Genomic DNA, 115,343 nt, shown 5'->3' with positions numbered 1-115,343 from the left:
TAGGATTTTTTCTACCATTTTTGGTTTGGTTTGATAAAAACAAAGACCAATTAAAGGGGAAAAAACTGATTATAGATAGTTGTAACCCAATGACTGATAGTATCCTTGAAGAATACCTGAAGGAAAGCCAGATCCCTTATGAATTGAGGCAACTATCAATAAAGAAATTGGCTCTATCAAAAAAATACTGGAAATCCTATCGGGAAAAAATAAAAAGACGCCTTATGAAACTTGAAGTAAAGCTCAGAGGGGCCGAGGCTTCAGTATTCACATTCCACAGATTTATCGAAAAAGAAGATTCTATCACCATTCCCCGGTGGGACGTATATTTAGAGTTCTTTGATAGTTTCCCGAAAATATATGAACCCCAAATTAATGAGATAAGAAAACAATTGATTGATTGGGCAAATTCACCAAATGAAACAAGCTATGAAGCCTATACCTTGATATTGAAAAGATCAGCCCCGCCCTCTACTGCTATTGGAATAGCCTCAGTTGAAAAAAGATGGCTAAAGGGCTATGGATCTGAGCGAAGACAACTAAAAGGTATTGAAAGCTTGAATAATGACCTAGGTAAAAGAGGCTATAACCCCTTGATTTTTGAGCCAGGAGCGCATAATTTGAAAGAACAAATAAGAGTGCATAATCACTCAAAAGCATTAATTGCTATCAGAGGAGCAGACTTATTCAATATGTTTTGGATGCCAAAAAACTCAACAGTTATTATGCAACTGAGTAGTGGACTCATGAACAAAGGTGCCCAATCCATTTTAGCAAAATACTGTGGTCATCAATTCTATGAAATCCCACATAATGGTCAAGTATCCCCAATTTTAACTTTTGATAAAATAGAAAAGATCTTAGATGAAAACTCCTCAACAAAAGCACATAACCTGTGCTGATTCAAAAGAAACTTTACTGGATTTTTTAAAGGAAACTAAAGAAAAATCTGAGTTCGTATTAAAAGAAATCGAATTTAAATCTCAAAATCAATGGGATTTTTCAGACGGTGCATTATCACACACTTCTAAAGGATTCTTCCAAGTAATCGGTGTGGAAAATTTAGCTGACCGGAGCGATCAAAAACTAATGCTGTACCAGCCTCAGAGTGCATTGACAGGTTTGATCATTACACGACAACATAATGAACTTTATGTTTTACTTCAGGCACGTGTAGAACCTGGAAATACTGGAGTGATTCAATTTGGTCCCACTATTCAAAGTACGCCAGCAAACTACTTAAGATTACACGGCGGAAAAGCGACAGCATACATAGAATACTTTACAAGTTTTGTACCTGGGTGCAATCTTATCACCCACTCTATGCAGCATGACCTAGGTTCAAAATATTTCCAAAAAAGTAAAACCCATCATTACCTGATTACCGAAGATTTTATTGAAACCCAAGAGAATATGATATGGGCTTCCCTTCGAGCAATAAAAGGAGTCTTGGAAGAAGATAATTTTTTAAATGCAGACCTTAGATCACTTTTAGCCGTTTTTGACTGGGATGGCTTTTTGATGGAGCGTAAAGTAAATAGCAATGAAATAAAAATAGATCCCCCAAAGAATAGCTCATTAGGGACTTATAAAATGATTCCTCTGGATCAATTAAATAATTGGAGGAAGTCTGAATCAGGCATAACTCCAAAAAATCCATCGCTTCCCGCTATTGGCTTTTTTCATTTTTCTGCAACAAATAGAGAAGTGAAAGCATGGTCCCAGCCTTTATATAAAATTCAGAATCAGGGCTTAGTCCAATTAGCTTATAGAAAAACCGAAGAGAAAATCGAGTTTCTGATAAAAAGAGGTCATGAATGGGGAATTTCAACCGAATTTGCTTTATATCCATCCTATATGTATAGCCCAGAAAACCCAAATTCTGATAAACCTATCACGAATGGAAGGTTGAAAAGAAGAATAATTCAATGTGATGAAGGGGGGAGATTTTTTCAAAATGATAGTGAGTACCAGTTGATTGAAATCGATGATTTCGATTTAACACCTGGGTTTACTTGGGCCAATAGTGACACTTTGACATTCTACTTAAAACAATCAAACTATTGTACTTTTCAACTGCGATGTGCTGCATCTATCGCCCTTGATATTTTACAGCCTAAGGCTTTTGGGGATTAATTTATTTGATCATTTAGACCTCCTGATAGAAATCAAAGGAAAAGCAGGTAGTTATCCCCATCTAGGGGTAGATTCATAATTAGAACTGGGTTGATCCCTACAGCTGCACGAGAGCATCTACACCTTTCTATCCAAACGAATTTGTAATTCTCTCTTTATTCAAATTATTCTTGACAACTTGTCAAGTTTAAGCTATTTTAGTTAAAATTCTAGAGGCCATGACACTAACAATGCATATTGGGGAATTTAAATCGCGATTTTCAGAAGTGGTGGAAATGATCAAAAATGGCGTAACCATCAAAGTTATTAAAGGAAAATCGGGAGAATTAGTTGGATATTTCGGCAAGGACCTTCAGGAGCCCAAACCACTCAATCGAAAACTTGGATTTTTCAATAGCCAAGGGGTTAGCATTTCCAAGGAAGACCTAGAGTGGAGCGATGAGGAATTAAGCGACTTCGACTTATGAAGTACTTACTCGATACCCATGTGATTTTATGGCTTGCTTATGAAGATGACAAACTCAGTTCATCCGTTCGGGAGATCCTCCTGAGGCAGGAAAATGAAATTTATATCAGCGCTGTCAGCTTTTGGGAAATCAGCCTCAAGTATCAATCGGGAAAACTGAATTTAAATGAGCATAATCCCGAAATTTTGAAAGCCGGATTTGAGCAATTTTATGATTTCAAAGAGCTGCCCTTAGAGATGGAGGATACAGTTTCGTTTTTCAAGCTTAATTCTCCTATTCACAAAGATCCATTTGATAGGATTCTTATCTGGCAAGCCCTCCGGCGTAATTTGGCTTTAATTTCTGATGATGATAATATCAAGCGGTATCAGAGCTTGGGACTAAAAGTGATTTGGTGATTCAACACTTTTTTAGCCGAAAATTCTTCACTGCTCTAACTAAGCGTAGTCCCGAAAACTGTACGAGAACAACTAAACCTTCCTATCCAAACAAATCTGTAATTCCACGACTACGTATTTTTCCAGTCCCACCTACTTAAAGTTAAAGTCCAAGCTTAGAATCCCTTTTCTTCTTGAAATATTTTTTTTTCAATTATTATTTATTGTTTTTCAATAAATTTTTACCGACTTTTGAAAAGTAAAATTCATACATCTATGAACTCTCTCAAAACTCAATGGAAAGAAAAGTGGGTCAATCAGCCCTCGTTGATGCTGATCACCGTGGTCATTTGGTCCATCTTTATCGGACTTTGCATACAGGCAGGTGCCGTTTTATTCACCTTTATTTACAGCTGGTTCAATCCTATGGTCGCCCAAAATCTTTTCGATGGGCTCAATTTGTATTCCCTCAAAGAGGCCAATCCCTGGTACTATGCCGGAGTAATTTCTTTTGTCTTGTTTGTCCTTGGACTAAAGGCCTACCTCTTTTACCTGATGATCCGGATTTTTCTCAAAATCGACTTGGTTCATCCATTTAGTCAGGAAGTATCCAAGCTGATTGCTTCGGTCAGTTATACCGCATTCCAGATTGGAATCGGGATTATTTTTGCATCTGCCTCTTTCAAATGGCTTGCAAAAAAAGGTTTCGAACTTGACCAAGTCTATTCCTTAATGGGTGGAGCTTATGAATTTCTCCTGATGGCAGCGATACTAGTTGCCGTCAGTCAGATATTTAAACGGGGAGTGGAGTTACAGGCTGAGAATGAATTGACTGTTTAAACACAAAAATCAATAAAATGAAATTAACCAAGATTTTACTTTGGACAACCTACATTAGTCTGGCTATCAGTATTATAGCTTTTGTTTTTTTTGGAATTTTCTTTGTAAAAATGGGATTCAAAGATCCAAAATTTGAACATGGAAATATGGAAGGTGTCAAATCAAAAAGTTTAACAGGGACTTTTAAATTGCCCATGAATATGGAAGTCAGCTATTATCAAAGAATAAAGGATAGCGAAGTCTTAGTAGACAGCTACTTTTTAAAAATTAAAAAGAAACAAATCCCTAAACAATTTCTATCTGAAGCAGAACTTACAGAAACTGATTATCCCACCCCCATAAAAGGAAACATCTATTCCATGGCTTCATCGGATGGTTACCTGTATGTCAAAACTGATTTTTCTACGGTCGAAACTGCTCTCAATATTTTGAAATCTTACGGTATTCTGTCATTTGTATTGCTACTTGGAGGAATCTCTTTCATCATCCTATTCCTTAGAAACTGTGATAGCGGTGATTTCTTTATATCTCAAAACGCAACTTACCTAAGGGCAATTTCTTATCTGGCAATCATATACGTCTTGATTGATTATGGAGTACAGTGGCTAATCTTCCAAAACCTGAGCTCTAAAATAGAAGATTTATTTTCCGTCTCTTTAAATTCTGATTTAGAGTTTAATTGGAAATACCTCATATTTTCCATCTTTTTGGTCATTATTGCTCAAGCTTTTACAGAAGGCACCAAGCTAAAAGAAGAACAATCCTTAACCATCTAAGCCATGCCAATAATCGTCAACCTGGATGTCATGATGGCCAAGCGGAAAATGTCCCTAAATGAACTTTCTGAAAAAGTGGACATCACCCTCTCCAATCTCTCCATCCTCAAAACCGGGAAAGCCAAAGCCGTTCGATTCAGTACACTGGAAGCTATTTGTCAGGCCTTAGACTGCCAACCAGGGGATATTTTGGAGTTTCGGGAAGAGTGATGGAAGTAGCTAAATCTAGTATTAAGATCAGATATAAGAAATGAGACACAAGAGGCAAGACTTTCGCAGTTGAGATCGAATTCCATATTCAGAAATCAGCTCCAAAGTATTTTTTTTAATCCAATGGTTTTCCTGTTTTTTCAAAAGAAAAACACTCTATCCTTTTTCAAAAAAGGTCGCTGGTTCCACAAATCACCAAGCTGAACAATATCCCATACTACCTGTTAGATTAGTAAACATTTTATAAACTAAACCACAAAAAACCATGAGTAAAGCATCAGAAAATTCAAAGAATTGGGAAGAACTAGCCATCGGTTTGTATGATAAATTGACGGGTAGAAATGCAATCATCGAATACAACTTTGATTCATTCAAATTGGGAGTTCCCAAAGAAGCAGGTTCGGAAGAACTGACCGAATGGACGATGAGCGGAAAAATAAGCGTAACTACCTATGAAAGAAAATAAGCAGCTAATCATACATGCTGACTTTTCTATGGAAAATAGGAATGGAGACAGGGTGTCCATTAAGAATGATCAAAACAGTAATTTGATCTGCAATGTGAATTCTACCTCCCTTCCTATTTTTCCATTTTCCTACCTCAAAAAGCTTTATAAAAATCGCTCTACAACAAAAAGCCTGCATCAAGACATACTTTTTTATTTGAACAATACGCATGTCCTTACTTCTAGTGATGGTAGTATTGCTATCCACAAGCCGATCATTGTTTTTAGGTTATTACTGAAAAGCATTTTTTCCTAAAATCAGGGATTTAGGACAGAAGCGAAGAAATATCAAAATTGAATTTTTCTCATTTAGGGTTTAACTTTTATACCAATCATCTAATTGAATCTCATATGATTGGGAAAATGATCAGCTCACCCCAAAAGGCCATCATTGGGATCTTTCTCCTTTTCTCTTTGTCCGCTTGTTCCAAAAAAGGAATTCAAGTTGAATTGTCAGAGATTAAAAATAATTTGGTGCTTTTTGCGGTAGAAAACCATACGGACCAGGACATTTATTCCATCGAATTTGAAATCACCTACTATTCTTCTGACAAATCCCTTCTGAAAATTGATACGGTCTCTTATTCGAAAACCACGGATGTGAGTGGAAATATTGTTCCTTTTGTCAAGGCTGGAGAGGAAACTACCATTACCTATTCGATGCCTCAGGAGACAAGCTCTGCCTCCGCAAGAGTCCTAGAATTCAAAACAGAATGAGATTTCCCACAGAATTCTGCATATTTAACCTATGCCGACTTTCCTAAAATCAAACCTGACTTTAGTACTATTCCTTTTATCCTTTAATTTTTCTATCGCTCAGGAAAAAGTAGTCTATAAAAAAATCGATACACTTTCTCTAAACCTAGAGGTCTATCAACCTCAGGGAGAAGCTGCGGAAAATGGTTTTCCTGCCATGGTTTTCTTCTTCGGAGGCGGATGGGTAGGAGGATCAACTTCCCAATTTGAACCCCATGCTAGGTACTTTTCAGAAAGAGGTATTGTATGCTTTTTGGCAGAGTATCGAGTCAGATCCCGAAATCAAAGCAGTCCATTTGAATCGCTCATGGATGCCAAATCAGCCATGCGATTTATTCGAAAGTATGCGGATGAATTTCAGATCGATCCCGACAAAATCATCGCTTCGGGAGGTTCGGCAGGCGGACATTTGGCAGCAGCCACAGCCCTGATTGATGGCTACAACGACCCAAGCGACGATTTGAGCATCAGCAGTAAACCAAGTGCCCTAGTTCTCTTCAACCCCGTCATCGACAATGGTCCGGGGGGATATGGATTTGAACGGATTGGAGATGCCTACAAAGATTTTTCTCCCCTCCACAATATCCAAGAAGGGGCTCCTCCTACGATCATTTTTCTGGGGACAAATGATAATTTGATTCCTGTGGAGACGATGAAGTACTATCAAACCGTCATGGAAAAAGTGGGAAGCCAATGCGAACTTCATCTCTATGAAGGGCAGCCTCATGGTTTTTTCAACTATCGGAATTTTGAGTTTTATGAATCCACTGTAAGAAAATCAGACGAGTTTTTGCAGTCTTTGGGTTATTTGGAAAAGCGCTCAACACTTTTGATCAAATGAATATTCGAACCTCAATTTCAAGTGTAGATATTTTCATTTCTTTTTTAAAAAAACAAGGTATTATAATTGATTTTCAGTTAATTGAATTTTCATCACCAAATAAAAAATGACTCAAGGAGTAAGACAAAAATGGGTTGAGGCGGCGTATTCTGAGTTTGCATCATTGGGACCGGACTTTAGTCTAAAAGCCCTCTCCGAAAAAAGTAAACTGCCTCGGGCATCCCTTTACTACCATTTTGCCTCCAAAGAGGAGCTACTTGAAGAACTCCTGCTCCTCCATCAAGAAAACATCAATAAATACCATTCTCATCTAGCAAAAAATGTAAAGAGCCTAATTCCGGACTTGTACGAAGTGGTATACTCATTTAAAGAGGGAATTCTTTTTCATCGCCAATTACTTTTGCACCCTGAAAAAGATGAGTTTTATTCACTTTACAGAAGTACTAATGAACACTCATTTACTATTCTTCTACCTCACATCAAGCGTCTTTTTGAAACCAACGTTTCGAATGAGGAATTTATCCAATTCTACCATACCCTGACAGATGCTTGGTATATTCGCTTGGACCCAAACCACTTTTCGGTGGAAAGCATGATTGCCTTAGCCATGGAAATCATGGAACATACACTTGGCTTGTTTTCAGGCAGCATCAGCCCCAAGAGTAAATAGCTTCTGAAAGCTTCTTTTTTATCTAAAAATCCAATATAGTTTAGGGGAATTAATGATCATTTTGGACAGACCTGTCTAAGGACTTTTGCTTTGCTCTATTTAATTTGAAAAACGTACTAGTCAGTTTTTTTCAGTCTTTTCAATTTATACCCCAGTCCTATGAAAAAACTCAATTTTATTATTCTTGGCTTAATCAGCTTAATCTTTAGCTGTCAAGCCCCTCAAAGATCATCTGATGAAATATCGATTCCTTATGCCAAGGAAGAATGGAAAGGAGTCCAGGGAAAAACACTCGAAGACTCCGAACCCTATTTTATTAGCCCACCCAAAGCCCCGGAAGGCGCTCCCAATGTATTGATCATCATGCTGGATGATGCAGGATACTCCAATGCCAGTTCTTTTGGCGGGGTCATGCAAACACCAACCTTCGATCGAATTGGTGATGAAGGCATCCGCTATACCCATTTTTCAGTGTCAGCAGTGTGTTCACCAACGCGAGCTTCATTATTAACCGGTTATAATATTCATCAAATAGGGACAGGCATCATCTCAGAATTTGCAACCGGCTATCCAGGTTACAATTCACAAATCGATTACACCACCCCTTCTATCGCAAAAATTCTAAGCGAAAATGGCTATGCGACCGCAGCTTTTGGCAAATGGCACAATACACCTATGGAAGAGGCTTCACCTGCCGGACCCTATGAAAGCTGGCCAACAGGCATCTGGGGTTTTGACTATTTCTGGGGTTTTTTGGGCGGAGAGACGAATCAATTTCATCCACTCCTTTATGAAAACACAACGGCTATTGAAACTCCAAAAACCAATGTTGACGGTTCTACTTTCCACCTTTCACATGGGATGGCTGATCAGGCAATCAAGTGGCTAGACAACTGGAAAGGACTAAGAGACGATCCTTTTTTTATGTACTACACTCCAGGTGCGGTTCATGCACCAATTCAAGTGCCTAAAGAGTGGCGAGACAAATATAAAGGCAAGTTTGACGAAGGGTGGCATGTATATCGTGAGCAACTATTGGAGCGTCAGAAGAAATTGGGATTGGTTCCTGAAAATGCAAAGTTGGTGGATTGGCCCGAAAATATTCCAACCTGGGATTCTTTCAGTGAAGAAGGAAAAGCTTATTTGGCACGTCAGATGGAGATTAATGCGGCATTTCTAGAGCATGTTGATTATCATGCTGGACGTGTAATCGAACACCTGGAGGAGCTAGGTGAGCTAGACAACACCTTAGTCATCTATCTGACTGCTGACAATGGAAATACTGCCGAAGGAACCCCTACAGGCACTTTTTCTGAGTTACTTTTTCAGAATGGCTTTCCTCCCTTGACTATGGAACAGCAATTAGAGAAGCTTGAAGAGTTTGGAGGCATTGACGCCTGGGGAGGACCACATTTAGCCAATCACTATTCTGTTGGTTGGTCTTACGCGGGTTCCACACCTTATCAATGGACGAAACAAATTGCTTCCCATTTTGGTGGAACCATGTCTGCCACTGCCATTCGCTACCCAAAAGCAATAAAAGCCGAAGGCGAATGGCGAAGACAATTTCAGAATGTCACTGATCTCGTTCCTACCATTTTAGAAGTAACTGGAGTGCCTGAACCTGATTATGTAAATGGTCAGAAAAAAATAGAGTATCCTGGAAAATCACTTACCTATGCATGGAATGATCCGGAAGCTAAAACCAATCACCCCACTCAATATTTTGAAATGACTGGATTCTTGGGCATTTATCATGAGGGCTGGACACTTAGCGGAAAACCTTACCGTGTGCCTTGGTCTGTGGACCCCGAAGCATTAAAGAATTTTGATCCTTTGAATACCGAATGGGAATTGTACAACATAAATGAAGACCCTATTCAATCTGTGAATTTGGCAGATCAATACCCGGAAAAGGTGAAAGAACTGGAAGAATTGCTTTGGCAGGAAGCTGAAAAATATGACGTCTTTCCGATTGGCGCTTCAATGGGAAGGTCACTCCAGCCAGAATCCAATCCTCAACGAACTGCGAAAAAGTACTGGGAACTCACACCGAATGTGTATCGCGTACCTGAACTTGCAGGTCCGGAGATCAAATCCACCAACTACGAAATCAATGCCTACATCACCGCTGATAAAACAACGGAAGGTGTAATTTATGCTGTGGGAGAAAGACTCGGTGGACAAGTGCTATTTATCAAAGATGGTAAACTGCGCTATAGCTATTCCACGCTTGGCCTTTATTGGCATGACTTCCAAGGAAACGTGTCAATTCCGGAGGGAGAGGTAAAAATCACTCTGAAGCACACCATGAAAGAAGCTCGGCTGAATGGGCCTTCCTTAGTAGAATTCTTTATCAATGACCAAAAAGTGGGTGAAATGGATATTAAAGCGACTGTTTATGCCGCTTACACCGCTCATGAAACTTTTGACATTGGACGTGATGAAGGTCTACCGGTGAATGAAGAATATGCCGATAAGGGAAAATTTATCTTCACCAAAGGGCAATTGCATAAGGTGGTGTTTGAGATAGAGTAAAATCCGGAATAGCAAGATCTAAAGAAACAATTGGGGATGAATAGAATCATTCCCAATTGTTTTTGCAGCTCAAACCACTAGGTCTATTCTATTGAAAAGTAAGCTTGACTTTGGTTAGGTAGACAGAACCTTCCGTTTGGAGTTTTATTTTTCTTTGATTTCCAAGCGAATCATATTCATATTCAATTACTGAGGTCTTGGTTTCAAGCAATTTCCCATTCGAAAACTTTAAATTTCTACTTGAAACCTCATCTCCCATTGCATTAAAAGTGGATTCATTAATGCTGGTTAAACTATCCTTGCTGTTGTACCATTTCGTTTCGATCTTATTACCCTTGTCGTCGTAGGAAAATTCCAACCTGAATACCTGTACACTATCTTTGTTTAAGTTGAAAGAACGGACAACCTGCCCTTTTTTATCAAACTCGCTGTAAGAAATCTCACTTAATTTTCCATTTCGGATATACCTTGTCGTTGACCTTTTCCCTTTATCCAGCCACTGTATGGATTTTTCAAAAGTAACTTTGCCATTTGAGATATTTTTCTGAAGGATTAACCTTCCTTTTTTATCATAAGAATATTCGATTTTCATTCTCACTCTTCCGTCTAATTCATAATATTCAGCAGAGTCGAGAAAACTCTTTTTGGAGTAGAAATAACCAATACCGCCATTTATCCTTTCACCATCATTTCTTAAAGTTTGATAGAAAATTAATCTACCGGATTGATCAAAATCATAAACCTCTGTGCTCTCCAAAGCCGGTTCATCTATTTCCTCATTGCCATAAGACTCAAATCTCAAGATTTCCATTCTTGAAGGCTCGCCATTTAATCCTTCAAAAGGGACAAAATCCCTACTGCTCGAACAGGCAAAAAGTGTGAAAAGCAAGAATACCAGAATAAAAAACCTAGAGTTCATAGATTACAAATCATAAGAATTACATGATGGGAACTTCAAAATACCCTTAATCAAGACTAAGCGAAATCCGTCCTCAAGTCTACTAAAAATACTTGAATCAAAACTAGTTTTATAAAAACTTTTAGTTGATTTGTTAAAAAACTTGGATTTAAACCATTTTTTTTATGAAAAAAGCAGATTTCAGTCTAGCAAATGACTTTTTTAGTATGTATAAAAATTTTCTTATAATTAATTGATTTTCAGATTTCTATAATATTTTTACGGGATCAAATTGTTTAAAATGAAAAGATATTTATTTCCATTAATTCTACTTGCTGTAGCGAGTATTTCATCCTGTCAAAATGACAAGGAAGAACCTAATCCGAACAATGAACTTCCTTACGGATTAAATTCTGATCCAAGTATCCTGGCTGCCAGAGTTGATATTTCTCAAGCAGGCACAATCTTTCCTCTTCTTCAGAGTAACCTCCCCTCTTCCAGAGTCCAGCAGGTGGACTTTAATTTGGAATTACTCAGTGAGGTCAAACCACCACAACTACAAGAGCAAAGCCTACGGGCAGCCAATGTTAGGATAACTGGCGATCTTTTGGCCATTTCATACAATTTTGAAGGTAGCACCTACTTAGGAGGAATTGATATCGTCAATATTTCGGAGCCAAACTCGCCGAGACTAGTCACGCAGGTTTTGTTTGAAGATGGATCTGTGAGTGATGCTTTTATTGATGGTGATCATTTATATTTTGCAGGAGCATTGGACATTGATCAGACCAGTGGCTTAAGCTCCCCTGCTATTGTGGGAAAAATCCAGCTAAACGATGCCTCACAAGCTACTGACTCTTACTCCCAAATCGACTTGCCAAGCTTTGTGGGAACTTATTCCGAAAAAGGTTTCGATAGATACCTAGCTACCTCTGGCAACAGCGGCGGAGGCCTCACCATCCTTGATCAAAGCTTCGAAAGAATAGGATTTATCGACTTGCCAAATGCTAGATCTGTGGCTATTGGGGATACGACAGCCGCGGTACTCCAGGGCGAGCCTGGAAGAATTGCTGTGTTGGACAATAACCTAACACTGATCAATCAGTTTTCCATAGCAGGGGCGGGCAATCCTGAGGCAAAAGGTCAAGTAGATTACTTTAATTCCTTTTTGGCAGTGGCAGGAGGACCAGATGGAGTTCTCATTTACAATCCAATCGAAGGAGAGCTCATCACCACTCTTGAAATGAGTCCAATTGAAGGAGTCGCTGATTCTGATATTGTAGCCAATGGATTGGTGGCAGATGGAAGCAGTCTATTTATGGCAAATGGAGCCGCAGGCCTATATGTGGCGGATTTGATTGGTAATGAACTTGGAATCTTAGGAACATTCAATATAAATGCCTCTGCAAATGGGGTGGCCGTCAGCAATGACCTCGTAGTAATTGCAAATGGAACAGCTGGAACCCGGATATTGAAACTGACTAAGTCCAAGCCTGTGCAAGAGGGAGAGATTTTTAACGTTGATTTCTCCACTACCACGAGAGATGAACTGGCAGTCAAAGGCTGGGTATTTCAGTCTTTTTCTCAAAGAGATAACGAACTTCGAGGTGGCAGATATGGAGGACCTGATCGAGCAAATCTTTTGAATCCTAGTGCTTCTCAGAAAAACCAAGTAAAAATCCCAGCAGCTCAATTGATCTCGGTAAGCGAATTGAAAATTTCCATCCGTAGAGAACAGCCAACAGAAGTCTACGTATGGCTACAAAAGAAAGATGGTACCATTGAAGACTTGGGCTTAACCCGCTTAGCTGACAATAACTCAGTCCAAGACCTTGTATTTGATCTTAAAAACGCAGAAAACCTAGACTATGTGGTCGTAGGTGCCGTACCCGCAGCAGGTGGTTACGGTCGAGTCTATTTATCCAAAATCAGTCTTAGCGGTAAATATTAACCTCCCTAAAAAACAACTATTTCAAGGAAATCTTGGTCAAAATTATGGCCAAGGTTTTTTTGATCTTTATTTTTTCGGCTTTTTGATTAGGCTAGTGCTTTATGAGTATTTAGGTTTTGCTGCCAGAAAGAATTGTGTAAAGCCAAAACGGGAGCTAAAGGCTCAGAATTTGGAGGATTCAATCCAATTAAACAAAGAAAGAATCGCAACTTACATGATTGAGGATATTCAAACTACTTTTTCTCTTTCTGAGCTTTCTTCTCCTCTTTTTCTAGCTTTTTGAAATAGCCTCGGAACAAAAAGTTGGAACGCATGGCTTCCATATTGGTATTGAAACGCTCAGTACTGGATTCTAAATTGATCAAAGTCTGCATCAGTGTGGCCCTGAAAAGTGAATCTTCCAAAATCAACCCAGCAGTCCCCTCCCCTGCTTGAACTCCATTGATCAATTGATTGAAGTTTTGAAGCACTGCCTGGGTCTCAGAAGTGGTGGCCTCCAACTGCTCCAAACTACGCTCAAACCTAGCTGTCATAACTGTATCGGAAATCAAAGTCCCGGCTAATCCCTCCCCATTTTCTATATTTTCCAAGAGTTCTTTACCTGATGCTGCCATCTGAGTGGCCTGATCTCCCGCTCTTCGAAAAGAACGAATTGCATCCTTCAGCTCCAATAAAATCGTCGTGTCTGAAAGCGTATTCCAGAGGTTCTCGTTTTGGTTAAGTTTCTCTGAGATTTCCGAGAGATTCATCAGGGTATTTTGAAGATAATCCCCTGAACTATTCAGTTGGCGTAGCATATCTTCTGTTCCGATTTGCTCCAAAGGTATCAAGACATCACCTTCTTCTATGGGCAGAGATTCTCCTTCTTGGGGATGAATTTGAAGAATTTTATTGCCTATCAATCCATCCGTATTGATGGTAGTTCTTGCATTTTTGAGAATGAAGGGAGCCATTTTATTCCTGACCAGAAGTTCGACCTGAATCGTATTTTCATCCACCACATCGATATTACTGACAGTACCCACATTCATTCCCTTGTATAAGACATTATTGCCCGGCAAAAGACCATTTACATCCTGCATCTCCACATAAATGTGCATGGACCTGCCCAAAATATTCTGATTCCTTCCGATCATGTAAAGCGAAAAAACCAAAAACAATAAGCCTGCAAGGACAATTGCACCTAGCTTGGCATTGGATATTTTTTTATCTGTACTCATAGTCCTTCGAAGAAGTCACCCACTTTGGGGTCTTGGTTTTTGATAAGATTTTCGAATGTTCCTTCCGCATAATTCCTCCCCTCTATCAGCATAATGATGCGGTTGGCTGTCATTCGGATACAATTCATATCATGAGATATGATAATGGAGGCTGTATTATATTTTTCCTGAATTCGATTCATCAATTCACTGATCTCTCTTCCTGTGATCGGGTCCAAGCCGGTAGTAGGTTCATCGTACAAGATCACCTTTGGCTTAAGAATGATCGTTCGAGCCAGGGCTATTCGCTTTCGCATTCCACCAGAAAGCTCAGCCGGCATCATATCGATGGTATGCAAAAGCCCCACATCTTCCAGAGCCTCTTTGACGGCAGATTCGGCCTTCAGCTCGCGCTCTTCCTTGGTCCAGTGACGGCGGAGGGGAAACTCCAGATTTTGTCTAATCGTCATCGAGTCGTAGAGAGCATTGCTTTGAAATAAAAAGCCCACATCTGCGCGAAGTAAATCCATTTCATCTTGGTCGAGCAAACTGATATCCTGATCAAGAATGCTAATAGTGCCACTATCCGGTTCGATCAGTCGAATGATGCATTTTATCAAAACTGATTTTCCGGACCCTGACTTACCCAATATCACCAAATTTTCCCCTTCGGAAAGCTGAAGAGAAAAGTCTCTCAGCACATGATTCTGTCCAAAAGACTTGTTCAAACGATCCACCTCGATTATTGCTTTGTCTTTTATCATGACATCAGGTAAGACCTAGAACATCCGCAACTTGAACCGCGATCAAATCAAGAATAAACACCAAAAGAGAAGCCACAATCACAGCCGTGGTGGCCGACCTTCCGACACCTTCGGTTCCTTTTTGGGAATTATAGCCCTTGTAGCAACCGACAATTCCTATAGCAAATCCAAAGAAAATCGTCTTGACCATCGCAGGTACAAAATCTCCGTAAATCAAGGCTTTATAAGCTTGATACCAATACAATGACCAACTCACATCTCCTTTAAGATTGGCTCCCAAATACCCACCATAGAGTGAAATCGCAATAGCTAAACTCGATAAAATCGGCACCATCACAGTCGAGGCCAAAACCCGAGTCACCACCAGATACTTGAATGGGTTCGTTCCCGAGACTTCCATGGCATCAATCTGCTCAGTCACCCGCATAGAACCTAGCTCCGCCCCTATTCCCGAGCCGATTTTTCCAGCACAAATCAAGGCAGTGATGACAGGCGCTATTTCCCTGACCAAAGAAACCGAAACCATGGATGGCAGTAAGGCATCTGCCCCAAATTCTACCAAGGTTGGTCGAGACTGAATAGTCAAAACCAAGCCCATAATAAAGGCTGTAATTCCGACAAGTGTAAAAGTTTTGTAACCAATGTGATAGCTTTGGTTTACAAACTCCTCCCACTCCTGCTTAGGCTTGGTCACCTCACGGAAAAATCGCCCCGTAAATCGAGCTATTTCACCAACTTCCCTGAAAAAGGGAGTATCTAATTTATCCAGTAGAGCCATAGACTTTTTTCTATGTACCAAATTCCCCAATCTTCCCGACAAAAGGTCTTGCCAAGATCAAGTCATTTTATGATAAAAATCAGGTATTAGAGCCACCAAAATCCAAATAGCTCTAAAATGCCTCCTACCGATCAAAAAGATATGGTTTCACTTGGCAAAATGGCTGGTGTTAAAAAGTCAGGAAAAATTATCTTTGATTACATTCAATTGAAATCCGAAAAAAATGAGCCCAAAACGAATCTTCTTCACCGGCGGATCCGGAAAAGCCGGAAAGCATGTCATTCCCTACCTCCTGGATCAAGGTCATCGCGTCATGAATGTGGACCTAAAACCACTAGATCATCCTGGAGTGGATAATCTCATAGCAGATATTACCGACTCGGGCCAAATGTTCAATGCCATGAGTAGCTATGCGGGTTTTGATGAATTGGAGCCGGGAACCGGTGTTCCCAAGTTCGATGCGGTGGTCCATTTTGCGGCGGTAGCCAGAATCCTGATCAATCCCGATAATGAAACCTTCCGAGTGAATGCTGTTGGAACTTATAATGTCATCGAGGCAGCAGTCAAACTAGGCATTAAAAAGATCATCATTGCATCTTCAGAGACAACTTATGGGATTTGCTTCTCAGATGGGAAGACCAATCCCAATTACTTGCCCCTAGACGAAGAATACGATGTGGACCCGATGGATAGCTATGGCTTATCCAAGGTGGTCAATGAACAAACCGCGAGAGCCTTTCAGCGACGCTCAGGTTTTGATATCTATGCTTTGCGTATCGGAAATGTGATCGAGCCTCATGAGTACCAAGAACTTTTCCCTCACTATTTCAAGCACCCTGAAGTCCGGAGAAGAAATGCATTCTGCTATATCGATGCACGGGATTTAGGGCAAATCGTGGATCTCTGTCTCCAAAAAGACGGTTTGGGTTTTGAAATTTTCAATGCAGGAAATGATCACAACGGGGCAATTATCCCTAGCAAAGAGCTCGCTGATCGTTTCTTTCCCGGAGTCCCGCTGAAATGGAAAATGGAAGAACATGAAGCTTTGTTTTCCAACCGCAAGATCAGAGAAGTATTGGGTTTTAAGGAGCAGCACAACTGGAGAAAGTATGTGAAAGGGGAATAGAAAACGCTTTCTTCACCCCTTACCAATCATCCTTAAAATTTCGTCTCTCATACGATTAAAGCCTCGATTCAATCGCTTAGAATCCCTTTTTCAAAATTTTCAACTAACTTAAAGCGAAACACACCAAAATCTCTTTTTTTATGCAAATAGCCATTCATAATTGGATGCGGGCAGAAACCTTAGAAAGCACCCTTCAGCGGATTTCTGCTCTTGGATATACCCATCTCGAAATTCAAGGTGCTCCCGAAAGCTACGATAGCAGCCAAGTCAAGGAGCTTTTAGAAAAGTATAATATCAAGTGTTGGGGTTCTGTGACCCTGATGCTTGAAGAGCGAAATCTACTAGCCAAGGATCCCGATCAGCGAAAACGATCTGTGCAATATGTCTTGGATCTCGCTCAGCTGGTTGCCGACCTAGGAGGTAAGGTGATTTCCTTTGTGCCTGCCACGGTAGGTAAAATCATCCCCGATGCCCGTCCAGAGGAAGAATGGGAATGGGCTGTGGAAGGAGTAAAAGAAGTTTATGAATTCACAGAAGCCAATGGACTTCAAATTGGGATTGAACCGATCAATCGATTTGAGACCTATTTCATCAATCGTGGTGCACAGGCTTTAGCACTCGCAGAAGCTGTTGGGCCCAATTGCGGCGTCTGTTTAGATACTTTTCACATGAATATCGAAGAAGTTGATATGTTTGAAACGATCCGGCAGGTAGGTTCAAGACTAGTCAACTTCCACGTGGCCGATAATAACCGAATGGCTCCGGGGATGGGCAAGTTAAATTGGGAAAAAATCATGGCTACGCTCAAAGAAATCGAGTATGACAAGGTGCTTTCTGTGGAATTTTGCCCACCTATCGATCGTACTCCGGCCAATCCATACCCAAACTCCATCGATGAAGCACCGGAAGGTCTGAGTCCCGAGCAGCTGAAATTCCTACAAGACCACGGCAGTACAGCGGTCACTGAGGATTTCTACACTATGCTGACTCAGCGATCCATTGATCAACTCAAACCATTCCTCAGATGAAAATCGCCAATATTGAAGCATACTGGCTTCGCTGCCCCATTCCAAAGGAAAAGCAACACCGCTCCGACTACGGTCTGCTGACTAATTTTGACATGACCTTGGTGGTAGTGACCACAGACACAGGCCTTCAGGGATTCGGCGAGGCCAAAGCTGCTGTTGGCTCCTCAGGGTCTTGCGCCAGCATTGTGAGCTGCGTGGAGAATGAGTTAAAACCTGCCCTCATCGGACAAGACGCCAGCCAAATCAACCGGATCTGGGAAATTGTCTACAACGGTACCCGAGACCATTACGCACTTTCCAGAGGTCGAAAATTCCCCATCCTAGGTAGAAGAGGATTGACTATTTCCGCTCTGAGCGGCATTGATACGGCACTTTGGGATATCAAAGGAAAAGCCTTGGGAGTACCCGTGGTAGAACTTCTCGGAGGAAGCTGCCGGGACAAAATGCCTGCTTACGCCAGCGGTGGCTGGGCAGGTGCTGATGCGATTGGGGAGCAATTGAAAGGATATACTGAAAAAGGGTTTTCAGGAGTGAAAATGCGTGTGGGCGTCATGGACGAAACGGTAGCTGAAAGCATCAAGCGGGTTCGCGCGGCAAGAGAAGCGCTACCCGACCATATCAAATTGATGACTGATGCCCATGGCACCTTTAGTGTTCCCGAAGCCAAGCAATTTTGTAGCGGTGTCGAAGATTGCAACCTCTATTGGTTTGAAGAGCCAATCAGTCCGGACAATCGAATAGGGACAGCCGAAGTCAGAGCTAGTACCCATATTCCTATAGCGGCTGGTGAAAGTGAATACACGGCTTTTGATGTGCGCGATTTAATTTCGGAGAAGGCGATAGATGTGATTCAACCCGATTGCGCGATTATCGGCGGCATCACAGAAGCCATGCGCGTATCTCAACTGGCTCATACCTATCAACTGGAACTCGCACCTCATTGCTGGGGATCTGCATTTTCATTCATGGCTGGACTTTCGGTAGCTTTTGCTTCACCTTCGGCCAATGTGATCGAGTTTTCCTTGGGAGGAAATCCGATGATGTATGAACTGGTCAAAGAGAAGATCAGTGTGGATGAAAAAGGGATGCTTTCCCAACCTACCCTACCCGGTTTGGGGCTCACTCCAAATTGGGATTTTGTAAAAGAATTCAAACAATAAAAATCATGGCAAAAGCAATCAATATCAATCATGTAGCCTTGGTAGTCACGAATCTGGAAGAAGCTTGTCAATTCTATGAAAAAGAATTGGGCTTGGAAGCTATTCCTGCCTTTCTTTTTGACTATCCCACGGCCTTTTTCAAAATCAACGAGGACCAGCAATTACACCTGACCGAATGGGAAGATGTTTTTTCATTTAGGGGGCATATATGTCTGCAGGTGGATGATATTAATGCCATTTATTGGCGGATGAAAGAATTGGGGGTCATCGATATCAAGCCATGGGGACATGTGCGTCAGCTTCCCGATGGACCGATTCAAATGTTTGTCAGAGACCCTTCCGGAAATTTGCTCGAACTTTCTTCTGCACCGGATGCCAAAATCGATCCCAAGATATTCGAGGATGAGCTTTTCAAGCCGGGGATTTATGTATCAGGAAGAAATGATTTCCGAGGATACAAAACCAAGGACGCGACGCTATATCACAAAAATAAATGAGCCAGAGAATCCTTCTTTTGGAAACCCTCGCAGAAGAAGCGATGGAGTTATTAAACGCTTCGGAAGATGTGGAAATAGTCATTGCACTGGATGAAATAAGTCTACAGGAGGCATTGGAGAAACCGGATTTTCAGGCTATCATCACTAGAGGCAAAGGGCAAGTGAGGAGTCAATTGATGGATCAAATACCCAGTCTTCAAGTAATTGCCCGAGCGGGAGTTGGCCTGGACAACATCGATGTCGATGAGGCAAGCCAAAGAAACATTAAGGTTGTCAATGCCCCTAACAGCAACGCCAATACCATTGCAGAGCATACCATTAGCCTCATGCTGAATCTTCAACGGAACCTTTTCAATGCTTTCAATATGGTCAAAGAGGGTCGATGGATGGAGCGTGGCAATTATGTCGGGGATGAACTACATGGAAAAACCCTCGGAGTTTTAGGAATGGGAAATATTGGTAAGAAAGTAGCCCGAATAGCTGAAGCGCTAGGCATGGAGGTTTGCTATTGGAGTGCTTACCGTGAACCTGTCTCCTATGCTATGCTGACTTTTGATGAGGTATTGAAAAAATCTGACGTCATCACCATCCACCTCCCTTTGACTAGTGATACAGAAAATCTAATTAGTCAGGAAGCTTTTGATCAGATGAAGGAAGGAGCTATTCTCATCAATACGGCGAGAGGAAAAATCATAGACCAGGAATCTTTGATCAATGCTTTGAACTCCGGAAAACTGGGTGGCTTTGGGGCTGATGTTTTAGCAGACGAACCACCAAAAGCAGACGAGCCATTGGTCACACACCCCAATACTTTAATCACTGCTCATGTGGGTAGTCTGACCAAGACGACCTACACCAAAATGTGTACAATGACCGTGGAAAACACCCTTGCGATTTTGCAAGGAAAAGACCCGATGGAGAATTGTATATTCAATCAACAAAGCTTAAAGGGATAAAAAATTTTGAACCTAGAGACTACGCTCTAAAACTTAAAGCTTAACGATTATTTTTTTTACCGCCTTTATTCCAAAAAAAACCTAATTTTCTGCCGTGAATTCACTTTGTTTCCAATAATTTTTTGGAAGAAATAAAGGAATACGAATGAAATTTAAAAACTAGACTCTGAAGAGCATTTTATTGAGGATTACCAAATTTTGAAACCAAAAGCTTACCTGTTTTTCATCGTTCTTTCCTTCTCCTATTTCCTAGGATCATCGGATAATCATGCTCAATCAACAAATCTCTGGGCTGATTCCTCTTCCCAAAAGAAAAATTATGTCATGGAAATCTGGGACAATTCCAATGGACTTCCCCAGAATGCAGTTTTTGCGCTTGAAAAGGACGAATTCGGATACATTTGGGTTTCCACTGAAGAAGGCTTGGTAAGACTTGACGGGATATCTTCCAAAGTATTTGACAGGGAAAGCTACCCCATCATGCAGGAGCAGACTTATTTTACTTTTTTTAATACCAAGAAAGGAATATGGGCATCGGGAGATAGAAGTATTGCCTTTCTCAATAAAAGCATTCTCAAGGTAATCGATTGTAGTAGTATCACGGAAAATTCCTCGATTAGAGCTGTTTTCGAAGATACAAATGGAAATCTATTGATTGGCAACTCAAAAGGTGAAATCTACCGCTTTGAAAATGAGCCATTCGTTCCGCTGGAGTTTTGGAAACCAGAGGTTGATCTTGAGATACAAAGCTTTTTCCAGCTCAGCCCATCAGAGCTGTTAGTTGGCACAACTAATGGTCTTTATAAATTAAATCTTGAGAAAAACACTACAACTGAGATAGCTCCAAGCAGCTTCTCTGCGATGAAGGTATTCGGCAATTCGAACCTTCCTTATGTCTTTTCGCCCCAAGAGGGAATTTTTAAAATCAATCAGGAACTTCAATTAGAAGAAATTGTCCCGATCGATGGAATTCAGGACATGATCCACTTCAGTCTGACCTTAGATGAGGAAAATCGAATTTGGGGGAGTTCATCGGAAAAAGGCCTGATGATTATTGACAATGGCGAGGTCACTCGCTTTTATTATCCTGAATTGAATAACTACACCGTCAGAGGAATCATCAAAGATGAAACGAACCTCTACCTAGGCACACTTGGAAAAGGCTTGGCCATCGTAAAACCCGCCAAGGTCAAGCAGCCTAAATTCGATGAACTTCAAAAGAAAAACATCAAAGCCCTGATCCAAGGAAACGATAGCAGTATCTGGGTAGGCACACAATCAGATGGCCTATTTCGGGTTGTTGGAGATGAGATTCAATCCTGGAGGCAAGAAGACGGTTTGCTAACGAATGGTGTTACCACTTTGGCGACAAAAGAGGGAAAAGCCTACATTGGGTCAAGTGCGGGAGTTTCAATCTTAGATATACGATCAGGAAAATTCACAAACTTTTTCACTCAAGAGAATGGTCTTAAAAACAATTACGTTCAGGCTGTTTTCAAAGATTCAAAAAACACGATTTGGATCCTGACCAGAAATGGAGGGCTTCATTATATCGTGGAAAATGGAACAATTCAGGAAGTAGATCTACCTGCAGAATTTAAAAGGACAAGATTCGTCTCCATCCTTGAAAGCTCCAATGGAGATATGATTATTGGCTCGATGAGCAAAGGAATGTTTCGGATAAGAGATGGGGTCTTTGTCGAAAATCAGCCTCTTCCGCTGACTCCCGGTGAAAACATCATCTATTGTATCCATGAGGATAAAAATGGAGACCTGTTTTTTGGTACGCATGGAGGATTGATCATGCTACGCGATGGTCAGTTCAAATCCCTCAAAAAACAGAACGGACTTCAAACGCAGGCTGTCTACAGCATTACAGACGATGGAAAAAATGGCTATTGGATCACCAATAATTTTGGGGCTCAGTTTTTTTCCTACCAAGAATTCAATCTATTCAAAGAAAGTACTGACGATTCATTTTTCATAGGATCTACCCTCTATGATCAAAGTGTAGGCATGCCCAATTCAGAGGCAAATGGTCTTATTTTCCCGGCAGTAGCACGAGATTTTAAAGGGAGAATTTGGGTCCCTACCGTGGAAGGGGTAGGCATCATTGACCCGAGTCTGCAATCCGGCATGGAAAAAGAAGAGATCGATTTTCAATGGGATGAACTTCAATATGGAGATAAAAAGGAAACCATCAATGAAGAAATAATCATCCCGGCAGGGATCCGCATGTTTCAGGTTTCTTTCAGTCTTATTGATTTCAAAAACCCTTCACAATATTCCGTTTTTTACTTGATCGAAAGCAAATCAGACAACTGGCTACCACTAAAGGATCAGCGATTTCTGTACTTCAATGGTCTCAAACCGGGGAATTATAACTTGAAAGTAAAAATACTCCGCTATGGACAGCAAGAGGCGATCTATTCCTTACCAATCAGGGTCTCCGCTTCTTTCTTTGAAACCCTCTTTTTCAAAATTAGCTTAGGGCTAGCACTTATACTTTTGATATACCTTGCTCTAAACTTTTATTTAAGTAAAAAGTTAAAAGTTCAACTAGAAGCAAAAGTTTCCAAACGAACTTTGGAACTTAGCCATACAAACGAGAAGCTTAAAGAGGCTGTAAAAGAAATAGAAAAGCAAAAAGAGGTATTGCATGAACTTACCTGGAACCAATCACATTTATTGAGAGCTCCTTTGTCAAAAGCTATTGGAATCAATCAATTGCTATTAAACTATTCAAAATACCAAAAGGTGGAAAAGAGTAAAGAAGAGCTAGAGCAAGAGCTATTGTCTTCGTTAAAGCAGGTGGATGAAATCCTGAAAGATACTTTCACCAAATCTGAAAACTTGAAGAAGTCATGATAAAGAACCTCCAAAAAGTCTTAATCATTGACGATGATTCAGGTATTCTTTTCCTACATGAAATAATTGTCCGAGAAGTAGGTTTACACCCCAAACCCCATACCTTTTCAAACGCTGAAGAAGCTTTGGAATTACTGAAATCAGAAGATGAAATGGGCAATTCTGCCCTTATTTTTCTGGATATAAATATGCCCATAATGGACGGTTGGAAGTTTTTAGAGGAGCTTTCATCGACTATTCGAGAAAGCGATATCAAAGTAATTATGGTCACTTCTTCCCTCGATAAACGAGATCGGGAAAGGTCAAAGCGTTTCAAAATGGTAATTGATTTTTGGGAAAAACCAATGGATGAAGCTCAGGTAAAGTCTCTGATAAAAAAGTTAGAGAATTAGTCAACTGAGCGTCTTGAAGTTGACACTTTTTCACCCATCAATGGATTGAATTTTTGCGGATTTTTTAGAAAATCAGCTATTTTAACTAATCTATAAATTCAGATTATTAAAGTTCCCATTTTCCTAATGTCCATTTTACAATCCTTCAAATTCACCGCAATACTTCTTGTTCTTTTCTCAGCAGGACTTCTCCAAGCACAAGTCCAAATAGTAGCTGATCAGGATATGGAGAAAAATCTCACGCTCATCTCCTACAATACAAGTGAAATCCCCTACACGATTCAAATCGAGTTTGTAAGCCTTGAAAACCTAAAATCTCTCGAAGGGGATTTGATCTTCAAAGTTGCTCGCCCGGGCAAGACAAACCTTGTAACTCTACAATCGATCTACATAAATGAAAAAACGAGCTTCAATTACCGCACCCAATTATTCAAGGGCGAATATTTACCTAATGCTGACTCAGAATTTCCCTATTTAGTCCCTTTTGAGAAGGGAGTGACCTTCAGCATGCGCAGAATCATCCCGAAGGCAAATCCTTCGATTCTGGTCGAGAATCTTCCCTACACCGGTGTCTTGTTTTTCACCGAGAGCCCTACCCAAATCTGCGCCCCAAGGAAAGGGATTGTTTCGGAAATGAGAATGGACCTACCTAGCAATTCGCAAGAAATCGCTGACTTCGAATCAGAAAATTTTATCGAAATCTATCATCAAGATGGCACCTTTAGCCGTCTGAGCGGAATAAAAGAAAACTCTGCCAAGGTTTCAATAGGTGAAATGGTAATTCCCGGCCAAATCATCGCTGAACTTTCCGATCCAACAAATGGCTCCGAATATCAAATAAAAATGATCCAAAGTCGATGGGATTTTAATGAAAATGGGCTGCAATGGATCAATTTTCCTGTGAAGCTGGAAACTGCAAATGCTCAGCTGAAAAGCGATCAGACAGCAGATGATTTAACCTCCACCCATTCAGAGGAATTGATCATCCGAGAAATGGATAAAAAAGAGCTAAAGAAGTACAAAAAGAACTAGATCCTACCTGAGGTCTTAGGCTTGGTCCCGAACCTTTGTGAATAACGCGAGATGATTAGTCTCAACCTTCAAATACGAGAAAGGTCATTGTGGCAACAAGCCAAATCACAACTACACAAAAAGAAAAGGGATAGCCCGAAAGCTACCCCTTCATCCCCAAAAAAGTCGCCTAACCCAGGGGACTTGGACTTCACATCACCCCATTTTGTGCGAAGCCCAGTTTTTTTATGCTTGAATGATCGCGTCTCGTAATACTTCACTGTTCAGCAATGCGCCGAATTCTCCAATGATGGATTCAGGGACATTATTTTCCAAAGCCCCCTCAACGACTGCCTGAACAAACAAGTCATAATCCTCAGCTGTGATTAAACCTGTCATTCTGGAATTTACCGTTGGGTCATGCGCATCTCGCATATTCAAGCCATTGTACTCAATATTAGTCGATCCGATATTGGCTGCAAGAAAATCCGAAAACCCTCCAACCAATGTCGTAAAGCCACTTGTATCACCGGCTCCTACCTCATTTAAGAGTACCGTAAAGTAAGGTTGCAAATCATCATACTTTCCTCCCTCATTAGTAGCAATCACCAAGACGGTGGAAGTGACCACCGCTCTGAGTGGAAGATAACCCGCTTCGATCAAGGTGCCGGGATTGTCAGGATCCTCTACCAGACCAGAACCTCCAAGGCGTGTATACAAGTCCAAATTTTCACCATCAGGCCGCTGCACGATAGGCTCGCGAACAGACTCCAAAAGATCTCCAACTGGGCCCAATACCTCAGGACTGGTGATTCCAGCTTCAGCGGCACCTGCTACTACAGCTTGAATAAACAAGTCATAATCGGCATCATTGATCAGACCATTCATTCTTGGGTTGGTCGAATTATGTGCTTCAGCCATATTCAATCCCGTATACTGGAAATTCTGTGCACCAGTAGCCTCAGCCAAAAAGATGGTAAAGTCTTGTACCAGAGTGGTGAAACCCGACAATTCATTTCTACCTACCTCGTTCAATAAAACAGAGAAATAGGGTTGTAAGTCATTGTACGTTCCCCCTTCATTGGTAGCGATCTCCAAGACCGTATTTGTCACTACCGTGCGGAGGTTCAAAAAACCCTGCTCCACCATTTGGCCGGGATTGTCAGGATCTGGGACCATCGTCTCTCCACCCAACTTTGTGGCATAGAAAGAGGTGTCCATCATGGGAGGTGTGGGATCATCTTCTCCGCAGGCGAAAAAGACAAAAACACCTAATACCCAAAGCTTGCTAAAAGATAAATTCTTGAGTTTCATAGTTATTTTTATTTAGTAAAGATGGATTGAAATAGACTTCCTAATTGATAAGTGAAGCTGTCCTTTGGAATGGCAGGGCAGCTACTCGCCAGTTCTTCAGCGCTGGGACGATAGAGACTAGCTTGTAAATTGAGTTTTGAGCCTAATTCAGCGGCTAAATCGTCCCCACTGACTTGCTTGCGGTCATAAAGAAGGATGAAATGACCTTGGTCCAGATTAGTCCGGAAGGCCCTGATATAAGGCTTTGCAAGAAAGTCCTGCTTGATTTCATTCACTGAAAGTGAATCGAGCTGATTGGCCACTTCGATTTTGCCCATGGACCAATTGGGTCCCTCAGGTACCGCTTTTCCCGTAACCATATAGATATGAACTGCCAAAACCAAGACTAGCAAAAAGAGGATAGAACCAATAGAAAGAATTATTTTTTTGATCATGACTTTATCTGTTTTGGTGACATACGAAGTGAGTCCAAGGATTGGATTTACTGATTTTTCATTTTTTTAATTTTTTAGACAGGCAAGGCAACTCAAGCAGTGCAAAGCAGGCTGAATACGGACCTTTTGGAGCTTTTCGTCCGTCCAATCTTTCAGATGAAAAAGACGATATTTAACTCTCCCGTCCTTTGCAGAAATATGATTTTCACAATTGTACACATTGCCTTCCCAATCGATGGTTAATGAGTCTTTGCAAGGCAAAGGCTGATCATCATGTCTTCCGATTTTTGTTTGCAGCTCTTGAAAAAATCCAGCCTTTTCACCTTCAGCAGAAAGGCAATTCATCATTCTTCCCACCGGTGAATACATCTTTTCTTGAAAATCACTGAAACGGATACCCCATTTCGATTTCCACTCTTCGAAATGCACCTCGCCTGACTTGGAATTAGGTACTTTCAAGTGCTTCCAAATTAGCTTTAGCTCTAAATCTGAATCCTCAGAAGCATATCCCAGGCGGTTGAGGTAGCGAACCACAGATAAAAAAGTCTTGAAGGTCTTTGGACCACGGATCTGATCCATTTGAGCTTCGTCTAAAGTTGGTACATAAACAGATAAGGCTACTTGATGCTCCTGAAGAAAGCGAGGCAAAGCCTGAAAGTAACCCGGGTCCTTCATGGCTGTCACATGAGTATGAAGTACCAGTCTTGTCTTGGGACTTTTTTCACGGATCTGTTTCACGATCCACCGAAAGTATGGGGACATCTCAGGTGCCCCTCCTTTGAAAGAAATCTCTTCAAACTGCTCCTTCTCGATCAGGCTGATCACTCGATGTACCATCTCATGACGCATAAATTCCGAGCTCTCTGGCTTTGCATCATGAGGACAAAAACTGCAAGAGTGATTACAGACTTTTCCCAAAAAAAGCTGAAGCTTCCGAATCGACTGAGGAGCTGGAATGGCGTGATGAGAAAGGAAAGAATCAATTTTGCTGAGTTCTTGTCCATCTCCTTTCGAAGAGGGAAAAAAATCGAAATCTTTCTTCTGAGTTTTGACCAATCGTTTTTCCATGATTTCCTTATTTGGAAGGAAGTACGAGGTGGGCCTACTGATTGGATCACTTAGAAATAAAAAAAGCCCAGATGATCACACGGATTACCTGGGCTAAATTGTAATGGCTTTTTTTAAAAATGTTTCCAGCCTTGAGCTTTGATCGCAGCAGCCGTACCACTCTTGGTCACTAGAAACTTCCCCTCCTCAGGCTTGGTGATATGCCCGATGAAGTGCACATCCGGATGTTTTTCCAGCTTTCCAAAATCCTTCTGATCAATGGTGAATAGCAATTCATAATCTTCTCCCCCATTCAGCACACAGGTGATGGGATCTAGATTCAGCTCTACCGCTGTGTCAAAAGTCTGCTTATCAATCGGTAATTTATCTTCATAGATAGTGGCTCCGACATTGGAAGATTTACAGATATGAAAAATCTCTGAAGCCAAGCCATCGGAAATATCCATCATCGAGGTTGGCACTACCCCCAACTCCCGAAGCTCATGGATAATATCCATTCGGGCATCCGGTTTGAGCTGTCGACCGGTAACAATGGTGTACTTCTCAAGGTCAGGTCTCATATCTGGATTGGCAAGGAATACCTGCTTCTCACGCTCTAAAATCTGCAGTCCTACCAAAGCACCTCCTAAGTCACCCGTCACGCAAAGAATATCATTCTCCTTAGCTCCGTTTCTGTAGGTGATCTGTTCCTTTTGAGCTTCTCCAATTGCAGTAATGGAGATCACCAATCCACTTCGGGAAGCAGTCGTATCTCCACCTACCAAATCAACACCATAGTGCTCACATGCCGCTCGAATTCCCGAATACAAAGCATCCACCGCTTCTACCGAAAATCGGTTGGACAAGGCAATACTTACGGTAATCTGCTTTGGAATCCCATTCATGGCAGCAATATCCGAGACATTGACAGCCACGGCCTTGAACCCTACATGTGGCAAGGGAGCATAAGCCAAATCAAAATGCACCCCTTCCAAAAGCAAGTCGGTTGTCACTACTTTGACATGGTCACCTGCGTCTATCACAGCCGCATCATCCCCGATTCCCTTCAGCGTTGAATCATTTTTGATTTTTACCTTTTCGTTCAAATGATCGATCAGGCCAAACTCACCCAAATCACTTATTTCTGTTCTTTTTTCTGACATATCTTATTGAACCAAGTACTAAGCCCAAAGGACCAAGAAGCATATTTTGACTTGGCATCTTTAAAGTTGGACTTTTTCTATTTACGATTTACTACTTACAAATTTTTCTCCTGACACAACTCCACCAACACACCATTCGTGCTTCGTGGGTGCAAAAATACCACTAATTTATTGTCTGCCCCCTCTTTGGGCGTTTCATTCAGGATTTCGAATCCTTCCCCTTTCAATCGTTCCACTTCAGCATGGATATCTTCCACATCAAAAGCGATATGATGAATGCCTTCCGATTTTCTTTCCAAATACTTAGCAATAGGGCTATCCGGGCGAGTCGCCTGAAGGAGTTCTACTTTTGTCTCTCCTACCTGGAAAAAAGAGGTTTCCACCCCTTCTCCGGCTACTGTCTCAGTTTTGAAATGGCTCTTCCCCAATAATTTATGGAAGAGTTCATTGGATTTTTCCAAATCAGAAACAGCGATGCCGATATGCTCTATTTTTCTCATTTTTATAATTCTTATATTTGTAATCGAATCTTTTGGAGCCAAGGCTTGTTTATGCTCCTGAACCGAAACTAGTACGCAAAGTTAAGAATATATGATCATCGTTTCTGATAAGGCCAAAGAACGCATCCTCGAGCTTAAAAGAGAGGAAGGGCGTACCGAAAATGAAAACATCCGAGTTTCCGTCAAAGGCGGTGGCTGTTCCGGATTGATGTATGATTTGGGATTTGATGCCAATTTGGTGGATTCCGATCATGTCTTTGAAGACAAGGGTATCAAAATCATCGTAGATCGAAAGAGCCTTCTTTACCTTGCTGGCACCACACTTGAATTTAGCGATGGACTGAATGGAAAAGGCTTCCAATTTGTGAACCCCAATGCCAGCAGAACCTGTGGATGCGGTGAAAGCTTCTCGGTCTAAGCAGCAGATTGAATAATTCTAAAGCAGCCTTTGGGTTGCTTTTTTTATTTTCTAAAAAACCCTTCTCCAAAATCCCTTCCAATCCTTACCTTTGGGCGACAGAAAAATAGCCCAATAATCATGGAAGAAACCATCAAAAAAATCCAATTGAATGACCTACACATTGCCCTAGGTGGCAAAATGGTCCCATTTGCAGGTTTTAATATGCCCGTTCGCTACAGTTCAGACAAAGAAGAGCATCTCTGCGTACGAAATGGAGTTGGAGTATTTGATGTTTCCCACATGGGTGAATTCTTGGTAGAGGGACCCAATGCTTTGGCTCTGACCCAAAAAGTTTGCTCCAATGATGCTTCCAAACTAGTGGAGGGGCAGGCTCAATATTCTTGCTTTCCCAATGAAACCGGAGGAATCGTCGATGATCTAATCGTATACAAGTATTCCGACGAGAAATACATGTTGGTGGTAAATGCTTCCAATATCGAAAAAGACTGGAATTGGGTAAATCAGCATAACACCATGGGAGCCGAGCTGAAAAACATCTCTGACGAGCTTTCTCTTTTTGCAGTGCAGGGACCGAAAGCTATTGAGGCCGTACAATCGCTGACTCCAGTCAATCTTTCGGAAGTGAAATTCTACCACTTTACCGTAGGTGAATTTGCAGGTGTGGCTGATGTGATCATTTCAGGGACTGGTTATACAGGTGCAGGAGGATTTGAGATTTATGTGAAAAACGAGGATGCTGAAAAGGTGTGGAATGCCATTTTCGAGGCTGGGAAAGATTTTGACATCAAGCCTATCGGATTAGGAGCTCGCGATACTTTGCGGATGGAAATGGGCTATTGTCTCTACGGAAACGATATTGATGACACCACCTCTCCGATTGAAGCGGGCTTGGGTTGGATCACCAAATTCACTAAGGATTTTATCAACTCAGAAGCCCTAAAAGCTCAAAAAGAGGCTGGAGTGACCCGAAAGCTAGTAGGCTTTGTCATGCAGGAGCGGGGAATTCCTCGCGGACATTATCCAATCGTGGATGGTTCCGGCGAACTGATCGGCGAAGTTACGAGCGGAACCATGTCTCCTTCTATGGAAGTAGGTATTGGTTTGGGCTATGTCAAGACAGAATTCAGCAAAGCAGGAACTGAAATTTTTATCCAAATCCGAAATAAAAGCTTGAAAGCTCAGGTAGAAAAGCTTCCTCTTTTGAAAGGATGAATCAGTTAGAAGTTTGTTTTAGCCCAGAATTAATCCACCTCCACGAGCTCGAAGGAAAGATCGTAGTGGTGGTAGATATCTTCCGGGCCACTTCTACTATGGTGGCGGCACTTGCCAACGGAATCGAAGAGATAGAGACCTTTGCAGATTTGGAAACCTGCCGGACCATGAAGCAAAAAGGTTATCTAATTGCAGGAGAGCGAAATGGCCAAACCGTAGAGGGCTTTGACCTCGGGAATTCACCGGTTGCTCTTCTGGACAACAGCTTTTCTGGTCAGAAATTGGCCATGACAACCACCAATGGGACCCTGGCAATTTCCAAATCCGAAGGTGCCTCAGAAATTCTAATCGGAGCCTTTCCCAATCTTTCCGCAACTGTCAAGTACATCCAATCCCAAAAGAAGGATGTTCTCATCCATTGTGCCGGTTGGAAAGGTCGATTCAACTTAGAAGACTCCCTCTATGCCGGAGCTTTGGCTAAGGCCTTGGAATCCACACATGAAAGCAGTGATGATGGAGCCATGGCGATGAAAAGTCTCTTCGAAAAAGAAGGACATCAGCTCAAAAAGTACCTGAGTCAAGCCTCGCACGCCAAGCGACTACAAAACCACGGAATCGAAAAAGACATTGATTTTTGCCTGACCTTTGATTTGTACGAATTGGTGGGGAAGGTTGAGGGACAGGTTTTGAGGGCAATCGATAATTAGGCTTGACCTATATTTTATTTTTTTCAATTATTTTATTTATTTAGGTGGATAAAATAACATAGTTATGATCGGTTTTCTTTGGAGTGTATTCTGCCTAATTTTCTTTATAACTTTCATTTTCTTTTTCTTTAAGGTTTTTACTTTGGGAGTGAAGCAGCTATCCTACAAACAAAGAATTTTAGCTTCTCCACCACTTTTGATTGGTGTTCTAAGTTTGTTTGCAGCACTTGCTTCTACCAATCAGCAAACAACATCAATAACTCCTCCAGATGGATATATCACTAAAGTAAAAAGCATTCCTTACTCAAAAACCAACGATCTGTATGTCTTCTACTTTGCCCACCGAGAGACAGGCGAAATTCTTCCTCATAAGTCAGAAGCTTACCTTGGCGGGTTTACTTTAGGGCGAAGGTGGAATCACTTCGGAGTCATTCCAAAGGAAGATAGCCTCCAAGTAACAGGCTCCATGATATATTCCCTCATGGGATTAAAATTTTTCAGCCCAGGATCAGAACCTTTGATGGTAGCAATTGAGGAATGAAAGAGGGTTAGTATTTCTCATTTTTTTTAAAGGATATAAAATTGAGCTATTTTCAGCAATCATTATCCAAAACCAGCATGAGATACTTATTTATAGCCTTACTTTCCATTTCTCTATTTTCCTGTGAGAATTCCTCCACCCAAACCGAAAAGCCCCGAGTTGCCATAGCCGGCTTGGCCATTGAGTCCAGTACTTTTTCCCCTGCCCGATCCACAGCTGAATTCTTCAAAGCTCGAATCGGCGACGACGTTTTCAATTATTATCCTTTTCTATCAGAGGATTCTGAGAATAGAGCCAGAGCCAATTGGTTTCCAACGCTCCGAGGTCATGCCATACCCGGCGGGATGGTTACGCGAGAAGCTTATGATTCGCTGGTGAATCTGACACTGGAAATGCTGCGTGAAAACCTTCCCTACGACGGCTTGTTTTTTGACATTCATGGCGCTATGAGCGTAGAGGGTTTAGATGATCCTGAAGGAGATTTTATCATCAAAGTTCGTGAAGTGGTTGGCGATGAAACTCTGATCTCCACCTCCATGGATCTTCATGGGAATGTTTCCAAGCGATTGGCTGAAAATACAGACCTGATCACCTGCTATCGGATGGCCCCACATGAGGATGCCTTGGAATCCAAGCAAAGAGCATTAGAAAATCTACTCGACAGGCTTGAAAGCGGTAAAGGAAAGCCAGCTTACAAGGCTTGGATTCCAGTTCCAATTCTCCTGCCCGGAGAAAAAACAAGCACTCGCATCGAACCAGGAAAATCACTTTATGCCAAAGTAGATCCTGAAACAAAAAAAGAGGAGGTGATTGATGCTGCCATTTGGATTGGCTATGCTTGGGCCGATGAACCACGGAATCATGCGGTAGTGATGGTGACAGGAGATGACGAAACGGCGGTAAAAGAAAGTGCAGAATTTTTGGCTCAGAGTTTTTGGGATGTTCGCCATGAATTTGATTTTGTAGCTCCGGTAGCCTATCTCGACGAAAGCTTGGAAATGGCCTTGAATAGTGAAAAGAAGCCTTTTGTAATCTCGGATATGGGAGACAACCCCACAGCCGGAGGAGCAGGTGATGTAACCTGGACCTTAAATGAACTGCTTCAAAGACCTGAATTTCAATCCGAATCTGGCCCGAAATTGATTTATGCCTCCATCCCTGGACCTGATCTGATAGCTAAAGCAAAAGAGGCCGAAATAGGCTCTACCGTGGAAGGGTTTGTAGGTGCGATGGTAGATGACCGGTTTGCTCCACCCCTTTTGCTCAAGGGAAAATTACTGGCACTCAAAGAAGGAGATCTAGATGCCAAAACGGAAGCGGTGATTCAAGTGGGTTCGATCAAAGTGATCGTTACCGAAAAGAGGAAGCCTTACCATCATGAAAAGGACTTTACGGACCTTGGTTTAGAACCTAGAAGGACAGATATTTTGGTAGTAAAAATCGGATATTTAGTACCTGAGCTATATGATCTTCGCGGTGACTGGATCATGGCATTGACTCCGGGTGGAGTAGATCAGGACTTGGAAAGACTGGGACACAAACGCATCATCCGTCCCATGTATCCCTTGGATAAGGATATGGAAGATCCCGACTTATCGGTTAGGTGGATTGAAAAATCAGGGAATTAATTATCAAGCTTCAAAAGCCAACAATAGTCTTTTGACTAAGTGATTTTAGTCATCAAAGTTCGGTGAGATTTAGCCTATTCTTGTAGAAACAAAACCCGAAAAACATGTTCAAAAAGCACCCACTACAAGAAGAATTCCCTGAGTTTGAAGCAAAAATCCACGACTTGAAAACGGAAAATGAGCACTTTAAAAAGTTGTTTGAGGAATACGATGAGGTGGATCATGAAATCTACCGCGTAGAGTCAGATGCTGTACCGGCTTCTGATGAGACGGCTAATCAACTCCGAATTAAGCGACTACATTTAAAAGATGAGATTTATAAGTTTTTGAAAGAAAACTAAGAAAAAACACGGTCCTCAAGACCGTGTTTTTTTATTTTAACTTCTCATTTTTTTGATGACGGTCTTTATCCCGAATATTCTTCTTTTCGAAGTTTTTGCGAAGGGCTTCTGTCAAATCGACACCCGTTTGATTAGCCAGACAAATCAAAACCCAAAGCACATCAGCCATTTCATCTCCAAGATCCTTTCCTTTGTCTGATTCTTTGAAAGATTGTTCGCCATAAGTTCTAGCCATTAGACGCGCCAGTTCTCCTACTTCCTCCATCAATATGGTCATGTTGGTTAGTTCATTGAAATAGCGAACACCCACCGTTTTGATCCACTGATCTACTTTTTCTTGGGCTTCAGCCAAGGTAATTTCTTGCTTTATTGAGTCCATAAAGAAATAATTTCGGATTTCATTCCGAAAGTAACTAAGAAAAAATAGAAGGGATTAGCTACTTTTCAGAAAAATCCGAAATATGAAGGCATTGGTCTACGAACAGTTTCAAACTAGTCCAAAAATTCAGAAAGTTACAGATCCCACCCCTGAGAATAATGGCGTGGTCATTGAAGTCAAAGCAACTGGACTTTGTAGGTCTGATTGGCATGGATGGATGGGGCATGATGCCGATATTGAATTACCGCACGTTCCGGGTCATGAATTTGCAGGGATAATCTCAGCTGTTGGCAAAGAGGTAAAAAAATGGAAAATCGGAGATCGGGTGACTGTTCCTTTTGTTTGCGCCTGTGGAGTCTGTCCTACCTGTGCCTCGGGAAACCAACAAGTTTGTGATGATCAATTTCAGCCAGGTTTCACCCATTGGGGTTCTTTTGCAGAATATGTACGAATCGACAGGGCAAATACTAATCTGGTAGCTATTCCAGAATCCATGGAATTTGAAACTGCAGCTAGCCTAGGTTGCCGCTTCGCCACTTCCTTTCGTGCGGTGGTAGATCAGGGAAAGGTATCCGGAGGACAATGGGTAGCTGTCTTTGGCTGCGGAGGTGTGGGAATTTCTGCCATCATGATTGCCAAAGCATTAGGTGCTCAAGTGCTTGCTGTTGACATATCCGAGAAACAATTGGAAATGGCAAAAAAGCTTGGCGCAGATGTCCTTTTAAACCCTATGACTGAATCAGCAATCCCAGCAGCAATTCTCGAAATCACCCATGGTGGTGCTCATGTTTCTTTGGACTGTTTAGGGAAAAGTCAATTGGCTTATGATTCGGTGGCTAGCCTGAGAAAAAGAGGAAAACATATCCAAGTTGGTCTTCTTTTGGATTCAGAAAAAGACACTGCCCTACCCATGAATTTGGTTATTGCCAAGGAGCTAGAGATCCTTGGTAGTCATGGCATGCAAGCTTGGAGATACCAAGAAATGCTTGAAATGATCCACAAGGGCAAACTAAAGCCAGAGTCTCTAATCGGTAAAAAAATTTCCTTGGAAGAAGCCACAAAAGCTCTCCCTGAAATGAATAAATTTGAAAATCAAGGAATTACCATCATCAATCAATTCTAAAATGGGTCCGAAAGCAGAAAGCATCGAAGAGTATTTCAGCTGGTTTCCAATCGAAAAGCAGGAAAAACTCCAACAAATAAGACAAACACTTAAAAAGGTACTCCCTGAAGCAAAAGAGGTCATCAGCTATCACATGCCTGCATTCAAAACCTCAGAGGTCCTTGTTTACTATGCAGCTATGAAAAATCACTTGGGCTTTTACCCCACTGCTTCCGGAGTCAAAGCTTTTGCTGAGGAACTAAAGGATTACCCAACTTCAAAGGGAGTCGTACAGCTTCCTTATGAAGGAGATCTACCTTTAGAACTTATCCAAAAAATTGCACTTTTTCGCAAGGAAGAAGCTTTTCAAAAAGTAGCTGAAAAAGCCAAATCAACTAAGGCTCTTTAATTCCTGTACCAGACTATCCAACTCAGACTCGAAATTGTAAATATGAGTGGAAACCCGAATAGCATTTAATCCTGCTTCGTGAACTCCCCTAATCCGAATCTTTTTCTGACCAAGGGCTTTCGCAATATCCCGATAATCAGTGTCGGGAATCCGAAAAGTCACTACTGAAATCCGAGAGTCTTTTTCCTCAGGACTGAGTATTTCTAATTTATCAAGCTGTCCTAATGACTGATATAGGTAGTCATTTAGCTCCCGAATTCTTGCTTCGATCCTAGCCTTTCCTATTTCCTGATGAAAACCAACCGCAGCTAGTACCCCTTCATGCATGGGAGTACTTTGGGTGCCATAATCGTAGCGATGGGCAGAATCGGTGTAGCCACCAAAAACAACTTCCTTATCGTTCAAAACCCAACTTTTCTCGGACTTAGCTCCAACATAAAAGGCTTGTAAGGTATCAAGCAATTCTTCTCGCACATACAGAAAGCCCGTACCATTGGGCCCAAGCATCCATTTGTGAAAGCAACCTGCATAAAAATCGCAACCCAGATCTTTGAGATTTAAGTCGAAAGTGCCGGCACCATGAGCTCCATCAATGGCCGTCCAAATCCCTTTTTTCCTGGCAAATTCAGAAACCTCCCGAATCGGAAAGACTGTACCCGTCGTACAAGTCACATGAGGAATGGCTATAGCTTTTGTCCGAGATGAGACTAGATTCTTGATCGCTTTAAAATTTTCCTCCTGTGTATCCTTTGGCTCAAATACCCGCAGGACAATCCCATCCAAACTCATGCGGTTAAGCCAAGGGATTGCATTTCCTGCATGCTCATGTGAAGTCACGATTACTTCATCACCGGCTTGCAAAGGAAGGCCCTGTGCCATAATATTGATCCCCTCTGTCGTGTTATGAGTCAAGGAAATCTCAGTTGACTTTACCCCAAAAAACTCAGAAATTTTCTCCCTTCCAGATCCGGGATTCCCATAATTTCCGGTCCGATTGGTTTTGTCAAATGAATCTTGAACCGCTTTGAGTACTGGAAAAGGAGAAGGTCCAAATGTTCCATTATTCAGATAGATACGATCTTTTTCCAAAGGGAATTGAAGGCGAATTTGGTCCCAGGATTGTTGATATAGAGGCATGGATAGACCTGGAAACTCCAAGTTATTCCATGCTGCAGGAGCCATCCAGGCCAAACCCATTTTTTGAATGAAACTTCTTCTCGAGTTCATAAGATGATTTTAAAAAAATAAAATACATCTTTTAATTCAAAAACCAGTTCGATCTTTTGAATTCGGAAGGAAGGTTATTTTGATGGTAATTCGAAAATCTGATCTACAGCATCCGGCACATCCTCGGGATAGTGGCTGACAAAAATTAAACTGATGCTTGAGAGCTCACAAAGCTTTTGTACTGTATTTGTGAAAAGCTTTCGTTGGGCAAGATCGAGACCTTGGGAGGCTTCATCCAAAATAAGAAGCCGAGGCTTTTTAATCAAGGCACGGGCGAGAAGGGCCCACCGCTGTTGGTCCAAAGAAATTCTGTGAATAGGTTGATTAGCCAAAGACTCTAGTTCAAATACCTTCATCCATTTCAAGGCCAGTTCTTCTTCCTCCGCACTGACCTTTTTGAACAAACCCATGGTGTCAAATAAACCACTCAGGATTACTTTTCTGCAGGTTTGATTGGAGGGGAAAAAACGCGTCAATTCTGGAGCGACAAACCCTGTGGGCTTTTTGACATCCCAAATGGATTCTCCTGTACCTCTTTTTTGACCAAAAAGCCAAATATTCTGAGAATAAGCCTGCGGATTCTCACCAATGAGGAGTGAAATTAGCGTGGACTTTCCCGATCCATTTGCTCCCTTTAAAAGCCATCGCTCTCCAGCTTTAAGCTCCCAGTTGACTGCGTCCAAAATAGTCTTGCCTTGGTAGCTGATAGTGACATTTTGAAGAGCAATTAAGCTCTCTTGTATTGGTTTTTCTTGGGGTAATAATTCTTGCAATAAAGCCCAATTCCAGTCTTTTTCCTTTTCAATTCTTGAAGCGAGTGTAAATTGGCTAGAATCCCAGACCTTAGCCAAACCCGTATGATCCAGAAGACCAATTTTCTTAATACCTGAAGGAATATCCTGAGGATTGCAAGTAATCAAGATTTGCACTCCTTCTTTTTGAATGGCAGTAATTATCTCCCCAAAAGCCGCTCGACTTGCTATATCTAACCCGGTGGTTGGATGATCCATCAAGAAAATATCGGGTTGACGCATCAATCCTGCTGCAATAGCCAAGCGCCTAGTTTCTCCATTGGAAAGTTTAAGCAGGGATTCCTCACGAAGGTCCTTCAAGTTTAGTAGTACAAGTACCTTTTCCAGAGTCCAGGGTCCATCTTGCTTGGACTGAACGGTTGATAAATATTTTTCTACTGTTTCTGTTTCTTCTGATTCAGCCGAATTGAAGCGCTGCTGAAAATAGAAGTTTTGCTGATTGAATTTATTTCTGAATTCATAGCGCTGAGATACATAGGCCATTAGGTCACGAAAACTAGCCACTTCCTTCCTTTGTCTTTTTGCACTTAAATATTGATTGGCAAAAGGTCTGGTGACAGTTCCTGACTTGACAACTGTATTCCCGCGTAGGGTTTCCTGAAAGGCAGTTTGTAGCCAACCAGATTCGCTTAGGATAGCCCAACTTTCATCTGAATCCCAACAAAAATCCAAATTTGAAAAGGCATTTATTCCCTTAAAAATTATTTGTCCATCGGATATTTTTATAAGAGGGGCAGGCAATTAAATCGAGTTTTTAAATGAAAAGGAATAGAAAACTTGAGGCTGAATTAACGAAAAAAACCAAAGATTCAAATTTATTCCGAAGGACGATAGAATTCCTAAATGCAACATTTTTGCATTTAAAATGATAATTAACCTTGCATTAAATTAAAATAATTACATTTTTTCCTTTTTAATTTTTAATAATAATTTTCAGGCTTTATATTGACTTAAGTTTTAAAATTTATCTTTTACTATTTCTAACAACTATCTTATGCTTAAATTTTCCAAAATGCGAGAGATTCCTTCTGGTTTCAATCGCTTCTTTAAACCACAATCTGGGAGGTCCTCTTTAGGATTTACCTTAGCTACTGCAGCTGGACTTCTGACTTTCACGGCATGTTCTGAATTAAGTCAGGATACCGTCGTTCAAACACAAGCGGTGGATCAGAGTCGAACCTTTGAGTTACCACAACAACCAGAGGGAGAACCTGTAGTCATCACCGTACCTAAGGCTGACGAATCTCTTGCTGATGCTAATGCAAGGAGGAGAGGCGGTGGATCTGAACGTGTCCGTTTTAATATACAATTAGAATTTTTGACACCAGTGACTGCTGCTCAAGAACAAGTCTTCAGGGAGTCTGCTGCTAGATGGGAGCAAATCATTATCAAAGATGTACCCAACATTTCAGGTCCAATTCCTGGTGCTTTTGGGGGCTTAGTTATTCCACCAGGAGAGCAAGTGGATGACATAGTTATTGAAGTTGTACTACAAAATATAGATGGGCCAGGTAATATCTTAGGAGCTGCAGGACCAAGATTTTTTAGACTCGCAGATAATTTACCTCTTTCAGGATTCATGTTCTTTGATACATCAGACTTAGACTTTCTAGATTCTTTTGGTCTATTTGATGAGGTGATTGTCCATGAAATGGGACATGTTTTGGGTGTAGGTACGGCCTGGGATTTGACTTTTGATGGGGTTAACTTTGAAAGGCAACTTATAGCAGGAACTGAAGAAAATCCATTTTTTACAGGAAGATTTGGAAATATTCACTGGAGAGCAGCGGGTGGAGAAAATGCCCTTCCTATAGAAGGTGCGGCAGCAGGACCAGGTACAGCATTTTCTCATTGGAGTGAAGACATCCTTGATAACGAGTTAATGACAGGATTCTTAAACCTAGGTGTCAATCCACTCAGCCGAATTACTGCAGGGTCACTTAGAGATCTTGGATATGGGGTAGCATTAGTAGGAGACCCTTATTCTGTAAGAGACCAAATTGTAGCCAGATTAAATACAGAAGCTGGTGAAGGTATTCACATCGCTGAGCGAGAGATTCTATACAAGCCAGTTGGTTACATAAAAGTAGAATAGGCTATTGAAAGCTATTAAAAGTGCCTGAACTTGACTTTAGGCACTTTTTTTATACCCTATTCTTTGTGTCAATGGTTATCGTCACCGGTCCATCATTTATTAAAGCGACTTTCATATCGGCACCAAACTCACCTGTTCCGATCTTTTTTCCCAATTCGATTTCAAGAGCTTGGATCATCTTTTCGTAAAGTGGAATCGCTACAGGAGGCTTGGCCGCTTTAATGTAAGAAGGACGGTTTCCTTTTTTGGTACTCGCATGTAAAGTAAACTGGGAAATCAATAAAATATCCCCACCTACATCCAGCAAACTTCGATTCATTACTTCCTGATCATCAGGGAAGATCCTAAGATTCACCATCTTTTTTGATAGCCACTCGATATCTTCTTCTGTGTCTGCATCCTCAATCCCCAACAAAACCATCAAACCTAATCCAATTTCAGATTTGATTTTACCTTCTATTTTGACGGAAGCTTCGGATACCCGTTGGATTACTGCTATCATGTTATTTTTTGGCTGTTAGGTCCTGCATTTCGCCCGAACTGACGCGCTCCAGCCCTACTCTTTTCGAGTCTGAATCGACCAAAACCATGGATTTGGCTACCTGATAATCATAGATAGGACGGAAGTTTTTGAAAAGCTTTAACCATACCAATGGTTTCATTAGAATGGTGGCTACTTGCTCCCCAAAACGAAATTCGGAACGATTTCCTAATAATAGAGAAGGCTGATAAATCTTCAAGCGATCAAACCCGATTTGTTGTAAATCCTTCTCGGTTTGACCTTTGACTTTGTTGTAAAAAATGGATGAATCGGCATCTGCCCCGGTAGCCGAGACATAATGAAAGGATTTGGCTCCCAAACTTTTTGCCCAATTTGCAAAGCCGATTACCAAATCATGATCAATTTCAAAGAAGCGTTCCTTTGAACCAGCATTTTTGATGGTAGTCCCCAAAGAACAAAAAGCTGAAATTTCACAGTTTTCATTTTCAATGGCCTTCACTAATTCTTGATATTCTCCGCCGAGGCTCTGGGAATTGATTTCATTCTGCCAATCCCAACCATGAATCTTTGAAAGATCACCTGAAATCTGAATGAGCTTTGGATCCTTCAAGGCAAGCGTCCTTCGACCTACGCTGATGATGTAATCAAAAGAATTACTTTTTAGCAATTGATGTAACACTTGCATTCCGATAAGCCCGGAAGTACCAGAAATAAGGGCTATGTTCATATTCCAAAGGCATTTTCAAAGCAAGCTTCCATTTCTTTTTCCAAGGTTTGATTCTTGTCCTTGGCATACCAAAAATGTACTTCTTCGATGTATTCCTGAAAAGACTTTCCATCAGGATTATTCTTAAAAGCTTTCTGCTTTTCGATCAGATACTGTGGTTTTGGTCCCCAAGTAAAAAACTCTCGCTGCAATCCAGGGCTCAAAGCGACCAATTTTGGTATGGATCGAGCTCCGTTTGTAAGATGAGCATCCATGATATCCAGGTTTTCATCCCGAAGGATCAATCTTACCTGAATATTGGGATTGAATTCTGCAAGTTTATAGATGTAAGGAATGTTTTGACCGGCATCTCCACACCAAGCCTCCGTGATTATCAACCAAATCTGAGGAGGAAGTTTCTTTACCTTTTCTACCATTCGCTCGGAAACTTTGGCGATTTTATCCCATTTGCGCATTCGTTGAATAGCAATACGAGTGTAATCGATATAAGCCTGGGATTGATTCTCTCCTGTCGTTTTCCCTTGAGCAAAAAGTCTATCAGCCAGATCTTTATACTCTTGATAAGTCATCGCCCCGGCAATGGTATCGGCGGTGATTGTTTGCATTTTAGTCACTTGTTCCAGCATAGATGGGTGGATGGATTTGTGAGACTAACAGCAGGATTTACAGCTGAGTTCGTTCCCAGTCCAAAAACTCCTCCACTTCATCTTTGAGCTTTGCAAAGACAGCCAAAATCACCGAAAGATCATCAGCAAAGCCAAAAACTCCCAGAAAATCCGGGATGATATCTATAGGAGATAAAAAATAAACCAAGGCCAATACAACCAAGCCCAAGGTTGAGCTCGAGAGCTTTTTGACACCGGAGAAATGAGCCTTGAGCATACGAATAAAAATGGAAATCGGCTCCACCAACTTCTTGACACGGGGATTACCCCCAAAGTCTACCAGCTTTTGCTTTACTCCAGCAATCAATTCTTTGACCTTTCCTTCTTTTTGGGCCAAGCCTTCTACCTGCTTGCCAAATAGGGCTTTGGCTTGATCGAGTAGTTGATGGGCTTTATCGCTGATTTTTGACATGGCTATTAGAAATAAATATTGATCTCTGACTTGACCTGCTTTAAAGCATAAGCGATGGCATCATTTTTTCGTTCCAAGGATAAAGCGAATATGGCTTTGGCCAAATCCATACCCTTTGATTGCTCTTCTCCGAGGCCTTGTCGACTTAGGTTGATAATGGTTGTGACTTCCTCGATCGCTCTTTTGACAGCTTCCCAGGTTTCCTCTGAGAAATAAACCTGTTGGGAATAATTATGGCTAAACTCCTCCCGCACTTCAGACAAAAGAACGGAATGCAACTCCGCAGCAGTCATCCCGGAGGCATTGGCACGTCTGACCAGATTATTGGGAGTGATTCGCTCCAGCAAAAGGCATAAGCGTTCAGCAGCCTGAAGTCTTACTGGTAGAATAGTCTGCGAATTTTGGGTTTTCAACTCAATGAGCATTTTCTCACGCTCTTTGGAGATAAACGACACGATGACTAAGTACATGCCATAGAGCACCACTCCTGCAGGGAGTACAATTTTGAGTAATTCTACTAAATAGTCCATAAATCAGATCTCGAATGTCCGAATATCCTAAAATTATCCGGCCTTATAAACGTATCCTTGTGTAAATTTGTAAAGTCTTCGAACCAATTTCCTGCCAAAAACATTCGAAATACATGCTCACCCCGATAAGTATTAGCGAAAAAGCAGAAGCTGAAATCAAAAACATCATTCAGCACAAAAATATTCCTTTGGATTATTTCCTCCGAGTGGGAGTCAAAGGCGGCGGATGTGGGGGTATGTCCTATGCTTTGGGCTTTGACAAACCGAAGGAAGAGGATCAAAAATTCGAAATCAACGGTATACCCGTTTTAATCGAAAAACGTCATTACATGTTTTTGATGGGAATGCAGATTGACTTTTTTGAAGGAGATGAAGCTCGGGGATTCACTTTTGTCAATCCGGACCTGCCAAAAAGACACGATCAATAGCTTTTATTTGTAAATTCATGGAAAGCCCAAAGCCATGAAAAAACACCATTTTATTCTTTCATTCCTCTGCATCCTTTGCTTTGCAGCCAATGCTCAAGAGGTAAAAAGACTTGAGGATGGACAGTCTCCCGGAAAGGGAAACCTTTCTCAGGTAAGTTGGCTAGAAGGATTTTGGTCAGGTCCCGGCTTGGGTGGAGACTGTGAGGAAGTTTGGCTTCCTGCTAGAGACGGGCAAATGATGGGGACTTTTCGTTTTTTTGATCAAGGAAAGCTCATTTTTAGTGAGTTGTTTTTCCTAAGTGAAGAAAATGAATCTATGACCTTGAAGCTAAAGCACTTCAGCGCAGATTTGACAGCTTGGGAAGATAAAGATGAATGGGTAGAATTCCGCCTAATTGAAATCGAGGATCAGACGATTTGGTTAGATGGGTTGACGATGAAGAGGGAAGGCGATAACTTGACTGTTTGGGTGGAATTGGAAAGTGGGGACCAATCGAGTGTTGCTGCTTTTGAATATACAAGGAGGGATTTTTAATAATCCTCGAAACCGGGCTTTACCAAATCCCAAAACTCATCCAAGGCAATCATTCGGGGTTTCAAAAAGCTGATGATCTCCGGCCATTCTTCTTCATTTAGCACATTGACTCCCGGTTTGACCTTTTCGATTTTGGAAATTACCTGACCAAATTCATTTTGTTCGTGTAGCTTCCATTCCCAAGCTTCCTTAGTGCTTTCTTCCAAGATTTTACGAAGCTGTCCAAACTGCTCAAAAAACAGCTCCTGAAGCTCCTCATCCCGATGCGTGATTTCAATTCCTATAGAAGCGAAGCCTCGCTCAGCTTTCATCCGAAAATAAATTTCCTTGACCCCTGTCTTATAATTCTGCCAGTTGACCCGGCGACCTTGGGCATTGGGAATGGGACGCATGTAGGCACCAAAAGCTGTCCAGAAGCTTTTTCGGATTCGGGAGAGTTCCGCTTTGGTGTACATCTTAGTAAGACTTATGCGAGTCCTTGGGCAATACGATTATAAAGTCTCCTCCAGAGGCATTAAACTCATCCAAGCTATCCAATTGATCTTGCTCTACCGTATGGATATTGATGATTTTTTTGTCCGGGAAACTCCTTTTGACATACCAAAGAATCCCCTCTCCTTCTTTGCTATGGTAGGAGCCATTGACATGGTAGATTTGTTTTCCCTGCTCTAAGGATTCAAAAAGTGATTCTCCCATCGTAGCATCTTTGAGTGCCTGGGCCTGAATCATATAATCTGAATTGCCTGGTGCCCCGTGCATCATTCCTCGCATAGCCTCATAGCCCGGTAGCGTCATATCAATTGCAACTGGAAGCGTAGCGAAATAGGCTTTGGCTTCATCGCTCAAGTAATCTAAAGTTTCAATACCTCCCCTGCTAACGAGCGATGCATAGCGCCTTGGTACATTTGAGGCGATGAATGGGATTTGATTTTCTTTAGCAAAAAGCATCAAGGGTTTGTAATCAGTAAGGTAATTATTCCAGAGCTTAGCCTCCGTCTCAAAGTTCTTATCCGTGATTTTTCCGGCCATCCACTCGTCGATCAAAAGCTGATCATCTCGCTCAAAAAACTCTGATGCAAACACAAGGCGATCATTTTCCTCTGAAAGTGATTTAAAAACTTGTAGCTGTAGCCAATGAGCAAGGCTATTATTATGTAGCTCTCCAAAGAATACGAGATCAGCTTTTTTTGACTCCTTCTCCATCTTTTCGAAACTTATGGCCTTGCCTTTGGAATCAAATATCTGATAGGGAACTCCCTGTCCTTTTAAGGACTGGAAGGATAAAATGAAAATCGTAAGAGCAAAAATGGAATTACGCATAATCTTCCGGGTATTGAATTTGAACAGCTGAATACTTCACCAATCCACCGAGAGCAGGACCATGTTTTTTCAATGTCAGTCGAATCTCTTTAGTTTTTGGATAGGCCTCTAAAATATCTTGCACGATCAGGTGTCCCAAATGTTCGAGAAGTTTCACTTTGACATCCATTCTGCCTTTGATGATTCGGTATAGAACAGAGTAATCAACCGTGGCTTTCAGGTCATCATGGAGCATAGCATCACGAAATTCGGTCTCCAATTCGAGATCTAAAGTGAAGCGATTTCCGAGAATAGACTCCTCCGGATAGGCACCATGATAGGCGTGAAATTCAATTCCTTCCAGTGATACTTTCCCCATTAGTCAAATTGGTCAAAAAATGATCCTGATTGATTTGCATCGTCTTTTGGCTGCGGCTTAGGAGGAGCTTGCTGATTTTTGATCTCCACTTTTTTAGGTTCTTCCTCCTCCTCCTGCACTTCCTCAGATTGATCCGAGACTTCTTCCTCTACATCCATTTCAGGCTGTACATCCGGAGTGCTATCGTGGATTTCGAGTTCGATTTCCTCCTCGATGATTTCCATTTCCTCCATTGGATCTTCTAACACTTCCTCTTCTACTTTCACTTGAGTATTACCCATTGATTGGGAAAGCTGTTCAGATAAAGATTCAAGATTGGCAAATGTAAAAGCCTGCGAGCGACTCAGTTCATCCACTGCCCGAGCGTGGGCCTTCGCGTCGATCCGATTGAAATGTGCGTCAGAAAGGTCAATCTGATTCAGCATATCCTGCGATATCCTGCGAAGACTTTTGACCAAAAGTTCCCGCTGCTCGACCAAGCTTTCGTAGCTTCTGACCAAGCCCTGCATGCTTTCTCTGAGCTCTACAATCGTTTCTTTAGCTTTGCTCTCAGCAGCTGCGATAATGACTGCCGCATCGGCATCGGCCTTTTTCTTTGCTTCACCGATGATCTTATCTGCGTAATCATTCGCATTCTTCGCACTGGCATTTGCCTCTTCGATGATTTGATCGGCTGCTGCATTTGCCTCTTCGATAATACTAGCTCCAGTATCTTCGGCGGTTTTCAAAGTCCTAAAAAGCGAATCCTCCACATCTTTCAGCCGCTTGGCTTCTGCTTCTGTCTGTTGAAGTTTACTTTTCAATTCAAGATTTTCCTGATTGAGCTGCTCATAAGCTTGACTCACATGTTCTAGAAATTCCTCTACTTGCTTTTTTTCATAACCTCGGAAGCCCGTTTCGAAGGATTTCTTGCGTATTTCGGTAGGTGATATTTTCATTTTTTTAATTTCTTTTTTTTCAGCAAAATCCGCTCAAGTACCAATTAGGTAGAGTGGAATTTCTTTAAACATCCACTTTGTGAGAATGTATTTTAAGGGCACTTCATATTTCTTGTTCTAATCCAAGATTCCAAATGGAAATGGTCCGATCATCAGAAATGGAGATAATATCATTCGAGTAACTACTCCAGATGACCTTATTGACTGAGGTTCCGTGCCCAGCATTCCTTGCCTTATCGATGACTTTCAATAATTTTCTTTCTTCCGGACTCCATATTTTGATGGATTTATCCATGGAGCAAGTCACCAAAAGCTGCCCATCCTCCCGAAAATCTAGGAAATTAATCGCATACATGTGAGCTACCACATCCTCCTCCAATTCGTAGGGATCGGTTTTCCAAAACTTCAAGTGGGCATCTCTAGAACCGCTAACCAAGTAGCTTTCATCCGGGGAATATCGCAAGGCAAAAACCGAATTGGTATGGCTTTTTAAATTAGCAATTGGCTTGAAATCCTCAGCCAAATCCAAAATTTTAACACTGTGATCAGAAAGCCCAAGAGCAAGATGCATTTTTTCAACGGCCACATCCATCACACGAATACTCTTCGAACTCAGCTTGATGTGTTTCTTCACAGCGCGGGAAGAAATATCGACAATCGTTAAAACTCCATCCCCATCTCCAACAAGAATTTGGTCACCGACCACAGTGATATGGAAAATGGCAAATTCCGTCATTTTCAGGGACCAAATCTCTTTGTTTTCGTTCAGATCAATGACGTGAATTCCCTCAAAATTATGTCCTATGATTAAGTAATTTCGCTGATGATCGATCGCTAGCGAATAGACAGAATGCGGAAGTTTGGCGATGAGTTTACCGTCCTTAGGATTGTCCAAGTCCCACTCTACCACCATTCCATCACCTGCACCAGTATAAAAGTACCGAGGATCGGATCCTTCGGTCAAAGCATAGATACAGTCATTGTGCCCGGTGAGACTGTGTAATTTATTAACTTGGATTTTTGACATATATTGGCTTCTAATAGGAACGCCCTTTCGGCCTATGCAAACAAAAATAGAAAAAATTGATTCCCAATCGGTCTTGGTTCTAAAGAATATTCAGGACCAAGCTATGGATCAATTAGATTTCCTCAGCTTCCGCGAAAAGCTATCTTATGCCAATATTTCTCATCATGAAAAACGGAAGGAATGGGCATCTTCCCGAATGGCCATCAAGGAAGCCATGGACGCTCTAAACATCCCTTATCCGGGCTTTTTCAAAGATGAACATGGCAAATCCCAAGTCATGAAAGGGGGAGGCCAAGTGAGCTTAAGTCATACTCAAGGCTATGCGGGAGCAATTTTTCACCGAGATCTTCCCGTTGGTATTGATATGGATTTGGTCAGGGAAAAAATCCTCCGGATTGGCTTTCGATTCTTAGATCAAAAGGAACTGGATTTCCTCAAAAAGGACCCCGTACACTACACCATGGCCTGGTCTGCCAAAGAATCCATTTTCAAGTGTCAGGGAAAAAAAGGAGTTTCTTTCAGGGAAAACATTCTATTGGAACCTTTCGAGCCGGATGCGCAACTCATCAAGGGAAAAATTCGAGGAACGGAATTTGCAGATCACCATTATCAAGTTCGGGTAGAAAAAATCCAGGACGTCATTCTCACTTACACCATTTGGTAGCATGAATCTTAAAATACTTTTCGTTTTTTCCTTTTTTATCATTTCTCAGGCCATAGTCGCACAGAGTCTAGGAGACATTTCACTTCAAGATGCAGTGACAGGTAAGACACAAACCATCGCAGACCTTACCGATCAGAAAGGATTGGTTTTGATCTATTTTGACCTGAATTGTCCTTTTACCAAAATGTACGAGGGAAGGATCAAGGCACTTCGGACTAAATTCAGTAATCAAGGCTTCCGCTTCGCTTTGATTCATTCCGACTCAAAGGCATCTGCAGATGAACTTAAAAACTACATCGATTCCTCCGGCATGAATATGCCATTCTTTATACAATCAGGAACTGAGGCGAATCAAGGCTTGGGAGTAGTAAAAATCCCGGAAGCTTTTTTGATTAGCAAACAGGAGGACATACCCACGGTCATTTATCATGGAGCGATCGATAATAATCCCCAAGCGGAAAATGCGGTCAGCGAGCGTTTTCTCGAGCGGGCCATCAATCAATTTTTGGGAGGAAATATGCCTAGTCCTTCTCAAGTTCGGGCTACAGGCTGTAACCTGAGAAGTTTCTAATCAGCTTTCAAGAATCTGAAGAAGCTCTTGGATTTCCAGCACCTTCTCAGCTTCACCTAATTTTTCAAAAGCAAAGGCTAAGTTCCGCAGGGACCTCATCACGATCTGATGGGAATCGGTGGGCTCAAAAAATTCCTCTTTGGGTGCGATTTTCAAATGCTCCAAATAATTGTAGATATCCTGTCTTCGGAATATCAAGCCCTTGTTGAAGGCATTGATGTAAAAAGTGATGTCAGCAGAATTGTAAGTCAGTACAAATAGATTGGGAAGATTGACTCCGTAAACTGGCAGCCCCAATTTCTGAGCGACTAGCATATAGATCGCGCAAAGAGAAATGGGGTTTCCTTTTTTAGTATCCAAAACCGATGAAAGCATGGAATTAGCCGGAGAGTGAAAGTTTTTGGTATTGGCGGAAAATCTCAGAGAATTGAACAAGACATTATTGATGATCCGGATTTGGTCATAAGGACCCAAATCTGACTTAAAAGCTGTCCACACTTCAAAGTAAATCTGATGCATGTCCGCGTTAAGCTTTTCAAACTCCAGGTCAGGATATTGATAGGTATTGATGATCCAAAGTCCTGTTAGCAAGTCCTTATCTTCAGACTTTTTCCATTCTTCCAGCCTTTCTTTCAGTTGCAAAAACTGAAGCTCATGCACCAAAAACTCAATCTCCCGCTGAATACCCGGATCAAAGCTATTTTCCCATTTCTTTTCCAAAAAAGGGATGATTTCCGCTCCCAAAGAAATAATTCGGTCACGGACGTGGGTTTTCACTTCCTGATCGCTATCATCCAGGAGGGTGACCAAAGCATTCAATTCAGAAGGACTGAGTTCGCTCATTAGTTTAATTTAAAAAAAATATATGAAGGATTGAGTTTGTGAAGTGAAATTTCAAGGTGAATTCTGAGAGGGAGATGGTAAAAAGTAAGTGGTATTCGTGATGGATTTCTTACCTAAGACACTATTGACCACTTACTATTTACATAATATTATTAGCTCTCAACTTAATTTTAGCTGAATTTGAAATAGTCAAATCAAGTCTGAATGACTCCGACATTAAACCTTTCAGTTATGGGTGAATGATTAGCAGCGGCTATTCCCATGGAAATGACCTTTCGGGTTTCCCGAGGATCTATCACTCCATCTACCCAAAGTCTGGCTGCTGCATAGAAGGGACTGAGTTCCTCATTGTATTTATTGGTGATTTCTTCCAAAAGTGCCTTTTCATCCTCAGGGCTGATTTCTTTACCGGCCTTTTTCAAAGATGAAACCTTGATCTGAAGCAGGGTCTTAGCTGCCGAAGCTCCTGACATCACGGCCATTTGGGCGGTAGGCCAAGAGTAAATCAAGCGTGGATCATAGGCCTTGCCACACATCGCATAATTACCTGCTCCATAAGAATTTCCAAGAACGATGGTGAATTTCGGCACCACGGAATTGGACATGGCATTGACCATTTTGGCTCCGTCCTTAATAATTCCTCCGTGTTCGGCTTTAGACCCTACCATAAATCCACTGACATCCTGAAGGAAAACCAAAGGGATTTTCCGCTGATTGCAATTCATGATAAAGCGCGCTGCCTTGTCGGCCGAATCGGAGTAGATCACCCCACCCATTTGCATCTCGCCTTTGGCATTTTTGACCACCTTGCGCTGATTGGCAATGATTCCAACAGCCCAACCATCGATCCGGGCAGTTCCGCAGATCAGGGTTTTTCCGTAGTCCTTTTTGTATTCATCGATTTCTCCTCCATCAACCAGTCCTTTTAGCACCTCAAGCATATCGTAAGGCTTGACTCGGTCGATTGGGAATTTTGAGAGCATTTCATCAGCAGAAATCGCAGGTTCCTTCGCCTCAACCCGATCAAAGCCTGCTTTCTCGGAGGCACCCATTTTATCAAAAATCCGCTTGATAGCATCTAAGCAATCCTGATCCGTGTCAAATTTATTATCTGTCACGCCTGATATTTCGCAATGCGTGGTAGCCCCACCAAGGGTTTCATTGTCTACAGATTCCCCGATGGCAGCCCTTACCAGATATGAGCCTGCAAGGAAGATGGTGCCCGTTTTATCTACGATCAGAGCCTCGTCCGACATGATGGGTAGGTAAGCCCCTCCAGCCACGCAACTCCCCATGATGGCAGCAACTTGCACGATCCCCATGGCAGACATTTTAGCATTGTTGCGAAACTGCCGTCCAAAGTGCTCCTTATCGGGAAATATTTCATTTTGCATGGGTAAAAAGACACCTGCGCTATCCACCAAATAAATGATGGGTAGATGATTCTCCATGGCAATTTCCTGAGCGCGAAGATTTTTCTTGGCGGTCATTGGGAACCAAGCTCCGGCTTTCACGGTGGCATCATTCGCAACAATCATACACATACGACCGCTCACAAATCCAATTCCTGTGACGACCCCTGCAGAAGGGCATCCTCCCTCCTCCTCGTACATTCCATCTGCTGCGAAAGCCCCAACTTCCAAAAAATCCGAACCTTCATCTCTCAAGTAATCAATCCGCTCCCTTGCCGTCAGTTTTCCTTTATCATGTTCTTTGGCGATGCGTTTGTCACCGCCACCTTTTTTGATTACTTGGTACTTTTCTGACAACTCAGTCAGGAGTGTTTCCAGACTTTTGTTTTTTGATTCGGTTGAATTCATGGAGTTATTTGGGTTTATAGATTTTCAAACTCGAATCTACAAAAGGAAGTTTGGTTTTCAGAAAAAGAAAGCGGTTAAAGTGATCTGATTACAATTTGAATTGGTGAAGATCGATTTAAGTCTCCAATAAAGAAATATACCGAAGGTGAAATAAGCTATTATTTCTTGGCGCAGCCATATCTTTCTCTATCTGCGTAGCTATCTTTTAAAAAATCTTCTCTGGGTTCAAAAAGATACCCTTCACTTCGTTCAGGAAGATATAGTCGGCTTCGCCTCCTAAGATACACCTCTCTTCTTTCGGTGAAATAGGCCATTATTTCTTGGCGCAGCCATATCTTTCTCTATCTGCGTAGCTATCTTTTAAAAAATCTTCTCTGGGTTCAAAAAGATACCCTTCACTTCGTTCAAAAATGATATAGTCGGCTTCGCCTCCAAAGATACAACTCTCTTCGTACGGTGAAATAGGCCATTATTTCTTGGTGCAGCCATATCTTTCTTTATCTGCGGAGCTATCTTTTAAAAAAAACTTCACTGGGTTCAAAAAGATACCATTCACTTCGTTCAGAAAGATATAGTCGGCTTCGCCTCCTAAGATACACCTCTCTTCTTTCGGTGAAATAAGAAGTGCTGAAGGGACGAAATGTTTTAGTATAGGGTTAATATTATTCCCCCAGCGCTGGGCCTTGATCTTTGTCTTGGAAACGTTAATTCGGTTCCAGCAAGACGAAGTCGCCTAAAAAAAGCAGTCAGGAGACTGCCTTGTTCTAGGCACAAGTCCTGAGACTTTCGCCATCTAGTCTAATCTCGAATAATCTCTTCCCACTACGGTAGGCGCGACTAGGGAAAACCCCTCATTTCTTTCTCAATAGGCGATCGCTTCTCCCGATTCTCGGGATCGCGATGAAGGTCTCTTCCTACTTCGACCTTCCCACTTCAATCTTCACACTTCCTACTTCCAACTCCCGGCTTCCAACTCCCTACTTCAAACTCCTCACCTTCCCTCAATCTGATTTTTATAGTCACGGATGGATCTGAAAATTGCCGAAGCCATGTACTCCTGCCCCTGCTTGCTCATCAAAAATCTTTCCTCGTTGGAATTGGATAAAAAGCCTAATTCAATCAGTACAGAAGGCATGGATGGAGTCCAAAGTACATAGAATGGCCCCTGCTTCACTCCTCGGCTTCTTCGGCCTACTCGATCTTTAAACTGCTTCTCAACTTGATCGGCAAGGGAAAGCGAATTTTCGAAGAAAGCCTGAGACATCAAGTTGAACATGATGTAAGACTCGGGAGATGACGGGTCAAACCCCTCATATTTTTCTTCATAGCCATCCTCCAGCATCATCACAGAGTTTTCCCGCTTGATGATATCAAAGTTGGATTCGAAATGCTTCATTCCCATGATAAAAGTCTCTGTTCCGTAAGCTGATTTATTCGCAGCGGAATTGGAGTGAATCGAAACAAAAAGGTCAGCCTTGTTCTTGTTGGCGATGACAGGTCTTTCTTTCAGCGAAGGAAAACTATCATCCTTGCGGGTATAGATCACCTCCACATCAGGAAGGTTTTCTTCAATATACTTTCCTACCAGCAGCGTGACTGCAAGATTGATATCCTTCTCTCGGGAGCGTGAACCGAGATTTCCGGGATCTCTTCCACCGTGACCGGCATCTAAAACGATCTTTTTCATCCGGAAAGCAGGCATCATGGTTTCATTGGGAATAAAACCACCGAAAAGAAAAGGTATCAGTAATAGAAGAGAATTAACAAATTTTTGGGTTTTGAATCTTCTCATGAGGGCAATAAAATTAACTTTACGCGTAATTTCGTACATACTAGTTAAGGAACGAGCGACTGTGCAGCATTTCAAACTCCTATTGAGTTTATTTTCAGTTTTACTAATGCCATTTTTGGCCTTAGCACAAGAGACCACGGAGAGGCAAGAACGAAGGCTTGCTGTGCCGGATACTCTGCAGTTCCCCGAAAGATCTATTCTCGATTCGCTGACTAATTCTGCGGACTCGATTCCTCAAAATGATACGACAAATATTGTGCCTCAGAGCGCGATCATGAGCGAAATCAACTATTTTGCTGAGGATAGTATCGTCACAGACTTCGAAACCAACAAGGTATATCTCTATCGTGGCGCTTGGTTTGAATACGGGGAAATGCGACTGGATGCAGACCGCATCGTCATCGATTGGAAAAACAACGAACTCTATGCCAGTGGAGTCACCGATAGCTTGGGAAATATTGAAGGCAATCCCTTTTTCAAAGACCAAGGTCAGGTCTATGAAATCCGAAAGGAGATGCGCTATAACTTCAAAACCCAAAAAGCCATCATCAAAGATGTAGTCACGGAGCAGCAAGACGGAATCCTCCGAGGCGAAACCATCAAAAAGACAGATGACGGAAGCATTTATCTAGACCACGGTTACTATACCACATGTAAACTGACCGAACCGCATTGGCATATTTCTTCCAACAAACTCAAGTCCATTGAGGGAAAACAAGTCGTCTCAGGACCTTTCAACCTGTATTTCAACGGTATTCCTACCCCACTTGGCCTTCCATTCGGCATTATTCCAAATACTCCTGAAGAGAAAGCTTCCGGAATAATTTTCCCAAGCTATGGAGAGGAACAGGTGCGAGGTCTCTTCCTACGTGACTTTGGATATTACTTCGCATTCAATGATTTCATCCATGCCCGTGTCACAGGAGATATTTATTCCAAAGGAGGCTGGGGTGCCAAAGCCCAATCAGTCTATAAAAAACGCTATCGTTTTAGCGGTTCCTTCAATGTGGATTTCCAGAAATTTCAGTCACCTGAAACCGAACTTAACCCAGTTGACTATAACACCTTCCGCGTGACGTGGTCTCATACCCCTGAAAGCCGAGGTACAGGTCGCTTTTCAGCTTCCGTCAATGCAGGTAGTACTTCCTACTTCAACAATGTGATCAATCCGACCAACTTCCAAAATAACGTCACATCGGATTTACAATCGAACATCAACTATACCAAGCAGTTTTCGGGCACACCTTTCTCCATGTCTGCTTCTGCCCAACATTCTCAGTCAGTTTCCACGGGAGAAGTTAGGCTCAGACTACCTTCTTTCAATGTTTCCATGAACCGGCAGAATCCCTTTCGGAATGTGAAATTTGAGCCACTGAAGACATTAAATATTGCCTGGAACTTTGACCTTCAAAACTCCATCAGCAACCGAATTCAGTCTCCAACTCCCATTGATCCGGAATTGGGAGGTACGACTACTCCTGAGTTAATTCCATTTACTCCAGAGAATTTCAGCCTCTTGTTGAAAAACGCGAATAATGGTGCTCAGCACCGAATTCCTGTCAGCACCAACTTCACCCTTTTTAAGTATTTCACCGGAACAGCTTCAGCCAATATCACGGAGCTTTGGTATTTGCAGAGATTGAATTTTTTCTACAATCCCGAATCGGAGCGAGTGGATCAGATTGTTGAAGATGGATTCAACCGGGTGACTTTTTACAATACCTCTTTCAGTATGCAGACCAACGTCTATGGCTTTTATAATTTCAAAAAAGGAAAGCTACAGACCATCCGTCACCATATTCAGCCCACTTTTGGCTTTAGCTACACACCTGATTTCACCACAGATAATTTCGGTTACTTCCAGGAGGTTCAAACCAACGCAGCGGGAGATACCAGACTTTACAACAGACATCAGGGATTTGTCTACGGGGGAGCGCCTGCTGGAGAATCTCGGGCTTTGACCATGGGAATTCGATCTGTTTTGGAAGGAAAAATCATAACCGATGAGGACTCTACTGCCGAAAACAGCACCAAAAAGATTCCTTTGATCGAAAACTTTGACATCAATACTTCTTATAATTTTGCAGCAGACTCTTTTCAGCTAGCACCTGTGCGGATCAGTGCCCGAACCAGCTTTTTTGATCGAAGGGTTTCTGTCAATATGAGTGCTACCGTGGACCCCTATGCCACTTCAGCCTTTGATAATGGAACCGGAACAGAGACTATTCGGAGAATTAATCAATTTGCCTGGAAAAATGGACAGGGGCTTGGGACCATCCGAAATGCATCCTTCAATCTCAATGCCTCCATCAATCCTAGCAATGCCCAAAATCCGGGTGAGGTGCGGGATGAGCTGACCAATCAGTTTATGCAGCAAGGTGGAATCATGAATGAATTTGTAGAAAGCCAAATCAATCAAATCGTCACTGATCCTAGTCAATATATCGATTGGAATATTCCCTGGAACCTGTCAATCGGCTATAATCTTGCCTATAGCAAACCTACAAGTGGAAGAAGCAATGTGACTTCGGCCGTGCAGCTATCCGGTGATGTGTCCATTTCTGAAAAGTGGAAAATCAACTTCAATACAGGTATCAACTTGGTGGATCAGGTGATCACGCAATCCATGATTGGAATTGCCCGTGATTTGCATTGCTGGCAGATGAATGTCAATTGGATTCCTTTTGGACGCTTCACCTCTTACAACATCGATATCCGGGTCAAGTCAAGCATTTTGCAGGATCTAAAAGTTTCGCGTCGCCGATCTTTCTTTGATCAATAAGAATTGGAATTGAGGAAATACGGCGTTTTTGTTTCAATTGACCTGAAACCGTTCCCTTAACGGTCTTCTTGTTTCTTGACTTTTTTAATGTGGAATGATGAATTTTAGAACCCCCCATAGTACTTAACAGACCTATGATTTTTTCTCTCACTAATAAGAAATACACCTTCGGTGAAATAGGCCATTATTTCTTGGCACAGCCATATCTTTCTTTATCTGCGCAGCTATCTTTTAATAAATCATCACTCGGTTCAAAAAGACACTCTTCACTTCGTTCAGAAAGATATAGTCGGCTTCGCCTCTTAAGATACACCTCACTTCATTCGGTGAAATAGGCCATTATTTCTTGGCGAAGCCATATCTTTTTCTATCTGCGTAGCTATCTTTTAAAAAATCTTCACTCGGTTCAAAAAAACACTCTTCACTTCGTTCAGAAAGATATAGTCGGCTTCGCCTCTTAAGATACACCTCACTTCGTTCGGTGAAATATTTTAAATTATCGCATTTTTGATCAAAAAGTGCTGAAGTGCCGGTCCGCCGCGGCGGACACGAAATGTTTTAGTATAGGGTTAATATTATTCCCCCAGCGCTGGGCCTTGATCTTTGGTTTGAAAACGTTTATTGGGTACCAGCAAGACGGAGATGGAATTTATCGAAGGCCAATTTAAAGATTGACCCGTCAAAGTTGATTTTTGAGAATTTTTCTTGATACTTTTTCGCCAAAAAGTATCCAAAAGGCCTTGGCCCGGTCTTTTCTTCAAATCGCGTCTAATAAATCGGAAAAATGAAATTTCATTGCGATTTGATTTTTGAAGGACTCAGAAATCTAAAAATGGTCGGATCTCTGAAACAAGTTCAGAGCTAGCCCATTTTTTTGACGATTTCCTCGTCTTACAAAAACCGAAAATCCCGAAGGCCATCCTAAATACTCAAAAAATGTATCCTCCTAATGAACAGAAAGATCATAAGAAGGTGAAAAAATAGAAATACACCTTCGGTGAAATAGGCCATTATTCCTTTGCGAAGCCATATCTTTTTCTATCTGCGTAGCTATCTTTTAAAAAATCTTCATTGGGTTCAAAAAGATAGCCTTCACTTCGTTCAGAAAGATATAGTCGGCTTCGCCTTCTGAGATACACCTCACTTCGTTCGGTGAAATATTTTAAATAATCGCATGTTTGAACAAAAAGTGCTGAAGGCACGAAATGTTTTAGCCTAGGGTTTTAACCCTAGGTATAGGGTTAATATTATTCCCCCAGCGCTGGCGCAGAATTCTGAAAGGGAAGGGGAATAAATGTGCCAGCAAGACGAAGTCGTCTCATTAATGCGCAGTCAGGAGACTGCATAGTTTTAAGCACAAGTCCTGAGACTTGCGCTATTCAGGGAGGACGTAAAAACCTAGAATAAAAGCCGTGCTTGGTGACCTGTCTACCGAAGGTAGACAAGAACGGCGGCAAAGCGAAATTCTGAATCATAGTGAATAAAAACCCCAGAGGGGTGAAAGATAGGTAGCCATGCCTTCGGCAGGCAGGCCCGGGGTTTGAACCCCGTGGAATCGAATCAACATCTTTCCCCAGCGCTGGCGCAGGAATATATTCTGGAAACGGAAAATAAATGCCAGCAAGACGAAGACGGATATAAAAAAAGCAGTCAGGAGACTGCAATATTTAAGGCACAAGTCAGGAGACCTGCCCGTCCGGGAGGCGGGCTTGCGCCATTTAGTTCTCCTTTCGTTGAGGCTTGATTTTTTATTTGGAATTGGGTATTTGAAATAAAATTAACCTGGATTTTCTCGTAAGAAATTCCTTGCCTGCTCCAGGTCCTCTGCTGTATCAATAGCGATGGCCTGATGGGAGGTTTCTACCATGCGTATTTTCACCCCATGCTCTAGAATTCTGAGCTGCTCCAACATTTCCAATTGTTCCAATTCCCCTTTTGTCCAAGTAGTGAACTCTAGCAAGAGCTCCCTTCGGTAAGCATAGATTCCCACGTGTTTTTTGTAAGAAAAATCCCCGCTTCCCTCGCGGTCAAAAGGAATGGGAGATCTTGAAAAATAAAGTGCATCGCTATTCTGATCCAAAACTACTTTGACCGCATTAGGATTGGCGGCCTCCGCGGGAGAAATATTGAAATAAAGGGATGCCATTTGCACTGATGAATCAGTAAAAACCGCCACTAGATCCTGAAGGGACTTGGCATCTTGAAAGGGTTCATCCCCCTGCACATTGACAATCAGATCGGCATCAATTTGGGCCAGGGCCTCTGCTATCCGGTCCGAACCACTTTCATGTTCTTTTTGGCTACGAAAGACTTTGCCTCCCGCAGCAAGCACCTGCTCCTCAATCAATTCGTGATCACATACAACCCAAACTTCATCAAAAACTCCGGTAGCTACTGTACTGAGATAAGTCCGTTGGATGACTGATTTTCCTTCCAGATCCTGCACCAATTTCTGAGGCAATCTCGAGGAAGCAAAGCGAGCGGGAATAAGGGCTGCGGTTTTCAATATTTAAACTCTAAACTTACTTAGCAATTTACTTAACCATTCTGAAGGCTTTTTACGATCTTCCTGATCGTAGTAATTACCAGTGTATTCATTCTTTCTCATGTAAGAATAATTATAGCCATAGCCATAATTATAGCCACCAAAGTCATATACATCAACACCGGCTTTTAGACCATTAAATACCGCGTAGATATTATCTACTTGATCATTCGCATAGAGATCATTGATCATCAGCAAATACCTTCTGTGGGTATAATCCTGTCGGACTATATATAAGTTTATGTCTGAAAATCGCATCAAGTCCATAGTCTCAGATACGAGACCAACTGGAGGAGTATCCATCACCACAACCTCAAAATCATCATCAAGGCTTTCAATAAAGGATTGCATTTTATCCTTCAACAAAAGCTCTGCAGGGTTAGGAGGAACCGGGCCGGAAGGAACTATGTAAAAATTATCATACTTAGTTTTTATGACAATTTCATCACGCTCTGCTTTACCTACCAGATAATTCGTCAATCCCGTTTGATTGGAAATTCCAACATATTCTGAAAGCTTAGGTCTTCTTAAATCTAATCCAACCAAACAGGTCTTTTTACCAGAAAGCGCAATTGCTGATGCCAAATTCAAACTCACAAAAGTCTTACCCTCTCCTGATACAGAAGATGTAACCAAAATCTTTTTACACTTTTTCTCACTGGCTATGTAAAAAAGAGCAGACCTTAAAGATCTGAAAGACTCCGACACCATCGACTTGGGGTGTTCTGCTACTAACAAGTTTGTATCCTTGGTACTGTAACCAATGGTTCCCAATAATGGTATTCGAAGAACATTTTTGAGTTGAACCTGATCGACGATCTTATTATTTAAGTAATGATAAAGAAGGAGGACCGCCAAAGGAATGAAAAAACCAAGTCCTACTGCGATCCCGTAGTTTTGAGACTTTTTAGGAAAAATCAAGCTTCCTCTTCTGGCATAATCCAAGACAGAATTATCTGAGATATTAGAAGCCCTGGCAATTCCCGCCTCGGCTCGTTTTTCCAGAAGGTAGTTGTAAAGATTTTCGCGAAGCTTAAACTCCCGATTTAGTGCCATATACTCCGACTCAGCCTGTGGTAGTCTGGAAAACTCATTATCCTCCTCGTTGAGCATCTCCATCGCTCGGGACTTCCTGTTTTGAGTATTCACTACCAGGTTGTCAATATTTTCAAAAATATTCTCCCGAAGCTTGGTGATTTGCTCATCCAACTCCCTCACATTCGGATGATTCTCATTTACCACTGCCAGCATTTTTCTACGATCCAGCGAAACTTCAATCAAGCGAGATACAAGCCCATTCAATAAGCCATCTGATATACCTACCAGTGAAGGAGCCAAAATATCAGAATAATCCTTCCCTTTCTCTTCTAAATAACGCTGAAGCGATTCATAGTACTGAAGTTCAAAGTCAATTTGTTGAATTTGCTCTTCAAGACTTTGGATACTACCCAAAACCCCACCGAATTCAGAGTTGATATCCATCAACTTATTGTTGACTTTAAAATTGAGCATTTTCTGCTCTACAAATTTTAAAGAGTCCTCTACCACTTGAAGTTGCTCCTCCAAGAAAGTCAGAGTATTCTCTGTCATTTGATTTTTTTCCTTCAAGTTGTAGATGATATAGGAATCCATCAAGGCATTCACATAGTCTCTTCCCTTCTCAACCACCTTGGTCACCATGCTTACCTGAAGAACTGTACCATAGCTATTGATGGGGCGGACTGAAATACTTCTGCTGTAATCATCGATTACCTGAATAGGATTATGCAAAACGAAGGACAATTGCTCACCTTCTCGCATGGACTTCAGTTTGTTTACCACGAAGCGGCTCTCACCCGAAACAATGGTATCTCCAAATTGAAAGGTCTTATTTAAAATCGCTTCATCGACGGGGCCATCAGCCTTAGCTTTGAGAAAGTCAAAAAAGCCTGACTCTTCCCGAGAAAGGGTGAATTTCTCTCCCCCTAGGTAGGTCAGGGTAATTTCCCCCATTTCCATCTGCGGAAAAGCGGGATCCCGCTCTACTCGAATTGGGGATTTATCATACAACTCGATCTCCTTGATATTAGTCGAAGCATAATAAGTCACATCGAAATGTAGCTTTTTCAAAGCCTCACTAGCCAGGTTTTTAGAAGTAAGTAAAAGGATATCATTTTCCAGATTATTGATTCCTGAGAAAATGTTAGAGCGGTCCAATATCCGATTTTCAGGAGATGAGTTGGATTTGATAAGAATGCTTCCTTGCACCTCATATTCTTCTACCGAATAGCGATGAAATAGAAATACAACAATAATCCCAATAAAAATAAAGGTCACATAGAGTGGCCAATACCTCGAGTATTTAATCAGGTAGTACTTGATGTCAATGGGTTTGACATCTTCCTGAAACTTTGAAATATCTATTTTATCCCCCTCAATCATATATTACTCGTAGCCAATGCAATGATCAACAAAATAGAAGAAGCAACTGAAATTATCAATCCCAAAGAAGCTGATAGGTTATCTGCATTACCGAACTGTCTGATTTTCATTGGTTCTAAATACAGAATATCATTTGGCTGAATGAAAAAATACTCGGAAGTAAGCAACTGCCGGTCGTTTAAGTTCACCTGATGAATTTTCATACCTCCATCATATTGTCGAATCAAAAACATTTTGTTTTTCTTAGCCAGAATATTTGACTCACCGGCTACCGCCAAAGCATCAAATATAGTTGCCCTGTTCTTTAAAATGATTTGAGTTCCGGAATTGGAAAACTCCCCTAATGCAGTAAAACGGATCCCTCCTATCCTCAATTTCACAAAAACCTGCTCCTTGAAATAGGAATTGATTGCCTCCTGAACTTTCTTTTGGGCAACCTCTTCTGTCAAGCCGGCAATTTGTACTTTCCCTAATTGAGGCAATTCGATTTCGCCATTCTTATCGATAGAGTACCCGGTGAAATAGAATATATCAGAGGCACCGCCACCTCCACCGCCGCCACCTCCACGCATGGCTCGGGAACCTTGATATTCGAATGCCTTGACTAACTCCTCATCACTGGAGGCAAAGTCTATACTTACAATATCAAATGGCTGAAGGATGTATTCATATTCTACATCTGCAAATGGAATAAACTCATCCAACCCTATTTCTGGATTTCCGGGTAAATTCTGCAGATAGGTTATTCTTTTATTAGATATACAGGAAGAAAGAAGGAGTAAACCCAACATAACCTGAAGACCTAAGACAGAAAATTTTTTCTTCATTTTTATCTGGTGAATGTTTACGAAATATCATCTATTTAGAGGAAAAATATTACTCTCCTCTTAAGCCTTTTCGAAGACTTTACGTTTCTGAAAGAAGCTTTGCATCGATTCAGATTCAAGTTCCCCCTCTTCTACCTTCGATTTAACCCATGCCAAAAGGCCCTCTAAAATCCTCAGGTTTTCTTCGGGATATTGCCCAAAATTGTGAGGATGCCACCATAAATGATATATTTTTTTGTGTTTAATTGCATTAGTCATCTCCTCCTTTATTCTGCTTATTCTCCGTTGATTGAAAATAGATCCGGCTCGATAAGGTCGCAGAATTCTTGAAGCGGGGAGAAATTTAGGATCATTTTTCCCTGGAAATGAATAAGATGTTTTCAATCCTAAAGGAAATAAAGTATCCCCCGTGCGAAAGATTTTTTTGATCAAATTTTCTTCTTCTACATCCTTCCAAAACCAATCCCCGGGATTAGTCCGAAAGATATGAAAACCAGCTTCCCTTGCTACATTGATTACAGCCTCTGAATATTGGTTTCTTGGAAATACAAGAGACTCCAAATCGACCCCAAATTTCTCTAATGCTATTCGCTTGGCCGCTTTTAGGTCTTCAGACCATTGAGACAGGCTTTGCCCCTCTTCCAAGCTATAGTAATGTGCATAGGAGTGACTCCCTAGTTCCTGTCCTGGCCTCTGAATGATCTCTTTTACCAAATCGGGCGCAAAGAGGCCAGCCTCCCAAACATCCTCCTGCATGGCCATCCAACTGTAAGCCGAAAATTTAGATTCTTCAAATGAAGGAAGCAAAGAAGGCTTATAAAACTCCCATTCCTCACGGTTTTCGCACATGAGCATTCCTACGGTCGCCCAAGTAGCCTGAATCTTATAATTGGAGAATAAATCCAATACCCTTGGGACTATTTCACGAGTATTGGTATAGTATGCCCGATTGGCATCTAAAGAATACTTATCAAAACGTCCCCAATGAAGTTCGAAATCGAGTGATATGATTAATTGTGATTTCTCCACTGTGTAAATAAACCCAAAATTATGAATCTCTCCTTGAAATTGACCGGATATTTGAATGGAGAATCATCCAGCCCCATCCACCCATCAAAGCCAGGAAGGGTGTCACCAGGCTTTTTAGCCTGACAAAAGCTCCAAAAACATTGGTAGAAACAGCAATGGATAATAAGAACAGGGAGATTAGAAGGAAATACGGTATCAATCGGGGGTGACGGTAAAGTGTAATTGGGATCCCTAAGCTAAGTAAAAGTAAAATAGTATTTTCAATCTGGAGAAACAGCATCCAAAACCCTTCACTGAATTCAAATATCAAAGGCCGATAGGCTACTGAAAATACTCGAAGTGGCCAGCTATAATTTTCCATAGGAATTTTGGTATAGGCATCAGAGGCATTGAATCGTGAATATTGAAATTGAGCGTAGTTTTCGAAGATCTGTAGATTCCACTCAAAATCATCCACATACACTACTATAAAATTGATGGCAATCAAGGTCAGAAAACCTATCAATATCCCCAAGATTAGTTTTTGAAGTAAAGACCACCTGACATATTGAAAAAGAAAAACACTCAAGACTGCAAGAAAAATCAATCCAAATACCGGTCGGATCAATATGCACAATACCAAAGGAATTGCCATAAGTCCAAACTTTTTATCAAAGGCTAGTTTCAAGGCCAAGACTGTCAAAAAAAACAATAAGGACTCCTTTCCAACCAAGCTCGTCCAAAAATGGGCATTTGGAAGAAATAAAACCAAAATAAAAAGCACTGAAATAGGGAATTGAGCCTTTTCAAATTTTATGGTGTAAGAGGATATCCATTGATACAACCACAAAAAACCCATCATCCCCAAACTACTGAAAATCAAGGTTCCGGAGAGATAGGAAAGCCCAAGATAATATGCAAAAGGCCGAACAGCCCATATAAAATATCCAGCCGAATAGGGTAAGACATAAATCCACTCTCCCCAATTCTCTTCGGGGAAATTGGCTACCCTCCAATATACCGTGGAATCCCCTCCTACCTCTTTGAGGTATTGAAAAGCAAGGAATGTCATGCTGAAGTGGAAAAGAAACATCCCCAATCCGATGATCCAATTCTTTTCTTTTTTTGACCAATTCCAAAAATAAAAGACCCAAAAAAGGATAAGTATCGCCCAACAAAGAAAATCTGCCGTCCTCATTTCTTTACAACGAATTCAAAGCCTCCAAATAGGTATTGACACTGCTATCCAAGGAAAAGTGTTCGAGAGCAAAACCCCGAATAGCCAATCGATCTTCCTGTAATAAGGAAGGTAGTCTTTCTAATCTTCCTTCCCAATCCTCTACGCTATCCAAATCCAAGTTGAGAACAAAAGATTGATCTCCTAGTATTGATTCGGCATCACCCATATTCAGACTACCCAAAATAGGCAAACCACAGAGCAGGTATTCGCCTAGCTTGATTGGGAAAAGTCCCGACAAACTAGCCGCATTCTTACGAAAATTCAAACCAATATCAGCTGCTGATAAATAGGAAGGGATTTCTTTAAAAGGGACATTTAGAATATGGACACGATCGGAAAACTCTGTTCTCAAATTCTCTTTAGCATAATCCAAATCATTGGGAAGGACCAAAAGGTGCAAATTTCCAAATCGCTTTTGAGCAAGATCAAATAAGCTCATCAAATCCTCTTCTCCATAAGCCGGGCCAAGCGAACCCACATAAATCCAGCATACTTCAGACTCACTCAGACCGAGTGACTTTCGTATCTCACTTCTTTTTTCTTTACTAAACTTGAAAAAATCAGGATTTCGACCATTTGCAGCAGCATAAAATTTTGGTCTTTGTGCTTCACCAATTCTATCGACATGAATATCAATAGCCTTTTTTGAGCGAGTCAACACCGCATTAGCAAGCAAAAGCATTCTTTTTTCCTGCTTTAGTAAAAATCTGGCCTGCAATGAATCCGGATTTAAACCCGAAAAATCAATTCGCTCTTGAATAGGAAATCCATCTGCTTCGAATACAATCTTGATATTCCTTTTCTTCAAGAAAGAAGAAAGTGAATTAACCAAAATCGCAGGCATGGTGGCTCGAGGCATAATCACTTGATATCCCTCATTGTCAATCATCCTTTTGATTAGGCGCCGTCCTTGCCACAGGGCATGCAAACTCCCCCTCATTCGACCTTTTTCTCTGGAGATCGGGTGATGGATATACTTGATCCCTAAATCTTCTCCCAAATTACTCAAGCGACTAAGCTCTGATCCCTTTGCCCAGGAGAATTGAAATACGGTAAACCTGTAATCGCTCTTTTTTTGAACCCCTTGGAAAATGGGGAAAAAGAGTGACTCTAAGTAATTGGTTCGGTCAGAATCCCAGGTGATGTATAGGATTTTTTTCAAATTTAATCTGGCTTAGCGCGAATATACCAAGGAAAGCCTTTTTTACCATTTTATTGAGTAATGGGTAATTTTTGTGGTTCTCTATATGATGGTCTGTGGAGACGATTTAAATCTCCCTCAAAGAAGGAAAAGAAATACACATTCGGTGAAATAGGCCACTATTTCTTGGCGCAGCCATATCTTTCTTTTTCTGCGCAGCTATCTTTTAAAAAATCTTCGCTGAGTTCAAAAAGATACCCTTCACTTCGTTCAGAAATATATAGTCGGCTTCGCCTCTTAAGATACATATCACTTCGTTCGGTTAAAAAAAGAGTGCTGAAGGCACAGCAAAACAGAGACGAAATACGAAATACGGTGTTTTTGTTTCAATTGACCTGAAATCGTTCCCTTAACGGTCTTCTTGTTTCTTGACTTTTTTAATGTCGAATGCTGAATTTTGAATGATTAATTTATAACCATCCATAATACTAAACAGGACAATGATTTTTTTCTCACTAATAAGAAATACCCCGTCGGTGAAATAGGCTTCGCGAAATATACTTTGTGAAATACACCTCTCTTCGTTCGGTGAAATATTTTAGATAATTGCGTGTTTGAATAAAGAGTGCTGAAGTGCCGGTCCGCCGCGGCGGACACGAAATGTTTTAGCCTAGGGTAAGGAGGAACTGCCTGCCCCGAGATTATCGGGGACGCAACCCTAGGTAATGAAATCAACCCCTTTCCCCAGCGCTGGCGCAGGATTATGATATGGAAACGAAAAGTTGATGCCAGCGCAAGGAACGTGAAAAGCTATCCGGATTGTAAGTCCTACGATAAGAGTTCGGGATTGCAAATCCTGAACAACAAGAATTATAGTGAATAAAAACCCCAGAGGGGTAAAAGATGGGTAGCCATGCCTTCGGCAGGCAGGCCCGGGGTTTTAACCCCGTGGAATCGAATCAACCCCTTTTCCCAGCGCTGGGCTTTGATCTTTGGTTTGAAAACGTTTATTGGATCCCAGCAAGACGGAGAAGGATATAAAAAAAGCAGTCAGGAGACTACATTGTTCTAGGCATTGTTCTTTAGTGTGGAAACGGGGGCTTCGATAGCAGCAGGAGGAAAGCAAAAAATCACAGACTTTAAAGGGCATGAAAACCTTATGGCTTTATAGGAAATTTTACCCTTTACTACTTTTGAAGGCCAAAAGTAGCCAAAAGCCTTCGACGCAAAAAAGCCTGCCTGAGGCAGACAGGCTTCCACGCTCAAGGCCGGACGCCGGCCCGCTTTTGCGTCAACCCACCGCGCCCAAAAAACTATAACCTCCGAAAATGAATCGTTATGAGTGCTGAAGTGCCGGTCCGCCGCGGCGGACATGAAATGTTTTAGCCCAGTATAAGCGAAGAGGAACGATGAGCGAAATGCTGGGTAAAAAAGACACAACACCATCCCAGCGCTGGGCCTTGATCTTTGATATGGAAACGGATATAGGATCCCAGCAAGACGGAGACGGATATAAAAAAAGCAGTCTGGAGACTGCCTTGTTCTAGGCACAAGTCAGGAGACTTGCGCCATGTATGTCCTGAGACCTGCCCGTCCGGCAGGCGGGCCTGCGCCATATAGGTGAACCCTTTTTAATCCAATTCCTTATCGAACAAGCTTTTCAACTCTTCCTGAATCAATCCAAAATTCCGTTGTAAGGTATAGCGCTCCTGAACTATTTTAAATCCTTGCTCCCCAAATTCCCTGCGCATTTCTTCATCAGAAATCAATCTTCGAAGACTCTCCACCCACTCTTCTTCGGAACTGGCCAAAAAACCATTCGCTCCATCCTCCACCACTTCCACATTCATCCCTACAGGAGAAGCCACAACAGGCAGCCCACAAGCCATGTATTGAATCAACTTATAGGCGCATTTGCCACGCTCCCATTTATCATCTGGCAAGGGCATCAGGCCAATATCCATGGATAAAATGGACTCCACCTCTGTCTCCTCTGACCATGGAATCATCCTGACCGGACAAGCCAAATCCAATTCCCCAAAGGGCTTGGCATTCACTATCAAAAGCTCAAAATCCAATTGCTCTCGCAGCTTCTCAAATACCGGCTTTAAGGAAAGAAGATACTTCAATGTGGTGGGCGAACCTATCCATCCTACCTTCACTCGTTGGGAGGATTCCCCATAGGCCTTCATGCGGTAGCGACTAGGATCAATGACCGTAGGAAGGGAAACAACATCCTTGGCTCCTGCCTTCAAAGCCCTTTCCTTCAAATAGGCATTTCCAACAAAAACCAATCGGGCATTCCGCATCACCCAATCAATCTTATCTCCCATCCAGGTGCGCACCAACCAGCCAGAATGCTGATCATAATTATGAAAGACCGCATCATCATAATCTACGAAATAGCCCTTCCCCAATTTCGCCAAAAGCCACTCGGCATAGGAAGGAAGAAATGGAAAAGCCTCTTTTTCGATCCAGATCAGATCGTATTTTCCTGCACCTAGCAAAATCCAAAATCTACGGATGTAGCATCCCAGCACATTCAAAGGATGATGCTTCTTGCCCTGGTAAAACCTTTTTAAATAGGCTTCATTAAAAAATGAGCTGATCTCGACCTGATAACCGGCCTTTTCCCAAAAAGGAAGGTATTGGTAGGTCCTCAATCGACTACTTGCTCCCATTCTCGGATATTTGGGTAGGAAGAGTATTTTCAATGGTGGTTTGGGTAGGGATTGGAAATCCAGAGATTAAGGGATTGGGGATTAGAGATTTGGAGATTGAGGGATTCGGGATAAGGGATTGGGGAATTCCCTATTCTCTATTCACTACTCCCTTACCTCTATTCCCTTCTTCCTTTCTTCAAAGAATTGACATATTCACGCTTCAAATAGAAAATATAACCATTTAATACTCGAATAGCCTCCAAGAGCTGAGATTTCAATTCTGTGAATAATTCATCGGAGATATACTCATCATCTCTTGCCTCAATTAAATAGTCCAAAATTTCAGCAATAGAACCGCGAGAATTATAGTAAAACTTGTTGGAATCTAAATAATGAAACCTTCCCCAACCTTCGGCGATATTTGCAGTTGATGAACGGGCAGCTCGAAGAATCTGAGAGCGTAATTCATACTGTTCAGTTCTTGGTAATTTTGAAAGAACGTCTCTTTTCAATCTCCGTTTCAAGTTGTAGGCCTTTTGCCAGCAGATCAAGTCTTCGAATGAATTTGATTTTTCCATATTCTTAGATTTAAAGGATTGAGAGATAAGGAATTGAGAGATAAGAGATTAAGGGATTTGGAGATTAATGGACTCCCTAATTCCTACTTCCTTTTCCCTATTCCCTAATATCTACTCCCTACTCGCAAGCTTACGCTTCCTAATTCTCTCCCTCTCCTGATAGAACCTTATCTTCTCCTTCACCTTCTGAATACGGAGCTTTTTATTATAGGCAATCAAAAAGAAACAAAAGAGCAAAAAGTAAATCATGGTCATATTCTTCATGCGCATGATGATTCCCAGATTACTCAACGCATTCATAAAGGCCAAGGTAACAGGGACAAAGGTGATCATTCCAGCCTTGATAAAGAGGGGCATATCCCGAATCGCTTCCGGAGTCCAGTTTCGATAAATAAATAAACTCAACCAGAGATAAAGCAGGTTTTCAAAGGAGCTAAAAAAGGCAACAAAATTATGGGCATCAACAAATAGAGGCCTGAACATATACGTAAACAACTTCAATGGCCAAGGATAGGAGGAGATATCGAAGCCGGAACCCACATTACTAGTATTCAGGCCTTGACTTCTAACTCCTGACATAGTTTCTAAAGCTTCAAAGCTCAATTCCTCCAGCTTTAAAGCCTCAAGTGTACTAGGAAGTAGTAAAAAAGCTGCGGTAATTGCTAACCCACTTAAAACAATTTTGTATGCAATTTTAACCTCAGAGCCCAAAAGAATCGCCATTCCAGCACCAGATATCAAAGCCTGTCCCATATGGGGTCTAGCTAAGTAAACAAAAAACAATGCGATTGCCGCTTGCCACCAGCGGCTTTTGTATTCCTGAATGGCAAATAAAAACCAGGCAATACCCCAAAAACAAATCACATCTTTTCCTACACCTGCAGACCAAAAATGAAGATTTAAAAAGTAAAATACAGTAGGAAACAGCGGTATACCTAAAACCTCATGATTTGTGGGGAAAAGCTCTGCTGTCATCACAAAAATATAACGAATCCCAATAAAGCCCAAAGCTCCAAAAAGTATGTTCCCAGTCAAATAAGACAAGCCCATTAACTGACTGGGGATATAACATAGCCATAAAATAAAGGTAGTTCCCTCTCCAAAATAAGAAAACCACGTTTTCTCTCCTTTAATTAAAACCTGCTCCATCCCAAATTTCCAATAGCCCTGAGAGTCTCCCCCAAAATTGAGAATATACCAGGTAAAGAAGAAGCTAAAAAAGATATGGTAAGCCAGTAAATAGTGTAAATGCAGTTCATACTTTTTGGGTAGGCCAAATCGTTTCGCCATACTCGCATTGGAGTTGACGAGAGCGAGGATTACCAGAAGTATGACTAGGATGTCGAGCATTTAATTATTCAGGCAAAACAAGAATTTGATGATATTCTTTTTAGTGGGGGTCGTTTTGTTATCAGGTTATTATGGATGTGTTGTTATCAAGTTGTCAAGTTTTCATTGTTGTCGGATTATGGGTACGTCAACAATGACAACGACGATAACGATGACAACTAAGTAACTGCTCCTTATTATCCGATCTCTCCCGATATCTATAGAAATCCCTTCCTCTCCAACAACTCAAGATAAAGATTTTCGACCTCACGGCAGTAGCGCTCTGCACTAAAATGCTCCAAAGCTCGTTGTTTTCCTTTTTCTCCCATCTCTTGGCGAAGCTCAGGCTGTTCAATTAAAATTTGAATTTTTTCTGCAAGGGATTCAGGAGATAATGGCGGAACCAAATAGCCAGTTTCTTGATCCAGGACAATATCCTGTAATCCACCCACTTTGGTAGCAATTACCGGTAATCCGTGAAGCATTGCTTCCACTGCCACTAATCCAAATCCTTCTCGGGATGATGGAACAACCAAAACATCCATCATGGAATAAAAATTCTGGTTATGCGATTGATATCCTGCAAACATCACCTGATCCATCAGACCAAATTGATTTACTAAAGCCATTAGACTTTTTTTATCTGGCCCATCACCAATGATCAAAACCTTTAGAGAATCTGATTTAGTCAATTTTACAGCTTTTATCAAGTCAGATACTCGCTTATGATCATCAAATAGCCTTCCTACAAAGCCAATAACCAATTCATTTTTCAAAAGGGCCAGGTACTCTTGAATTTGATCTAGTTCACTTTCTTCTTTTTTTTCTGAAAGGGATAAACCATTTAATACTACCCTAATTTTATCTTTTTTGACTCCTGTTTTTTCTATCAAATACCTTCCAACATTACCAGAAATTGCTTGAATTACATCAGCTTGATTAGACATTAGCCGAAGTAGGAAATTAGCTTTTTTTGATCTATTCTGAGGATCTGATGTTTCCTCTAAAATGGTAATGGGTACCTTTCCCAACTTTCCACCAATCGCAGCCATGGACATTCCTTCGAAAATAGCTCCATGGATAATATGGGGTTTAAACTCCCGAATCACCCTCAACACTTGCTTATGTTTGGACCATTGAAGGGGATGCTTAAAACTTCCAATGGGAATCAAATCCACCCCTTCAGCTTCTAAGGCTTTTGCGATTGGGCCTCCTTTCCATGTACAAATAATTCGGTGATGAAATTTTTTCTTATCCAAACCACGAATTAAAGTAAGAAGCGTTTGCTCTACTCCTCCCGAGGCGATAGTTTCGATGCAATGGAGTACTCGAATTTTTTCAGTCATTGCGAGGGGACACACAAAAATTGGAGTGTTAGATAAGAATTAGTGCCCCGAAGCAATCTCCTTGAATTCAAAAGACTGCTTCGCTCCGTTCCTGCGCTCGCAGTGACGATGCAACGTAAACTCTTATTTTTCATATATTCTCAGTAACTCCCTAATATAATTATCTACCGAAAATCGCTCAGCTTCTTTTTTTGCGCGAGCTCCCATCGCTTCACGCTCCTCTACTGAAAAATCAATCATTTGCTGCATGGCCCCTTGAATACTATTGGTATCCAAAGGATCAATTAAAATCCCGGAGTTTGAATCTCCTAAAATCTCTGAAGCTCCTCCTACCTGGGTGACTATACTCGGCAATCCAGCTGTCATGGCTTCAGCCAAAGAAACCGAAGATCCCTCCCGCAAAGAGGGTAGAACAAAGACATCCGATTCTTCTAAAAATGGCCATACATTTGATTGAAAACCTAAAATCTCAACCCTACTCACTAATCCCTTATCTCTTATCTCTTTTTCAATATTCTCACGCTCTGGCCCCTCCCCCACAATCCTCAACCTCAACTCTCTATCAGGATTCGCCTTTACCAATTCATCAAAAGCCTGAATCAGTCGCCCCAAATTCTTTATCGGCACTAACCTACAGGTTGTCACAAAAACAAAACCTGTTGACTTATTTGCGACACTATTTACTACTGACCACTTACCACTTACTACTGGATTGTATAGAATCTTCACTTTTTCAGCACTCACTTCCCCCAATCCAACAATCTCCCTCTTCACCGCCTCCGAGATAGCGATAACTTGATGAGCCTGTTTGTACACAAATCGGAAAATCCATTTCCAAAAGCTATGGTGATTCGGAATCCCGATTTCTTCACCAATAATTCTATGAACTCCCGCAAACTTGGCTGCTAATATCCCGTGGAAATTTGCCTCTGATCCTTGGCAATGCACTACATCCAGATTGTAATTTCGAAGGAAATTTTGAAGCTGGAAAAGCAATGAAAAATTTGGAATTCTTACTCTTCTATTCCAAATATTAACTGCAACCCCATTTTCAATTAAATAGTTGGAGATTCGCCCGCCTTTTCCCAAAACTAAAATTGACAATTCTATATCCGTGCGATTAAAAACATTAGGAACTGAATTGGCAATAACCTGTTCCACTCCACCAAAATCCAGTTCAGAAACAATTCTTACTATCTTCAAATCAAGTGTAGATATATCGAAAACAGAATTTAAGGTAGTTTCTAAGGAATTTACCTAAAATGGGTTTGAGAAGAATAAATTGAAAAAAAGATAGAGGCATATAATAAGGGATTTGAGTAAAAAAAAAGGAATTTCTCGTTTTACCAATTAATTCTTGACCAACCCTATAATTAACTTCTGATCCTAAATATTGAAAAAGATTTAGCATTAAGTATTTATCCCTAAATGAATTCCAGGAGGGAAAATGATCTGAAATAGAATAATTTGGTTCAAAAATCTCTAATAAAATGGTTTGATCCAATCTTGGAATTGATGCTTTTTTAGAAGATGACACCAAGGTATAATGCATCAAAGAGGCATGGATATAAGCTGCTTTTCCAAACCAATCAAAAGTTCGTAACCAAACATCTATATCTTCCCCTCGGATTAAATACGATTTAAAACCAATATTACTTTCAAAAAAGCTTCTGTGTATAACAGTGGAAGAAGAGGTGAAAAGGGTATTGTAATCCGCCTTGGCGAAATAATCCTCAATTAACTCGATTTCTGGATTTTCAATACTATCCGGTAAGGAATCATTGGTGTAGGAAGTACCGACCATTCTGATCTCGGGATACTTTTCTAACACATGAATTATCCATTTTAAATAATCGGGATGCCACATATCATCTGCATCCAAAAATGCGATATAATCAAACTTTGCTTGGTTTATTCCTCTATTTCTCGCGGATGAGACCCCTTGGTTGGCTTGGTGAATCAGAACTACTTGATCACCATATTCATTTTTAATGATTTCCTCTCCGCCGTCGGTTGAACCATCATTGACCACAATAATTTCAAACTCTCGAAAAGTTTGTCCAATTACTGAATCAATGGTTTTTTTTACAAAAGGGGCTTTGTTATAGAGCGGAATAATTACGGAAAACAAATCACTACAATTAAGATAAAAGAATTCTTTTCAACCTAAGTGCATTTTTGAAACCAAAAAGCCTTGAAAGTCTCTGAAACTTGGGTCCGCCTATATAGGTAGATTGGTTTACTCCTTGGTTATTCATATACTGTTCCGCCTTTGCCAACAAATCAGGATAATTAGGAAATACATCGTAAATAAATTTTTGATACAATTTCTTCAGTGAATTTCTAATTCTTGGTGAATCTTCCACTTTCAAAACTGATTGTTCACAGGCTAGATAGGAGTCCAATAAGGATTTCATCGCCGAGTAGCTCTTTTGCTGACTAACATTTCCAACGCCAGGAATACGATAGTAAACTTTTCCTTTAGGTTCGAAAAGAACCTTTTCAGCATGTAGTAGCACTCGGCTAAAAAATTCACCGTCCTGATTGATTATCAACGATTCGTTCCAATTACCTGCTAACTTGATAAGATCCCGATGAGTCAGATACGACGAGATTGCCATCATCTCTTGGTAATTCCAAAATCTCAATTGCAAATCCAAACCCGAATCAAAATTTTGGAATACTCCATATGGGATTCGGTTATATTGTTCAATAGTAGCTTCAAAATTCACCCATTCACAAGTAGCGACAGAATCATAGCCTTTTCCATAAAGTAATTCTATTTGCGTTTCAATCTTATCAGGAGAAATCAAATCATCAGCATCAAGAAATTGAATATAATCCCCCTTAGAAGCCACAATCCCCCTATTTGTAGCAGCAGACACCCCTAGATTTTCTTGATTTATTAAAACGATTCGATCCGGGTATTTTTCAAAATAAGCCTTAAGAATTTCAAATGAGTTATCAATAGAGCCATCATCAACCAAAATAATTTCTGTATTGGGATAAGTTTGCCCTAAAGCGGATTCTAAGGTCCTGCCAACAAAAAGAGCCTTATTATAAACTGGAATAATGATGGATACAAGAGGGTATTGATTCTTGATTCTTGATTCTATCATCTATCTCTTGGTTTCTCCTCCCTTAATTAGATTGAAGTATTCTTGGATTGCCCCCCTATTAATGGCATGGCAAACTTGAAGTATTGGCATGGATTCTTTGGGAGAGAGAGTGAATAATCGCTTTAAGGCAAAGCGATATCTAGCCCAAAGAAATTGAATTAAATATTTCCTAAATGCCTTTGGATTTCCCTGAAATCTTCTGGTGAAGGCTCCCCCCAATAACCTTTGGTATTTATTCACCAAACCTGAAGTATGGTATCGGGCAGGGTGATTTATAACTAGACTTGGACAATATTCGATTTTATATTTGGAAAAAATTCTCCCGGAAAGCTCGGAATCCCCATTAGATTTTAATTCCGAATTAAAGCCTCCAAATTCCTGGATCACTGATTTATAGGAAAACCAATTCGCTGTAATCGCTTTTCCTTCTTTAGCATATGCCTCAGTGGTAAATCCTCCCGTGTACTTTTCATAAAGTTCAGCAGGAGATAAATTATTTATATCCTTGAAAAACAAGGAAACTGGTCCAGTTAAAATCCCAACTTCCCTTTTTTCATCTTTTTGAAAAAATTCATAAGCTACTTGAAGCCAAATTGAGTCTGGCAAACAATCAGAGTCTGTAAAAGCCAAAACATTTCCCTGAGCGTTTTGAATACCTTTATTTCTAGCAGCATAAGACCCCGGATTCGGTTCCAATAAAGATTTCAAAGAAAAGGAATAGGAACTAGGAATCAGGTCAAGCTTCTTTATTATAGGATCATTATTGACGACTAATACCTCAAACTCAAATCCTTTCTTATCATTTTTATCCAAGGCTTCCAAGCAGAGTTTTAACCTTTCTGTATCCTGATAGACTGGGATAATCACAGAAAAATAAGGGGCTTTTTCCTCAACCTTCATTTAAAACTTCTGTATAAACTGACTGCAACTGATCTCCAATAAGTTTAGAATCAAAGTGTTTTTTTACAAAGGCTCTACCTGCTTTCCCCATTTTATCTCGTAAGTCAGGCTGGTCAATTAACAATTGAATTTTTTCCACAAACCCATCAATATCTCCTTCCTTCACCAAAAATCCTGTCTCCCCATCTACCATTCCATATTTGATTCCCCCTACATCGGAACAAACCACAGGTAATTCCATGGCCTGTGCTTCTTGGATTACCAGACCTTGGGTGTCCCCAGCTTTAAAAATCGGATCTTGCATTCCAGGGTAAACATAAATAGAACTTTCATTAAATTCTTCGATAACTCTATCCTGTGAAAGTGTGCCTTTCAATTTGATCGAATTGGAAAGTCCAAACTCCTTAATTTTTTCTTCTATCTCTCCTCTTTGTTCTCCATCCCCAATAATGACTAATTCCAAACCTGGATTAGAAGGTAATAATTGACGAAAAATCTCAAACATAAGTAAGCCTCCCTTAAGATAAACAAGTCTTCCTAAAAACACTATCCTAATTTTAGATCTCGATAGGGAATTGTGTTGAGGTTTAAAATAAGAAAGACTTAATCCAACAGGCAAAACTTTAGCATGAGAACATGGAATAATATCTTCCACGAGAGATAGGCTATAAAATGAATTCACTATCAAGGCACTTGAGAATTTCTTTAATATTGCATATTCTTTTCTATAAAAATCTTTCCTAAATGGAAATATGTCATGGCCATGAAAGGATACTACTACTTTTGTATTGGGAATTAAACCTGCCATTTTCACCTTAGAGGCTAAAACTCCAATTTCTCCAAAATGGGCATGCAGAATATCCAAATCCTGAATCCCATTTAGAAAAATAAAATTGAATCCAAAAAGAGGCTCGATCTTCCTTGAAAAAATAGATTTCAATCCTTTTACTGTTCTTTTTGGATTTGCCTTACTTAAATTTGCAAATACAAACTTGAGCGTAAGCCACAATTTCGTTATCGTGTATCCTTTGGGATAGAAAAAATACTGTGTTTTCTCAATCAGATGATGAGTTTTGACTTGTTCGTGAATGATCTGGTCCTTGCTGGGATAAATAGAATAAATATTAACTTCATTTCCCTTATCAATCAAATCAATAATCTGATTGGCCAACCAAACTTCAGAAATTCTTGGAAAAGACTCTACTAAAATTCCGATTTTCAAAGGTTAAACTTGTTTTTTAAATAGTACAGTAAAAAATATTTATTAGTAAAAAGATTGAAAACTTGATATGATTTAGATTTAATATTGAGATTCCTTCCATAATTCTTAAAAAACCTATATTGCAATTTCATTCTTGAAATTTTAATCTGTTCAATTACATTTTTATTATTGAAAAAATTACTTTCAGTTTTTAATTCTTCAATTCTCTTTTTTAAATAGACCTCAGAAGAAAAAAGAAAACTAACACCACCAGGATGTTTACGATAAACTGACATTACTTCATTTAAATAGTAAGGTTTCCCCAATTCACAAAGTCTACAAAAAAGCAAGAAATCTCCATGTGAGTGTTCAATACTTTCAAAAAAGGTAAGATCAACTTTTCTAAAAAAGATAGAGCAAGTTGGAATGGAATCCAATTCAAAAAATTCCTGAAGATTTAAAACATTTTTTTTAAAAAATTCCGGATAAGATTTCTCGTCGAATTTTCCATTTCTAAGAATTTTAGCCTTATGAAAACAAAAACTACAGTCAGTATTTGCTTCCAAAACATCAATTTGTTTTAAAAGCTTTGAATTATCAGTCCAATAATCATCTCCTTCACAAATTGCAAGGTATTCTCCATTAGCTAAATTTAAAGTTTTAAAGAAGTTTCTTGTTGAGCCCAAATTCTTTGTTTGAGAAACAACTTGAACTGTCACATTTCGTTTTTGGAAATTTTCAAAAAAATCATGGATAACATTTAAAGTATTATCAGTTGAACAATCATCAGAGATAATTACCTCCATATGAAAATCACCCACTTGGGCGACGATACCTTTGATTGTATCAAGTATGTAAGATTCCTGGTTATATGTAATTACACAAACTGAAACAACTGTTTTTGAATATATTTTCAATTTTTTGTAATGTAGGATTACACCTAATTAAATCTTTTTTACTTATGAATTAAATACGCTTTTGAAACCCCTTTCTTTTCATACTTACCAACTACACTTACAAAAGGAAAACCAGCCAAAATCCGATCATTGGTACATATACTTTCTTCAGATGTCACTACATCATATTTATGGGCTTTGTATTCCTTTTGAAGTTTTCGCGAAAACCTGTAGACCAAGTAATAATACCAATTAGCAATCCTGAAGGGAATAACCCCATCCCAAATGGACTTATAAGGATAATAGGACTCCTTCATAATATAATTAAATACCTGCATGTCATAGTTTCCATCATCTCCAAGTTCAGAAAAAATAGAAATCATTTCTAGATATATCTTCTCCACCTTATCCTTTTTCCCACCAATAGTTCCGGGAGTAAGCATAGGGTAGTTAAAAAAACTAACAGATAATCTTTTATTGTATTTCCTGTTAAAATGATTTAATGCTTTAATTGCCCAAACCCCGTCCTTCCAGGTTTTTCTGATTCCACGACCTACCAATAACTTTTCAGGGTGTTGCTCAAGCAGTTTTAATGGATTCTTGTTGACAATTACATCATTGATATCCGTAGAAACTACAAAAGCACTATTTTTTAGGTGCTGTACAAACTCATAAAAAATAAAAAAACGCTCATCGTTGAGAGAGTGTGGGCCTAATTCACACTTGATAAAAAAGATTCTATCAGTTTGGTATTTCTTTTTAAATTCATCCGAAATGTTATCGCAAAAAATCACACCCCAAATTCCTAATTCACGAATACTTTCATACCAGTTTCTGAAATAGTCATAGTTATCTTCAGCCTGATGAACTGATCTCATAGGGTCCAACTTCGATGTAAAGTAAGTTGATAAAAAAATAATCCTTTCACTTGAAGAATTAAATGCATTAGAAACAAATTGAAAATTAGAGGTAATTCTTTGTTTCATATTAAGTCTAATTTTTAAGGTTTTGAGAAATCCCTAATTTGTTAAAAGCACCAAGGGTAAACCACTTAAATTTAGAAAGAACGAAAAAAATGTAGGGAAAAAAAAACATGATGTATTCCTGAAATGAAAATCTATACCCTTCATTTTTCAATATATTTCTATAATACTTTGCAACGTTATTATTAAAAGATTCTCGAATTGAGGAAGAAGTAATCCTAACTATATATTTATGCCGGATTTGCTCATTTTTACTCTTTTCCCAATGTTTTTCGTAAAATGGAATACAGTCTCTATAGTTGATAACTTTCAAATCATCCCTTACCCAATTTACTTTAACATCAAAATTTTCGAAATACGACCAAGCTTTCTTCATATGAGCTCTAATAAAAAAATCATAATCCTGATGTCTTTTTAAATCCTCATCAAATAAAATTTCCTGTGCAAGTTCTCTTCTTAAAATAAAAGAGGGAGTTGGGCAAAAAACATCATCACTTAGAATAAAGTCGAATATAGACTCTCCATCTCGTATATTTCGTGATGATAATTTTTGGGTATAATTTTTACTAACAACGATAGCTCCACTGAATAAAGCTTCAATATTATTTGAGGTCAAGAACTGAAGTGCCAATTCAAGCCTATTCGGACCCCATATGTCATCAGAATCTAAAAGAGCTACGAATTCTCCTTTAGCTAATTGAATTCCATAGTTCCTTGCAGCATTGCCACCTTTTTTTCGATTTCTTGGTCTTTTAAAAGGTTTTATCCGATGATCTTTATTTGCATAACCTTCTATTATTTCCCATGAACTATCCGTGCTATGATCATCTATAATAATACACTCCCAGTTTTTGAAGGTTTGAAGTAAAACAGAGTTTATAGAATTTTCTAAATACGAAGCCTTGTTAAAGTTTGGTATAATAATTGAAAATCTGGGAATAACCACAAGTTAAAATTTATAAAGGTTTTCAGTATGTCTAAAATTAGTTAAATAATTAAAATTACTTTTGACATAATTATGCGCTGCCTTACTAACCATTGAATAGTATTCAGGATCAATAATTAATTGAATTATCTTATCTGCTAATTTTTCAACATTTTTGTCAATAACAAGAAACCCAGTTTTTCCATTAATTAATGTTTCTGAAACTCCACCAGTATCAAAGGCAATAACCGGCAAGCCAAATAATTGTGCTTCAATTGAAGCAATACCAAAACTTTCAACTCTTCCTGTACTATCTCTTGTAGATGGAAATAAAAACAAATCATTAGACTCAAAATGTTCAAAAATTTGAAACTGAGTCTTGCTTCCTAAAATTTCTACTGAATTTTCAAGATTATATAACTTTATAAATTTTTGAAGATTATTTAATTCTTTGCCATCACCTATTATCGTATATTTTATCTTATAACCTAAACGAACTAAAGATAAAACTGATTTTAAGGCATAAAAATGACCTTTAATCTCTACTAATCTTCCCACTGAAATAATTCTTATATTGTTGATATCTATTTTTCTTCCTTTAAAAGAAACCTTAGAAACATCTATGCCGTTATAAATTCTTTCAATTTTATTAATATCTAATCCCAGATTAATTAAATTACCTTTAGTATAGTTAGAGTTAGCTATAAATTTAAAAACATATTTATTAAGAATCGGAATAAATTCCTTTTGATTTTTTGAAAGTAAATCTACGTCATATCCATGAAAAGAAACAATAATCTTTGCATTAATCAAACCATAAAACTTTAATTTATTTAAAGGAGTGAATTCTTCACAATAATGAACATGAAACACCTCGGCTCTAAAAACCTTATAATATTCTTTTATAAGATAAAAAAAATTATAACTCATTTTCCTTTTTATAACAGAAAATTTCAATAAAACAAATATTAATAGAGGATTTTTTATACAATCCCAAACTAAATTTCTGACCTTTCTAAAATTAGTACTAGGTATAGATTTAATAGAAATGACTTTATCCATTAAATTATACTTCCTTATAAGTTCCGGTTGAGAGCTATTTTTAATTGAATTCTTACTTTTAACAAGAATTTTCACATCATAGCCACTTTGAATTGCAGCAACAATACTATGAACGATAAAAGTTTCTGAAAAAGTAGGGAATTGACTTGTTTTAAAAACTATCATTTTATATTCCTATAAACAAGATGATCTAATATTTTTTTTATATGGTGTAATAATAGTTTCAAACTATTTGGTTTGTCTATCCTGAATAGATTACCTAAACATTTTATATATAAAAAGAAATTACCTGATCTTAAATAAAAATCTGAAGCTCCTTTATATCCACTAAAATTTCTTTCTCTTAAAATTGAATATGGAATATTCGGAGCAATATCTATAATTAAAGAATTCCATTTTTCCATTGTTTTGGCCCATTCTAATTTATCTGATCCCAAAACCATTCCTGAAGGATGCCTCCTATAAACAGACGATAAATAATTATCAAACCTAATCACCCCTAGTTTTGAAAGAAAAACCCATAAAATTACATCGCCTAGAATTTTATCTAAATTTTTATATAAGTAATCTGAGTTTCTAAACAATACAGATGCAGTAGAAAATTGTCTTTCTCTCAATATCTCAAACACACTAACATCTCTAGTAGGTCCATCGCTAAATTTCCTTTCAGTATTCCTAGAAACTTCGTACCAAATAGAATTATCAGCAATCATAACATAATCTTGATTGGAATCTAGAAATGCAACTTGTCTTTGAAGTTTTAAAGGGTCTGTCCAATAATCATCTCCTTCACAAATAGCAATATACATTCCTTCACATTTTTTCAAACCTTTTATAAAATTTTCACTCATACCCAAATTTTCCACATTTCTTTCATATCTAATCCATGAGCCATTAGGATGATTCTTAATATAATCTAAAATAATAGAGTTTATATTAAACGGAGATGCATCATCTAAAATAATCAATTCAACCCCAAAATCCACTTGTTGCGATAACACACCCTCTATAGCTTCTTTTATAAATAGGTGATGATTATATGTAATCATACAAACTGAAACTTTTGGCGAATTATACATCACTTTGAATTAATAGAAAAATTAATTTCAGGCCTTATAAACCCAGGTATTTTTCCTAACCAATTCATTTCTCGCATTCTTGTTTCCACAACCTCAAAACTTAACACATCTTTTACATGACAAAGCACTTTTGAGCTATCTTTAACTATCATTACCGAAATTGAAAATAATCCATCATTCAACAATTTCCCCGGAATTAAACATTTAGCATTATGAAGACCTTTATCCAATTTAACTCCCGGTAATTGAGAATGTAGATTCATTAGGCACTCGCCGGTTCCAGTAAAAAACCGAAGACTTAAATTAATTTCTTGATTAAATTCTAAAATCCAAAACCATATAGAGATTTCAAAATCTTCTTCTCTATCTATATAATTTTTTTCACCTGAATTTGACCCAATTAATTCAACAGATTTAAATTTAGCCATATCATCTCCAGGTGCACTTTTAAAATCCCATTCAATCTTTCGATTTGAACTAATTGACTTTTGTAAATAAAAATCAATCACGCTAGTAGTTCGATCATTTTTAACTATAATTCCATTTTCTATTAACAATACTCTATCACAAAGATTTTTTACTGCCTCCAAATTATGACTTACAAACAAAACCGTTCTTCCACTTACAGATACATCTTTCATCTTCCCCAAACACTTTTTCTGAAACTCAAAATCCCCCACAGCCAATACTTCATCGATAATCAAAATCTCAGGTTCCAAGTGTGCTGCAACAGAAAAACCCAAACGGACGCGCATCCCGGAGGAATAGAACTTTACAGGCGTATCGACATATTTTTCCACCCCTGAGAAATCAATGATCTCATCCAGTTTTCGGTCGATTTCCTTTTTCGTCATTCCGAGAATGGTCCCGTTCATGTAGATGTTTTCCCGGCCAGTAAGTTCAGGGTGGAAACCTGTTCCTACTTCCAAAAGTGCAGCTACCCGGCCATTCATTTCGATACGGCCCGAAGTGGGTTCGGTGATTTTGGAGAGAATCTTTAGCAGCGTGGATTTACCTGCCCCATTCTTTCCGATAATGCCCAAGACTTCTCCTTGCTTGACTTCAAAGCTCACGTCTTTTAATGCCCAGTGAACCGATTCCTCCTCTTCATCGAATTTTCCAAGACTTTTGATCCGTTGAAAATTCTTTACCGGAGCTTTAAGATTATTCCAAAGCTGTTGAGCAAAGGTATCGGCTTTCTTTTCTTGCAGGCCGATTCTGTAGCGTTTGGAGAGATTTTCTACTTTAATAATGGTGTCTGACATACCCCCTAAATCCCCCTAAAGGGGGACTTTATCGTTCCAGAATTTATTTTAGTATTCAATTTGAATATATTTAATAATTGGTCTTCGGTAAACACTCCTCCCCTTCAGGGGAGCTCGGGAGGGGTACCCCCCTGCCCCACGCCTCGGTGCGCAGGCCTAAAGGGGAGTTTTGATTCGTATTAAAATTAAGTATTGAATTCACAATGTTGGTTTATCTATAATCTTTACCTTTTCTAATTCTTTCAATCTCACTTAGAATTCTATTTAAAACAGTTTGAATTTCGTTTAGAACCTCATCGTTTGAAAAGCGAAGGATGTTTAAGTCTAGTTGCTGAAGATCCTCTTCTCTACCGTTATCTCTAATTCTTTGATCTTCGCTTTGATGTATTCCTCCATCAATTTCGAGAGCCAATAGATATTCGTGACAGAAAAAATCTACTATGTATTTTGAAACTGGATGCTGTCTTCTAAAGTGAAGTCCGTTGAGTCGATTTGCTCTTAATTTTTCCCAAAGAATTTGTTCGGCTGGAGTCATTTGTTCTCTCAGCTCTTTTGCCCTTCGGAAAATTTCAGGTGAAGCCTTGTGATGCATTTTACCCTCAGTCCCCTCAGTCTCCTCCCGAATCAAGTTCGGGACAGGCTCTAAAGGGGGGATGGAATCTTCCGTATTATAGTTGCCAATCTCCATCAATTACTTTCTTTCTATTTTGGGACGGTCTCCCCTCCTTTAGGAGGGGTCGGGGGAGGTAGTTATGCGACATCGGCAAATATTTTCTCCATTTTTCTTCCCGATTTCTCTTTGTTTTTTTATCTAATCGGGACCGCCTCATGGGTCAGGTTTACGCAACGTCTGCAAATACTCGTTCCATTCGGCGGAAGTAAAACAAGCCAAAAACAAAAAGCACTACTGCCACAATAGCCCCTGGCCAAATCCATTCCCAAGGCATTGGGCGACTCAAAAACATAGCTCGAATGCCTTCTATGACTCCCACCATAGGATTCAGCGAATAGAGGAATTGATATTGTTCAGGAACAGCTGTCGTACTGTAGACGACTGGAGCTCCATAGAGAAGGAGTTGGACAATAAATCCTAGTGCATACTTCACATCCCTGTATTGCACAGCCATGGCAGATAGAATCATTCCAATTCCAAGCGAACAGGCCAATAACTGAATTAATAACAGTGGAAGAAAAACCACTTGCCATCCTGGAAGCACTTGAAAGTAAATCAGCAAGAACAAGAGAACAGCGAAGGAAATAATAAAATCCAAGAGCTTGGAAAAGATCGCAGCCAGTGGAAGTATCAAGCGAGGAAAATAAACTTTGGTGATCATCCCTGCATTAGCCACTAGGCTATTGGCTGATTCGGAAAGCGTACCTGAGAAGTAGTTCCAAGGCCATAGTGCTAAGTAAGAAAACAGGATATAGGGCATCCCATCGGAATCCACTTTTGCTAAGCCACCGAATACCACTGTAAATACCAAGGTGGTAAAGAGGGGCTGAATTATAGCCCAACCAACTCCCAAAATTGATTGAGCATAGCGGGCTTTGATTCCACGGACTGTGAGGAAATAGAGCAAGTCTTTATACCTCCATAGTTCCTGAAAATCTACTACTTTCCAGCCTGCTGAGGGCTGTATTATTGTTTTACTCATAGATCTAAAATCCTCCCTGGTACCCCAATCACTTTTACTCCATCCGGTACATCCTGAGTTACCACCGAACCCGCACCGACGATGACCTGATTTCCTATTTTTACTTTTGGTAGAATGGTGGCATTGGCTCCTATGCTGCATTTATCTCCGACCTGTGACGCACCTAGCAGTACCGCTCCCGGATTGATCTCTGAGAAGTCTCCTACCCGTACATCATGGTGGATTTGAGCTCCGGTATTGATCAGGGTTCCTGTTCCGATATGGGTATTTGCCCCGATAAAGCAGAGGTTGAAAATGTCCGCTTCATTGCTATTGGAGAAATTGCTGAAAGCTATTCCCCTTCCTTTGATCGACCGATGTGTACCACCCCAAGCCCTAAACTTTTGATAAAACATTATCCTGACTTGGGGATTACCCGTCCCTAATATAAAGTCTGGGGTCTTGCTGAGGTACTCTTTAGCCATTTCCTCATTTTTGAGCACGGGAAAACCATGGAGGGAAGTGATGCCTGTCAGGTCATCGTAAAAGGCCAGATCTGCTGTCATTTCCTCAGAAATTAGGATATCTAAAAGTTCTATGGCATGTCCTCCGGCTCCGGCGATTAGCATCTTTGGTGATTAGTTGATTAATTGTCGAATTGATGAACTGATGAGTTGAAGGTTTTGGGTTGTACGTTCTACGTTTTGGGTTCGAGGTTCTAGGAATTATGAATGTTGAATGAGGAATTAGGAATTGGTCGGTAGTTGTTGAATTGATGAACTGATGAATTGACGAATTGAAGTTTAAGCCTTAAATTCATAGAATGTTGAATTAGGAATTAGGAATTGGTCGAACGTCGAACAATGTGGGTTTTGGGTTGTACGTTTAATGTTAATCCTTTTTGATGATGGAAAGCAGGCTTTAATCAAGCTCAAGCTTTTTGATAAGGTACTGATCAACCCAACCTGGAATTATATCCTGTTTAATCAGTACTTTTCTGTCATTTTTTTCAAGGATCAAATTTCTATTCCTATTTGAACTATCAATAATAAATGCCCTATCTGCAAGCAAAAAGGCTTCATTTAATAATTCTAATGAACGATAGTATCTACTTTCAATCAAAGAACTTGGAACGTCATGACCACCCATTTCGGTGCGGTTTTTTACCCTAAGAATATTGATCGAAGGATCGTCTGTACAAATAAAATACAGGTAACACTTATACCCCAAAGCCTTAGCCTCCGAGATAAAATCCAATTTGGAAGGGTGAGACATCACCGTCTCAAAAGAAAATGACTTTTTGTGTTTCAGGAGGCAGTATCTAAAAAAAGCTGCAATTATTGACGCCAAGTAACTATTTATCTCACCATCCCATACCAAAATCCCCTCTTCTACTTTTAATATCGCCTTGTCAAAATGTTTGGACCTAGGATCCTTTTTACTATATACCTCAAAAAATTCATTCCAATCAGACTGCTTTGGTAAAGGCTTTCCTAAAATTTCTTCTAAGTCCAAAAACCCTTTCTTTGAAAGTTCATATTCCAAAATATCTGCATTGATAAAGACTCCAAGGTTAAAATCCTTACCAATTGTGCTGATAAGAGTAGTTTTACCACTACCATTTGGACCTGCAAAAAGCCTGAATTTTGGAAGCTTACTCACTTTTTATTTGAAAACTCCCTCTATTGATTTTAACCGATTTAAATTTTGAGTCTCTAACGACTTCTTCAGAACCATCAGGACTAATCTTAATCAACTTATTATTTCTAACTACCAAATCATCCAAACCTAATACACGGATCATCTTTTGTGAAGATTTGTTTGCTCGTTGTTGCGCTTTTATAAGGTTTTCGGCATTAAGTTCTTTAGTATTCATAGGCATAAAGTAATATTTTTTAATTTAAAATCAATCTGTTCTTTGTAAAGAACCTCATTGAATATATCCTTGTTTCTTTTTTTACTTTCGGAGTTTGATACCAAGCCGTGGAATCTCTGATCTTAAGGGTAAAGCTTAAATCTCAAATTATTTTCGAACTGATGAATTGTGGAATTGAAGAACTGGGGAACTGATTAATTAACGAATTGAGAAGTTAAGAGTTAAACGTTAAGAGTTAAATGTTCGGAATTGCCTGAATTATGAATGTTGAATGAGGAATTAGGAATGGGCTCGAACTTAGAACATTGAACGCTGAACGTGGAACCTCTAACCTTTATGTTGTCATCATCCTTTGATACCTTCCTTTTCTCAGGTAAAGTAGGCCTGTTACTCCCAAGAGTAAGACTACTCCGATTAGATAGGCCCAAAAGCTGCGGTATTCGGGAAGATGAACCGCCCACTTTTGAATCTGAAGATTAGTGCTTCTTGCCGGTTGGGCAAGCCATTCGATGAGTTCGGGGGAATTCACCTGAAGCCAGGCAAGCGATAAGAGCAAGCCATAGCATCCTATTAGGATCAGGTCCTTAGTATGCCATCGATAGCGCTTGAGTCCTTTAAGCAAGATAATCGCCCAAAGTGGAACCCATGCTGCCAAGGTGCTAGCCGTGAAGAAAGGAAGGATAGCCATTCCTACCCAGATGGTAGCCACTGCCGCCCAGCCTTGACGTCCGAGTTGCTCCGTAAAGCGATGCAGGTACATGGCCGTGAAGAGTAAAACCAATCCCCATTGGAGAACTAAGCCAAGCAAGAAATCTAAAGGAAAACGGAAACTCCCCCTTCCAATATCTTGCAGCATTTGCGTAAGTCCCAAGGCTTCGTTTTTCCCGGAAAGCAGTACTAAAACCAGCAGGATTCCCATCAGAACCATAATCCCCTTATTGAGTCGGTTGGGCCGAGCCCGCTTTTTCAGTAAGGCTAGAGATTGCTCCCAATCGATGGTATTTCGCTGAGCAATCCAGATACTAAGGGGTGCCATGGCTAATAGAGAGATCACATGGGCAATTTGGGCCCATATATCACGCTCACCCCAGCCCCAGAGTCCCCATCCGGCTATGGCCAGCAAAATGGGTAAGCCTACTGCGAATAAAAGAGGGAAAGTGGATTTGGGTCGTTCCCCAACATAGGGAACGAGTTTGTCTCCCGGAAGAAATAGCATTAGCATACCCGAGATCACAAGTAAGGGTGATACAAAGGCTCCAAGGAGGGAAACCATACCCAATTTGAATTTTTCGTAGCGGAGGAAGTAATTGGCCTGCCCCATTCCGAGTGCAAAAGCAGCCCCATCAGGGCTGAAGGGATGATACCAAAATTCCTTGAGCCATGTGAAATTGAAAAAGAGCAAAATAAATCCCAGGGTCATGAGGGGAGTTTTGGCCCGAATCTTCTTACAAATCCGGAAATACCAATAAACCGAAATAGCCAGATAGACAAGTTGCCATAGAATCATGCCATTTCGCATTCCATCATTATCCTTGACGATGTGTAAGGCTGAAAAAGAAAGATTGAGCAGGGCAAATGGAAGAATACGGGTGAGTTGGACTAGATTATATCCTTGCTCCTCGATGCTCTCCACAAAGGTCTGTCCTACCGTACGGTAAAAAACTCCATCGTCAATCGCCCCTTCATTGACGGGTATTTTTTCCCCATTAATCTGGAAAAAGACGACGAGAGCTAGAAGGGATATGAGGAAAAGTGGTCGCAGAGGGTTAGGAATTATGAGTTAGGAATGTAGAATGAGGAGTTAGGAATGTTGAGTTAGGAATGATGAGATGTGAGAGGTTCTGGGTTCTGGGTTGTACGTTTTGGGTTCTACGTTGTACGTTTTGAGTTTTGGGTTGGAGAACGCTGAACGAAGAACCATGAACATGGAACGTTTATGAGTATTTATTTCCTTTTCGGTCTGAATTTTTTAAATAGATCATCAAAGAATTGATTTTAGCTTTAAGTTTCTCTGTTAAAAGAAGTATTTTATTTAATTCCTCTTCGTCAATATACTTAAAATCATAGGCCCTATAGGCTTGTGATCTAGTTTCAGAGTTTGAGCCCTTGGCAATTGATAAAAATTGAAAGAACTCTTTATTTCCATCTCTATCAAATCCTTCTGCAATGTTGTCCATAGTAGATCCAGAGGCACTTGTAATTTGAGCAACGAATTTGTAATCTTTTGAAAACTCACTTTTTCGAGTTAGCTCTTTAATTGTCAAAGCTATTTCTCTCGCTTCTTTCCAAATTTCCAAATCTTCAAAACGTTGAACTTTCATGTGGCGCGTTGTAAGTTTTGGGTTTGACTAACGCTGAACTCTTAACCTAGAACGTGGAACGATTACAGCTTCGCCCTTTCACTCACATTGAGGAGCTAGAAATGAGGAATGAGGAATTGAGAGTTATGAATGTTGAATTAGCAATTAGGAATTAGAGTCCCAACAGAAAATAATGCTGATACTTTAATTCTTCATTAGTCAATTCATAATTCTTCATTAATTACAGCTTCGCCCTTTCACTCACATTGAGGAGCTAGAAATGAGGAATGAGGAATTAAGAGTGATGAATGTTGAATGAGGAATTAGAGTCCCAACAGAAAATAATGCTGATACTTTAATTCTTCATTAGTCAATTCATAATTCTAAATTCCCTTCCGCACAGCTTCGCCCTTTCACTCCCATCGAGGAGCTAGGAATTAGGAATGTTGAATTAGGAGTGAAGAATTAGGAGTTCAGATATAGATCTTAAATCTAACTGACACAAATTCATCATTTATCAATTCATAACTCTTCATTTTTCCCGTTTTTCGAGATCGCAATGATGTTCCTTTCTTAAGATCGCTTCGTCGGCCTAGTTGACCTCCTCACAATGGCGACTGAGTAATAAATTTACTCGGTGCTTTTGGAATTGCAAATTTATTTTTTGAAAGAATGGGATTTTGGGGCTATTGTCGAATTGATGAACTGAGAAGTTAATGGTTAAATGTTAAGCGTTAAGCGTTAAGGGTTAATGTGAAGTTCGAAGTTCGTGGTTCCTTGTTCCAAGTCGAATTGATGAACTGATGAATTGTCGAACTGAGAAGTTAAAGGTTAATTGTTAAGCGTTAAGGCGTTTTCCAGAGTTATGTGAACGTAGAACGCTGAACATAGAACCTTGAACGTTGTACCTTTTGGCTTCTCGACTCCGCTCGATGTGACAGTTTGGAGTTTGGAAGTATGGGGGTATGGGGGTTAAATGTTAAGCGTTAAGCGTTAAGCGTTAAAGGTTAATGTGAAGTTCGAAGTTCGTGGTTCCTTGTTCCAAGTCGAATTGATGAACCGATGAATTGATGAATGGAGAAGTTAAGAGTTAAATGTTAAGCGTAAAGCGTTAAAGGTTAATGTGAAGTTCGAAGTTCGTGGTTCCTTGTTCCAAGTCGAATTGATGAACTGATGAATTGTCGAATGGAGAAGTTAAGGGTTAAATGTTAAGCGTTAAGGCGTTTTCAAGAGTTATGTGAACGTAGAACGCTGAACATAGAACCTTGAACGTTGTACCTTTTGGCATCTCGACTCCGCTCGATGTGACAGTTTGGAGTTTGGAAGTATGGGGGTTAAATGTTAAGCGTTAATTGTTAAGGGTTAATCCGAGGTATTGTTAGAGGTTAATGGTCTTGGTTCTTGTTTCTGATTTCTTGGTTCTCCCTTTTACCACTTATGTCTTGATACTAGCTACTTGATACCTAGTACTTGGTTGATGCTTCTTGAATGCAATCCCAAACGCTTTTATTCTTGTATTCGGGTCGCCATAAAAGTCCTAGGGCCAGATTGATTTCGTAAGACTCGAAATGCTCAATTCCTCCACCTGAGTATTGGGTCAATTCCCCAAAGTAAATTTTCCCTCCTACTGAATAAAAGTCTGCTCTCGCATGCACAAAGGGCTTGGACAAAGTCTCGGCAATTTCAATCATTTTATCATGGGTAGAATAGGAAGGAATGTCTTCCAAATCAGGTATGCCTGACTGCACCCCATGGATAAGTTGGAGGTCTGGATCGGTAAATGCACGGGATGGTTTTCCAAAGCGCCCATTGAAAAAGAGAATGAATTTGACCTTTCCATAAAAGCAATAGAATTTGATATCCATGGGAATATCTCCCTCTTCGTTTCGGATCACTTTTTCGCAAATAATCTTTCTCGGAATATCGCGATAGGCCCATTCATGACGTCTTTGTCCATAGCTTGAATTGAGCCAAGCCTTGGCAAGTTGGAGCGTCTTATGAGGATCAGCACCAGGCATGACCAATTTATTGGTGCCGGATCCATGGTTGGCTTTCATGAAAAATTCTTTTTGCCAAAGTTCCTCGGGAAAGTCTCTAGCAATCTTGCTGACATGATAGATGGGAATCAGAATTTCCTCTGCCTCTTTGGTGCCCAGTTTCTGGCGAACATAATCTCTCACTGCAAACTTATCTGTAGTCTGAATAAGAAGTGGGTCTCGGGCAAATAAAATTTTATGAACCACCCATTCATTGTAGGTCCAGGGATCATGAAGGTTAAGGTCAAATCCATTGTGCCTTTTGAAGATCTCATGCAGTTTTGGATAGCCCAAGATTCGCTCCCGGAGGTCATAGAGCCGATCGTAGGTGCTATTCAGTTTTGCTTTTAAGTTCAATTGCTGGGGATTCGTGTTTAGTAATGAATGCTGAAATATTGATTTTTAGAAGTAAGTCATTCTACCTATTTAGTTGTCTTAGGTATTGAGTAAAAAACCAGCCAGCATCCTGCATTCTTTTGTGAATGAGGGAAAATTTGAGGTAGCGAAGGGAAGTTTTCCGGTAAACCGATGGGGGAATTTTGGAAATAAAGGGATTAGTGGTCGGGTTTAGGGCTGTTTGGATCGCTGCAACCTCAGCATTTACGAGTTTTTCGCGTTTATTGGCACTTTGCCCTGAAATGCTATTCCCATGAATCAGGTAGACATAGGTGGGCTCATTGATAATACCCCAAGTAGGATAATTGAGTATGACTCGAAAGAAGAGTTCCCATTCCTGATGTTTTTTCAATCCTAAAGAGAAGAGCCCGGTTTTTTCGAAGACTTCCCTTCTAAAAAGTGGCCCACCGGTAATAAAGAGAATTCGAAATCTCAAGTAGTCTTCAATAGCTTGTTCGGATTGGATATTTTGATGAAAGGTCCTTTTGCCCTTGTAGTCCTTCTCATATTTGATTTCAGCTTTAGAAGCCACGAAGGCAAATTCAGGGTGGGATTCGAGAAAGTCGACCTTCTCCTGCAGACAATGCGGCAGCATCAGGTCATCCGAATCAAACCATTGAATAAACTCACCCGAAGCAAGCGAAAAAGCATGATTTCTACAGGAATTCCCTCCCTTTGGTAGGTGTTCAGGTCTTCGGACTACTTTTATTCTGGGGTCTTTTTCAGCAAAGTCATGGAGCAAATCCAAGGAAGCATCAGTACTATGGTCATCCACGACTATACATTCCCAATTACTATAAGTCTGCTCGCAGATGCTTTGAAAAGTGTGTGGAATGTATGCTTCCTTATTGAAGTTGGGGATGAGAATAGAAACTAGTTTTTCAGCCATGAAGGGCAAATTAGCTATGCAATCTGAAAGATTAGGCAGGTTTGAAATAAATTCTTGTTTCGGAGAAAAATGGATCACAAATCTGTACGCCCTGATATTTTTCGCAGCGCCAATTGGCCATCAATTCATCCATGGCTTGTTGGTAGGATTCGCGCTCAGAATTGTCAAAAACCAGCATCCCTCCCGGCTTGAGTTTTGAAATCGAATTGCGAAGGCATTCGGGTCTTGCACGTCCATCGATGAGGATCAAATCAAAGGCTTCATCCGGGAGATGATCAGCCGCATGAGCATAGGCTTTCCAAGACATCCCTTCCGAAAATAATCCATGCACACTTCGGTATTTATCCTCAATTTCCGGTTGATCGATTTCTGGCTTATACAGATGAAGCGAAACCATTTTATCATTTTCCAGCTCCTTTTTTACGGTTTGAAACCATTCATCATCATGTTCTATGGAATAAACTGAGGCTCCTAAATTTCTAAAAAACAGCGTACTACCGCCCAGTCCGAATTCCAAAATATTCATCCCTGGTTTGATCAATTCGCGGAGGCGTTCACAGGCAAAATGATTGATCCATGGGAGTTGGCGTTCGTAGGGAAATACCCGTACGCGATTGTAATCATAGTAAGCTGAATATCCTTTAATGGCTTCTGAGATGGGCTTTCCTTGCTTGATGTATTTCCAAAGCTCATCCAAAAAGCGCGCAAGGATCCGATGGGATGGTTTGACATACCTGTTACTGGTACTCATAAAGGGTGATGTTATGTATAGGTAATTAAGCTAGAGCCTAAATATAAAATAAAAAGGGAGGAATTGGGAGGGGGAGGTTAGGAGAATTAGGAATTGGGGGGAAGGTTTTGGGTTTTGGGTTGATTGTCGAATTGATGAATCGATGAATTGACGAACTGAGAAGTCAAGGATTAAGTGTTAAGCGTTAAGGCATTTTCAGAGTTATGTGAACGTAGAACGCTGAACATAGAACCTTGAACTATGCACGTTTTGGCATCTCGACTCCGCTCGATGTGACAGTTCGGGGTTCATAGAGTTGAGAATGTTGAATGAGGAATTAGGAATTGGGGGGAAGGTTTTGGGTTGATTGTCAAATTGATGAATCGATGAATTGACGAACTGAGAAGTTAAGGGTTAAATGTTAAGCGTTAAGCCGTTTTCGAGATTTATGTGAACGTAGAACGCTGAACATAGAACGTTGAAATATACACGTTTTGGCATCTCGACTCCGCTCGATGTGACAGTTCGGGGTTCATAGAGTTGAGAATGAGGAATTAGGAATTGGAGGGGGGTTAAAGCTGGAAAGTTGGTCCAATGTCGGATGTCGGATGACCGATGATGGGGAGTTGGGAAGTATGGGAGTAAGGGAGTTGGGGAGTTTGGAGGTAGGGTACGTCATAGCGAGGAGCTAAGCGGATATTGATCTTCTACGATTCGCAGGAAGCGACGAAGCTATCTTTTGGAATTGAGATTTGGGGTTCCGAGAATTATGAATTAGGAATTGGGAATTAGGAGTTGGGGGGAATGTTTTGAGTTTTGGGTTGATTGTCGAATTGAAGAATCGATGAATTAACGAACTGAGAAGTTAAGGGTAAAAGGTTAAGCGTTAAGGTGTTTTCAGAGTTATGTGAACGTAGAACGCTAAACATAGAACCTTGAACGTTGCACGTTTTGGCATCTCGACTCCGCTCGATATGACAGTTCGGGGTTCATGGAGTTGAGAATGTTGAATGAGGAATTAGGAGGGATAGGGTGTTTAAAGCTGGAAAGTTGGTCCGATGTCGGATGACGGATGACCGATGATGGGGAGTTGGGAAGTATGGGAGTTGGGGAGTTTGGATGTTTGGGGTTTCGAGAATTAGGAATGAGGAATTATTAATGAGGAATTGGGGGAAATTTTTATTTTTTCATAAAGCTCGAAAAAATTCAAATCCTTGTTTTCTGGCTTCCAAAACTCTCCAAAAGTAAAATCTGTGTCATACTCATCAAACTTCTCTAATCCCGAACCGGTATAATGCGTAATTTCTCCAAAAAATACTTGGGTACCAATAGAATACAAATCTATCCGGCAGTAGCTAAAGTCTTCAGACAGCTTTTCGCTAATCTCTTTCATTTTTTGGAAGGTAGGAAGTTTGGGTACGGGCCAAAGCTTCTTACTCCCCATCATTTGGGAACCTGGAATTTCATTGAGATTTTCATCAGTAAAAATACGCCCCTGATCGCCAAATCGATCATCTAAAAACATAATCATTTTCACTTTCCCGTGGAAACAATAAAATTTGATATCCATGGGGATTTTACCTCTTTCATCAACCAATACCTGCTCACAAATGACCCTGCGGGGAATATCTCTGTAAGCCCATTCCAGGTAATGTTGCCCATAGCTCTGAGCCAGCCATGATTTGGCCAAGTCCTTGATTCCTTTTGGATCATCAGTAGTAGATACATATTTATTAAAACCCGAAGCATGATTGGCTTTCATAAAAAAATCATGATTCCAAGAATCCATGGGTATATCATCCCCGGTTTTGGACACAAAGTAGGTAGGAATCAGAAGTTCTTCGGCAGCCTCTTTTCCCAACTTTTCTTTGATATAATCTCTCACCTTCACCTTATCTGAGGTAATAACTAGGAGCGGATTCCTATCATATATTTTCTTAAAAAATATTCGCTGATTATGCGTGATTGGATTTTTCAAATCCAAGGGATAGCCCACCATTCTCTCGAAAATCCTATGGATTTTAGGGAAATCTCTAGCTTTTTCTAAACTAAAAAGTAATCTATCCTTTAAATTCTGAGGATACCCTTTTCTGAAAACTTCCCTGATATTCATGAATGTTAATTTGTCGCAAAATTAAGGATTATGCCTTAATAGTAAGGGTTTGAAGAACTGAGATTGAGAAATATCCCAATTGGAAATTTCGGTTCAATTCCAGTTTAGGTAGGTGAAATTTTAGGTGTTATTTTCCGAAGATTAAGATGCCTTGAATATCTCCTGGGTCAGACTCGAGAATTTCTACTTCTACTTTTCGGCTAACTTTTTCGTAGGTTTTTTCCCGGATGAAATCCAGATAGTCTCGATCCAAATTCTTTCCTATAAGTATCATCTGAACCGTCCCTGAGTCAATTCCCTGTGCATAATCCCCAATGATGTAGGCCTTTTCCACCTCCCCCATTCGCTTGACGATTCGCTCCATCAAGTCATCCAAACCCAGGAATTTGGATACCATATTTTTGATTTCCTGAAAGAAGGGATGCCCTTCATTGGCTTTGTACATTTTGGTCTTGCCCTCATCTTCAGCCACCAAGAGTCCTGCATCTGCCAGGCGATTGAGCTCTACCCGCACGGAATTGGTGGATTCATCAAATTCCTTGGCAAGAGAACGCAGGTAACCTGAATTGGCATGAGAAAAAAACTTCAACAGAAGCTTGATTCGGGTCTTGGATGTGACGAGGGAGTCGAGCACGGATTAATGAGGAATGAAAAATTGAGAATGAAGAATGTTGAGTAAAATTTTTACTCGGTTAAATTAAGTGGTTTTAGGGTTTTTGGCAAATGTTTTTTGGAGTTGGGGAAATGAGAATTAGGAATGAGGAGTGAGCAATGTTGAATGAAGAATTAGGAATTAGGAATTTGGAATTAGGAGTTGGGGGGAAGGTTTTGGGTTTGGGTTGATTGTCGAATTGATGAATCGATGAATTGACGAACTGAGAAGTTAAGGGTTAAATGTTAAGCGTTAAGCCGTTTTCCAGATTTATGTGAACGTAGAACGCTGAACATAGAACCTTGAACGTTGCACGTTTTGGCATCTCGACTCCGCTCAATGTGATAGTTCGGGGTTCGCAGAGTTGGGAATGTTGAATTAGGAATTAGGAGGGATAGGGTATTTAAAGCTGGAAAGTTGGTCCAATGTCGGATGTCGGATGACCGATGATAGGGAGTTGGGAAGTATGGGAGTAAGGGAGTTGGGGAGTTTGGAGGTTGGGTACGTCATAGCGAGGAGCTAAGCGGATTTTGATCTTTTACGATTCGCAGGAAGCGACGAAGCTATCTTTTGGAATTGAGAGTTGGGGTTCTTAGAATTTAGAATGTTGAATTGGGAATTATGAATTGTTCGAACGTAGAACGCTGAACATAGAACCTTGAACGTTGTACGTTTTGGCATCTCGACTCCGCTCGATGTGACAGTTCGGGGTTCCCAGAGTTGGGAATGTTGAATGAGGAATTAGTGGGGAGGGTGTTTAAAGCTGGAAAGTTGGTCCGATGTCGGATGACCGATGATGGGGAGTTGGGAAGTATGGGAGTAAGGGAGTTGGGGAGTTTGGAGGTTAGGTACGTCATAGCGAGGAGCTAAGAGGATTTTTATCTTCTACGATTCGCAGGAAGCGACGAAGCTATCTTTTGGAATTGAGAGTTGGGGTTCTGAGAGTTGAGAATGTTGAATGAGGAATTAGGAATTGGGGGAAGGTTTTGGGTTTGGGTTGATTGTCTAATTGATGAATCGATGAATTGACGAACTGAGAAGTTAAGGATTTAGTGTTAAGCGTTAAGCCGTTTTCCAGAGTTATTTGAACGTAGAACGCTGAACATAGAACCTTGAACGTTGTACGTTTTGGCATCTCGACTCCGCTCGATGTGACAGTTCGGGGTTTCCAGAGTTGGGAATGTTGAATGAGGAATTAGGAATTGTTCGAAGGTTATGGGATATATATTCGAGGATTTAATCTCTTTATCCCCCTTCTTGATAATTCTATCATTTTTTGTAGTGAAGTAAAATAAGGTTTGCGCTTACCTGTTTAGATTGGAGTTGGAATCCCGGAGAAATACGATTCATATAGTCTGGAAAAATCAAAGGTTCAGGTGACTGAAAAGACAAGAGGTAAAACTCTTTCAGTTCACTTTGTCTCGCAAAACCCCTTAATTCATAAGCTTTTTCTTGCATAGGACTTCGTGAAATCCAAACAGAACTAATAAAAGGAACTGGTCTATTTTGACTGTAATGATCTGTGAAATGATATTCCATTATGTCTTCAAAATAAATAGGGCTAGTTATTTGATGTTCTTTAAAAATCTTAGTTAGGTTTTCATTTATTTTTTCTCGCCGTTTCATCTCGTTATGAAAATTTAAAATATGCAAGGAAAACAACCCGACTAAAGCTGCAAAGGAAATTTTCAACAATAGGTTTGAAATATTTAGTCTCTCAGCATCAAAGCAAGGGAAAATTAGAATTAAAAAGAAAAGGATATTCACTCTCCCATAAAGCATATTAAAATGGTTGAAAACCAAAAAAAATGAAATCCAAACAGCTATAAAAATAACCTTCCTTTGCAGAGTTAATTTCGAAATAAGAAAACTAGTTAAGAGAAATACTATCAGCAGAGACTTGAAAAGCTCCGTGGATTGGATCTGAAAAATCCTTCTAAACCCATCAATAATAGCTTTCCCCGAATATAATTTTTGATTTAGTTGTCTTTCTTTTTCAATTAGGTCGCCTGTAGAAATTGGAAGCTCTTCATAAATCCATCTACCAAAATAAAACCAGTCTGAACCTTGTGGAATCAAGTCGTCCTGCATTTCATGAAAAAAAACAGGATGATCGTGTACTCCAGACCTTGCCTTATTAAAATCTAAATACTCTTGATCTACCCAGAGCTTTTCATATCCCCATTTCCCTACAAAAAGGAATGCGGCTACAGAAAAGGTAAAAATTACTGGTTTAAAAAGACTAAGAACCTTTTGTCTTTGGAACACCAAAATGAACCAAGTCCATCCTAGGCCTACCAAAACAGCTGCTTCAAACCGAATAGAGAATGCCATAAACAAGACCACATATCCTAGGGTATTGAAGCCTTTTGATTTAGTATCTAATACTGTCAGTAATCCAGCGAGCGCCGCTAAACCAGCGATCAAGGTGAACTGAGGAAAGAAGGCGAAATGAAAAGAAATCAGACAAATAAAAAGACTCCAAAAGTGCTTCTGGATTTTTGAAAAAGCAGAAATCCATACTTTTTTAAGAAGGAGAAAAGCGGAAAGGAAGTTGACTGCAAACCAAGTCAAACCATACCAGTTGGTCTCAGGAAAAAGGCCGTATATCTTCGAAAAAGACCAACTGAGCCAAGGATGAATAAATACTGCATAAGGTTCGGGTACACCCGTATAGGCTCCAGAAACCAGCCACATCATCATTACATCGTCATTGGTCTGAAAGCGCCAAGGCAGAAACCAGATAATCCCCAAGGCCAAGAGGAGTCCACCAGCCCAAAAAAGAAAGGTTTGAGGTGTTTCTAAGTAGTCTTTCATCTGAAATCGGTGATCAGAATGGGCTCTTGAGTAAAGTTTTGGGGCAAGGAATCGATGGGGGAAAATAAGACATCTTTGCTATACCCTTTTGGAAAAAAACCTTTCAATTGCTCCTTATCCCAATACCCGGGGCTTTGGGGGAGGGTTTTTCCGAGAAGAAAAGGAATACCTGAATTGCGGTAGGCTGCAAGAAGCTCCTTCTCCTCTCCTATTTGGGTTTTCAGCTTTTGCAAAGTAGAAACCTGATGGGAAGACAAATGGATGGTTTTCCCTGGAAGGTATTCCCATTTCTCGGTATTCTTCCAAAGCTCATTCTGTTCAAAAGAATGCCACCAAAGCCCATTGAATACCAAAAGCAAGGCTGAAAAAGAGATACCAATATTTACCCATTTGAAAGATTTTAATCGTGCTTTCTCTGCAAGAATTAACCATGCAATGATCCAAAAAACCAAGTAATGAATCCCTATTCTCAGCCAGTATACATTACTTCCAAAATGAAGAACAAAAGGCAAAACCAAGAGGAGAAGGATCCAGACTTTTTCCTTAGCAGAAAATCGGGAAAAATCGGATTTTGCAAAAAACCATGCCCATACTACTACTCCCAATAGTAGGAAAAAGTGGTTCCATTCATCAGTAATATGCGTGATGAAAAAAGTCAGGTGAAATGCTGAGATAATAAGTAAGGCTTGAAAAAATTTCTTTTTGATCAAGCGAAACGATAAAAAAGAAATCACAAAGAGCAGCAAAGACCAGAAAGCTCCCACTCCGGTATGCTTGACTAAGGTCCACCAATGGTAATCTTCCCGCCCGGTTTGTATGGATAGTCCATCGCTTAGTCGAATAATGGCATTTTCGCTAAGAGTCAAATAAAACACCCCCTCCAAAAGAATAAAGGGAATGAGCAAAGCAAAGAGCACCTTCCAATTGAGCCTTTTTTCATAAAGCATCAAGCCAAGCGATATTAGTCCCAATAACAATGCTGTTGTCACTTTTACATAGACCAAGATTCCAAGGAGGAGACCCAAGCTTAGATTTTGAGTCAATTTTGGTGTTCCAGTCGAAAGCAATGCTAAACAGCCGGCAGCTAGTACAACGGAAAGATGATTGTAGGATAAACTTGCTGGGAGGAAGCCATATCCGGCCATTAATCCTAAAAGAGAAATCAGATAAACTTCAAGGGATAGCCGCTTTTCCCCCTTTAGGTTTCTGTAAAAAACAGCCAAGGCCAATGCTCCTAAGCAATAAATGAAAAGTCGGAGAATCCTCAAACCTACTATTCCAAAGTGAATCCCGGTGATTTGGTGAAAAAGCTTAAAAAACAGATCGTAATTAAAAATTCCTCCTTGATTTTCCTGAAGAGGATGGGCGAGCAAAACATACAAACCCTCATCTGAGACATCAAATCCGCGATTGATCCCTAGGATAACCATGGCGATACATATAATTGCAGCTATGACCAGGAATTTGGGCATTTGGGCTTCTTTGTCGAATTGAAGAATCGGGGAATTGTTGAAGTGAAAGTTAAGGGTTAAATGTTAAATGTTCGGGGTTCGGGGTTTGGACTTCTGTCGAATTGAGGAATCGTCGAAAATTAGAGCGTTAAGTGTTAAGGGTTAAAAGTTAAGCGTAAAGTGTTTGAGGTTATGAGTTCTAAGTTCTTTTTTCTCAGTTCTTGGTTCCTACCCTCTGTAGGCAAGCTTGTTTCTTGCTATTCTACTCTGGTACTAAAGACTTGATTTTTTGAAAGTAGCTCGGGTAATTCAAAAAAGAGGGGTAATCGGAGCAGGCAGTTAGAAAAGTGATCTGAATTTGGTAAAGAACGATCAAATTCTTCGAGTTGATGATTTTTGATATACTCACTTTTGTGTAGGCTCTGGTAATGGAAAACGGCTAAAATGCCTTTCTTTTTTAATCGTTGAATATATGCCTGACGATAATCCGGATTTTCAAAAAGCAGGTAAAACAGGTGGTAATTCCCAGGCTGTGATTGAAAACCCACCTCTCCCAAACCTTTCAAGCATTCTTCCAAGAGCTGCAAAAAAGATAAAGGCAAGACTTGTATTTGATCCTTTTTCCCGGAAAACCAAGCTGAATAGTCCTCCCAAATGGCTTTTCTTCTGGATTGAATCCCAGCCAAGTTTTCTAATTGGGCAAAAAGAAATGCAGCCTGCAATTCTGAAAGTAAAAAGCTGCTGCCCAAATCCTTCCAACCGTATTTATCGATTTCACCGCGAAATAAAGCTGCTCGGTCTGTACCCTTCTCCCAAATCACTTCTGCACGCTTTATGAGTTGAGGATCATTGACAACAAGCATCCCTCCTTCCCCACAATGGACATTTTTGGTTTCATGAAAGCTTAAAGCTGCCAATTTACCAAAGCTTCCTAAAGCTTTTCCTTGATAAAATGAGTCTACTGCCTGCGCTGCATCTTCAATTAAGGTCAGATTATGTTTGTCTGCCAATTCCTGCAAGGCATCCATCTCGCATGCAACTCCCGCATAATGAACGGCTACAATTGCTTTTGTCTTTTCACTGATCAGCTCTTCTACTTTAGCTTCATCTATCCCAGGAAAATCTGCTTTGCTATCCACAAAACGGATTTTTGCCCCTCGAAGTGCAAAGGCATTAGCTGTGGAAACAAAGGTGAAAGAGGGTACTATCACTTCATCACCTGGCTGAATATCAAGGAGTAAAGCAGCCATTTCCAAGGCATCTGTACAGGAAGTTGTGAGAAAGCATTTCCCAAAACCGTACTGCTCTTCAAAAAAAGACTGACAAAGCTGCGTGAAGTGGCCATTCCCTGAGAGTTTACCCAAGGCTACTGCCTTTGAAAGGTAATCATGCTCAGCACCGGTCAAGTAAGGTTTATTGAAAGGGATCATTCGTTCCCGGTTATTGATTTAATGAAATATGAATTTACAGAATCTTCCCCTTACCCTAATTTTCCTTGTCAATCTGGCTGGAAGCCGGAAGAATGAAGATCGAAGCATCCGGAATCTAAACCTCAAGGCTTATTTACTGAGTATTTTTTTATACTGGTAGAAAATCGGATAATCTTATTTTGAAATAAATATTGGTTTAAATAGGAGTGAATTTCGCTTTTTCAGGAAGTAGGTACTTCATAAAATTCACCTCATCCACACTTTGTCTTTTGGTATATTTTCTTTGTGAGATCACGAAGTAGCTTTTATCTGAAGATTCCCAATTTATCTCATCCTTATGATTTACCAGGATAATCTTTTCTTGGTCAACTCCTGACTCGGATAAGTACTGCCTCATTTTTTCCATTTTCTCTTTTGTACTTACCTCCACAAATTGATTTCCGAGTTTGGAAGAAATTGATTTGGCAGGGCTACCGGCATAGATTTGATTATACTCCATATCATGGGTAATGACTGAACCTGCTAAGGCCATTGACTTATCGGCAGCTTCAATAGGTCCTACAATGCAATGCCCGACAAACCATACATCCTTCCCAATATTTAAGGGTTTTTGGGAATTGAACTGGCAACCTTCAAGCGTGTCACCAAACTTGATATGAGACCATAATTGAGAATGAGCCCCAATACCACAATTATCGCCGATGGTCGCTCCACCTATGCAGTCAATAATGGAAAACTGACCTATCCAGGCATTGTGACCGATTGAGCAGGATTGATAGCCATGAATAGTCACCTGATGATGGATTTTGCCATAATCCCCAATTTGAAAATCATTGCAAATAATTTGAACTCCAGCACCAATGTAAACCTGATCCCCTATTCGAATACGATCTGCAGGGCCATCTATACCTCTAATAATTGCGGTAGGATGAATAAAAACTCCCTGACCTAATTCAATTTGATTCGCCTGTATATTCTCCATGAGTCATTCGGTCAATTAAATACAGGGGTCTTCCTTTTACTCCTTCAAAGATCTTCCCAACGTACAATCCTACGACACCTATCATCATCATTAAAATCCCAGAGAAAAATGAAATAGATAGGATTAAACTGGTATAGCCTGAGACTGTGATCGATCCCATGAAATACCGAATCAATGTTATACAGGAAAAAAGAAAGCTTAGGATAGATACCAATAGTCCTACTTTAACCATCAATCGAATAGGTTTATCAGAATAGGCTAAAATGATATCTAAAGCTAGGTTAGCCCTTTTTCGGAAAGAGTAATTGCTTTTGCCTACAAGCCTATGCTGATGCTCCACTTCAATGGTAGATGACTTGAAGCCCATCCAGCTTATCATGACAGAGAATACTCGTACAGGCTCTCGCATTCTGCGAAATGATTCTGCTACCTTGAAATGATATATTCCGAAATTGCCAATGGCTGGATCAAACGCTTTACCAGAAAGATAGGATAAGAAATAGAAAAATATTCTGGAGGTCCAGACATTCGAGATTCCATCTTTACGGTTTATCCTTTTCGCCAAGACCACATCATATCCTTTTTGTGCCTCTTGGTAAAGGTTTGGAATATCCTCAGGTCTATCCTGTAAGTCACAGTCCATCACTACAACCCACTCCCCTTTGGCGTGGTCCAAACCTGCTGTGATGGCATAATGCTGACCAAAATTACGAGATAGCTTGATCCCTAAAACTTCCGGGTATTTTCCTGAAAGCATCTCGATCACTTCCCAAGATCCCTCAGGGCAGCCATCGTCCACAAGAATGATTTCTGGTTGGAGATTTTCGACATTTAAAGCCACCAAAATCCTTTGAATCAATTCTTCCAAGGTATTCCCTCCTCTATAAACAGGGACCACCACCGAAATATTAACTGGAAAATTATAGGAATCTTGATTTGCCATGGGAAGATCAAAAATAAAGAAATATGGCTATTCCTGATTGGGCCTAGGAAATCTATTTGAGTTTTTGGGAGGGGAAATGAATTAAGAATGTTGAATGAGTAATTAGGAATTGGCTTAGACCTTAATTTTAAATTTGAGGAACTGATGAATTGTCGAATTAATAGGTTAAGAGTTAGAGGGTTAGGGATTCGAGAATTATGAATGAGGAATTAAGAATTGGGAGGAACGTTTTGGGTTCCTACCTTCGGTAGGCAGGCTTGGTACTTGGTTCTCGGAACTATTGATCGCCTACCCAATCAAGATTAAAAAAATAACATTTATTATATATAAACTTTGTTTTATACAATTTTGTGGAAAACTACCCTTCTCTCATTCCAAAAATTACCCACTTTATGGTATTTTTTTTCCGGTTTTGATTTTTACCTTTGAATCAGGGTGATTAAGCAGCTTTTCTCATCATTGTTTATAGAAAATTATAAGGGATTTTTTTCAACACTTTTTTACCCCTTAACTCTCATTAAATCAGAGACAAAAACAAACCCCTTCGTGAAAAGGGGTTTGTTTTTTTAGTAGTATCTAACCTCACAATTTGGGTTTGACTCTCTAAATCGGTCCACTGTTCTACTACTTAGTCTGGTATTGAAGCAGGATAATTTGATAAGGTTTGGCAAATCTTCAATTGGACGCAGTGAACGAAGATTGGTGCTTGCTACATCGAGTTCTTCCAAACGAAGTAATGGTTCCAAACCTTTAAGCACTCTCAAGTTAGTCCCGGATAGATTCAATACCCTAAGTTCAGAAAGATTTGATAGAGATGTCAGATCCTCGATACCAGTATTGGAGATATCCAAATTTGTCAACTGAAATAGTGAGGAAACAGGGGTGAAATCTGTAACAGGCACCTGAGAAAGCCGAAGCTTTGTCATCAATTTCAGCTCAGCAACAGGACTTATATCTGTCAGTGGAGCGTCAAAAATGGAAAGCTCCCTCAAATTCACAAATGCCTTCAAAGGAAATAGGTTGCTAAAGGAAACTCGCTCAAAACTTAAGGCAGACAATGCTGTCAGGTTATGAAGTTGTTCTGTACTTGGGTTTTCCGGAAGGCTGAATTGCCTTCTGAGTTGTTCACTCCAAGTCTCAGGCAGGGTTTCCCACCAATTTGCCAATTCCTCACTTCTGTAAACCAAGGTCAAATTGGGTTTAATCTGAAGTAATTGTGGGACTTCCTCCTCCAAGAAGTTAGCCTGATTCACATTCAGGTAACTAAGATTTCCAAGGCTTTGAATTGGTAGAATACTTTCAATAGGACTTCCCGAAAAATTAAGTCGTACCAAGGAGTCCAAATTTGTCAAAGGAGCCAAATCTTGTACACCTGTATTTTTGGCTTTTACTTCCTTGAGAGTCTTTACTTCAGACAGCGGCAACAAGTCCGATATGGGATTGTCTGAGAAATCAATTTTTCGAAGCTTCACGAAACGAGTGATAGGATTCAGTGTTTTCACTTCCATCCCAGCAAGGTCCAAGGATTCTAGACCAATGGTGGAAGTCAGTAGTTCTACATCGGGGTTTTCTCCCCGGATTTGAGGATTAGCTTTTCGAAGCACATTTTTCCAAGGCTCCGAAAGAGCTGTCCACCAACTTTCGAGATCCCGAACATGGTGAATCAAGAGAACGTCTGGATTTGCCCGGATAAAATTATCTGCAGCGATAACCGAGAGTTTGGTCTCATCCGCAAGAACTTTACGAAGATTGGACTTGGCGTTCAAGCCAGAAATATCTGCAACTTCCGTATTGGTGATATTGATGGTTTCCAGCAAATCAAGACCTCTTAGAGGGCTCAAATCAATAATATTTGTTTCTGAAAGATCAATATTCTTCAAAGAGTCCAATTCACTTAAGCTAGAAAAATTGATCAGGTAATTCTTACTCAAATTGAGCTCCTTCAGACGCTTCAGATCTTTAATATTTTCTGAATTGTTAAACCCACTTTCGGTCAGGTCCAAGTATTGAAGGTTTTGAAATTCATTTAACACTTGAAAACTCAGCACAGGCGTGCGGTGCATTTTCAGTCTTTCAAGTGATTTCAGATTGAGCAAGGGATCAATTTCCGCTATTTGGGTTTCAGAAATATCAAGTTGTTTCAGACGCTCGGAATACTTGATGAATTGAATATCTGATGCAGGAGTATTAGAAACATCCAAATACTCCAAAAATGTAACATTGGAGATTGGTCCCAAGTCCACGATTCGGGTATCACTAAGATCGATAAACTTGAGTTCGCGAAGCGCCTCAAGCGGAGTCAAATCAAGTAATGAATCAGTACCTGAGATATCCAAAGAGTCTACTGAAACGAATTTATACAACTCGTCTAGACTGATCGAATCAGTAGCGGAAAGTGTAAATCTATCCAGGAAATAGCCTTTCCAGTGAGGATCCAAAATCTCCCACCACTCCAAAAGTTCTTCATCACGACTCAGCTTGGTAGTGTAAATGCTGGCGATTTTAAGCTCTTGGGAGTTTTCTTCAAGATTTACCTCGACAAACCGAGGTTTGGTATCTGTAATTTTGTTCCCGTCTTTGGCGGTCGCCTCAATAGTTCTATCCATGGAGACTACGAAAAACACCTCCCCATTTTCTTTCTGACCGGGCTTTACCTCCCTTACTTTAAACTTGAAGTTGACATCCTGAAAAAAAAACTCGATATCCTTCAGGTAGGCGGTAACATCTTTGTTGGTAACTACTTTCCGGTCAAGAACCAAGTCATCTTCTACCTGTACAGTTCCGTCCCTAAATATTTTCAAGTAGCTCTCCCGAATTATAACATCCTTATCTCGTGTGGAGGTCTCAGAGGAGCCAATGGTATTGAGCAAATATTCCAAAAAGCGGATTTGATCCTCCACTTTTCCGGAAAACTCGGTGATTTCCTCCTTACTGTACCCTTCTATGTCTTGCCCATAGATCGGTAAGCAAGTGATTATCAAAAAGAAAAGTAGAAGAAATCTAATTCGAACCATAAATATACTTTTGCAATGTTTCTTTGTCCCCGGTATTGAGTTTGACTAAACTGGAAATCAGCCAGCCTGTATTAAAACCGGGTCTATTGAACTGTGCTACTTCAAAATACCAGCCATCTATTTGAAAAAAGTGAAATTTAACATTACTCACTGTTTCAAATTTCAGGTTTCCTTTTTTCATTTCATAAAGAAAAATCGTCAAATAATCCGGCGAGAATGAGCTTTCGGTAAAGGCTTCGGGTAGCTCTGAATCTTGAAAAGCTCTGCGCAGATTCATAAAACCCAATTCATGGGAAAGTGGATGAAGAAAATCCTTCTCATCACCGACAGGCTTATCGAAGAGATTGCGGAAAGGTCCAAAATCCACAGCATCAATTACCCATTCGTAACCAAGACCTTGGGGTTGAATTTTCAGGATTAGGGTTGCAGTCTCCCTTTTTCCCTGAAACATAAATTGAGCTTTCACCTCAGAAAACCAGTCCCCTAGGTGGAATTTGAGGTATTGAGGGTAATTGTCTGAAAGGACTTGATTGATAAATTGGTTTTTCAGATCAGCACTGATCCCGCTGGTTTCATTATCAAAGAGTCGCTGAATAAACTGGCGTCGTAGCTCTTTATTTTGAAAAAGAGAGTCTCCAGTATAAAAGCGGGTATTGCCGTCGGGAGATTCTTCGGCATTGAATCTTCTGAAAAATTGGTTGAGTTGTTTGGTCGAGGCTGCAAATCGACCGTCATCTTTGATTGTGCCCCCAGAGCCAATGCCCTGGGCGGCTACAATCGAAAGGCTTGCGATAAATATCGCAATGGTAATCAGGGTAATTCTCATGCGGAAGTCTCAGTCACTCGTACATCGCCGAGCATGACATCCCAAAATTCAATGGTTCTACCCGCGATTTGGGTTTGTTTTTTCTCTACATAGATCGTGATGTCTTTCTTGGTCGTATCCTTGTAGTTCATTCCGGTCTCGATAGATGTACCTTCGAATCGCTGGAAGATAGTCACTACCCCTACATAACGTCCATCAGGCTGACGCTCAAGGTCTGAAATGTACTGAATGTCGTACCAAGTGATATTTACACGGTCATAATTGAGAGCCATCAGACGCTCAAAATATCTTCTGACTTTGTAGTAAGCGATTTCGCTGGTATTGATACTGGATACGCCCATTTCAGCACCCGGTGCGAATAGCTCTTCGGCTCTGTCCATTACCCGGTTGGCTTCAGAAAACTGAGTTTCCTTGCTTCCGATAATAGAGATGTATTTACTCAGATCCTTTACTTTCTCTAGAGCAAGTGAGTCAATAGCTTGCTTTCTAGCCGGGCTGATAGTCTCCGATTGTGCAAAAACTGTCGCTGTGCTGATTAAAAACAAGCCTAGAAATAAGATGATATTATTTTTCATTTTTTTAGAGTTCTAGCAGTGATTATTTTCTTCTCAATTCAAGTTCAGATACTTTTCCATTGGCATCCAATCGGATATCGCTGATGAAGTTCAGATTCTTTTTGGTATCCTTCAGGTACTCGAGATACTTTCTGATGGTGGTAGGTTCATCATAATCTTTGATTCCATTTTCTTCATGGATGACAATCAGTACAGGAGTATCTTGGTTAGAAAACATGGCCAATGTTTGTTCAATAGATTGATTAGCCATAGACGGACTGCTAGAACCTGCTACGGTATTAAAAGCAGATTCAAGTTTCTCGACTGCTACCTCTTCTGCAGATGGAGCAGGTGGAGGTGGTGGCGGAGTCTCTTCAACACGTTCAACAGGTGCTGGTTCTGGCTCAGGTTGAACAGCTTTCTTTTTGGACTTACAAGCCCCAAGGGCGATGATAGAAACTCCCACGATGAGGAGTGCTCGCTTGAAAGTCAAGGTGATTAACTTTTCTCTCATTTTTGAATTAAATTTAGTTGTTTGCTTTTTGAGGGGTTCTAAAGATTCTGCCAAATTAAATAAAATCAGTGAAGATTAGGACAAAGGGCGAGCCAAATCCAATTGATACTTTGTCAATTATTGTAAAATTCGGATGAATGGTTGAATTAATGTCAAACCAAAGCTTGAGTTCCTGATTTTTCGGGCCTTTAAGGAAAAATATTAGCTCAAGATCAATTTAAAATTTGAGGGATAATTCGAGTGAACAGGGATCATAAACTATAATCCACTTGATTTAAAAACTTCTTATAGCCAAAAAATACCCATTTTAGGGGATGTTTTTGCTTTGTTTTTATTCCGACTTTTATGTCAGTGTTAAGTTTTAATCAGGCTAAGCCAATAAAAAATGCCCGGGGTTTCTCCGGGCATTTTTTCTTTGTGATTTGATTGATTAGTCGAGTACTTCTTTTTTGAGATAGGCAGCTTGGGCCTCAGGAGTACAATATTTTTCAAAAAAAGCCTTCCCCCCTCTAGATATTTTCTCGTGGTAGCCCGGGTCGTTGATTATCTCATCTAATTTAGAATCAAATTCCTCCGAAGAATATATGTATGCGATTTCCTTTCCCTCCTCAGGGTAAATAGGAAGATCGATGGCAAAAGGAAATGAAAGAACAAATGAACTTGCGTTCCAATATTCAGCCAATCGCCAACTAACCGCTCCCAAAACAGCAGGATTGTTTAATGATATGAGGGATTTGGCACTAAGCTCTGAAAAAAGCTTTGGAGAGTAGGTCTTGGTGTTTAGCTCTTCGTCATATCCAAAGTTATTACCATCTGAGCGGGGAATAAAACCTCCTTCAAATTCAATCTTTGGATGCTTTTTGCATGCCCGGATAAATTCGGCTCTAATTTGATTGGCCCAAGTCTCCTTTTTCCAAGTACTTCCTGAAAAAAACACATAAGGGTGGAAGTGATAATTATCCTCCAGGTTTTTATAATCAGGTCTTTTTCTCAGAACATAGACTTCTCTTGCAAAGTCTTTGGGCTTTAATTTCGTCAATAAATGAAAATGAAAAGTCTTCAGATATAATGGTAAGATATTGACTGGATAGTGAGGAAATAAAGGTCTTACCTTTTCCTGTTGATAGCTTGGATTGTCAAGCAATTTATTTGTAGCAAAGTAAAGATGGCATTTTTTGTAAAGCTCATCATTCACTCCTACCGGGTCATGGTTATCGATGACTACCAGTCTATCTTCCAGTGAAAAAATGATAAATCCTCGGTTGTTAAATTTCGAGAATTCAGAGTTCGTTTGAAATTTCAAATCAAAGAGTTTGGATAGGCTCAGTAAATAGTAGGAAGAATAAAAATTGGGAATGTTATGAATTAAAATAGTCATGATTAGTTCAGGTGATATTTTTCCCGTATTCTTTTCTTCAGGGCAAGATAAATGAGTGAGAGTGCAATCATTATTGCCCAGGCAATAGTGAGATTTGGGTACTCCCCATTATAAATAAATAGTCCAAAATTAATGAGCAACTGGAGTATAGCATAAACAAGTGCTATAATTACATGATCGATTTTCACCTGATTGACCAAGTACTGGTACAGGTGGGTTCTATGCGGTTCGGTGACTTTTTCTCCCTTAATCAATCTCCTGAAAATGGTGAAGAAAACATCAATTCCATATACCAGTAAGAACAAAACAATGATCGGATTATGATCTACCAGGTACCATTTGGTAAGCAGATAGATCATCAAATATGCAAGCGAAATGCTACCGATATCACCTGCAAACATCAGGGCTCTTTTCCTCAAATTAAAAATAAAAAAGACTAAAAGAGCTAAAATCTGATATGACAATAGCTGTTCAGGAAAAATTGGTAAATATTCATTTACAGCCAAGAGACTACCGAAAAAGACCAAGGAGTACAATCCTGTTATTCCATTGATACCATCCATAAAATTGATGGCATTGATAACCCCCAAACCAAAGAAATAGAAAACTGGAAGAAGGTACCAATCAATTTGGGAGAAAAGGTTGAGATCCCAAAAAGCAAAGGATAAGGCTAAAAACTGTATCCCGAATCTAAGAAGCCTTGAGATATCAAACATATCATCAAGCATGCTGATCGCAGCAATCCACATCATGCCCAAAATCATCCAGGTATTCTGAAAATCATAGGCCATCCACCACAAAAGCGCAGCTACGGGAATAAGAATCCCTCCCCCACGTACGGTCACTTTAGTATGAGAAGATCTGGAATTGGGACGATCTACTATATCAAACCTTAAGGCTAAACGGTAATAGACTAAGGCGATCAACAGAAAAAATAGAAATACGGATAAGTACGAGAGTATCATTATGAGTTGAACTGAACTTGGTACCAGTAACTATTGAAAAATAGAGACCTTACATAAGAATAGTTTTGAACTGGATTCACTTTAAAATCTTCTACAATTTTTGAAATATCAAGGTAATTAAAGAGTCCGATTTCAAACAGGGGACTTTTGTGCATATTTTCTAAGTGGTCCCTGAGTTCTGGAATTTCAAGAAAATATTTATTCCACGGAATAGCCAAACCTATTTTTTCATGATTTCTTATGTAATCTGGTAATTCTTTACCGATGGTATTCATAGAAAGCCATTTGCCTTTTCCACTGGTTGAAAAACAATCATCAGGGAGGCTATTGACACCTGTGACTAAGCGATAATCTAAAAACGGCTCCCTACATTCGATAGACGCTCCCATGGTCGTACGGTCATTTTTATCATTTAGAGTCCCAAGATGAATTTGCTGATCCAAGTAGAGAAGCTGCCGAAGCTTTGATTTTGGAAAATACTTCTTGGCTTCCTCTAGTTTCTGGATTCTATATTGAGGAAAAATATTCAATGAATTTAAACCCAATCGTTTTAAATCATGCAGGAACAATTCATTGGAATTGGTGAGAATATGGAAATCTGGATTTCTAAATTCTAGATAATGAGCCAGCTTTTTTAATCGTGAGTTTTTCACCCAATTTTTGGGAACATATTTGAGGAAATTTAAAAGCTGATACATAAAGTTTTTCCCCATAACCTTTTGTCTCACATATCCACCAAGCACTTCATCAGCTCCTTCTCCGGTAAGTAGAACGGTCACATTTTTCTTTGCCTCCTTAGAAAGCCCCAAGAGTAATCCATCAGTGTAATGCATTAAAGGCTCATCATTTATCAGAATGCTTTCATTGAGTAGATTCACCAAATTTGAACCGAGGATATCAAACCCGTGATAGGCTGCATTCAGTTCCTTGCTAAGGGACTCTGCAAGGTCTGATTCATCCTTCTCAAATCCTTTGAATCGAAGATTCCAGCTACTTAGGTTAGAAAAGCCTAATTTCGATTGGGCATACAGTATGCTACTACTGTCCAAGCCTCCACTCAGCATGGTGCCTACCGGAACGTCTGCAATCATCCGCAATTTGACAGAATCAAGGAAGGTTTCCTTGTACCATTCCAGTGGATTTTCGATTTTGGGATGTGCCAATGCTGCTTCTCCAAGATTGAACCAAGCAGCGTAAGACTGAAGATCAACTCCATTCTTCCATACCTGATAATGCCCCGGAAGAAAGCGACGGACTCCCTTAAAAATGGTGTTCTCTCCACTAACATGTCGATAGAAGAACTGCTCATCCAAAAATTCATCAGCGATTTCTTTTTGAAGTCCATGTTTGAAAAGAGCTTTTGGTTCGGATGCAAAAGCCAAATAGTCATCATTTTCTGTCCAGAATAGAGGCTTTACGCCAAATCTATCCTGCACCAAGACTAACTTGCGCTGAGACTGATCCCAAAAAGCAAATGCGAAAAAACCATTTAATCTAGGCAAGACTTCTAGCCCATATTCCATCAATAAATAAAGCAGTACTTCGGTATCAGACGTGGTATTAAAGGTGTATCCTTTATGCTTCAGCTCTGGATAAAACTCCTTGAAATTAAAAATCTCCCCATTGAAAATTAGATGAAAGCGTCCACAAGAAGACTTGAAAGGCTGATTGGCATGATCGCTCAAATCCAAAATTGAAAGCCGTCGGTGTCCTAAAGCAACATCATCCAACACCTCATATCCTGCTGCATCTGGTCCACGGTGTTGCAATTCATCAGTCATCTCCTTGAGCTGTTGATAGGAGGCTGGCTGCCCACTTTTATTCCAAAAACCTGCTATCCCGCACATGATGATTTTTCCTTTACTAGCGTGGAATAAACTTCAAAAAAATGTCTCATATTTTTATCTCTGTTGCAGTATTCATCTATATATTTTCGGTTTGCAACAACGCCCTTCCTATACTTTGAAGGATTGGTCATAAATCGTTCGATTTTATTGACTAAATCCTGTACATCTCCTTGGGCAGCAAGCAGGCCGTTTTGACCATGAGCAATAAAAGCCCGGTTGGCAGGCAAATCAGTCACAATAGGAAATGCTCCACAAGCCATCGCTTCAAAGAGTGAGGCTGACACCCCTTCGGAGTCTGGAAATGCGAGATAGATATCGGCCTGACTTAGGTATTCGGGCAGATCATCATTATCAATTCTACCAAGCCATTTGATGTTGCTGTCTAAATTCAAGTGAGAAGTCATTTCAATCAAACGCTCACTTTCCACCCCATCACCAATCATAAGACACTCAAAATCAAAGCCTTTTTCATGTATGATGGCTAAAGCTTCTAGAATTTTATCATGGTTGTAAATGGGAAAAAGACTTCTCGTAACAATTAAAGTAAATCGCTGTTCATTAATGGCTTTTTTTGAAAAAGTGAAAAGAGACAGATCTAGTCCCTTTGGTCGAACCAATATTCGATGTGGGGGAGCTCCGGATTGAAGCATGGCATAGGTCATAACATAGCCCCAGGCATGGATTAAATCCACATTTCGATAAACAATTCTCTGAAGAATGGATTTAACCCATCTTCCTAAAGCATTGGTGGACCAAATATCGGAGATCCCCTGTTGGGCAACCACCCTTACTTTGGCTTTCACTGCCAAACTAAAGAAACCATAGCTAGTTGATCTTTCCGCCAGGACCAAATCATATCTTTCTGAAGAAAAAATCAAGCTCCAAAAAAATCTAAAAGCCTCCAAAATTCGCTTGGCCCTAGACTGATTATTGAAAAGCTCCTTGGTTTCGATGCTTAGACCTGACTCCTTTTCGATTCCTTTTATCCAGGTAATAGCATCTGCCCGGTAGGTCTCACCCAAAAACAGTATTCTCATTTTTTAGAAATTTCCAATTACAGGCTTAGGACTCCAAGCTAACTCTCTCCGAGCTTTCAAATCTGAGAATGTTAATGTGGACTTTAATTTTGAGTGACGGTAAGAATTGAAAGGGAACACACTGATAACATCTCCTATTTTTGAAATGAACCCAAGAAGACCTTCTGAAATAGAACGTACTTTCTTCCCATATTTGAGAGATAAATAACTATCCAAATCCTTTAGGCTTGGATGAATACCATCTGTGAGATTATAAACTCCACTATGTCCTATCCACTTGGGAAGATGCTCTGCGATGTCCCTTGCCAGAACAACAGACTTTTTAGCCTGTCCGTCTCCCATTCTAAAATAATATCCCTTTTCTATTGCTTTGATCATAGCTCCGAGGTTGCCGGGTGGATTTGGACCGGCAATCAAAGGTAAGCGTAAAATCAAAAAGTCGACATTATTGGACAAAGCCCAAGACTTCCATATTTCTTCTGCTTGAATTTTACTTTTGGCATAGGGAGTAGTCCCATTCAGAGCTTGATTTTCATCGATATTTACCCCTTCATCTAGTCCATACACGGCGACAGTACTGATCAAAACCATAAGCTTGGGGAGTTTTTTTATCCCTTTTAGCAAATTTGAAGTTCCGGTAGAGTTGACTCTAAAGAATTCTTGTTCCTCTTCAGCATTCTTGGGTATGACATGTGCTTTGCCAGCAGAATGAATGATTATATCTATTTCCGGAATTTCAGGAATTTCTTTGCTCAGGTCACAACTAATCGTATTAGAAGATGATCTCCCCAGAGAAAACAACTCATGATCTTTTTGAAGGGTATCGGACAAAATCCCTCCCAAAAATCCACTCCCGCCAGTCAGCAAAACTTTCATTGAATTGAGTTTTGGATTTCGTCCAACATCTTCGAAGCAAGGAAATCCTTATCAAATTCTTTTGCAGCTAAAATCATTGCTCTCTGTCCCATTTCGGATAGCTGATCTTGCTTTGCATCCAGTTCTATAAGTTTATTGGCCAATTGTACCGGATCATTAGGGTCCAGTGTAAAGCCAAGATCATGCTCTATCAGAAAATCTTTCATCCAGCCTGATGTATTTTGTATTACTGGAACACCAGCAGCCAATGATTCAAAAAATTTGTTTGGGGAAGAGGTATCCAAGACGGGGGTGCCCCTCAGGGGAACGAGTGAGACCATAGCATTTTGAATCAATCCAACCAACTTTTCTTTGGGCATCAAACCCCATAAAAGTAGTGTCTCTAATTGATGTTCGGAGATCTCTTTTTCTATATGTTCCCGCTGCTGCCCTTCTCCTACCATGAGAATTTTTAAATCTGTTCTTCCCTTCTTCTGCAAGATCTTGGCGGCCTCCAAAAGCCATAAGGAATTATTGACTGGGCCAATATTGCCTGTGTATATAGCATACTTCTTTGCTTCAAGGATTGAGCGGTTTTCGAATGGAGCAGTCTTTGAAAAAAGAGGAATATTGGCGGCATTGGTAACATCTATGACACGTACTCCCGGAAAACGCTTTTCAATATTTTCGCGCATCCCGATTGACAATGCCACTACCAGAGAGGATGCTTTATAGCATCTAGCTTCAAGAGCGTATGCCAGTTTTTTCACGATTGGGTTTTTTAGCAAGCCCAATTCAATAGCCCCTTCAGGCCACAGGTCTCGAGCTTCAAAAATCAGTTTTTTTCCTCTGAAATATCTGGCTACCAATCCAGGCAGTCCTACAGTGATCGGCCCTGAGGATGCAATCACAACATCTGCTGGCGCCGTAAGTGCATACCAAATTGACATAATTGCATAAGTCAAAAAAGTAAAGACCCTTTTTAAAAATGGCTGCTTATTATCTATTCGTACATTGATCACAGTCACATCCACACCCTCAAAATTCTGATGCTCAATAAATTTAGTGGCTGTCAGGTCTGACTTTGAGTAAATACTTGTAACCACCTGTACCTCATGACCTTTCTTAACCCACTCTTGGGCAAATTCATGAACACGCGTTCCCCAAGAGCCCTTAGGAGTTGCATAATATTGATAGAAATAGAGGATTTTCAATTTAGATTATTTTATCCAGCGTACAGTGCCAGGGAAATTTTCGGTATTCAATTGTCCATTCTTCCAGGTGTAATTTGACTCCATCAGTTTTCTATGGAAGTCGCCCAATTCAGAAAGAGTAGGATTCCATATACGGCCCTCTTTTATTCTATTCCCTAACTGTTCAAAAGAAGAGGCCACTTCTTCTTGAATATGACCTAATTCATCTTTAAAAATTCTTCCCGGATGATTGGATCCCAAATAGGCAAAGTAGGTATGAGCCACCAAGACACCTGATTCAGCCTCTAGGTCCTGTAAGGATTTTTCGCAAAAAACAGCCCGAAAGTCTTTTAATGAAAAGCTCTGAAAGGCCATCAAATCCTCATTTAGCCC

110 protein-coding genes (2 of these 110 only partly in view) are annotated in these 115,343 nt (G+C 40.3%); 35 read left to right on the top strand and 75 right to left on the bottom strand.

The window, feature by feature from the left end; all coding sequences use genetic code 11:
- From CDH51_RS16740 to CDH51_RS16705, 8 genes are all read left to right on the top strand, one after another.
- Window positions 1-902, top strand: partial view of a glycosyltransferase 61 family protein gene (locus tag CDH51_RS16740; protein WP_100629690.1) — the 3' portion only. It extends 70 nt beyond the left edge of the window; the window shows 902 of its 972 coding nt (coding positions 71-972); its start codon lies beyond the left edge, outside the window; the stop codon is at window positions 900-902.
- On the top strand, window positions 865-2,136 hold the full coding sequence (locus CDH51_RS16735; RefSeq protein WP_100629689.1) for an NDP-hexose 2,3-dehydratase family protein: 1,272 nt from the start codon (window positions 865-867) through the stop codon (window positions 2,134-2,136). Before CDH51_RS16740 ends, CDH51_RS16735 begins: the two co-directional genes overlap by 38 nt.
- A gap of 218 nt (window positions 2,137-2,354) precedes the next feature.
- On the top strand, window positions 2,355-2,603 hold the full coding sequence (locus tag CDH51_RS16730; RefSeq protein WP_100629688.1) for a hypothetical protein: 249 nt from the start codon (window positions 2,355-2,357) through the stop codon (window positions 2,601-2,603).
- The gene (locus CDH51_RS16725; protein ID WP_100629687.1) at window positions 2,600-3,001 is read left to right on the top strand and encodes a type II toxin-antitoxin system VapC family toxin; all 402 of its coding nucleotides are present in this window, start codon (window positions 2,600-2,602) and stop codon (window positions 2,999-3,001) included. Before CDH51_RS16730 ends, CDH51_RS16725 begins: the two co-directional genes overlap by 4 nt.
- Before the next feature lie 255 nt (window positions 3,002-3,256).
- The gene (locus CDH51_RS16720) at window positions 3,257-3,820 is read left to right on the top strand and encodes a DUF2975 domain-containing protein (protein WP_100629686.1); all 564 of its coding nucleotides are present in this window, start codon (window positions 3,257-3,259) and stop codon (window positions 3,818-3,820) included.
- A gap of 110 nt (window positions 3,821-3,930) precedes the next feature.
- Complete coding sequence (locus CDH51_RS16715) at window positions 3,931-4,596, top strand: DUF2975 domain-containing protein (protein WP_157807145.1); 666 nt, start codon at window positions 3,931-3,933, stop codon at window positions 4,594-4,596.
- Window positions 4,597-4,599: 3 nt separating this feature from the next.
- On the top strand, window positions 4,600-4,806 hold the full coding sequence (locus CDH51_RS16710) for a helix-turn-helix domain-containing protein (protein WP_024283048.1): 207 nt from the start codon (window positions 4,600-4,602) through the stop codon (window positions 4,804-4,806).
- 265 nt (window positions 4,807-5,071) lie between these two features.
- A complete protein-coding gene (locus CDH51_RS16705) occupies window positions 5,072-5,272 on the top strand; it encodes a hypothetical protein (RefSeq protein WP_100629684.1) in 201 nt (66 codons plus the stop codon).
- 4 nt (window positions 5,273-5,276) lie between these two features.
- On the opposite strand, the gene CDH51_RS20105 is transcribed toward CDH51_RS16705, so the two are convergent.
- Entirely contained in the window at window positions 5,277-5,519 is a 243-nt protein-coding gene (locus CDH51_RS20105) for a hypothetical protein (protein WP_157807144.1), read from the bottom strand.
- A gap of 155 nt (window positions 5,520-5,674) precedes the next feature.
- Here CDH51_RS20105 and CDH51_RS16695 point away from each other — a divergent pair, with 155 nt between their 5' ends.
- From CDH51_RS16695 to CDH51_RS16680, 4 genes are all read left to right on the top strand, one after another.
- Window positions 5,675-6,028 (top strand): hypothetical protein, encoded by a 354-nt coding sequence (locus tag CDH51_RS16695; protein ID WP_157807143.1) that lies wholly within the window; start codon window positions 5,675-5,677, stop codon window positions 6,026-6,028.
- Between the two features lie 31 nt (window positions 6,029-6,059).
- Window positions 6,060-6,908, top strand: a complete 849-nt coding sequence (locus tag CDH51_RS16690) for an alpha/beta hydrolase (RefSeq protein WP_100629681.1) — start codon at window positions 6,060-6,062, stop codon at window positions 6,906-6,908.
- A gap of 106 nt (window positions 6,909-7,014) precedes the next feature.
- Window positions 7,015-7,578: a TetR/AcrR family transcriptional regulator gene (locus tag CDH51_RS16685; protein ID WP_100629680.1), complete on the top strand. Its 564-nt coding sequence runs from the start codon at window positions 7,015-7,017 to the stop codon at window positions 7,576-7,578.
- A gap of 159 nt (window positions 7,579-7,737) precedes the next feature.
- The gene (locus tag CDH51_RS16680; RefSeq protein ID WP_100629679.1) at window positions 7,738-10,116 is read left to right on the top strand and encodes a sulfatase-like hydrolase/transferase; all 2,379 of its coding nucleotides are present in this window, start codon (window positions 7,738-7,740) and stop codon (window positions 10,114-10,116) included.
- An 88-nt stretch (window positions 10,117-10,204) separates the two neighbouring features.
- On the opposite strand, the gene CDH51_RS16675 is transcribed toward CDH51_RS16680, so the two are convergent.
- Window positions 10,205-11,035, bottom strand: coding sequence for a hypothetical protein (locus CDH51_RS16675; RefSeq protein WP_100629678.1), 831 nt, complete (start codon window positions 11,033-11,035; stop codon window positions 10,205-10,207).
- 280 nt (window positions 11,036-11,315) lie between these two features.
- Here CDH51_RS16675 and CDH51_RS16670 point away from each other — a divergent pair, with 280 nt between their 5' ends.
- Entirely contained in the window at window positions 11,316-12,965 is a 1,650-nt protein-coding gene (locus tag CDH51_RS16670) for an LVIVD repeat-containing protein (RefSeq protein WP_100629677.1), read from the top strand.
- A 233-nt stretch (window positions 12,966-13,198) separates the two neighbouring features.
- Here the strand turns inward: CDH51_RS16670 and CDH51_RS16665 are convergent, their stop codons facing one another.
- The 3 genes from CDH51_RS16665 to CDH51_RS16655 are packed head-to-tail and all read right to left on the bottom strand — an operon-like array spanning window position 13,199 to window position 15,706.
- Entirely contained in the window at window positions 13,199-14,185 is a 987-nt protein-coding gene (locus CDH51_RS16665; protein WP_100629676.1) for an MlaD family protein, read from the bottom strand.
- A complete protein-coding gene (locus tag CDH51_RS16660; RefSeq protein WP_100629675.1) occupies window positions 14,182-14,928 on the bottom strand; it encodes an ABC transporter ATP-binding protein in 747 nt (248 codons plus the stop codon). Before CDH51_RS16660 ends, CDH51_RS16665 begins: the two co-directional genes overlap by 4 nt.
- 4 nt (window positions 14,929-14,932) lie before the next feature.
- A complete protein-coding gene (locus CDH51_RS16655) occupies window positions 14,933-15,706 on the bottom strand; it encodes an MlaE family ABC transporter permease (protein ID WP_100629674.1) in 774 nt (257 codons plus the stop codon).
- A 223-nt stretch (window positions 15,707-15,929) separates the two neighbouring features.
- On the opposite strand from CDH51_RS16655, the gene CDH51_RS16650 reads away from it, so the two are divergent.
- The 8 genes from CDH51_RS16650 (at window position 15,930) to CDH51_RS16615 (ending at window position 24,765) form a co-directional block, all read left to right on the top strand.
- On the top strand, window positions 15,930-16,832 hold the full coding sequence (locus CDH51_RS16650; protein WP_100629673.1) for an NAD-dependent epimerase/dehydratase family protein: 903 nt from the start codon (window positions 15,930-15,932) through the stop codon (window positions 16,830-16,832).
- A gap of 140 nt (window positions 16,833-16,972) precedes the next feature.
- Window positions 16,973-17,860, top strand: coding sequence for a sugar phosphate isomerase/epimerase family protein (locus tag CDH51_RS16645; RefSeq protein WP_100629672.1), 888 nt, complete (start codon window positions 16,973-16,975; stop codon window positions 17,858-17,860).
- Window positions 17,857-19,020, top strand: coding sequence for a mandelate racemase/muconate lactonizing enzyme family protein (locus CDH51_RS16640; RefSeq protein ID WP_100629671.1), 1,164 nt, complete (start codon window positions 17,857-17,859; stop codon window positions 19,018-19,020). Before CDH51_RS16645 ends, CDH51_RS16640 begins: the two co-directional genes overlap by 4 nt.
- A gap of 5 nt (window positions 19,021-19,025) precedes the next feature.
- Window positions 19,026-19,517 (top strand): VOC family protein, encoded by a 492-nt coding sequence (locus CDH51_RS16635; protein ID WP_024283060.1) that lies wholly within the window; start codon window positions 19,026-19,028, stop codon window positions 19,515-19,517.
- On the top strand, window positions 19,514-20,473 hold the full coding sequence (locus CDH51_RS16630) for a 2-hydroxyacid dehydrogenase (protein WP_100629670.1): 960 nt from the start codon (window positions 19,514-19,516) through the stop codon (window positions 20,471-20,473). Before CDH51_RS16635 ends, CDH51_RS16630 begins: the two co-directional genes overlap by 4 nt.
- A 198-nt stretch (window positions 20,474-20,671) precedes the next feature.
- Window positions 20,672-23,341 (top strand): ligand-binding sensor domain-containing protein, encoded by a 2,670-nt coding sequence (locus CDH51_RS16625; RefSeq protein ID WP_100629669.1) that lies wholly within the window; start codon window positions 20,672-20,674, stop codon window positions 23,339-23,341.
- Window positions 23,338-23,733 (top strand): response regulator, encoded by a 396-nt coding sequence (locus tag CDH51_RS16620; protein WP_100629668.1) that lies wholly within the window; start codon window positions 23,338-23,340, stop codon window positions 23,731-23,733. Before CDH51_RS16625 ends, CDH51_RS16620 begins: the two co-directional genes overlap by 4 nt.
- A 126-nt stretch (window positions 23,734-23,859) precedes the next feature.
- Window positions 23,860-24,765: a peptidoglycan DD-metalloendopeptidase family protein gene (locus tag CDH51_RS16615; RefSeq protein WP_100629667.1), complete on the top strand. Its 906-nt coding sequence runs from the start codon at window positions 23,860-23,862 to the stop codon at window positions 24,763-24,765.
- Window positions 24,766-24,990: 225 nt separating this feature from the next.
- Here CDH51_RS16615 and CDH51_RS16610 read toward each other — a convergent pair whose 3' ends face one another.
- From CDH51_RS16610 to mce, 5 genes are all read right to left on the bottom strand, one after another.
- Window positions 24,991-26,058, bottom strand: a complete 1,068-nt coding sequence (locus CDH51_RS16610) for a globin family protein (RefSeq protein ID WP_100629666.1) — start codon at window positions 26,056-26,058, stop codon at window positions 24,991-24,993.
- An 8-nt stretch (window positions 26,059-26,066) separates the two neighbouring features.
- The gene (locus CDH51_RS16605) at window positions 26,067-26,492 is read right to left on the bottom strand and encodes a hypothetical protein (RefSeq protein ID WP_100629665.1); all 426 of its coding nucleotides are present in this window, start codon (window positions 26,490-26,492) and stop codon (window positions 26,067-26,069) included.
- A gap of 66 nt (window positions 26,493-26,558) precedes the next feature.
- Window positions 26,559-27,560, bottom strand: coding sequence for a radical SAM protein (locus tag CDH51_RS16600; RefSeq protein WP_100629664.1), 1,002 nt, complete (start codon window positions 27,558-27,560; stop codon window positions 26,559-26,561).
- 113 nt (window positions 27,561-27,673) lie between these two features.
- On the bottom strand, window positions 27,674-28,702 hold the full coding sequence (gene thiL, locus CDH51_RS16595) for a thiamine-phosphate kinase (protein ID WP_100629663.1): 1,029 nt from the start codon (window positions 28,700-28,702) through the stop codon (window positions 27,674-27,676).
- Between the two features lie 95 nt (window positions 28,703-28,797).
- Window positions 28,798-29,202, bottom strand: a complete 405-nt coding sequence (mce, locus tag CDH51_RS16590) for a methylmalonyl-CoA epimerase (protein ID WP_100629662.1) — start codon at window positions 29,200-29,202, stop codon at window positions 28,798-28,800.
- Window positions 29,203-29,293: 91 nt separating this feature from the next.
- Here mce and CDH51_RS16585 point away from each other — a divergent pair, with 91 nt between their 5' ends.
- The 6 genes from CDH51_RS16585 to CDH51_RS16560 all read left to right on the top strand — a co-directional run bounded on the left by CDH51_RS16585 (window position 29,294) and on the right by CDH51_RS16560 (window position 34,052).
- Window positions 29,294-29,620, top strand: coding sequence for a HesB/IscA family protein (locus tag CDH51_RS16585; RefSeq protein ID WP_026947238.1), 327 nt, complete (start codon window positions 29,294-29,296; stop codon window positions 29,618-29,620).
- Between the two features lie 120 nt (window positions 29,621-29,740).
- Complete coding sequence (gene gcvT, locus CDH51_RS16580) at window positions 29,741-30,835, top strand: glycine cleavage system aminomethyltransferase GcvT (RefSeq protein ID WP_100629661.1); 1,095 nt, start codon at window positions 29,741-29,743, stop codon at window positions 30,833-30,835.
- Window positions 30,832-31,542: a 2-phosphosulfolactate phosphatase gene (locus CDH51_RS16575; protein WP_100629660.1), complete on the top strand. Its 711-nt coding sequence runs from the start codon at window positions 30,832-30,834 to the stop codon at window positions 31,540-31,542. Before gcvT ends, CDH51_RS16575 begins: the two co-directional genes overlap by 4 nt.
- A 64-nt stretch (window positions 31,543-31,606) precedes the next feature.
- Complete coding sequence (locus CDH51_RS16570; RefSeq protein WP_100629659.1) at window positions 31,607-32,083, top strand: hypothetical protein; 477 nt, start codon at window positions 31,607-31,609, stop codon at window positions 32,081-32,083.
- A 77-nt stretch (window positions 32,084-32,160) separates the two neighbouring features.
- Window positions 32,161-33,711, top strand: coding sequence for a M81 family metallopeptidase (locus CDH51_RS16565; RefSeq protein WP_100629658.1), 1,551 nt, complete (start codon window positions 32,161-32,163; stop codon window positions 33,709-33,711).
- Window positions 33,712-33,815: 104 nt separating this feature from the next.
- Window positions 33,816-34,052, top strand: a complete 237-nt coding sequence (locus tag CDH51_RS16560) for a YdcH family protein (RefSeq protein WP_026947232.1) — start codon at window positions 33,816-33,818, stop codon at window positions 34,050-34,052.
- A gap of 31 nt (window positions 34,053-34,083) precedes the next feature.
- Here the strand turns inward: CDH51_RS16560 and CDH51_RS16555 are convergent, their stop codons facing one another.
- Entirely contained in the window at window positions 34,084-34,431 is a 348-nt protein-coding gene (locus tag CDH51_RS16555; RefSeq protein ID WP_198514330.1) for a nucleotide pyrophosphohydrolase, read from the bottom strand.
- An 82-nt stretch (window positions 34,432-34,513) separates the two neighbouring features.
- On the opposite strand from CDH51_RS16555, the gene CDH51_RS16550 reads away from it, so the two are divergent.
- Window positions 34,514-35,554, top strand: coding sequence for a zinc-dependent alcohol dehydrogenase family protein (locus tag CDH51_RS16550; protein ID WP_100629657.1), 1,041 nt, complete (start codon window positions 34,514-34,516; stop codon window positions 35,552-35,554).
- A 1-nt stretch (window position 35,555) separates the two neighbouring features.
- Complete coding sequence (locus CDH51_RS16545; protein WP_100629656.1) at window positions 35,556-35,942, top strand: iron chaperone; 387 nt, start codon at window positions 35,556-35,558, stop codon at window positions 35,940-35,942.
- Here CDH51_RS16545 and CDH51_RS16540 read toward each other — a convergent pair.
- Together CDH51_RS16540 and CDH51_RS16535 are read right to left on the bottom strand one after the other, a co-directional pair.
- Window positions 35,925-37,169 (bottom strand): aminotransferase class V-fold PLP-dependent enzyme, encoded by a 1,245-nt coding sequence (locus CDH51_RS16540; RefSeq protein ID WP_100629655.1) that lies wholly within the window; start codon window positions 37,167-37,169, stop codon window positions 35,925-35,927. The genes CDH51_RS16545 and CDH51_RS16540 overlap by 18 nt on opposite strands.
- A gap of 74 nt (window positions 37,170-37,243) precedes the next feature.
- Window positions 37,244-38,722, bottom strand: coding sequence for an ATP-binding cassette domain-containing protein (locus CDH51_RS16535; protein WP_100629654.1), 1,479 nt, complete (start codon window positions 38,720-38,722; stop codon window positions 37,244-37,246).
- 253 nt (window positions 38,723-38,975) lie between these two features.
- On the opposite strand from CDH51_RS16535, the gene CDH51_RS16530 reads away from it, so the two are divergent.
- Entirely contained in the window at window positions 38,976-40,076 is a 1,101-nt protein-coding gene (locus CDH51_RS16530) for a hypothetical protein (RefSeq protein WP_100629653.1), read from the top strand.
- A gap of 49 nt (window positions 40,077-40,125) precedes the next feature.
- Here the strand turns inward: CDH51_RS16530 and dtd are convergent, their stop codons facing one another.
- Genes dtd through CDH51_RS16505 form a run of 5 tightly spaced genes read right to left on the bottom strand, consistent with a single transcriptional unit; the run spans window position 40,126 to window position 42,912 of the window.
- Complete coding sequence (gene dtd / locus CDH51_RS16525; protein ID WP_100629652.1) at window positions 40,126-40,578, bottom strand: D-aminoacyl-tRNA deacylase; 453 nt, start codon at window positions 40,576-40,578, stop codon at window positions 40,126-40,128.
- Between the two features lies 1 nt (window position 40,579).
- Entirely contained in the window at window positions 40,580-41,305 is a 726-nt protein-coding gene (locus tag CDH51_RS16520) for a Rossmann-fold NAD(P)-binding domain-containing protein (RefSeq protein ID WP_100629651.1), read from the bottom strand.
- Window positions 41,302-41,910, bottom strand: a complete 609-nt coding sequence (locus CDH51_RS16515) for a thioredoxin family protein (RefSeq protein WP_100629862.1) — start codon at window positions 41,908-41,910, stop codon at window positions 41,302-41,304. Before CDH51_RS16515 ends, CDH51_RS16520 begins: the two co-directional genes overlap by 4 nt.
- Before the next feature lie 58 nt (window positions 41,911-41,968).
- Window positions 41,969-42,382: a YkvA family protein gene (locus CDH51_RS16510; protein WP_024283084.1), complete on the bottom strand. Its 414-nt coding sequence runs from the start codon at window positions 42,380-42,382 to the stop codon at window positions 41,969-41,971.
- A 5-nt stretch (window positions 42,383-42,387) separates the two neighbouring features.
- Window positions 42,388-42,912: a DUF7935 family protein gene (locus tag CDH51_RS16505; RefSeq protein ID WP_100629650.1), complete on the bottom strand. Its 525-nt coding sequence runs from the start codon at window positions 42,910-42,912 to the stop codon at window positions 42,388-42,390.
- Window positions 42,913-43,025: 113 nt separating this feature from the next.
- Between CDH51_RS16505 and CDH51_RS16500 the strand changes: the two genes are divergently transcribed.
- Both CDH51_RS16500 and CDH51_RS16495 read left to right on the top strand, forming a co-directional pair.
- Window positions 43,026-43,340: a HesB/IscA family protein gene (locus tag CDH51_RS16500; protein WP_024283086.1), complete on the top strand. Its 315-nt coding sequence runs from the start codon at window positions 43,026-43,028 to the stop codon at window positions 43,338-43,340.
- 34 nt (window positions 43,341-43,374) lie between these two features.
- Entirely contained in the window at window positions 43,375-43,875 is a 501-nt protein-coding gene (locus CDH51_RS16495; protein WP_100629649.1) for a DUF6265 family protein, read from the top strand.
- Here the strand turns inward: CDH51_RS16495 and CDH51_RS16490 are convergent.
- From CDH51_RS16490 to CDH51_RS16470, 5 genes are all read right to left on the bottom strand, one after another.
- Window positions 43,872-44,330 (bottom strand): DUF4268 domain-containing protein, encoded by a 459-nt coding sequence (locus CDH51_RS16490; protein ID WP_100629648.1) that lies wholly within the window; start codon window positions 44,328-44,330, stop codon window positions 43,872-43,874. The two genes, CDH51_RS16495 and CDH51_RS16490, sit on opposite strands and share 4 nt — an antisense overlap.
- A gap of 1 nt (window position 44,331) precedes the next feature.
- Complete coding sequence (locus CDH51_RS16485; protein ID WP_100629647.1) at window positions 44,332-45,195, bottom strand: ChaN family lipoprotein; 864 nt, start codon at window positions 45,193-45,195, stop codon at window positions 44,332-44,334.
- Window positions 45,188-45,553, bottom strand: coding sequence for a dihydroneopterin aldolase (folB, locus tag CDH51_RS16480; protein ID WP_026947216.1), 366 nt, complete (start codon window positions 45,551-45,553; stop codon window positions 45,188-45,190). The genes CDH51_RS16485 and folB overlap by 8 nt, the downstream gene beginning before the upstream one ends.
- Entirely contained in the window at window positions 45,553-46,491 is a 939-nt protein-coding gene (locus tag CDH51_RS16475; protein WP_100629646.1) for a DivIVA domain-containing protein, read from the bottom strand. The genes folB and CDH51_RS16475 overlap by 1 nt, the downstream gene beginning before the upstream one ends.
- 103 nt (window positions 46,492-46,594) lie before the next feature.
- The gene (locus tag CDH51_RS16470; RefSeq protein WP_100629645.1) at window positions 46,595-47,518 is read right to left on the bottom strand and encodes a WD40 repeat domain-containing protein; all 924 of its coding nucleotides are present in this window, start codon (window positions 47,516-47,518) and stop codon (window positions 46,595-46,597) included.
- A 34-nt stretch (window positions 47,519-47,552) separates the two neighbouring features.
- On the opposite strand from CDH51_RS16470, the gene CDH51_RS16465 reads away from it, so the two are divergent.
- Both CDH51_RS16465 and CDH51_RS16460 read left to right on the top strand, forming a co-directional pair.
- The gene (locus CDH51_RS16465; protein ID WP_100629644.1) at window positions 47,553-48,182 is read left to right on the top strand and encodes a 4'-phosphopantetheinyl transferase family protein; all 630 of its coding nucleotides are present in this window, start codon (window positions 47,553-47,555) and stop codon (window positions 48,180-48,182) included.
- A gap of 1 nt (window position 48,183) precedes the next feature.
- The gene (locus CDH51_RS16460) at window positions 48,184-48,753 is read left to right on the top strand and encodes a redoxin domain-containing protein (RefSeq protein WP_100629643.1); all 570 of its coding nucleotides are present in this window, start codon (window positions 48,184-48,186) and stop codon (window positions 48,751-48,753) included.
- Here CDH51_RS16460 and CDH51_RS16455 read toward each other — a convergent pair whose 3' ends face one another.
- The 3 genes from CDH51_RS16455 to CDH51_RS16445 all read right to left on the bottom strand — a co-directional run bounded on the left by CDH51_RS16455 (window position 48,754) and on the right by CDH51_RS16445 (window position 53,208).
- Entirely contained in the window at window positions 48,754-49,596 is an 843-nt protein-coding gene (locus CDH51_RS16455) for a transglutaminase-like domain-containing protein (RefSeq protein ID WP_024283098.1), read from the bottom strand.
- A gap of 194 nt (window positions 49,597-49,790) precedes the next feature.
- A complete protein-coding gene (locus CDH51_RS16450) occupies window positions 49,791-51,416 on the bottom strand; it encodes an acyl-CoA carboxylase subunit beta (protein WP_100629642.1) in 1,626 nt (541 codons plus the stop codon).
- Between the two features lie 991 nt (window positions 51,417-52,407).
- Window positions 52,408-53,208 carry an N-acetylmuramoyl-L-alanine amidase family protein gene (locus CDH51_RS16445; protein WP_026947209.1) on the bottom strand — a complete coding sequence of 267 codons (801 nt, stop codon included), beginning with the start codon at window positions 53,206-53,208 and terminating at the stop codon, window positions 52,408-52,410.
- Window positions 53,209-53,314: 106 nt separating this feature from the next.
- Here CDH51_RS16445 and CDH51_RS16440 point away from each other — a divergent pair, with 106 nt between their 5' ends.
- Window positions 53,315-55,990, top strand: coding sequence for a putative LPS assembly protein LptD (locus CDH51_RS16440; RefSeq protein WP_100629641.1), 2,676 nt, complete (start codon window positions 53,315-53,317; stop codon window positions 55,988-55,990).
- A gap of 1,777 nt (window positions 55,991-57,767) precedes the next feature.
- Here the strand turns inward: CDH51_RS16440 and kdsB are convergent.
- From kdsB to CDH51_RS16175, 49 genes are all read right to left on the bottom strand, one after another.
- Window positions 57,768-58,496, bottom strand: coding sequence for a 3-deoxy-manno-octulosonate cytidylyltransferase (kdsB, locus tag CDH51_RS16420; protein WP_100629637.1), 729 nt, complete (start codon window positions 58,494-58,496; stop codon window positions 57,768-57,770).
- Between the two features lie 3 nt (window positions 58,497-58,499).
- Entirely contained in the window at window positions 58,500-60,956 is a 2,457-nt protein-coding gene (locus tag CDH51_RS16415) for a GumC family protein (RefSeq protein WP_100629636.1), read from the bottom strand.
- On the bottom strand, window positions 60,953-61,783 hold the full coding sequence (locus tag CDH51_RS16410) for a polysaccharide biosynthesis/export family protein (RefSeq protein ID WP_198514329.1): 831 nt from the start codon (window positions 61,781-61,783) through the stop codon (window positions 60,953-60,955). The genes CDH51_RS16415 and CDH51_RS16410 overlap by 4 nt, the downstream gene beginning before the upstream one ends.
- 60 nt (window positions 61,784-61,843) lie before the next feature.
- Window positions 61,844-62,812 carry a polysaccharide deacetylase family protein gene (locus tag CDH51_RS16405; protein ID WP_232724844.1) on the bottom strand — a complete coding sequence of 323 codons (969 nt, stop codon included), beginning with the start codon at window positions 62,810-62,812 and terminating at the stop codon, window positions 61,844-61,846.
- A 19-nt stretch (window positions 62,813-62,831) separates the two neighbouring features.
- Window positions 62,832-63,989 carry a hypothetical protein gene (locus CDH51_RS16400; protein WP_100629634.1) on the bottom strand — a complete coding sequence of 386 codons (1,158 nt, stop codon included), beginning with the start codon at window positions 63,987-63,989 and terminating at the stop codon, window positions 62,832-62,834.
- Window positions 63,990-63,993: 4 nt separating this feature from the next.
- Window positions 63,994-65,193, bottom strand: a complete 1,200-nt coding sequence (locus CDH51_RS16395) for a glycosyltransferase family protein (RefSeq protein ID WP_100629633.1) — start codon at window positions 65,191-65,193, stop codon at window positions 63,994-63,996.
- Between the two features lie 1,610 nt (window positions 65,194-66,803).
- A complete protein-coding gene (locus CDH51_RS16385) occupies window positions 66,804-67,853 on the bottom strand; it encodes a glycosyltransferase family 4 protein (protein ID WP_198514328.1) in 1,050 nt (349 codons plus the stop codon).
- Between the two features lie 158 nt (window positions 67,854-68,011).
- Window positions 68,012-68,413 carry a four helix bundle protein gene (locus CDH51_RS16380; RefSeq protein ID WP_100629630.1) on the bottom strand — a complete coding sequence of 134 codons (402 nt, stop codon included), beginning with the start codon at window positions 68,411-68,413 and terminating at the stop codon, window positions 68,012-68,014.
- A 111-nt stretch (window positions 68,414-68,524) separates the two neighbouring features.
- Window positions 68,525-69,763: a hypothetical protein gene (locus tag CDH51_RS16375; protein ID WP_232724843.1), complete on the bottom strand. Its 1,239-nt coding sequence runs from the start codon at window positions 69,761-69,763 to the stop codon at window positions 68,525-68,527.
- Between the two features lie 197 nt (window positions 69,764-69,960).
- Complete coding sequence (locus tag CDH51_RS16370; protein ID WP_100629629.1) at window positions 69,961-71,088, bottom strand: glycosyltransferase; 1,128 nt, start codon at window positions 71,086-71,088, stop codon at window positions 69,961-69,963.
- Window positions 71,089-71,211: 123 nt separating this feature from the next.
- The gene (locus CDH51_RS16365) at window positions 71,212-72,291 is read right to left on the bottom strand and encodes a glycosyltransferase (RefSeq protein WP_100629628.1); all 1,080 of its coding nucleotides are present in this window, start codon (window positions 72,289-72,291) and stop codon (window positions 71,212-71,214) included.
- A gap of 1 nt (window position 72,292) precedes the next feature.
- The gene (locus tag CDH51_RS16360) at window positions 72,293-73,219 is read right to left on the bottom strand and encodes a glycosyltransferase family 2 protein (RefSeq protein ID WP_100629627.1); all 927 of its coding nucleotides are present in this window, start codon (window positions 73,217-73,219) and stop codon (window positions 72,293-72,295) included.
- A 10-nt stretch (window positions 73,220-73,229) separates the two neighbouring features.
- A complete protein-coding gene (locus tag CDH51_RS16355) occupies window positions 73,230-74,207 on the bottom strand; it encodes a glycosyltransferase family 2 protein (RefSeq protein ID WP_100629626.1) in 978 nt (325 codons plus the stop codon).
- Window positions 74,208-75,107 (bottom strand): glycosyltransferase, encoded by a 900-nt coding sequence (locus CDH51_RS16350; protein ID WP_100629625.1) that lies wholly within the window; start codon window positions 75,105-75,107, stop codon window positions 74,208-74,210.
- Window positions 75,097-76,257 (bottom strand): glycosyltransferase family 4 protein, encoded by a 1,161-nt coding sequence (locus CDH51_RS16345; RefSeq protein ID WP_157807141.1) that lies wholly within the window; start codon window positions 76,255-76,257, stop codon window positions 75,097-75,099. The genes CDH51_RS16350 and CDH51_RS16345 overlap by 11 nt, the downstream gene beginning before the upstream one ends.
- Before the next feature lie 68 nt (window positions 76,258-76,325).
- Entirely contained in the window at window positions 76,326-77,225 is a 900-nt protein-coding gene (locus CDH51_RS16340; RefSeq protein ID WP_157807140.1) for a glycosyltransferase, read from the bottom strand.
- 38 nt (window positions 77,226-77,263) lie between these two features.
- Window positions 77,264-78,190: a hypothetical protein gene (locus CDH51_RS16335; RefSeq protein WP_100629622.1), complete on the bottom strand. Its 927-nt coding sequence runs from the start codon at window positions 78,188-78,190 to the stop codon at window positions 77,264-77,266.
- Between the two features lie 7 nt (window positions 78,191-78,197).
- Window positions 78,198-79,133, bottom strand: coding sequence for a glycosyltransferase family 2 protein (locus CDH51_RS16330; RefSeq protein ID WP_100629621.1), 936 nt, complete (start codon window positions 79,131-79,133; stop codon window positions 78,198-78,200).
- Window positions 79,134-79,136: 3 nt separating this feature from the next.
- On the bottom strand, window positions 79,137-80,339 hold the full coding sequence (locus CDH51_RS16325) for a glycosyltransferase (RefSeq protein WP_100629620.1): 1,203 nt from the start codon (window positions 80,337-80,339) through the stop codon (window positions 79,137-79,139).
- Window positions 80,336-81,223 carry a glycosyltransferase gene (locus CDH51_RS16320; RefSeq protein ID WP_157807139.1) on the bottom strand — a complete coding sequence of 296 codons (888 nt, stop codon included), beginning with the start codon at window positions 81,221-81,223 and terminating at the stop codon, window positions 80,336-80,338. Before CDH51_RS16320 ends, CDH51_RS16325 begins: the two co-directional genes overlap by 4 nt.
- 29 nt (window positions 81,224-81,252) lie before the next feature.
- Window positions 81,253-82,518, bottom strand: coding sequence for an ABC transporter ATP-binding protein (locus CDH51_RS16315; RefSeq protein WP_100629618.1), 1,266 nt, complete (start codon window positions 82,516-82,518; stop codon window positions 81,253-81,255).
- A 211-nt stretch (window positions 82,519-82,729) separates the two neighbouring features.
- Window positions 82,730-83,110: an endonuclease domain-containing protein gene (locus tag CDH51_RS16310; protein ID WP_100629859.1), complete on the bottom strand. Its 381-nt coding sequence runs from the start codon at window positions 83,108-83,110 to the stop codon at window positions 82,730-82,732.
- A 247-nt stretch (window positions 83,111-83,357) separates the two neighbouring features.
- Window positions 83,358-84,173 (bottom strand): ABC transporter permease, encoded by an 816-nt coding sequence (locus CDH51_RS16305; protein ID WP_100629617.1) that lies wholly within the window; start codon window positions 84,171-84,173, stop codon window positions 83,358-83,360.
- Window positions 84,170-84,781, bottom strand: a complete 612-nt coding sequence (locus CDH51_RS16300; protein WP_100629616.1) for a PglD-related sugar-binding protein — start codon at window positions 84,779-84,781, stop codon at window positions 84,170-84,172. Before CDH51_RS16300 ends, CDH51_RS16305 begins: the two co-directional genes overlap by 4 nt.
- 292 nt (window positions 84,782-85,073) lie before the next feature.
- Complete coding sequence (locus CDH51_RS16295; RefSeq protein WP_100629615.1) at window positions 85,074-85,814, bottom strand: hypothetical protein; 741 nt, start codon at window positions 85,812-85,814, stop codon at window positions 85,074-85,076.
- Window positions 85,807-86,028, bottom strand: a complete 222-nt coding sequence (locus CDH51_RS16290; RefSeq protein WP_157807138.1) for a hypothetical protein — start codon at window positions 86,026-86,028, stop codon at window positions 85,807-85,809. The genes CDH51_RS16295 and CDH51_RS16290 overlap by 8 nt, the downstream gene beginning before the upstream one ends.
- Window positions 86,029-86,362: 334 nt before the next feature.
- The gene (locus tag CDH51_RS16285) at window positions 86,363-87,661 is read right to left on the bottom strand and encodes a hypothetical protein (protein WP_100629613.1); all 1,299 of its coding nucleotides are present in this window, start codon (window positions 87,659-87,661) and stop codon (window positions 86,363-86,365) included.
- A gap of 301 nt (window positions 87,662-87,962) precedes the next feature.
- Window positions 87,963-88,349, bottom strand: coding sequence for a four helix bundle protein (locus CDH51_RS16280; RefSeq protein WP_100629612.1), 387 nt, complete (start codon window positions 88,347-88,349; stop codon window positions 87,963-87,965).
- A gap of 1,442 nt (window positions 88,350-89,791) precedes the next feature.
- Window positions 89,792-90,721 (bottom strand): ATP-grasp fold amidoligase family protein, encoded by a 930-nt coding sequence (locus tag CDH51_RS16275; RefSeq protein WP_157807137.1) that lies wholly within the window; start codon window positions 90,719-90,721, stop codon window positions 89,792-89,794.
- 61 nt (window positions 90,722-90,782) lie between these two features.
- Complete coding sequence (locus CDH51_RS16270; protein WP_100629610.1) at window positions 90,783-91,649, bottom strand: glycosyltransferase family 2 protein; 867 nt, start codon at window positions 91,647-91,649, stop codon at window positions 90,783-90,785.
- A 31-nt stretch (window positions 91,650-91,680) separates the two neighbouring features.
- Window positions 91,681-92,400 carry an O-methyltransferase gene (locus tag CDH51_RS16265; RefSeq protein WP_100629609.1) on the bottom strand — a complete coding sequence of 240 codons (720 nt, stop codon included), beginning with the start codon at window positions 92,398-92,400 and terminating at the stop codon, window positions 91,681-91,683.
- 1,117 nt (window positions 92,401-93,517) lie between these two features.
- On the bottom strand, window positions 93,518-94,492 hold the full coding sequence (locus tag CDH51_RS16260; protein WP_100629608.1) for an ATP-grasp fold amidoligase family protein: 975 nt from the start codon (window positions 94,490-94,492) through the stop codon (window positions 93,518-93,520).
- 127 nt (window positions 94,493-94,619) lie between these two features.
- On the bottom strand, window positions 94,620-95,126 hold the full coding sequence (locus CDH51_RS16255; RefSeq protein WP_100629607.1) for a winged helix-turn-helix domain-containing protein: 507 nt from the start codon (window positions 95,124-95,126) through the stop codon (window positions 94,620-94,622).
- 1,287 nt (window positions 95,127-96,413) lie between these two features.
- Window positions 96,414-97,571: a hypothetical protein gene (locus CDH51_RS16250; protein ID WP_157807136.1), complete on the bottom strand. Its 1,158-nt coding sequence runs from the start codon at window positions 97,569-97,571 to the stop codon at window positions 96,414-96,416.
- Window positions 97,572-97,957: 386 nt separating this feature from the next.
- A complete protein-coding gene (locus tag CDH51_RS16245) occupies window positions 97,958-99,433 on the bottom strand; it encodes a hypothetical protein (RefSeq protein WP_100629605.1) in 1,476 nt (491 codons plus the stop codon).
- 236 nt (window positions 99,434-99,669) lie between these two features.
- Window positions 99,670-100,842, bottom strand: coding sequence for a dTDP-4-amino-4,6-dideoxygalactose transaminase (gene rffA / locus CDH51_RS16240; RefSeq protein ID WP_100629604.1), 1,173 nt, complete (start codon window positions 100,840-100,842; stop codon window positions 99,670-99,672).
- 196 nt (window positions 100,843-101,038) lie between these two features.
- Window positions 101,039-101,824 (bottom strand): acyltransferase, encoded by a 786-nt coding sequence (locus tag CDH51_RS16235; protein ID WP_100629603.1) that lies wholly within the window; start codon window positions 101,822-101,824, stop codon window positions 101,039-101,041.
- A complete protein-coding gene (locus tag CDH51_RS16230) occupies window positions 101,796-102,767 on the bottom strand; it encodes a glycosyltransferase family 2 protein (protein ID WP_100629602.1) in 972 nt (323 codons plus the stop codon). The genes CDH51_RS16235 and CDH51_RS16230 overlap by 29 nt, the downstream gene beginning before the upstream one ends.
- 566 nt (window positions 102,768-103,333) lie before the next feature.
- Entirely contained in the window at window positions 103,334-105,781 is a 2,448-nt protein-coding gene (locus CDH51_RS16225) for a leucine-rich repeat domain-containing protein (protein WP_100629601.1), read from the bottom strand.
- A complete protein-coding gene (locus CDH51_RS16220; RefSeq protein WP_100629600.1) occupies window positions 105,768-106,607 on the bottom strand; it encodes a hypothetical protein in 840 nt (279 codons plus the stop codon). The genes CDH51_RS16225 and CDH51_RS16220 overlap by 14 nt, the downstream gene beginning before the upstream one ends.
- Window positions 106,604-107,182 carry a hypothetical protein gene (locus CDH51_RS16215; RefSeq protein WP_024283149.1) on the bottom strand — a complete coding sequence of 193 codons (579 nt, stop codon included), beginning with the start codon at window positions 107,180-107,182 and terminating at the stop codon, window positions 106,604-106,606. Before CDH51_RS16215 ends, CDH51_RS16220 begins: the two co-directional genes overlap by 4 nt.
- Before the next feature lie 22 nt (window positions 107,183-107,204).
- On the bottom strand, window positions 107,205-107,675 hold the full coding sequence (locus CDH51_RS16210) for a hypothetical protein (RefSeq protein ID WP_026944780.1): 471 nt from the start codon (window positions 107,673-107,675) through the stop codon (window positions 107,205-107,207).
- A 430-nt stretch (window positions 107,676-108,105) separates the two neighbouring features.
- Window positions 108,106-109,053: a glycosyltransferase gene (locus tag CDH51_RS16205; RefSeq protein WP_100629599.1), complete on the bottom strand. Its 948-nt coding sequence runs from the start codon at window positions 109,051-109,053 to the stop codon at window positions 108,106-108,108.
- 2 nt (window positions 109,054-109,055) lie between these two features.
- The gene (locus CDH51_RS16200; RefSeq protein WP_100629598.1) at window positions 109,056-110,018 is read right to left on the bottom strand and encodes an MraY family glycosyltransferase; all 963 of its coding nucleotides are present in this window, start codon (window positions 110,016-110,018) and stop codon (window positions 109,056-109,058) included.
- Entirely contained in the window at window positions 110,018-111,865 is a 1,848-nt protein-coding gene (asnB, locus tag CDH51_RS16195; protein WP_100629597.1) for an asparagine synthase (glutamine-hydrolyzing), read from the bottom strand. Before asnB ends, CDH51_RS16200 begins: the two co-directional genes overlap by 1 nt.
- Window positions 111,853-112,902: a glycosyltransferase family 4 protein gene (locus CDH51_RS16190; protein ID WP_100629596.1), complete on the bottom strand. Its 1,050-nt coding sequence runs from the start codon at window positions 112,900-112,902 to the stop codon at window positions 111,853-111,855. Before CDH51_RS16190 ends, asnB begins: the two co-directional genes overlap by 13 nt.
- 3 nt (window positions 112,903-112,905) lie before the next feature.
- A complete protein-coding gene (locus CDH51_RS16185; RefSeq protein WP_100629595.1) occupies window positions 112,906-113,778 on the bottom strand; it encodes an NAD-dependent epimerase/dehydratase family protein in 873 nt (290 codons plus the stop codon).
- Entirely contained in the window at window positions 113,775-114,971 is a 1,197-nt protein-coding gene (locus CDH51_RS16180; RefSeq protein WP_100629594.1) for a glycosyltransferase family 4 protein, read from the bottom strand. Before CDH51_RS16180 ends, CDH51_RS16185 begins: the two co-directional genes overlap by 4 nt.
- Window positions 114,972-114,977: 6 nt before the next feature.
- On the bottom strand, window positions 114,978-115,343 hold the 3' end of the coding sequence (locus tag CDH51_RS16175) for a hypothetical protein (RefSeq protein ID WP_100629593.1). Its footprint extends 1,281 nt past the window's final position; only the last 366 of its 1,647 coding nucleotides appear in the window; its start codon lies beyond the right edge, outside the window; the stop codon is at window positions 114,978-114,980.

Origin of the sequence: Algoriphagus formosus (assembly GCF_002807035.1) — a bacterium.
In the GTDB taxonomy this organism is placed as follows: Bacteria; Bacteroidota; Bacteroidia; order Cytophagales; family Cyclobacteriaceae; genus Algoriphagus; species Algoriphagus formosus.
Note: the sequence above shows the minus strand (reverse complement) of the source record. Positions and strands in the feature narration are given on the sequence as shown.

What these genes read in the sequence shown, in the direction of transcription:
- CDH51_RS16185 (WP_100629595.1), bottom strand. Translation starts at nt 113,778, where the DNA reads ATGAAAGTTTTGCTGACTGGCGGGAGTGGATTTTTGGGAGGGATTTTG.
- CDH51_RS16265 (WP_100629609.1), bottom strand. Translation starts at nt 92,400, where the DNA reads ATGAGTACCAGTAACAGGTATGTCAAACCATCCCATCGGATCCTTGCG.
- CDH51_RS16455 (WP_024283098.1), bottom strand. Translation starts at nt 49,596, where the DNA reads ATGAGCGAACTCAGTCCTTCTGAATTGAATGCTTTGGTCACCCTCCTG.
- asnB (WP_100629597.1), bottom strand. Translation starts at nt 111,865, where the DNA reads ATGTGCGGGATAGCAGGTTTTTGGAATAAAAGTGGGCAGCCAGCCTCC.
- CDH51_RS16665 (WP_100629676.1), bottom strand. Translation starts at nt 14,185, where the DNA reads ATGAGTACAGATAAAAAAATATCCAATGCCAAGCTAGGTGCAATTGTC.
- CDH51_RS16685 (WP_100629680.1), top strand. Translation starts at nt 7,015, where the DNA reads ATGACTCAAGGAGTAAGACAAAAATGGGTTGAGGCGGCGTATTCTGAG.
- CDH51_RS16620 (WP_100629668.1), top strand. Translation starts at nt 23,338, where the DNA reads ATGATAAAGAACCTCCAAAAAGTCTTAATCATTGACGATGATTCAGGT.
- CDH51_RS16440 (WP_100629641.1), top strand. Translation starts at nt 53,315, where the DNA reads ATGCCATTTTTGGCCTTAGCACAAGAGACCACGGAGAGGCAAGAACGA.
- CDH51_RS16640 (WP_100629671.1), top strand. Translation starts at nt 17,857, where the DNA reads ATGAAAATCGCCAATATTGAAGCATACTGGCTTCGCTGCCCCATTCCA.
- CDH51_RS16555 (WP_198514330.1), bottom strand. Translation starts at nt 34,431, where the DNA reads ATGGACTCAATAAAGCAAGAAATTACCTTGGCTGAAGCCCAAGAAAAA.
- CDH51_RS16575 (WP_100629660.1), top strand. Translation starts at nt 30,832, where the DNA reads ATGAATCAGTTAGAAGTTTGTTTTAGCCCAGAATTAATCCACCTCCAC.
- CDH51_RS16290 (WP_157807138.1), bottom strand. Translation starts at nt 86,028, where the DNA reads ATGAATACTAAAGAACTTAATGCCGAAAACCTTATAAAAGCGCAACAA.
- CDH51_RS16380 (WP_100629630.1), bottom strand. Translation starts at nt 68,413, where the DNA reads ATGGAAAAATCAAATTCATTCGAAGACTTGATCTGCTGGCAAAAGGCC.
- CDH51_RS16415 (WP_100629636.1), bottom strand. Translation starts at nt 60,956, where the DNA reads ATGATTGAGGGGGATAAAATAGATATTTCAAAGTTTCAGGAAGATGTC.
- CDH51_RS16560 (WP_026947232.1), top strand. Translation starts at nt 33,816, where the DNA reads ATGTTCAAAAAGCACCCACTACAAGAAGAATTCCCTGAGTTTGAAGCA.
- CDH51_RS16720 (WP_100629686.1), top strand. Translation starts at nt 3,257, where the DNA reads ATGAACTCTCTCAAAACTCAATGGAAAGAAAAGTGGGTCAATCAGCCC.
- CDH51_RS16375 (WP_232724843.1), bottom strand. Translation starts at nt 69,763, where the DNA reads ATGCTCGACATCCTAGTCATACTTCTGGTAATCCTCGCTCTCGTCAAC.
- CDH51_RS16305 (WP_100629617.1), bottom strand. Translation starts at nt 84,173, where the DNA reads ATGAGTAAAACAATAATACAGCCCTCAGCAGGCTGGAAAGTAGTAGAT.
- CDH51_RS16280 (WP_100629612.1), bottom strand. Translation starts at nt 88,349, where the DNA reads ATGAAAGTTCAACGTTTTGAAGATTTGGAAATTTGGAAAGAAGCGAGA.
- CDH51_RS16445 (WP_026947209.1), bottom strand. Translation starts at nt 53,208, where the DNA reads ATGAGAAGATTCAAAACCCAAAAATTTGTTAATTCTCTTCTATTACTG.
- CDH51_RS16655 (WP_100629674.1), bottom strand. Translation starts at nt 15,706, where the DNA reads ATGGCTCTACTGGATAAATTAGATACTCCCTTTTTCAGGGAAGTTGGT.
- CDH51_RS16660 (WP_100629675.1), bottom strand. Translation starts at nt 14,928, where the DNA reads ATGATAAAAGACAAAGCAATAATCGAGGTGGATCGTTTGAACAAGTCT.
- CDH51_RS16450 (WP_100629642.1), bottom strand. Translation starts at nt 51,416, where the DNA reads ATGAATTCAACCGAATCAAAAAACAAAAGTCTGGAAACACTCCTGACT.
- CDH51_RS16475 (WP_100629646.1), bottom strand. Translation starts at nt 46,491, where the DNA reads ATGAAAATATCACCTACCGAAATACGCAAGAAATCCTTCGAAACGGGC.
- CDH51_RS16350 (WP_100629625.1), bottom strand. Translation starts at nt 75,107, where the DNA reads ATGAAGGTTGAGGAAAAAGCCCCTTATTTTTCTGTGATTATCCCAGTC.
- CDH51_RS16370 (WP_100629629.1), bottom strand. Translation starts at nt 71,088, where the DNA reads ATGACTGAAAAAATTCGAGTACTCCATTGCATCGAAACTATCGCCTCG.
- CDH51_RS16490 (WP_100629648.1), bottom strand. Translation starts at nt 44,330, where the DNA reads ATGTACACCAAAGCGGAACTCTCCCGAATCCGAAAAAGCTTCTGGACA.
- CDH51_RS16470 (WP_100629645.1), bottom strand. Translation starts at nt 47,518, where the DNA reads ATGTCAAAAATCCAAGTTAATAAATTACACAGTCTCACCGGGCACAAT.
- CDH51_RS16585 (WP_026947238.1), top strand. Translation starts at nt 29,294, where the DNA reads ATGATCATCGTTTCTGATAAGGCCAAAGAACGCATCCTCGAGCTTAAA.
- CDH51_RS16600 (WP_100629664.1), bottom strand. Translation starts at nt 27,560, where the DNA reads ATGGAAAAACGATTGGTCAAAACTCAGAAGAAAGATTTCGATTTTTTT.
- CDH51_RS16610 (WP_100629666.1), bottom strand. Translation starts at nt 26,058, where the DNA reads ATGAAACTCAAGAATTTATCTTTTAGCAAGCTTTGGGTATTAGGTGTT.
- CDH51_RS16270 (WP_100629610.1), bottom strand. Translation starts at nt 91,649, where the DNA reads ATGGCTGAAAAACTAGTTTCTATTCTCATCCCCAACTTCAATAAGGAA.
- CDH51_RS16400 (WP_100629634.1), bottom strand. Translation starts at nt 63,989, where the DNA reads ATGAGGACGGCAGATTTTCTTTGTTGGGCGATACTTATCCTTTTTTGG.
- CDH51_RS16515 (WP_100629862.1), bottom strand. Translation starts at nt 41,910, where the DNA reads ATGCAAACAATCACCGCCGATACCATTGCCGGGGCGATGACTTATCAA.
- CDH51_RS16495 (WP_100629649.1), top strand. Translation starts at nt 43,375, where the DNA reads ATGAAAAAACACCATTTTATTCTTTCATTCCTCTGCATCCTTTGCTTT.
- CDH51_RS16545 (WP_100629656.1), top strand. Translation starts at nt 35,556, where the DNA reads ATGGGTCCGAAAGCAGAAAGCATCGAAGAGTATTTCAGCTGGTTTCCA.
- rffA (WP_100629604.1), bottom strand. Translation starts at nt 100,842, where the DNA reads ATGATCCCTTTCAATAAACCTTACTTGACCGGTGCTGAGCATGATTAC.
- mce (WP_100629662.1), bottom strand. Translation starts at nt 29,202, where the DNA reads ATGAGAAAAATAGAGCATATCGGCATCGCTGTTTCTGATTTGGAAAAA.
- CDH51_RS16235 (WP_100629603.1), bottom strand. Translation starts at nt 101,824, where the DNA reads ATGGAGAATATACAGGCGAATCAAATTGAATTAGGTCAGGGAGTTTTT.
- CDH51_RS16410 (WP_198514329.1), bottom strand. Translation starts at nt 61,783, where the DNA reads ATGAAGAAAAAATTTTCTGTCTTAGGTCTTCAGGTTATGTTGGGTTTA.
- CDH51_RS16315 (WP_100629618.1), bottom strand. Translation starts at nt 82,518, where the DNA reads ATGTCAGACACCATTATTAAAGTAGAAAATCTCTCCAAACGCTACAGA.
- CDH51_RS16215 (WP_024283149.1), bottom strand. Translation starts at nt 107,182, where the DNA reads ATGAAAAATAATATCATCTTATTTCTAGGCTTGTTTTTAATCAGCACA.
- CDH51_RS16200 (WP_100629598.1), bottom strand. Translation starts at nt 110,018, where the DNA reads ATGATACTCTCGTACTTATCCGTATTTCTATTTTTTCTGTTGATCGCC.
- CDH51_RS16510 (WP_024283084.1), bottom strand. Translation starts at nt 42,382, where the DNA reads ATGTCAAAAATCAGCGATAAAGCCCATCAACTACTCGATCAAGCCAAA.
- CDH51_RS16715 (WP_157807145.1), top strand. Translation starts at nt 3,931, where the DNA reads ATGGGATTCAAAGATCCAAAATTTGAACATGGAAATATGGAAGGTGTC.
- CDH51_RS16485 (WP_100629647.1), bottom strand. Translation starts at nt 45,195, where the DNA reads ATGCGTAATTCCATTTTTGCTCTTACGATTTTCATTTTATCCTTCCAG.
- CDH51_RS16570 (WP_100629659.1), top strand. Translation starts at nt 31,607, where the DNA reads ATGATCGGTTTTCTTTGGAGTGTATTCTGCCTAATTTTCTTTATAACT.
- CDH51_RS16245 (WP_100629605.1), bottom strand. Translation starts at nt 99,433, where the DNA reads ATGCCCAAATTCCTGGTCATAGCTGCAATTATATGTATCGCCATGGTT.
- CDH51_RS16695 (WP_157807143.1), top strand. Translation starts at nt 5,675, where the DNA reads ATGATCAGCTCACCCCAAAAGGCCATCATTGGGATCTTTCTCCTTTTC.
- CDH51_RS16465 (WP_100629644.1), top strand. Translation starts at nt 47,553, where the DNA reads ATGCAAACAAAAATAGAAAAAATTGATTCCCAATCGGTCTTGGTTCTA.
- CDH51_RS16320 (WP_157807139.1), bottom strand. Translation starts at nt 81,223, where the DNA reads ATGATTACATATAATCATCACCTATTTATAAAAGAAGCTATAGAGGGT.
- CDH51_RS16225 (WP_100629601.1), bottom strand. Translation starts at nt 105,781, where the DNA reads ATGGTTCGAATTAGATTTCTTCTACTTTTCTTTTTGATAATCACTTGC.
- CDH51_RS16260 (WP_100629608.1), bottom strand. Translation starts at nt 94,492, where the DNA reads ATGAATATCAGGGAAGTTTTCAGAAAAGGGTATCCTCAGAATTTAAAG.
- CDH51_RS16650 (WP_100629673.1), top strand. Translation starts at nt 15,930, where the DNA reads ATGAGCCCAAAACGAATCTTCTTCACCGGCGGATCCGGAAAAGCCGGA.
- CDH51_RS16630 (WP_100629670.1), top strand. Translation starts at nt 19,514, where the DNA reads ATGAGCCAGAGAATCCTTCTTTTGGAAACCCTCGCAGAAGAAGCGATG.
- CDH51_RS16705 (WP_100629684.1), top strand. Translation starts at nt 5,072, where the DNA reads ATGAGTAAAGCATCAGAAAATTCAAAGAATTGGGAAGAACTAGCCATC.
- CDH51_RS16675 (WP_100629678.1), bottom strand. Translation starts at nt 11,035, where the DNA reads ATGAACTCTAGGTTTTTTATTCTGGTATTCTTGCTTTTCACACTTTTT.
- CDH51_RS16680 (WP_100629679.1), top strand. Translation starts at nt 7,738, where the DNA reads ATGAAAAAACTCAATTTTATTATTCTTGGCTTAATCAGCTTAATCTTT.
- CDH51_RS16730 (WP_100629688.1), top strand. Translation starts at nt 2,355, where the DNA reads ATGACACTAACAATGCATATTGGGGAATTTAAATCGCGATTTTCAGAA.
- CDH51_RS16690 (WP_100629681.1), top strand. Translation starts at nt 6,060, where the DNA reads ATGCCGACTTTCCTAAAATCAAACCTGACTTTAGTACTATTCCTTTTA.
- gcvT (WP_100629661.1), top strand. Translation starts at nt 29,741, where the DNA reads ATGGAAGAAACCATCAAAAAAATCCAATTGAATGACCTACACATTGCC.
- folB (WP_026947216.1), bottom strand. Translation starts at nt 45,553, where the DNA reads ATGGGGAAAGTATCACTGGAAGGAATTGAATTTCACGCCTATCATGGT.
- CDH51_RS16530 (WP_100629653.1), top strand. Translation starts at nt 38,976, where the DNA reads ATGCTTAAATTTTCCAAAATGCGAGAGATTCCTTCTGGTTTCAATCGC.
- CDH51_RS16335 (WP_100629622.1), bottom strand. Translation starts at nt 78,190, where the DNA reads ATGAAACAAAGAATTACCTCTAATTTTCAATTTGTTTCTAATGCATTT.
- CDH51_RS16210 (WP_026944780.1), bottom strand. Translation starts at nt 107,675, where the DNA reads ATGAGAGAAAAGTTAATCACCTTGACTTTCAAGCGAGCACTCCTCATC.
- CDH51_RS16520 (WP_100629651.1), bottom strand. Translation starts at nt 41,305, where the DNA reads ATGAACATAGCCCTTATTTCTGGTACTTCCGGGCTTATCGGAATGCAA.
- CDH51_RS16735 (WP_100629689.1), top strand. Translation starts at nt 865, where the DNA reads ATGAAAACTCCTCAACAAAAGCACATAACCTGTGCTGATTCAAAAGAA.
- CDH51_RS16635 (WP_024283060.1), top strand. Translation starts at nt 19,026, where the DNA reads ATGGCAAAAGCAATCAATATCAATCATGTAGCCTTGGTAGTCACGAAT.
- CDH51_RS16300 (WP_100629616.1), bottom strand. Translation starts at nt 84,781, where the DNA reads ATGCTAATCGCCGGAGCCGGAGGACATGCCATAGAACTTTTAGATATC.
- CDH51_RS16205 (WP_100629599.1), bottom strand. Translation starts at nt 109,053, where the DNA reads ATGACTATTTTAATTCATAACATTCCCAATTTTTATTCTTCCTACTAT.
- CDH51_RS16190 (WP_100629596.1), bottom strand. Translation starts at nt 112,902, where the DNA reads ATGAGAATACTGTTTTTGGGTGAGACCTACCGGGCAGATGCTATTACC.
- dtd (WP_100629652.1), bottom strand. Translation starts at nt 40,578, where the DNA reads ATGATAGCAGTAATCCAACGGGTATCCGAAGCTTCCGTCAAAATAGAA.
- CDH51_RS16605 (WP_100629665.1), bottom strand. Translation starts at nt 26,492, where the DNA reads ATGATCAAAAAAATAATTCTTTCTATTGGTTCTATCCTCTTTTTGCTA.
- CDH51_RS16550 (WP_100629657.1), top strand. Translation starts at nt 34,514, where the DNA reads ATGAAGGCATTGGTCTACGAACAGTTTCAAACTAGTCCAAAAATTCAG.
- CDH51_RS16325 (WP_100629620.1), bottom strand. Translation starts at nt 80,339, where the DNA reads ATGATAGTTTTTAAAACAAGTCAATTCCCTACTTTTTCAGAAACTTTT.
- CDH51_RS16355 (WP_100629626.1), bottom strand. Translation starts at nt 74,207, where the DNA reads ATGATAGAATCAAGAATCAAGAATCAATACCCTCTTGTATCCATCATT.
- CDH51_RS16725 (WP_100629687.1), top strand. Translation starts at nt 2,600, where the DNA reads ATGAAGTACTTACTCGATACCCATGTGATTTTATGGCTTGCTTATGAA.
- CDH51_RS16220 (WP_100629600.1), bottom strand. Translation starts at nt 106,607, where the DNA reads ATGAGAATTACCCTGATTACCATTGCGATATTTATCGCAAGCCTTTCG.
- CDH51_RS16500 (WP_024283086.1), top strand. Translation starts at nt 43,026, where the DNA reads ATGCTCACCCCGATAAGTATTAGCGAAAAAGCAGAAGCTGAAATCAAA.
- CDH51_RS16385 (WP_198514328.1), bottom strand. Translation starts at nt 67,853, where the DNA reads ATGGGAGCAAGTAGTCGATTGAGGACCTACCAATACCTTCCTTTTTGG.
- thiL (WP_100629663.1), bottom strand. Translation starts at nt 28,702, where the DNA reads ATGTCAGAAAAAAGAACAGAAATAAGTGATTTGGGTGAGTTTGGCCTG.
- CDH51_RS16615 (WP_100629667.1), top strand. Translation starts at nt 23,860, where the DNA reads ATGTCCATTTTACAATCCTTCAAATTCACCGCAATACTTCTTGTTCTT.
- CDH51_RS16540 (WP_100629655.1), bottom strand. Translation starts at nt 37,169, where the DNA reads ATGAACTCGAGAAGAAGTTTCATTCAAAAAATGGGTTTGGCCTGGATG.
- CDH51_RS16645 (WP_100629672.1), top strand. Translation starts at nt 16,973, where the DNA reads ATGCAAATAGCCATTCATAATTGGATGCGGGCAGAAACCTTAGAAAGC.
- CDH51_RS16710 (WP_024283048.1), top strand. Translation starts at nt 4,600, where the DNA reads ATGCCAATAATCGTCAACCTGGATGTCATGATGGCCAAGCGGAAAATG.
- CDH51_RS16565 (WP_100629658.1), top strand. Translation starts at nt 32,161, where the DNA reads ATGAGATACTTATTTATAGCCTTACTTTCCATTTCTCTATTTTCCTGT.
- CDH51_RS16230 (WP_100629602.1), bottom strand. Translation starts at nt 102,767, where the DNA reads ATGGCAAATCAAGATTCCTATAATTTTCCAGTTAATATTTCGGTGGTG.
- CDH51_RS16505 (WP_100629650.1), bottom strand. Translation starts at nt 42,912, where the DNA reads ATGGACTATTTAGTAGAATTACTCAAAATTGTACTCCCTGCAGGAGTG.
- CDH51_RS16460 (WP_100629643.1), top strand. Translation starts at nt 48,184, where the DNA reads ATGAATCTTAAAATACTTTTCGTTTTTTCCTTTTTTATCATTTCTCAG.
- CDH51_RS16310 (WP_100629859.1), bottom strand. Translation starts at nt 83,110, where the DNA reads ATGCATCACAAGGCTTCACCTGAAATTTTCCGAAGGGCAAAAGAGCTG.
- CDH51_RS16670 (WP_100629677.1), top strand. Translation starts at nt 11,316, where the DNA reads ATGAAAAGATATTTATTTCCATTAATTCTACTTGCTGTAGCGAGTATT.